Annotated in this window: 93 protein-coding genes (2 of these 93 only partly in view); 39 read left to right on the top strand and 54 right to left on the bottom strand. The window is 65.7% G+C overall.

Going from position 1 to position 115,343, the window contains the following annotated elements; translation table 11 throughout:
* Together HKW67_RS18980 and HKW67_RS18975 are read left to right on the top strand one after the other, a co-directional pair.
* On the top strand, positions 1-181 hold the end of the coding sequence (locus HKW67_RS18980) for an MFS transporter (protein WP_171226879.1). The gene continues 1,208 nt to the left of window position 1, outside the view; only the last 181 of its 1,389 coding nucleotides appear in the window; the start codon falls outside the window, past its left edge; the stop codon is at positions 179-181.
* Positions 182-183: 2 nt separating this feature from the next.
* Entirely contained in the window at positions 184-924 is a 741-nt protein-coding gene (locus HKW67_RS18975) for a tetratricopeptide repeat protein (RefSeq protein ID WP_171226878.1), read from the top strand.
* 15 nt (positions 925-939) lie between these two features.
* Here the strand turns inward: HKW67_RS18975 and HKW67_RS18970 are convergent, their stop codons facing one another.
* Positions 940-1,767 carry a DUF4184 family protein gene (locus HKW67_RS18970; RefSeq protein ID WP_171226877.1) on the bottom strand — a complete coding sequence of 276 codons (828 nt, stop codon included), beginning with the start codon at positions 1,765-1,767 and terminating at the stop codon, positions 940-942.
* Between the two features lie 275 nt (positions 1,768-2,042).
* On the opposite strand from HKW67_RS18970, the gene HKW67_RS18965 reads away from it, so the two are divergent.
* Complete coding sequence (locus HKW67_RS18965; protein ID WP_230981065.1) at positions 2,043-3,614, top strand: type IV pilus twitching motility protein PilT; 1,572 nt, start codon at positions 2,043-2,045, stop codon at positions 3,612-3,614.
* Here HKW67_RS18965 and HKW67_RS18960 read toward each other — a convergent pair.
* Both HKW67_RS18960 and HKW67_RS18955 read right to left on the bottom strand, forming a co-directional pair.
* Positions 3,581-4,438: a bestrophin family protein gene (locus tag HKW67_RS18960; RefSeq protein ID WP_171226876.1), complete on the bottom strand. Its 858-nt coding sequence runs from the start codon at positions 4,436-4,438 to the stop codon at positions 3,581-3,583. The genes HKW67_RS18965 and HKW67_RS18960 overlap by 34 nt on opposite strands.
* 27 nt (positions 4,439-4,465) lie before the next feature.
* The gene (locus HKW67_RS18955; protein ID WP_171226875.1) at positions 4,466-4,942 is read right to left on the bottom strand and encodes a RidA family protein; all 477 of its coding nucleotides are present in this window, start codon (positions 4,940-4,942) and stop codon (positions 4,466-4,468) included.
* A 123-nt stretch (positions 4,943-5,065) separates the two neighbouring features.
* On the opposite strand from HKW67_RS18955, the gene HKW67_RS18950 reads away from it, so the two are divergent.
* A complete protein-coding gene (locus HKW67_RS18950) occupies positions 5,066-5,566 on the top strand; it encodes a DinB family protein (protein ID WP_171226874.1) in 501 nt (166 codons plus the stop codon).
* A gap of 198 nt (positions 5,567-5,764) precedes the next feature.
* Here HKW67_RS18950 and HKW67_RS18945 read toward each other — a convergent pair whose 3' ends face one another.
* The 3 genes from HKW67_RS18945 to HKW67_RS18935 all read right to left on the bottom strand — a co-directional run bounded on the left by HKW67_RS18945 (position 5,765) and on the right by HKW67_RS18935 (position 11,040).
* Entirely contained in the window at positions 5,765-6,925 is a 1,161-nt protein-coding gene (locus HKW67_RS18945) for a PQQ-dependent sugar dehydrogenase (protein ID WP_171226873.1), read from the bottom strand.
* 41 nt (positions 6,926-6,966) lie between these two features.
* Positions 6,967-7,872: a histone deacetylase family protein gene (locus tag HKW67_RS18940; RefSeq protein WP_171226872.1), complete on the bottom strand. Its 906-nt coding sequence runs from the start codon at positions 7,870-7,872 to the stop codon at positions 6,967-6,969.
* Positions 7,873-8,061: 189 nt separating this feature from the next.
* A complete protein-coding gene (locus tag HKW67_RS18935; protein ID WP_206044497.1) occupies positions 8,062-11,040 on the bottom strand; it encodes a sialidase family protein in 2,979 nt (992 codons plus the stop codon).
* Positions 11,041-11,183: 143 nt separating this feature from the next.
* Between HKW67_RS18935 and HKW67_RS18930 the strand changes: the two genes are divergently transcribed.
* Entirely contained in the window at positions 11,184-13,058 is a 1,875-nt protein-coding gene (locus HKW67_RS18930; RefSeq protein ID WP_171226870.1) for a M28 family peptidase, read from the top strand.
* Here HKW67_RS18930 and HKW67_RS18925 read toward each other — a convergent pair.
* Both HKW67_RS18925 and HKW67_RS18920 read right to left on the bottom strand, forming a co-directional pair.
* The gene (locus tag HKW67_RS18925; RefSeq protein WP_171226869.1) at positions 13,037-14,551 is read right to left on the bottom strand and encodes a sensor histidine kinase; all 1,515 of its coding nucleotides are present in this window, start codon (positions 14,549-14,551) and stop codon (positions 13,037-13,039) included. The two genes, HKW67_RS18930 and HKW67_RS18925, sit on opposite strands and share 22 nt — an antisense overlap.
* Positions 14,548-15,246 (bottom strand): response regulator transcription factor, encoded by a 699-nt coding sequence (locus tag HKW67_RS18920; protein WP_171226868.1) that lies wholly within the window; start codon positions 15,244-15,246, stop codon positions 14,548-14,550. Before HKW67_RS18920 ends, HKW67_RS18925 begins: the two co-directional genes overlap by 4 nt.
* A gap of 164 nt (positions 15,247-15,410) precedes the next feature.
* On the opposite strand from HKW67_RS18920, the gene HKW67_RS18915 reads away from it, so the two are divergent.
* Positions 15,411-15,647: a hypothetical protein gene (locus HKW67_RS18915; protein ID WP_171226867.1), complete on the top strand. Its 237-nt coding sequence runs from the start codon at positions 15,411-15,413 to the stop codon at positions 15,645-15,647.
* Positions 15,648-15,705: 58 nt separating this feature from the next.
* Here the strand turns inward: HKW67_RS18915 and mprF are convergent, their stop codons facing one another.
* Complete coding sequence (gene mprF, locus HKW67_RS18910) at positions 15,706-18,345, bottom strand: bifunctional lysylphosphatidylglycerol flippase/synthetase MprF (RefSeq protein WP_171226866.1); 2,640 nt, start codon at positions 18,343-18,345, stop codon at positions 15,706-15,708.
* A gap of 118 nt (positions 18,346-18,463) precedes the next feature.
* Between mprF and HKW67_RS18905 the strand changes: the two genes are divergently transcribed.
* The 3 genes from HKW67_RS18905 to HKW67_RS18895 are packed head-to-tail and all read left to right on the top strand — an operon-like array spanning position 18,464 to position 25,475.
* Positions 18,464-22,612, top strand: coding sequence for an AcvB/VirJ family lysyl-phosphatidylglycerol hydrolase (locus tag HKW67_RS18905; RefSeq protein ID WP_171226865.1), 4,149 nt, complete (start codon positions 18,464-18,466; stop codon positions 22,610-22,612).
* Between the two features lie 44 nt (positions 22,613-22,656).
* Positions 22,657-25,008, top strand: coding sequence for an ATP-binding protein (locus HKW67_RS18900; RefSeq protein ID WP_171226864.1), 2,352 nt, complete (start codon positions 22,657-22,659; stop codon positions 25,006-25,008).
* Between the two features lie 23 nt (positions 25,009-25,031).
* Positions 25,032-25,475 carry a surface-adhesin E family protein gene (locus tag HKW67_RS18895; protein WP_171226863.1) on the top strand — a complete coding sequence of 148 codons (444 nt, stop codon included), beginning with the start codon at positions 25,032-25,034 and terminating at the stop codon, positions 25,473-25,475.
* Positions 25,476-25,501: 26 nt separating this feature from the next.
* Here HKW67_RS18895 and HKW67_RS18890 read toward each other — a convergent pair whose 3' ends face one another.
* The 5 genes from HKW67_RS18890 to HKW67_RS18870 all read right to left on the bottom strand — a co-directional run bounded on the left by HKW67_RS18890 (position 25,502) and on the right by HKW67_RS18870 (position 30,604).
* Positions 25,502-26,383, bottom strand: coding sequence for an acetate and sugar kinases/Hsc70/actin family protein (locus tag HKW67_RS18890; protein ID WP_171226862.1), 882 nt, complete (start codon positions 26,381-26,383; stop codon positions 25,502-25,504).
* A 5-nt stretch (positions 26,384-26,388) separates the two neighbouring features.
* Entirely contained in the window at positions 26,389-28,545 is a 2,157-nt protein-coding gene (locus HKW67_RS18885; RefSeq protein ID WP_171226861.1) for a penicillin acylase family protein, read from the bottom strand.
* A 31-nt stretch (positions 28,546-28,576) separates the two neighbouring features.
* Entirely contained in the window at positions 28,577-29,041 is a 465-nt protein-coding gene (locus HKW67_RS18880) for an RsmD family RNA methyltransferase (RefSeq protein WP_230981063.1), read from the bottom strand.
* Between the two features lie 74 nt (positions 29,042-29,115).
* Positions 29,116-29,526 carry a group II truncated hemoglobin gene (locus HKW67_RS18875; protein WP_230981062.1) on the bottom strand — a complete coding sequence of 137 codons (411 nt, stop codon included), beginning with the start codon at positions 29,524-29,526 and terminating at the stop codon, positions 29,116-29,118.
* 322 nt (positions 29,527-29,848) lie between these two features.
* Positions 29,849-30,604, bottom strand: a complete 756-nt coding sequence (locus HKW67_RS18870) for a hypothetical protein (protein WP_171226859.1) — start codon at positions 30,602-30,604, stop codon at positions 29,849-29,851.
* 246 nt (positions 30,605-30,850) lie between these two features.
* Between HKW67_RS18870 and HKW67_RS18865 the strand changes: the two genes are divergently transcribed.
* Both HKW67_RS18865 and HKW67_RS18860 read left to right on the top strand, forming a co-directional pair.
* The gene (locus tag HKW67_RS18865) at positions 30,851-31,423 is read left to right on the top strand and encodes a YybH family protein (protein ID WP_171226858.1); all 573 of its coding nucleotides are present in this window, start codon (positions 30,851-30,853) and stop codon (positions 31,421-31,423) included.
* 5 nt (positions 31,424-31,428) lie between these two features.
* The gene (locus HKW67_RS18860) at positions 31,429-33,126 is read left to right on the top strand and encodes an alpha/beta hydrolase-fold protein (protein WP_171226857.1); all 1,698 of its coding nucleotides are present in this window, start codon (positions 31,429-31,431) and stop codon (positions 33,124-33,126) included.
* 11 nt (positions 33,127-33,137) lie between these two features.
* Here HKW67_RS18860 and HKW67_RS18855 read toward each other — a convergent pair whose 3' ends face one another.
* The 9 genes from HKW67_RS18855 to HKW67_RS18815 form a co-directional block, all read right to left on the bottom strand.
* Positions 33,138-34,520: an NAD(P)/FAD-dependent oxidoreductase gene (locus tag HKW67_RS18855; RefSeq protein WP_171227750.1), complete on the bottom strand. Its 1,383-nt coding sequence runs from the start codon at positions 34,518-34,520 to the stop codon at positions 33,138-33,140.
* 10 nt (positions 34,521-34,530) lie between these two features.
* A complete protein-coding gene (locus HKW67_RS18850; protein WP_171226856.1) occupies positions 34,531-35,148 on the bottom strand; it encodes a hypothetical protein in 618 nt (205 codons plus the stop codon).
* Positions 35,145-35,597 carry a hypothetical protein gene (locus HKW67_RS18845; protein ID WP_171226855.1) on the bottom strand — a complete coding sequence of 151 codons (453 nt, stop codon included), beginning with the start codon at positions 35,595-35,597 and terminating at the stop codon, positions 35,145-35,147. Before HKW67_RS18845 ends, HKW67_RS18850 begins: the two co-directional genes overlap by 4 nt.
* Positions 35,594-36,124 (bottom strand): SRPBCC family protein, encoded by a 531-nt coding sequence (locus HKW67_RS18840; protein ID WP_171226854.1) that lies wholly within the window; start codon positions 36,122-36,124, stop codon positions 35,594-35,596. Before HKW67_RS18840 ends, HKW67_RS18845 begins: the two co-directional genes overlap by 4 nt.
* A gap of 114 nt (positions 36,125-36,238) precedes the next feature.
* Positions 36,239-36,853 carry a hypothetical protein gene (locus HKW67_RS18835; RefSeq protein ID WP_206044496.1) on the bottom strand — a complete coding sequence of 205 codons (615 nt, stop codon included), beginning with the start codon at positions 36,851-36,853 and terminating at the stop codon, positions 36,239-36,241.
* Positions 36,854-37,441 (bottom strand): DUF1697 domain-containing protein, encoded by a 588-nt coding sequence (locus HKW67_RS18830; RefSeq protein ID WP_171226852.1) that lies wholly within the window; start codon positions 37,439-37,441, stop codon positions 36,854-36,856. It abuts the gene before it with no gap.
* Positions 37,442-37,489: 48 nt separating this feature from the next.
* Positions 37,490-38,128, bottom strand: coding sequence for an MOSC domain-containing protein (locus tag HKW67_RS18825; protein WP_171226851.1), 639 nt, complete (start codon positions 38,126-38,128; stop codon positions 37,490-37,492).
* Complete coding sequence (locus HKW67_RS18820; protein ID WP_171226850.1) at positions 38,128-38,562, bottom strand: nuclear transport factor 2 family protein; 435 nt, start codon at positions 38,560-38,562, stop codon at positions 38,128-38,130. Before HKW67_RS18820 ends, HKW67_RS18825 begins: the two co-directional genes overlap by 1 nt.
* Positions 38,562-39,107 carry a carboxymuconolactone decarboxylase family protein gene (locus HKW67_RS18815; RefSeq protein WP_171226849.1) on the bottom strand — a complete coding sequence of 182 codons (546 nt, stop codon included), beginning with the start codon at positions 39,105-39,107 and terminating at the stop codon, positions 38,562-38,564. Before HKW67_RS18815 ends, HKW67_RS18820 begins: the two co-directional genes overlap by 1 nt.
* Before the next feature lie 104 nt (positions 39,108-39,211).
* Between HKW67_RS18815 and HKW67_RS18810 the strand changes: the two genes are divergently transcribed.
* The 5 genes from HKW67_RS18810 to HKW67_RS18790 all read left to right on the top strand — a co-directional run bounded on the left by HKW67_RS18810 (position 39,212) and on the right by HKW67_RS18790 (position 42,478).
* Entirely contained in the window at positions 39,212-39,772 is a 561-nt protein-coding gene (locus HKW67_RS18810; protein ID WP_171226848.1) for a TetR/AcrR family transcriptional regulator, read from the top strand.
* Between the two features lie 421 nt (positions 39,773-40,193).
* Positions 40,194-40,406, top strand: coding sequence for a cold shock domain-containing protein (locus HKW67_RS18805; protein ID WP_171226847.1), 213 nt, complete (start codon positions 40,194-40,196; stop codon positions 40,404-40,406).
* A 249-nt stretch (positions 40,407-40,655) separates the two neighbouring features.
* A complete protein-coding gene (locus tag HKW67_RS18800) occupies positions 40,656-41,099 on the top strand; it encodes a hypothetical protein (protein ID WP_171226846.1) in 444 nt (147 codons plus the stop codon).
* 29 nt (positions 41,100-41,128) lie between these two features.
* The gene (gene infA, locus HKW67_RS18795; RefSeq protein WP_171226845.1) at positions 41,129-41,344 is read left to right on the top strand and encodes a translation initiation factor IF-1; all 216 of its coding nucleotides are present in this window, start codon (positions 41,129-41,131) and stop codon (positions 41,342-41,344) included.
* 96 nt (positions 41,345-41,440) lie between these two features.
* Positions 41,441-42,478 carry a zinc-binding dehydrogenase gene (locus tag HKW67_RS18790; RefSeq protein ID WP_171226844.1) on the top strand — a complete coding sequence of 346 codons (1,038 nt, stop codon included), beginning with the start codon at positions 41,441-41,443 and terminating at the stop codon, positions 42,476-42,478.
* Positions 42,479-42,551: 73 nt separating this feature from the next.
* Here the strand turns inward: HKW67_RS18790 and HKW67_RS18785 are convergent, their stop codons facing one another.
* The 3 genes from HKW67_RS18785 to HKW67_RS18775 form a co-directional block, all read right to left on the bottom strand.
* Positions 42,552-42,965 carry a nucleotide triphosphate diphosphatase NUDT15 gene (locus HKW67_RS18785; protein ID WP_171226843.1) on the bottom strand — a complete coding sequence of 138 codons (414 nt, stop codon included), beginning with the start codon at positions 42,963-42,965 and terminating at the stop codon, positions 42,552-42,554.
* Between the two features lie 189 nt (positions 42,966-43,154).
* A complete protein-coding gene (locus HKW67_RS18780; protein WP_171226842.1) occupies positions 43,155-43,607 on the bottom strand; it encodes a hypothetical protein in 453 nt (150 codons plus the stop codon).
* 326 nt (positions 43,608-43,933) lie between these two features.
* Entirely contained in the window at positions 43,934-46,387 is a 2,454-nt protein-coding gene (locus tag HKW67_RS18775; RefSeq protein WP_206044495.1) for a zinc-dependent metalloprotease, read from the bottom strand.
* A gap of 418 nt (positions 46,388-46,805) precedes the next feature.
* Here HKW67_RS18775 and HKW67_RS18770 point away from each other — a divergent pair, with 418 nt between their 5' ends.
* Positions 46,806-49,322 carry a TonB-dependent receptor gene (locus tag HKW67_RS18770; RefSeq protein WP_171226840.1) on the top strand — a complete coding sequence of 839 codons (2,517 nt, stop codon included), beginning with the start codon at positions 46,806-46,808 and terminating at the stop codon, positions 49,320-49,322.
* Between the two features lie 165 nt (positions 49,323-49,487).
* Here HKW67_RS18770 and HKW67_RS18765 read toward each other — a convergent pair whose 3' ends face one another.
* Positions 49,488-50,843 carry an alpha/beta fold hydrolase gene (locus HKW67_RS18765; protein ID WP_171226839.1) on the bottom strand — a complete coding sequence of 452 codons (1,356 nt, stop codon included), beginning with the start codon at positions 50,841-50,843 and terminating at the stop codon, positions 49,488-49,490.
* A 182-nt stretch (positions 50,844-51,025) separates the two neighbouring features.
* Here HKW67_RS18765 and HKW67_RS18760 point away from each other — a divergent pair, with 182 nt between their 5' ends.
* Together HKW67_RS18760 and HKW67_RS18755 are read left to right on the top strand one after the other, a co-directional pair.
* Positions 51,026-52,162, top strand: coding sequence for a ketoacyl-ACP synthase III (locus HKW67_RS18760; RefSeq protein ID WP_171226838.1), 1,137 nt, complete (start codon positions 51,026-51,028; stop codon positions 52,160-52,162).
* The gene (locus HKW67_RS18755; protein ID WP_171226837.1) at positions 52,162-53,658 is read left to right on the top strand and encodes an amidohydrolase; all 1,497 of its coding nucleotides are present in this window, start codon (positions 52,162-52,164) and stop codon (positions 53,656-53,658) included. Before HKW67_RS18760 ends, HKW67_RS18755 begins: the two co-directional genes overlap by 1 nt.
* 16 nt (positions 53,659-53,674) lie before the next feature.
* Here the strand turns inward: HKW67_RS18755 and HKW67_RS18750 are convergent, their stop codons facing one another.
* Together HKW67_RS18750 and HKW67_RS18745 are read right to left on the bottom strand one after the other, a co-directional pair.
* On the bottom strand, positions 53,675-54,241 hold the full coding sequence (locus HKW67_RS18750; RefSeq protein ID WP_171226836.1) for a DinB family protein: 567 nt from the start codon (positions 54,239-54,241) through the stop codon (positions 53,675-53,677).
* A 154-nt stretch (positions 54,242-54,395) separates the two neighbouring features.
* Positions 54,396-54,653: a CsbD family protein gene (locus HKW67_RS18745; RefSeq protein ID WP_171226835.1), complete on the bottom strand. Its 258-nt coding sequence runs from the start codon at positions 54,651-54,653 to the stop codon at positions 54,396-54,398.
* Positions 54,654-54,813: 160 nt separating this feature from the next.
* Here HKW67_RS18745 and HKW67_RS18740 point away from each other — a divergent pair, with 160 nt between their 5' ends.
* On the top strand, positions 54,814-56,436 hold the full coding sequence (locus HKW67_RS18740; protein WP_171226834.1) for an ATP-dependent DNA helicase: 1,623 nt from the start codon (positions 54,814-54,816) through the stop codon (positions 56,434-56,436).
* Here the strand turns inward: HKW67_RS18740 and HKW67_RS18735 are convergent.
* Together HKW67_RS18735 and HKW67_RS18730 are read right to left on the bottom strand one after the other, a co-directional pair.
* Positions 56,417-56,950: a GNAT family N-acetyltransferase gene (locus HKW67_RS18735; RefSeq protein WP_171226833.1), complete on the bottom strand. Its 534-nt coding sequence runs from the start codon at positions 56,948-56,950 to the stop codon at positions 56,417-56,419. The genes HKW67_RS18740 and HKW67_RS18735 overlap by 20 nt on opposite strands.
* Before the next feature lie 7 nt (positions 56,951-56,957).
* On the bottom strand, positions 56,958-57,509 hold the full coding sequence (locus HKW67_RS18730; protein ID WP_171226832.1) for a protein-tyrosine phosphatase family protein: 552 nt from the start codon (positions 57,507-57,509) through the stop codon (positions 56,958-56,960).
* A 91-nt stretch (positions 57,510-57,600) separates the two neighbouring features.
* Between HKW67_RS18730 and HKW67_RS18725 the strand changes: the two genes are divergently transcribed.
* A complete protein-coding gene (locus tag HKW67_RS18725; RefSeq protein WP_171226831.1) occupies positions 57,601-58,272 on the top strand; it encodes a polyamine aminopropyltransferase in 672 nt (223 codons plus the stop codon).
* Here HKW67_RS18725 and HKW67_RS18720 read toward each other — a convergent pair.
* The 7 genes from HKW67_RS18720 to HKW67_RS18690 all read right to left on the bottom strand — a co-directional run bounded on the left by HKW67_RS18720 (position 58,247) and on the right by HKW67_RS18690 (position 73,141).
* On the bottom strand, positions 58,247-59,446 hold the full coding sequence (locus HKW67_RS18720; protein ID WP_171226830.1) for a DNA recombination protein RmuC: 1,200 nt from the start codon (positions 59,444-59,446) through the stop codon (positions 58,247-58,249). The genes HKW67_RS18725 and HKW67_RS18720 overlap by 26 nt on opposite strands.
* Entirely contained in the window at positions 59,439-61,163 is a 1,725-nt protein-coding gene (recD, locus tag HKW67_RS18715; protein WP_171226829.1) for an exodeoxyribonuclease V subunit alpha, read from the bottom strand. Before recD ends, HKW67_RS18720 begins: the two co-directional genes overlap by 8 nt.
* Positions 61,160-64,336 carry a UvrD-helicase domain-containing protein gene (locus HKW67_RS18710; protein WP_171226828.1) on the bottom strand — a complete coding sequence of 1,059 codons (3,177 nt, stop codon included), beginning with the start codon at positions 64,334-64,336 and terminating at the stop codon, positions 61,160-61,162. The genes recD and HKW67_RS18710 overlap by 4 nt, the downstream gene beginning before the upstream one ends.
* A complete protein-coding gene (locus HKW67_RS18705; protein ID WP_171226827.1) occupies positions 64,333-67,554 on the bottom strand; it encodes an exodeoxyribonuclease V subunit gamma in 3,222 nt (1,073 codons plus the stop codon). The genes HKW67_RS18710 and HKW67_RS18705 overlap by 4 nt, the downstream gene beginning before the upstream one ends.
* 110 nt (positions 67,555-67,664) lie before the next feature.
* Positions 67,665-71,075 (bottom strand): amidohydrolase family protein, encoded by a 3,411-nt coding sequence (locus HKW67_RS18700; RefSeq protein WP_171226826.1) that lies wholly within the window; start codon positions 71,073-71,075, stop codon positions 67,665-67,667.
* 30 nt (positions 71,076-71,105) lie between these two features.
* Positions 71,106-71,573, bottom strand: coding sequence for an EVE domain-containing protein (locus HKW67_RS18695; RefSeq protein WP_171227749.1), 468 nt, complete (start codon positions 71,571-71,573; stop codon positions 71,106-71,108).
* 341 nt (positions 71,574-71,914) lie between these two features.
* The gene (locus HKW67_RS18690; RefSeq protein ID WP_171226825.1) at positions 71,915-73,141 is read right to left on the bottom strand and encodes a BaiN/RdsA family NAD(P)/FAD-dependent oxidoreductase; all 1,227 of its coding nucleotides are present in this window, start codon (positions 73,139-73,141) and stop codon (positions 71,915-71,917) included.
* Between the two features lie 82 nt (positions 73,142-73,223).
* Between HKW67_RS18690 and HKW67_RS18685 the strand changes: the two genes are divergently transcribed.
* The 3 genes from HKW67_RS18685 (at position 73,224) to HKW67_RS18675 (ending at position 78,939) form a co-directional block, all read left to right on the top strand.
* Entirely contained in the window at positions 73,224-75,284 is a 2,061-nt protein-coding gene (locus HKW67_RS18685) for a pyrroloquinoline quinone-dependent dehydrogenase (RefSeq protein WP_171226824.1), read from the top strand.
* 82 nt (positions 75,285-75,366) lie between these two features.
* Complete coding sequence (locus HKW67_RS18680; RefSeq protein WP_171226823.1) at positions 75,367-77,844, top strand: bifunctional YncE family protein/alkaline phosphatase family protein; 2,478 nt, start codon at positions 75,367-75,369, stop codon at positions 77,842-77,844.
* Positions 77,845-77,853: 9 nt separating this feature from the next.
* Positions 77,854-78,939 (top strand): aromatic ring-hydroxylating oxygenase subunit alpha, encoded by a 1,086-nt coding sequence (locus HKW67_RS18675; protein ID WP_171226822.1) that lies wholly within the window; start codon positions 77,854-77,856, stop codon positions 78,937-78,939.
* A gap of 34 nt (positions 78,940-78,973) precedes the next feature.
* Here the strand turns inward: HKW67_RS18675 and HKW67_RS18670 are convergent, their stop codons facing one another.
* Positions 78,974-80,344, bottom strand: coding sequence for an amidohydrolase family protein (locus HKW67_RS18670; RefSeq protein WP_171226821.1), 1,371 nt, complete (start codon positions 80,342-80,344; stop codon positions 78,974-78,976).
* A gap of 189 nt (positions 80,345-80,533) precedes the next feature.
* On the opposite strand from HKW67_RS18670, the gene HKW67_RS18665 reads away from it, so the two are divergent.
* Together HKW67_RS18665 and HKW67_RS18660 are read left to right on the top strand one after the other, a co-directional pair.
* Complete coding sequence (locus HKW67_RS18665; protein WP_171226820.1) at positions 80,534-81,607, top strand: NADH:flavin oxidoreductase/NADH oxidase; 1,074 nt, start codon at positions 80,534-80,536, stop codon at positions 81,605-81,607.
* 6 nt (positions 81,608-81,613) lie between these two features.
* The gene (locus tag HKW67_RS18660; protein WP_171226819.1) at positions 81,614-82,300 is read left to right on the top strand and encodes a J domain-containing protein; all 687 of its coding nucleotides are present in this window, start codon (positions 81,614-81,616) and stop codon (positions 82,298-82,300) included.
* A gap of 113 nt (positions 82,301-82,413) precedes the next feature.
* Here the strand turns inward: HKW67_RS18660 and HKW67_RS18655 are convergent, their stop codons facing one another.
* Together HKW67_RS18655 and HKW67_RS18650 are read right to left on the bottom strand one after the other, a co-directional pair.
* The gene (locus HKW67_RS18655) at positions 82,414-83,277 is read right to left on the bottom strand and encodes an alpha/beta fold hydrolase (RefSeq protein WP_206044494.1); all 864 of its coding nucleotides are present in this window, start codon (positions 83,275-83,277) and stop codon (positions 82,414-82,416) included.
* The gene (locus tag HKW67_RS18650; RefSeq protein ID WP_171226818.1) at positions 83,277-84,542 is read right to left on the bottom strand and encodes a selenium-binding protein SBP56-related protein; all 1,266 of its coding nucleotides are present in this window, start codon (positions 84,540-84,542) and stop codon (positions 83,277-83,279) included. Before HKW67_RS18650 ends, HKW67_RS18655 begins: the two co-directional genes overlap by 1 nt.
* Before the next feature lie 68 nt (positions 84,543-84,610).
* On the opposite strand from HKW67_RS18650, the gene HKW67_RS18645 reads away from it, so the two are divergent.
* From HKW67_RS18645 to ilvD, 3 genes are read left to right on the top strand one after another with little or no spacing between them, the layout of a single operon-like run.
* Positions 84,611-85,387, top strand: coding sequence for an SDR family NAD(P)-dependent oxidoreductase (locus tag HKW67_RS18645; protein WP_171226817.1), 777 nt, complete (start codon positions 84,611-84,613; stop codon positions 85,385-85,387).
* Positions 85,380-86,282, top strand: coding sequence for an NAD(P)-dependent oxidoreductase (locus tag HKW67_RS18640; protein ID WP_171226816.1), 903 nt, complete (start codon positions 85,380-85,382; stop codon positions 86,280-86,282). The genes HKW67_RS18645 and HKW67_RS18640 overlap by 8 nt, the downstream gene beginning before the upstream one ends.
* On the top strand, positions 86,279-87,982 hold the full coding sequence (gene ilvD, locus HKW67_RS18635; protein ID WP_171226815.1) for a dihydroxy-acid dehydratase: 1,704 nt from the start codon (positions 86,279-86,281) through the stop codon (positions 87,980-87,982). The genes HKW67_RS18640 and ilvD overlap by 4 nt, the downstream gene beginning before the upstream one ends.
* A 242-nt stretch (positions 87,983-88,224) precedes the next feature.
* On the opposite strand, the gene HKW67_RS18630 is transcribed toward ilvD, so the two are convergent.
* Positions 88,225-88,698 carry a hypothetical protein gene (locus tag HKW67_RS18630; RefSeq protein ID WP_171226814.1) on the bottom strand — a complete coding sequence of 158 codons (474 nt, stop codon included), beginning with the start codon at positions 88,696-88,698 and terminating at the stop codon, positions 88,225-88,227.
* Between the two features lie 89 nt (positions 88,699-88,787).
* Between HKW67_RS18630 and HKW67_RS18625 the strand changes: the two genes are divergently transcribed.
* Positions 88,788-89,810, top strand: a complete 1,023-nt coding sequence (locus HKW67_RS18625; RefSeq protein WP_171226813.1) for a class 1 fructose-bisphosphatase — start codon at positions 88,788-88,790, stop codon at positions 89,808-89,810.
* Positions 89,811-90,016: 206 nt separating this feature from the next.
* On the opposite strand, the gene HKW67_RS18620 is transcribed toward HKW67_RS18625, so the two are convergent.
* A complete protein-coding gene (locus tag HKW67_RS18620; RefSeq protein WP_171226812.1) occupies positions 90,017-91,945 on the bottom strand; it encodes a propionyl-CoA synthetase in 1,929 nt (642 codons plus the stop codon).
* 116 nt (positions 91,946-92,061) lie between these two features.
* Here HKW67_RS18620 and HKW67_RS18615 point away from each other — a divergent pair, with 116 nt between their 5' ends.
* From HKW67_RS18615 to HKW67_RS18595, 5 genes are all read left to right on the top strand, one after another.
* Complete coding sequence (locus HKW67_RS18615) at positions 92,062-92,670, top strand: hypothetical protein (RefSeq protein WP_171226811.1); 609 nt, start codon at positions 92,062-92,064, stop codon at positions 92,668-92,670.
* 110 nt (positions 92,671-92,780) lie between these two features.
* A complete protein-coding gene (locus HKW67_RS18610; RefSeq protein WP_171226810.1) occupies positions 92,781-93,362 on the top strand; it encodes a hypothetical protein in 582 nt (193 codons plus the stop codon).
* A gap of 98 nt (positions 93,363-93,460) precedes the next feature.
* Complete coding sequence (gene msrA / locus HKW67_RS18605; RefSeq protein ID WP_171226809.1) at positions 93,461-94,078, top strand: peptide-methionine (S)-S-oxide reductase MsrA; 618 nt, start codon at positions 93,461-93,463, stop codon at positions 94,076-94,078.
* Positions 94,079-94,144: 66 nt separating this feature from the next.
* On the top strand, positions 94,145-96,847 hold the full coding sequence (locus HKW67_RS18600; protein ID WP_171226808.1) for a protein kinase domain-containing protein: 2,703 nt from the start codon (positions 94,145-94,147) through the stop codon (positions 96,845-96,847).
* Between the two features lie 16 nt (positions 96,848-96,863).
* Positions 96,864-98,258 (top strand): sulfatase-like hydrolase/transferase, encoded by a 1,395-nt coding sequence (locus HKW67_RS18595; RefSeq protein ID WP_171226807.1) that lies wholly within the window; start codon positions 96,864-96,866, stop codon positions 98,256-98,258.
* A 12-nt stretch (positions 98,259-98,270) separates the two neighbouring features.
* Here HKW67_RS18595 and HKW67_RS18590 read toward each other — a convergent pair whose 3' ends face one another.
* Positions 98,271-98,840, bottom strand: a complete 570-nt coding sequence (locus HKW67_RS18590) for a Uma2 family endonuclease (protein WP_171226806.1) — start codon at positions 98,838-98,840, stop codon at positions 98,271-98,273.
* A gap of 188 nt (positions 98,841-99,028) precedes the next feature.
* Between HKW67_RS18590 and HKW67_RS18585 the strand changes: the two genes are divergently transcribed.
* Both HKW67_RS18585 and HKW67_RS18580 read left to right on the top strand, forming a co-directional pair.
* Positions 99,029-101,467 carry a serine/threonine-protein kinase gene (locus HKW67_RS18585; protein ID WP_171226805.1) on the top strand — a complete coding sequence of 813 codons (2,439 nt, stop codon included), beginning with the start codon at positions 99,029-99,031 and terminating at the stop codon, positions 101,465-101,467.
* Positions 101,467-103,062 (top strand): serine hydrolase domain-containing protein, encoded by a 1,596-nt coding sequence (locus tag HKW67_RS18580; RefSeq protein WP_171226804.1) that lies wholly within the window; start codon positions 101,467-101,469, stop codon positions 103,060-103,062. Before HKW67_RS18585 ends, HKW67_RS18580 begins: the two co-directional genes overlap by 1 nt.
* Before the next feature lie 227 nt (positions 103,063-103,289).
* Here the strand turns inward: HKW67_RS18580 and HKW67_RS18575 are convergent, their stop codons facing one another.
* The 6 genes from HKW67_RS18575 to HKW67_RS18550 all read right to left on the bottom strand — a co-directional run bounded on the left by HKW67_RS18575 (position 103,290) and on the right by HKW67_RS18550 (position 107,417).
* Entirely contained in the window at positions 103,290-104,141 is an 852-nt protein-coding gene (locus tag HKW67_RS18575) for an RnfABCDGE type electron transport complex subunit D (protein WP_171226803.1), read from the bottom strand.
* On the bottom strand, positions 104,134-105,099 hold the full coding sequence (locus HKW67_RS18570; RefSeq protein WP_171226802.1) for an FAD:protein FMN transferase: 966 nt from the start codon (positions 105,097-105,099) through the stop codon (positions 104,134-104,136). The genes HKW67_RS18575 and HKW67_RS18570 overlap by 8 nt, the downstream gene beginning before the upstream one ends.
* Complete coding sequence (locus HKW67_RS18565) at positions 105,096-105,971, bottom strand: FMN-binding protein (RefSeq protein ID WP_171226801.1); 876 nt, start codon at positions 105,969-105,971, stop codon at positions 105,096-105,098. Before HKW67_RS18565 ends, HKW67_RS18570 begins: the two co-directional genes overlap by 4 nt.
* 121 nt (positions 105,972-106,092) lie before the next feature.
* Complete coding sequence (locus HKW67_RS18560; RefSeq protein ID WP_171226800.1) at positions 106,093-106,593, bottom strand: DinB family protein; 501 nt, start codon at positions 106,591-106,593, stop codon at positions 106,093-106,095.
* A gap of 18 nt (positions 106,594-106,611) precedes the next feature.
* The gene (locus HKW67_RS18555; protein WP_171226799.1) at positions 106,612-107,064 is read right to left on the bottom strand and encodes an SRPBCC family protein; all 453 of its coding nucleotides are present in this window, start codon (positions 107,062-107,064) and stop codon (positions 106,612-106,614) included.
* Positions 107,061-107,417, bottom strand: coding sequence for an ArsR/SmtB family transcription factor (locus HKW67_RS18550; RefSeq protein WP_171226798.1), 357 nt, complete (start codon positions 107,415-107,417; stop codon positions 107,061-107,063). Before HKW67_RS18550 ends, HKW67_RS18555 begins: the two co-directional genes overlap by 4 nt.
* Positions 107,418-107,526: 109 nt before the next feature.
* Between HKW67_RS18550 and HKW67_RS18545 the strand changes: the two genes are divergently transcribed.
* Together HKW67_RS18545 and HKW67_RS18540 are read left to right on the top strand one after the other, a co-directional pair.
* Positions 107,527-107,922 carry an ArsR/SmtB family transcription factor gene (locus tag HKW67_RS18545; RefSeq protein ID WP_171226797.1) on the top strand — a complete coding sequence of 132 codons (396 nt, stop codon included), beginning with the start codon at positions 107,527-107,529 and terminating at the stop codon, positions 107,920-107,922.
* Complete coding sequence (locus tag HKW67_RS18540) at positions 107,906-108,856, top strand: SRPBCC domain-containing protein (RefSeq protein WP_171226796.1); 951 nt, start codon at positions 107,906-107,908, stop codon at positions 108,854-108,856. Before HKW67_RS18545 ends, HKW67_RS18540 begins: the two co-directional genes overlap by 17 nt.
* A gap of 9 nt (positions 108,857-108,865) precedes the next feature.
* Here the strand turns inward: HKW67_RS18540 and HKW67_RS18535 are convergent, their stop codons facing one another.
* The 4 genes from HKW67_RS18535 to HKW67_RS18520 all read right to left on the bottom strand — a co-directional run.
* Positions 108,866-110,176 (bottom strand): amidohydrolase family protein, encoded by a 1,311-nt coding sequence (locus HKW67_RS18535; RefSeq protein WP_206044493.1) that lies wholly within the window; start codon positions 110,174-110,176, stop codon positions 108,866-108,868.
* A gap of 12 nt (positions 110,177-110,188) precedes the next feature.
* Positions 110,189-111,337 carry a hypothetical protein gene (locus HKW67_RS18530; RefSeq protein WP_171226795.1) on the bottom strand — a complete coding sequence of 383 codons (1,149 nt, stop codon included), beginning with the start codon at positions 111,335-111,337 and terminating at the stop codon, positions 110,189-110,191.
* Positions 111,338-111,524: 187 nt separating this feature from the next.
* Positions 111,525-112,421, bottom strand: a complete 897-nt coding sequence (locus tag HKW67_RS18525) for a DUF4394 domain-containing protein (protein ID WP_171226794.1) — start codon at positions 112,419-112,421, stop codon at positions 111,525-111,527.
* Positions 112,422-112,775: 354 nt separating this feature from the next.
* A protein-coding gene (locus HKW67_RS18520) for a TonB-dependent receptor (RefSeq protein WP_171226793.1) crosses the window boundary here: on the bottom strand, positions 112,776-115,343 show its 3' portion. 159 nt of this gene lie beyond the right edge of the window; the window shows 2,568 of its 2,727 coding nt (coding positions 160-2,727); its start codon lies off the right edge, out of view; its stop codon occupies positions 112,776-112,778.

The following is a 115,343-nucleotide window of genomic DNA, read 5'->3' as shown; positions in this document are numbered from 1 at the left end:
CAACGCCGTCGGCAATCTCGGCGGACACTTCGGCCCTGATATCATTGGCCGCATTCGCACGGCGACGGGCAGCGCGAACTATGCCTTTCTGTTTCTGGCGGCGCTGGCGGTGGCAGGGGCACTGCTCACACTCTTCGGTACGGGTGCACGCGAGCGAATCATGACGATACAGGAAGCCTGACGATGTCGATGCGAAAGCAGATGGCGGGACGTGGTATGTGGGCCGCGATCCTCGTGGGGGCGCTGGTCTCTGTCGCGCCGCGAGCGGCCATGACGCAGGCGTCGCCAGCCGCAACCGCGATCGATCGTGCGCTCGCCGCCAGTCAGTGGCGCGAGGCGGTGCGCTTGCTCGACGGCGCCCTTGCCGTGACGCCGCGCGACGCCACCCGACTGCAGCAACGCGGTCGCGCCCACCGCGAGCTCGAGGAGTTCCCCAAAGCCCTGGCCGACTACACGCAGGCGATCGCCGTAGACCGGCGCTTCGCCGCTGCCTACGGGGGGCGCGCGATCGTGCAGCAGCGCATGGGCAACGGGAACGCCGCCTTCGCCGACATCGACAGCGCCCGGGCCCTCGGCATGAACGACCCGCAACTCGATCTGGTCGAAGGGATCGGCTACATGATGAACGACGACGGCGCCAAAGCCTGGGCGCGATTCGACAAGTACGTGCGCGCCGTCCCCGATGCCGCCCAGGGCTGGTTTCTGCGCGGTCGCGCCGCGGGCATGGCCGGACGTGAGGCGGACGCCGAGAAGGATTTCACCGCCGCGATAGACCGGCGGATGGCGGGACCGGAGGTGTTTTCGCTGCGGGCGATGGCGCGGGTCGCGTTGGGGAACACGTCCGGCGCTTGCGCCGATCTCGCCGAAGCGGCCAAGCTGGGCGACAAGGCCGCGGCCGCGACGGTCGCCAAGAACTGCCGCTAGCGCGACACCGTGTCCTCACCCGGTCGCATGCGGGCGTACCCGACCTTGTCGGAGCCCGAGCGCGAGAAGCACCGCGCCGCCGACCGAAAACGTGATCGCCCCGAACGCCGTGCCGGCGACCACCGTCTTGGCGCGCTCGCGCTCCCGTAGCGTGTGGCCGGTGGCCGCGCCGAGCATCGCCACGACGCCGATCAGACGGGCGATCATCACGCCATGCCGCCGGGGCATGCGGGGGAGGCGGCGTTCGGCGTGGTGCGCGCCGAGGGCGAGATAGCCTTCGCGCCACTGCCACAGCGCGCGCCGGCGAACCATGTGGCGCCAGAGCAGCAGCGTCACGACCGCGAAGATGACCGTGCACCACAGCTGGAGCGCGTCGTACAGCGGAACGCGTCCACCGAAATGCGGCACGGGCGTTCGCAGGAACGGCAGCCAAGGGACCAGCCATCCGGAATGGTTACCGTGTGTGACGCCGTCCAACAGCACATGCGACATGCCGCCCAGCCACGCCGAGTAGGCCACCCGCACCCAGTCCCGACCGGTGCGCGGTGGGCGAATGGCCGCCAGATCGTGGGGGCGCCACCATGCGTGGTCGGGAACGTACGGGAGGAGTGCGGGAATCAGCAGCGCGCTCGTCACCCAAACCAGTAGCATGGTCAAGGGAACCGTGAACCAGCCCTGCGCTGCCACCGTGTGGCTGAGCAGCCAGTCGTCGTGCATCCGCCCGATGAACTCCAAGTCGGGGGCCATACTGCCGATACAAAGGGCGATCCCCGAGAATCGCGCGGGCCAACGCAGCTTGAGCGGCAGGACGAGGGCTTGGTGAGACAGCAGTGTGGCGGGCATAGCGCTCCAGTGTCGTGACGATGTCGGCGTGGTGCGGCGTCGTACAGCAGTCTCGCCCGGCTTCCCAACGGTCTTCCGACGATCCCGTCTCGGCTCGGTGTCGGTCGCACGACAGCTATGCAACGCCAACCGAAGGCGGGGGATCATGTGTCCGGCAGGGGGGCCCAATCGTCCATGCCGCAGAGCGCAGGCATGCCGGAGTCAAAACGAGGCCATGGCTGCAGATCCCACACGTTTTCCAGTGCCGTGACACCGTGCCCCAATTAGACCGCGTATTGGCACGCCTTGAATCAGGCGCCGCTAGTCAGATCATTCTCGAGGCCGACGCCCCCATCTGTTGCCTCACCGCGACTGGCCTTCAGGAAGTCAGCCAGCAGGTGCTCACCAGCAAGCAGGTGATCGCTCTGGTGACGGAACTGGCCGATGTCGGGGCCAAGGATGCCGTCGCGACGGGCCGCGACATTCGCTTCGTGTACACGTGGAATGGCAAGCAATGGCTGGTGGAGCAAGACGTCGCCTCGACGTTTACTCGCTTGATCGTGCGCAAGTACGACCCGGCCGCCGACGCGCGCCCGGAGCCGGTCGCCAGCCGCGCGTCCGGCAACAGCCACAACTCGGCGGCTGATCCGGCACCCGCTAAGGCCTCCGATCCTCGACCGAGTTCGGTATCGGCATCGGTACCGGCAGAGGAGCCTGTCCGCCGCTATCGGGAGACCGACGGCCCCTTCGGCGCTACCGACGAGGCGTCGTCACGCGACGCGCTCGAGGCGCTCCTTCGCACGCAGGTCCAGCGTGGCGCCGCCGATTTGCACCTGCGCGTTGGTGAACGTCCGATCCTGCGCCTGGGCGGCGACCTCGTGCGCATCGAGGACCACCCGTCGCTCGACGACCGATTGATCACGAACATGGTGCACGCGATCATGCCCGCCAAGAACAAGGCGGAGTTCGCCGAAAATTGGGACACCGACTTCGCCTACGAGATCACCGGCCTGTCCCGCTTCCGCGTCAACGTGCTCCGCGACCGGAACGGTGCGGCCGCAGTGATCCGGACCATTTCCAGCGGCACGGTCACGGTGGAGCAGATGGGCATAACGCCCGAAGTGCAGCAGCTGTGCGCGCTCACCAAGGGACTCGTGCTTGTGACCGGACCCACCGGCTCAGGTAAATCGACGACGCTCTGCGCACTGGTCGATCTGATCAACCGTTCTCGGCACGATCATATCATCACGATCGAAGATCCGATCGAATTCGTGCACCAGAGCAAGAAGTGCCTCATCACGCAGCGTCAGGTCGGCGTACACACGCAGTCGTTCAAAAGCGCGCTCCGCGCCGCGCTACGCGAGGACCCGGACATCATTCTCGTGGGTGAGCTGCGCGATCTGGAAACGATCGCCATCGCGCTCGAGACGGCCGAAACGGGGCATCTCGTGTTCGGCACGCTGCACACCTCCACAGCCGCGTCCACGATCAATCGCATCGTCGATCAGTTCCCCGCCGACCGGCAAGAGCAGATCCGCGTCATGCTGGCCGAATCGCTCAAGGGCGTCGTGTCGCAGACGCTCTGCAAGAAGATCGGCGGCGGACGCGTGGCCGCGCGCGAGATACTGCTCGTGAACAAGGCCGTGAGCTCGATGATCCGTGAAGGCAAGACGGTGCAGATTAACAACATCATTCAGACCCAGAAGAAGTTGGGCATGGAGACGTTGAACGACGCGCTGATGAACCTCGTGAAGAGCAAGACGGTCGAAGCCGAAGAGGCGTACGTAAAGTCGGCCGAAAAGAAGGACATGGCCTCGAAGCTGCGCGCCCTGGGTTACAACCTCGACGGATTGGCGTCGGAGGAGTAGGCACCCGTCAACAGCTCGCGGGTGTCGCGCGCAATGCGGTCGGCCATCTCGTCGAGCGGAAGGTCGTTGCGGTCGGTACCGAACGGCTCTTCGATCTCCGTCGCGAGCAGCTCGAGTCCCATGGTCGCGAAGAACGTGAACATGCTGGCGATCACGGTGCCGTATCCGAACTCGCGGACGAGACCGAACGGCATGACCAGCGCATAGAGCAAGACGAACTGCTTGACGTACGAGCTGTACGAGAACGGAATCGGTGTATTGCGAACGCGCTCACACGCGCCGGTGATGTCGTCGAAGGCGAGCAGCACGGGCGTCAGCGCCACCAGCATCTCACGCGGCAGCACACCGTCGCGAATGTCGGCATACACCGCGTGACTGAGTGACTGCACGAGCTGATTGGGGACGTGCGGACCAGGCTCACCGCGCGGACGCCGTAAGTGTTCGGCCAACGCCACGGGAAATGCGCCAAGTACGCGGGCATACTGCGCACGCTGTGGTGCCGACGCCGGCAGTTGCGCGTCGAGTTGGTGCGCGAGACCGCGCGACACGTTGACCAGCTGTCCCCAGAGCTTCCGACCTTCCCACCATCGGTCGTACGACGTGTTGGTGCGGAACACGAGCAGCAAACCGAGGATGATGCCGAGGATCGACAGAAAGCTCGGCCCCAAGGGCACGGCCACTTTCACGACGTCGGTCTCGATCCAGACCACCAGCGCCGCGTACACCCCGGCCGCCACCACGTCGATCGCCAGCGTGCGAAAGACGGGGCTGCGTGGGAAGTCGATGAGGACGGCGATCCAGTTCTTGGGATCGTACGTGATCATGAGCGAGGCCCGTTGGTCACACCGGCGCTAGGTCGCGGCAGCGGCGCACTCCATCTCCACACGCGCACCGAACAGCAACGTGGCCTGCACCGCCGTACGCGCCGGATAGTTCCCGTTGCTGAAGTACCCGCGATACACCTCGTTCATAGCCGGCCACTCCTTCAGGTCGGCCAGAAACACGGTGCATTTCACCACGCGATCCATGCCCACGCCGGCCGCGGCGAGCGTGCGCTTGACGTTCTCGAGCAGCTGTCGCGTTTCCGGCTGGATGCCGCCGGGCACCAGCGTACCGTCGGGCTTGGTACCGAGCGTGCCCGAGACAAAAATGATGTTGCCGACACGCACCGCCGGCGAGAACGGATTGGCCGGCGGGCCGTCGGGATGAATGAACTGCGGCTCGGCACTGGTGCGCACCGACGCACGACAGGCAGACACAAGCGGCACCGCGGCCAGCAGCACCAGCGACGAGACTCGTCGGAACGCGGCGGAGAGAATAGACGTCATCCGGCATCTTCCCCCCGCTCACGCGGCGCGTCAAGTGTCCCGCCATATCTGCATCGCAAGACCCGTGACCATGGCATAGCATTGGGCCACCAGTCCTCCCACCACCATGCACCGAGATTTCCCATGTACGCCTCCCTCGCCGCGTTTCACGCCTCCTGGCGATACGAATCCGAGAGCACGCAGAAGCTACTCGACTGCCTCACCGACGCCTCGCTGTCACACGAACTCTTCCCGGGTGGCCGCACCGTCGGCCGCCTGGCCTGGCACATCGCCCAGTCGATTCCCGAAATGCTGAATCGCACGGGGCTCGCCGTCATCGGCGCCGGTGAACACGACGCCGTGCCCGCGCACGCCGCCGCCATCGTGGCGGCGTACCGCACCGCCGCCGCCTCGCTGAGCGAACAGCTCACCGAGCGGTGGACCGACGCGACGTTGTCCGCACGCGACGACATGTACGGCGAGACCTGGCCGCGCGGCATGACGCTCGATGTGCTGATCAAGCATCAGACGCATCACCGCGGTCAGCTCACGATCGGCATGCGACAAGCGGGACTGATCATCCCGGGTATGTACGGGCCGGCGAAAGAAGAATGGAGCGCGATGGGCGTACCAGCGCCGGAGTGACGGACTGCGAACAGCGCTAAGAATCAACTGCGCTATGAATGAACAGCGCTAAAGTAAGGGGCGCTAAGAATTAAACGCGAAAACGGCGAACCGCGCGCTAAGCACTGGTTCGCCGTTTACTCTTCGCGCTTTTTACCTTAGCGCCGTTCACTGTTAGCGCGGTTGATTCTTAGCGCGGTTCGCAGTTGAAACAGCAGTTCACCGCCGCGCCACTGGTTCCATGCGCATGACCGCGGTCGGCTTCGCTTGCTGATCGTCGATCGAGAAGTAGATGAATCCGTCCGGCCCCTGTCGCACGTCGCGGATGCGTCCTTGCGTGCGCACCAGGTTGTCCTCGACGTTGAACACCTTGCCGTCGTACGTGAGACGCACGATGCGCTGGCCGGCGAGTCCGCCGACGAAGAAGCTGCCCTTCCACGCCGGGAACTTGTCGCCGGTGTAAATCATGAGGCTCGACGTGGCGATCGAGGGCACCCACACGTTCTTGGGCTGCTCCATGCCTGGGCGCATCGTCGCCGCGTGAATCGCCTGGCCGGGGCCGTAGTTCACACCGAAGCCGACCACGGGCCAGCCGTAGTTGAGCCCCTTCTGAATCAGGTTGAGCTCATCGCCGCCCTGCGGGCCGTGCTCGGTGGCCCAGACGTCGCCCGTGGTGGGGTGAATCGCGAGGCCCTGCGGATTGCGATGGCCATAGCTCCAGATCTCCGGCTTCGCGCCAGCTTTGCCCACGAACGGATTGTCAGGCGGCACGCGGCCGTCGTCGAACAGGCGAATGACCTTGCCATGGTGATTCGACAGATCCTGCGCCGGATGCTTCTCGAGATCACCACTGGGCGGCGCCTGGCGCTCGCCAACGGTGATGAACATCATGCCGCTCTTGTCGAAGGCGATGCGGGAGCCGAAGTGGCCTGGCGCACCCTTCGTGTCGGCCACGAAGATCTCCTTCACGTCGACCAGCGCGTTGTTCTCGAAACGCCCGCGCACGACGGCCGTCGTCGCCGCCCCGCCGCCGGTAGGCTTGGAGAAGCTGAGATAGACCAGTTTGTTGGTGGCGAAGTTCGGATGCGCCACCACGTCGAGCAGTCCACCCTGACCGCGGTAGACCACTTCCGGAACGCCCGTCACGGGCGTGGGCAGGAGCTTGCCTCCGCGCACGATGCGGAGACGGCCGGGACGCTCGGTCACGAGCATGTCGCCGCCCGGAAGGAACGCCATCGACCACGGTTGCACGAGGCCGTCGGCCACGGTCACCAGACGGTAGTCGTGCGCCGACGACTTGTAGACGGGCGACTGCGCGATCGCGGGCACCGCGAACAGCGCGCTCGCCGCGGCGGCGAGCAGAAACGTACGACGAACCATCCGGAGATCTCCTGGTAACGGAAAGGGGCAACCTTGGTAATTTAGCGCCCGGCGAAGCTCTGCAGCACCCGAACCGTGTTCAGGTGCACCTGCACCGTGTCCCGCACGTCCCGCCCATACCCGCCCGACATGGTGGCGCACACCGGCACCCCGATCTCCCGGCACATCTCCAGCACGAAGGCGTCGCGGCGGTGCAGTCCCTCGAAGGTGAGCTTGAGCCGCCCCAGTTTGTCGCCTTCATGAGGGTCGGCGCCGGCCAGATACACCACCAGATCGGGGCGCGCGTCGCGCAGCACGGTCGGCAGATGCATCTCGAGTAGGGCGAGATACTCGGCGTCGCCCGTACCGTCGTCGAGTTCGACATCGCGCGTGCCCGGCACCTTGTGGAACGGAAAGTTCTTCGCGCCGTGCATGCTGAACGTGTACACCTGCGCGTCGCCGGCAAAACAGCCGTGCGTGCCGTTGCCCTGATGCACATCGAGATCGACGATCGCCACCCGCCGCACGCGCCCGTCACGCTGCAACCGTCGGATCGCCACGGCCACGTCGTTGAAGGTACAGAACCCCTCGCCGCGATCAGGAAACGCGTGATGCGTCCCTCCCGCGAGATTCATCGCCACGCCGTGCTGCAACGCCGACTCGGCCGCCTCGCACGTGCCCTGCACCACCCGGTACGCGCGCTCCACGAACGACTCCGACCACGGCAACCCGATCCGCCGCTGCTCCGCCGTCGGCAACGTGCCGTTGGTGATGTGATCCACGTACTCGCGCGTGTGCACGAGCAACAGATCGTCCACGAGCACCCGCTGCGGATCATGCAGCCGCTCCGGTGGCACCAGCCCCTCGGCCAACACCCCTTCGCGCAACAGCTGATACTTGGACATCGGAAACCGATGCCCGTCGGGGAGCTCGATGGCGTACTTGGATGACGACCAGAGGTGGAGCATGGGTGAATTCTACTCGCTTCGCTGGAACAGATCACGCGGAGGCGCAGAGAACGCAGAGCTCGCAGAGAAATGCCTTTCATGAAAAACACAAAAGCGTGCCACGACCGTTCCGTAGCACGCCTCTGCGTTCTCTGCGCCCTCTGCCCCTCTGCGTGATCAGTTCAACGAACCATCAACCGCGCACGAACCTCACCGTCCCGCCTTCTCCAGCTCCGCCGCCATGCGCGTGTAGAAGCGCAGCTCCGACCGCTGATCCGACGTGGGCGCACCGGTGTAGCGCGCCACAGCCCCATACAGCCCCGACAGGCGCGCACTCAACTCGGCGGCCTGACGCTTACCGTCGCGCGTCGCCGCATCGGTGCCGGGCTGCGCGCGCCACCGTTCGGCGACCGGCACGAATGACGTGATCAGCGCGCCGATCTCGCGATGGAACGCCGTCCACGCCGCACGTTCGGCGCGCGACACGGTAATGCGCGGGTCGTCCTTCACCACCACGCGCTGCTGCTGTGCCGTCGCGCCGTACGACAGTCGCACCGTGTACGTACCTGGCAGCACCAGCGGGCCCGGCGACGTCGGACTCGGGCCGGCGTCATCGTCTTCGCCGCCTCCACTTCGGATCGGCAGGTCGGCATAGCGCAGATTCCACACCACGCGATTCACACCGCGACGGCTCGTGGGCGTGAGCGTTTGTACCGTGCGACCGGCGCTGTCGAGCACCGTGAGCGTCACTGCGGTTCCCGCGTCGCGCACCCAGTAGTCGATCAATGCGCCGTTGGCCGGGTTCTCGCCGCGGAAGATCATGTCGCCCGTGTGCGGACGAAGATTCGTGGTGCGGATCTGCATCGCCGGCTGCATCGTGAACAGATGCGCGCTGCTGGCCGCCACCGCAGGGGTAAGCTCCTGCAGCGCGTTCAGCTGGTCGAGAATCCACAAGCCGCGCGCGTGTGAACCCAACACCAGCGTGTTGTCGCGCGCCTGAATCGTGATGTCGTTGAACGGCATCATCGGCATGTTGTTGCGCAGCGTCAGCCACTGGCCGCCGGCATCGGGCGAGATGAAGACCCCGAACTCGGTGGCGAGATAGAGCAGCGTCGGGTTGCGCGGATCCTCACGTACCGTGCGCGTGACCCGATTGGCCGGCAGTCCGGCGTCGATACGGCGCCAGGTGGCGCCGAAGTCGCTCGTGGCGTAGACGTAGTTCGTGAAGTCGTTGCTGCGATGGTTGTCGACTACCACATACGCTGTGCCTGCGGCATGTCGCGACGCTTCCACGCCGGCAAACCACGAGTCCTTCGGCAGGCCCGGGAAACGGCTCTGCACATCCGTGAACGTCGCGCCGCCGTCGCGCGACACGCGGAAGCGACCGTCATCGGTGCCGACGTACAACAGGCCCTTCACGCGCGGCGACTCGGCCAACGCCGTCACGCCAGGGAAGTACGGCACGCCGTCGTCGAGCGACAACGTATTCTCGCCCGGCAGGCGGCCCATCAGCGGCAACCGCGAACGATCGACGCCCGTGCTCATGTCACCCAGGTCCTTCCAGGTGCGTCCGCTGTTCACCGACTTGAACAGATGCTGCCCGCCGGCGTAGACCGTGGCCGTGTCGTGCGGCGAGATGATGAACGGCGCATCCCAGTTGGCCGGATGCATCGCGTTGCCGAGCACCTGTTCGGCGCCCGGCTTGCCCCACGTTTCCCAGTTGCGACGACCAGCGATGTGTCCGGTGGAATCGCCCGGGCGAATGTCCTGCACTTCCCACGTCTTCGTGTCGTTGCGCTGCAGCCCCAGGAACTGCGAGGCCGAGTACACGGTGCGCGAATTGAGCGGATTGGGCGTCACGTGAAAGCCGTCGCCGCCGCAGAGGCGCGAGAAGTGATCGTTCAGCACGCCACCCGTCGTCCAGCTGGCGCTCGGTCCCATCCAGCAGCCGTTGTCCTGCAGGCCGCCGTAGATGTTGAACGGCACCGCATTGTCGGTCGTCACGCGATAGAACTGCGACAGCGGGAGCGACGTGACGTACAGGAACTTGTTGCCGCGATCGTAGCTGATGCCGATACCGCCGTCGTCCAGCTTCACCACGTGACGGCTGTTGTTCGGATTCACCCACACAAAGCGGTCGTCGCCATGCGTGGTGGTGCGCGGCGCGGTGAACGTCTTGCCGCCGTTGTCGCTGAACGAATACGCGTTCAGCATGTAGATGCGCTGGTCGTCGTTCGGGTCGATGATCACCTGACTCGCATACATCGGACGCGGATTCCAGTCGCTCATGAACGTCCACGTGGCGCCGGCGTCTTCGCTGCGGTATACGCCTGCCTTGCGCACGATGTACGCCGTGCTCGCGTTGTAGCGCGCGCCCTGCTCGATACTCACGGTGAGGATCTTCGGATTCTTGCGATATACGCCGATGCCGATGCGGCCGTACTCGCCCTCGGGCAAGCCGTGTCCCGTGATCTTGGTCCACGTCACGCCGGCGTCGGTGCTCTTCCAGAGCGCGCTGCCGGGACCACCGCCATCAAATCCGTACGCGCTGCGACGACGCTGATACGTACTCGCGTAGAGCACATTCGGATCGTTCCAGTCCATCGCGACGTCGGTGGCCCCCGTCTCGTCGTCCACGAACAGCGTGCGCGTCCAGCTGCGTCCGCCGTCGGTCGTACGAAAGAGCCCGCGATCGCCGCCGGCGCCCCAGACCGATCCCTGCGCTGCCACGTACGCGATGTTCGGATCGCGCGGGTGCAGTTGAATGCGGCCGATGTGCATGCTGGTGGCCAATCCCATATTCTGCCACGACACGCCGCCGTCGGTGCTCTTGTACACGCCGTCGCCCCATCCCACACTCTGCCGACTGGCGCGTTCGCCGGTGCCCACCCAGATGATCTGCGGGTTGGGCTGAAACACGGCCACGTCGCCAATCGAGTGCACCGGCGCGTCGAAGGTGGAGCTCCACGTCACGCCGTTGTCGTTGGTGCGCCAGAGCCCGCCGGTGGCACCCGCCACATACCAGATGCTCGGGTTCGACTCGACGACATCCATGTCGACCACGCGGCCGCTCATGGAGGCGGGACCGATATTGCGCAGGCGGAGCGCACCGAGATCCGCCGACGCTAACGGCGCCGCCTGGGCGGACAGGGCGGCGGGAAGGGCCCACAGCAGGGCCGGAACGAGCATACGGAAGGGACGGACGCGCATAAGGCAGCGGGGTCGGCGGGAGACAGGTGAACGCCCGAGCAATATGCGGCGTATTGTTGGGGATCGCTCGGCATTCAGCTTCGCGCCCGGCTCACCGCTTCACCCGACCAAGGATGCGTCTCGTGTTCCGACCCGCACGTCTTGCTGCCACGGCCATGGCCCTGCTTACCGGTGCCTCCGTCGCGCTCTCCGCGCAGAATCGCCCCAACGCCACGAAGGTGGCGCGACCGGAACGTCCGGTGTGGCCCGACGAGGGTCCGCGCACGTGGGCACCGCGTCCGACCGTGGCGTCGATCACGGCCAACGACCTTCGCACCCGTCTCTACCAGTTCGCCGACGACTCCATGCAGGGCCGTCGTATCGGCGAGAAGGGCAACTTCAAGGGCACCGAGTACATCGCCGGCGAGTTCAAGCGCTTCGGCCTCAAGCCGGCCGGCGATAGCGGGACGTACTTCCAGACGCTCCCCTTCGGCCCCACGCAGTTCGATAGCAGCGGCTCCTCCCTCATGATTGGAGCTACGGCGCTGTCGGCGAAGCGGGATTGGATTCCGACCGCGCCGAGCGCGCAGAACGGATTCGGTGGCAAGGCCGAGCTCAATGGCGTACCCGCCGTGTTCGCCGGCACGTGGGGCGACACCGCCGTGATGCTCGACCCCGAAGCCTTTAAGGGGAAGGTGGCGGTGTTTCTCGCCGCGCCGGGTGCCGGTGCCTCAGGTGGCGTGCGCGGACCGGCGTCGTTCGTGAGCTGTGCCGATGTGCCAAACAAGTTCGGCGTGAACGCGATTCTTGCCGCCGACAAGGTTGCGGCGGCGACGCCGGCCCGTCCGGCGGCACCCGCGGCGGCGGCGGGCGCCCGCGATCCACGCGCCCGACGGGCGGGGGCGGTGGCGGTGCTCGTGATCGGCCTAGAAGAAATGACGCCGGCCACCGTGAACGCGGCCTTCGAAGGCCGCAACGGCATGCGTCCCACTACGGCACTCAACGCTGACGCACCCGCCGGCGCGACGATCTCGCGCAAGACGGCCGAGCAGCTGTTCGGCAAGCCGATCGATCAGGTGACCGTCGGGACCGTCGGTCAGCCGATCACGGCGTCGTGGAACCAGACGTGGCGTCCGGCGGCCTATGCCGCGCGCAACGTGATCGCCGTCCTCCCCGGCTCCGATCCGACGCTCAAGGAAGAGTACGTGTTGGTGGGCGCACACAACGACCACGTGGGCATCAACACCACCGTCGTCGACCACGACTCGCTGCGCGCCACGAACTTCGTGACGCGTCGTCAGGGCAGCAACGATCCCACGTGCATCCCGACGGCGGAACAGCAGGTGAAGATCAACGCCCTGATCGCGAAGGCTCGTGCATCGCGTCCGGCTCGCAAGGACTCGATCATGAATGGCGCCGACGACGATGGATCGGGCTCGATGGTGCTGCTGGAGCTGGCCGAGAGGTTCGCCAAGGAGAAGCCGGCGCGTTCGGTGATCTTCGTGTCGCACCAGGGTGAAGAGGGCGGTCTGCTCGGCTCGCGGTGGTTCGTCGACAACCCGACGATCCCGATCGAGAAGGTCGTCGCCGCGCACAACATGGACATGGTCGGCAAGGGCCGCGTTGATCAGGTGAAGTTCGGCGGACCGAATTCCGTGCAGATGCTGGGCGCGCGTCGCTTGTCGCGTGACTTCGGCGACATCATCGACTCGGTGAACGCCAACAGCCCGGAGCCGATGGCGATCGACAAGAGTTGGGACATTCCCGCGAACCCGCTCAACCGCTTCTGCCGCAGCGATCAGGTGAACTACGTTCGCAAGAACATTCCGGTCGTGTATATGTCGCTCGGCTACGGCCCCGACTACCACATGCAGTCGGACGAGCCGCAGTACATCGACTACGATCACGCCGCGCGACTGGGACGCTTTGTGCATGATGTGATGACGGCCGTGGCGAACCGGAAGGAGAAGCCGGAGATCGGCGGGGCCGACCCGACCTACCCGAGCTGCAACCGGTAGGGCGGTAAGCGCAGTTCGAACACACTTCCTTGTGCATCGCTGTGTGCGAGCACGAGGGAGCCACCATGCGCCTTCGCCACCCACGCGGCGATCGGCAATCCGAGCCCCGCACCAGTTGCATCAGGCAACCCGGTGCGGGGCGTCGTGTGTTGGACGCGGTAGAAGCGCTCGAAGATGCGCATCTGGTGCTCGGGCGCGATGCCGGCTCCGCTATCGCTCACCCGGATCACCGCACCGCCGCCCGACTGCGGCTCGGCCTGCGCCGTGACCGTCCCACCGGACGGTGTGTACTTGATAGCGTTGTCGAGCAGGTTCACCACCACGCGCCGCAGCATGGCCTCGTCGCCCGTGTACGGCACTTCACTCTCGGGTGAGAAGCACAGCGTGATCTGCTTGGCCAAGGCGATGGTGCCCATGGCGTCGATACAATCGCCCACCAGTTCTTCGAGGAAGAGGTTGGTCGGTACGAGCGTCTGTTCGGCGGCGTCGCTGCGCGCCAACAGGAACAGGTCGCCCACGATGAGCGCAAGCCGGCGAGCCTCGCCGTGAATGACGCCAAGCGCCGTTCGATACGCGTCGGGCGAACGATCGGTGGTGAGGGCCAGTTCGCTCTCGCCGATGACGATCGACACGGGTGTGCGCAGCTCGTGCGAGGCATCGGCGATGAAGCGCCGGCGCTGCTCGAAGGCGTCCTCCACGCGATCCAGCAGCGCATTGAAGGTCTGCGATAATCGAGAGAGCTCGTCGGCGGCCGGCGAGACCGGCAACCGTTCGTGCAGCGTACGCGCCCCGATGCGTTCAGCCGTCAGGCGCATGGCCTCGACTGGCCGCAGACTCGCCGCAGCCAGAAGCAGGCCCCCCAGCATGGCAAGCAGCAGCGCCAGCGGCACGCCGATGTACATGGCCTCGCGCACGCGCTGCAACGTGGCCTCGTGCCGCTCGGTCGACTGACTGAGTGCCACGACGAAGGTGCCGCGACGGGTGGTGACCGGCATCGAGACCACCCGCTCGCGGTGCGGACCGAGGGTCGTCACATCGGTGTCCATTAACGTGAGGGCACGTGTGGGCGACTTGCTGGCCAGCAACCAGCCGGCCGCGCCGCCGAATTCGCGGGTCGCCGTCGACGTGGTGTCGACCGCTAGCAGGAGGAGTCGGCTGGCGTCGTCGGGAGTCGCAGTGCGTGCTCTGAACAGGGCCACGCCGATGTCGCGAAAGCGATGATTATCGAGTGTCCGTCCGGCGGCCCACCGTGCCGCCGCCGTGTCGCTCGCGATCGTGCGCGGCACCGTAGACAGCGCCAACTGGAGCGACGCCGCGACTTCATCGGCGGCTTCCGTGAGATATCCGTCGGCGTCGGCTTGCGTGGTACGCGTGAGCATACCGTACGTGGCGAGCGTCATTACCACCAGCAGCACGGCCAGCGCCGCGGTATACCACAGCGTTAGGCGCGCCCGAATCGATAGCGTCCAGGGAGGCCCGACGGCTCGCTTCATGTGGCGGCGGCGCGTCCGTCGTCCGTCACGTCGCTGAGCAGATAGCCGGAACCGCGGCGGGTGTGCAGCATGCCCACCGGATTCGGCGCCTCGAGTTTCTTGCGCACGCGTCCGATGTACACCTCGAGGGCGTTCGACATCGGATCGTGGTTGGCGTCCCACACGTGCTCCGTGAGCTCGGCACGACCCACCACGCGTCCGGCATGTCGCGCCAGATATTCCAGCAGCGCGTACTCCCGGGTGGTCAGGCCCAGCGGCACGCCGGCCCGCGATGCCTGCTGCGCACGTGTATCGACCACGAGGTCGCCGACCACGATCTGTTCATCCTGCAGCGCCGGCCCGCGGCGCATGATCGCGCGCAACCGTGCCAGGAGCTCATCGAGTTCGAACGGCTTCACGACGTAGTCGTCGGCGCCGCTGTCCAGTCCTGCGACCCGATCGCGTAGCGCGTCGCGCGCGGTCAGCATGAGGATCGGCGTTTGCCGGCCACGACGCCGCAGTTCGGCACACACCTCGAGGCCGGTACGCCGCGGGAGCATCACGTCGAGCACGATCGCATCGTACTCGTTCACCGCCGCTTCGATCAACGCCGACTCGCCGTCGGTCACGACGTCCACGGCATAGGCGCGCTCCCGCAACGCGCGGGCGAGGAGGTCGTTCAGCCGTGGATCGTCTTCCGCGAGCAGAATCCGCATGCGATGAGCCGTGGGGCCGTGAGCCGTGAGGCGGTGCGGCGTGAGGCGGGGCGCCGTTAGGTAGCGTTCAGGTAGCCAATGCCAACTTACCGTCGCTCCCTCCGGGGGTGCCCGGCCGGTTGGCTGGGGACCGACATGGAGAGGCTACTGCACAAGGAGACACCATGTCCATCGCACGCGCAACGGGTTCCGTGTTCGCATTGCTGATCGCCGCCTCGGTCGCCGGCGCGCAGCCGGCCAAGCCGGCCGCGAAGGCCGCGCACGACAGCACAAAACACGCAGCGACCGCCACCGCCCCCGCTGCGGCCTCCGCCGCCTCGGCGAAGGGTGCAGCCATGGCCAAGCCTGCCGCGGCCGCCAAAGACAGCGGCAAGGCTACGCACGCGGCCAAGAAGCACTAGCTCCGACCACCTGCACGGCGCAACGCGGGGGATGGCATGTCAGCCATTCCCCGCGTTGCTATTTCCGTACGATTCCACCGACGCCGCCGGCAATCAGTGACGCCACGTTCGTCAGCACGCGCGGCAATGCAATCCCACCCGGCGACGCGAGATAGCGCGGCTCCCAGACCGGCGAGAACTTCTCCTTGAAGGCGCGCAGCCCCTGGAAGTTGTAGAACGAATCGCCGCGGCCATACAGAAACGCGCCGGCGCGGGCCCAGAGTGGCGCCAACTCCGGCCGTGCCAACGCCGTGTCGCGCAGGCCGGCCAGCGGCGCCATGCCGATGTTGCACGAGCGGTACCCATGCGCCTTGCCCCACAGCATCAGCTGCACGAACAGGAAGTCCATCGTGCCCTTCGGCGCGTCGGCGGAACGGCGCATCAAGTCGGGCGACAGCTCACCACCGTCCTGACCGGCCCAGAGGTTGGCGAACGCCACGATCTGCGAACCTGGCGCGCCGTTCGCGCTCGGCGCATGGACCAGCGCCATGGGAAAGTGTCGCAGATACGCGTCGTCGAAGCGCCCGAGCGAGAATCCCTTCTCGCGCGTGGTCTTCCCGCGCAGCCACGCATCAGAAATCGCGCGTAGCACGGGTAAAAGCGCCGGCACCTGGTCGGGTGGTACGATCTCGAAGCATAGCTGGTGCTTCTCGCTTTCCTTCAGCACACGCCGCATCCAGCGATGGTCTGCGCCGTCCACCGAAAACGTGTCGAGTGGCACCACCGCTTCCTCGCCCAGCTTGAGCAGCGTCATGCCCAGATCGACGTAGAGCGGCAGCCGACTCGGCGTCACCTGATAGAACACCGGGATCGCACCATGCGCGTCCGCTTCCTCCTTAAATCGCCATGCCACGTCGGGAAACCGTGCCGGTACACCCACCGGATCTCCCATGGCGATCCAGCTGCGACCGGACACGCCGTACATCACGAACGCATCGCCGCGATCGCTGAAGAGCAGTGCCTTGTCGCCGAGCAAGGCGAGCGCCGGCGTGGATTCCGGTACGCGATGGATGATCGCCTCCGCCCGTGACAGCTCGTCGGCCGAGGGCAGCACCGGCTCGAGTGCGGCCGGACGGAACAGCAACCAGAGGCCGGCCGCGAACACCGCCACGATCGCGCCGGCGCTCGCGCGTAGAAAGCGTGGCGCGTTGCCGTGTGCCGCAAACTCCCACCACATGGCGTGCGAGTAGTCGACGTGTCGATACGTCAGCATCCCCAGCCACACGCTGGTCGTGACGACGCCGATCACTGCGATCATCCATCCCGGTGTGAGCACGTCGGCGGTGAGGGTCGTCGGACGGTAGAACGCCCGCCGCGACATCACCACCGCCACGAGCACCACCGCGAGCACTGAGGCCTCCTCCCAATCGAGACCCTTGAGCAGCGACGCCGCGATGCCCAGGCTCAGCAGCACCACCGTCGCCCCCCATGCCGCATCGAGACGTCGCCGCAGCGCAGCGGCGAGCACCAGCAGCCCGACGCCGGCGAGACTCCCGGCAAAGTGACTGAGCTCGACGAGTCCGAGCGGCAGGACCGCCGTGAGCGCGTGCACCCGTCCGTGCGCTGCCGGAGTGGCGCCGGAGAACAACAGCAGTGCACCGCCGATGAACGTGCTGATGGCGATCGTACTCGGCAGCAATGGCTGCAGCACGATGGCTACCCGCTGCGCGAGACCAAGGGCCGCTGTGGCCGATGTCGTTGCGGCGCCCACGAATGCGGGCACGCGCGATCGATATTGGTACATCTCGATCGCCGTGAGTGTGAGCAGTCCCGCCGCAAACGGCAACAGATAGTAGATCGCGCGATAGGCGAGGAGCGCGCCCAGCAACTGCGCCGGCGGTGCGCTTCCGCGAAGCGCCAGCAGCATCACGGTTTCGAACACACCGATCCCGCCGGGAACGTGACTCATCACCCCGACGAACTGCGCCAGGGCGAACACGCCCAGAAAGGCCAGCGGCGTAAGTGCGTGCCCAGCGGGCAGCAGCACATAGGCGACCAGGCCGGCCACGCTCCAGTCGAGCAGACCGAGCGCAATCTGCGCGAGCGCGAGTGTCGGCGGGGGAATGGGAATATCCCAGCGACGCCACGAGAGCACGCCACCTCCCCGTTCCACAGTCCAGAGCGCATAGCCGATCACGCTCAGCAACAGGAGCGCGCCGACCGCGCGAGCGGGGAGCGCCGGTACGTGCCAGAGCGCCAGCAAGGGCGTCGGCTCCAACAACAGCGCCAACCCGCACACCGCGGCCACACCCACGGCGAATGTCGCACTCACGAAACTCGTGGCGCGCGCGATCTCGGGCCCGGACAGTCCCCACATGCTCCAGTAGCGCACGCGCACGGCACCGCCGGTGAATAACGGGAAGCCGAGTGTTTGACTGAGCGCGTATGCGATCAATGACGTGAGAACCGTTCGTGTGAGACCGATCCCCGCATCGACGTAACGCAACGCCAAGAGGTCGTATCCGCTCAGCAGCAGATAGGCCAACACGGTCAGCCCGACGGCGAGTAGAAGCGCTGACGACGGGATCGCCGTCAGCGACTCGCGGATGCGCAGGGTACCCACACCGGCGAGTTCGCGGTGCAGCATGACGATCGACGCCACCAGCAACAGCAGCATGACCGATGGCGCGAGCCATCCGCGAGAAGACGAAGGACGCATCGCAGCAGGAGTGATCGACATGCGCGAAAGCTGAAAGCGGCTGCCTGAACTGCAGATAACAGGTCGCGCACGCTGGCGCGTTATCCTGGCGTCAGTATCCGGCGGTTTCCATACACACATGTCCAGACTCGATACTACCGTCCGTCGCCCGGTCTTCCTCGATCCAACGGGACGTCGCTGGCGTCGCGTACGCGGCGTCATCGCCCTCAGTGGCGTCGTCACCACGCTGCTCGTTGGCTATCTATTGGTGGGGATTCTGGCGCCGCCGCTCTTACCCGGCTGGGTCGCACCGCGAGCGCTGGTCAAACCCCACGCGGTCGATGCGCGGGCGCGGCGTCGCCTGTTCAGTCGCCTCAGTCGCACCGATGCGGCGACGGGCACTCGACGCGACGTCGCGACCGCGCTGCTGAAATCCACCGCCCGCGCGACACCGCTGCGCGCCGCGTTCTTCGTGAATTGGGACGACGATGCCTACCAGTCGCTCTCCCATCACGCAGGCGACCTCGATTGGGTGATCACCGAATGGGGCTTTCTCCGCACCAATGATCTGGCGCTGCAATGGCGTACCGACCCACGCGTGCTCCCGCTGGTGCGCCGCCTACCAGCGGCGCAGCAACCGCGCGTGCTCGCCATGATCACCAACGTCGACAGTGGGGGACGCGCCTTCTCAGGGCAGCGTGTCTCACACCTGCTGCACGACGCCGCGGCGCGCACGCGCTTCGTGAACGACGCGGTGGCCTTCGTGGATACGAACCACCTCGGCGGCATCGTGCTCGATCTTGAGCTGGTGCCGTCACGTGAGACACCGGCGATTGGTGCACTGCTGCGCGCGTTGCGCGCCCGCCTGCATCGCACCGGCGCGGTGGTCGCCGTCACTGCAGCAGCGGACGCCGACGCGACGACCCTGCGTCAATACGGCGCCGATGCCGATGTCGTGATCGCGATGCTGTACGACGAGCACAGTGACCGCGACGATCCGGGGCCGGTCGCCAGCCAGCCGTGGTTCACCGCCACCGCGGAGCGCGTGCTAACACTGGTGCCAGCGGCGAAGGTCATGCTGGCGTTCGGCGCGTTCGGTTACGCCTGGAACGATGCCGTGCCAGCGCAGCCCGCCGAGGCGGTCACGTACGCGGAGGCGCTGGCGGCCGCGAGACACCATGGCGTGCGGCCACAGTGGGATCGACAGGCACTGGAGCCGGTGATCAGTTGGACCGACGCCGATTCCACCGATCACGTGCTCTGGTATCTCGATGCCACGACGAATTGGAACGCGATGCAGCGGACCACGTCGCTCGGCGCCGCCGGCGCGGCCTTGTGGCGACTCGGGGCCGAAGATCCCGCGATCTGGCGCGTCTTCGGAAAGCATGTGCATCAGGAGGCGTGGGAGGAGCTCGGCGTACAGCCGCCGGGCTATGGCGTCGACATGCAGGGCGACGGGGAGCTGCTGCGCGTCACGTCGCATCCCACGGCCGGGACGCGCGCGCTCACGCACGACAGCCTGTCGGGGCTGATCACAGATGTCCGCACGCTGTCCATGCCGCAGCCGTGGACCGTTGAGCGGACCGGCGCCGCCCATCCCCACCGGGTGGCCCTCACGTTCGACGATGGACCCGACGGAGACTGGACGCCGGCCATCCTCGACACGCTGCGCTCGCGGCACGCCACCGCCGCGTTCTTCGTGATCGGTGATCAGGTGCAGTCTCATCTGGCAATCACGCGGCGCATTGCGGCCGAGGGTCATGAGATCGGATCGCACACGTTCTCGCACCCCGATCTCTCGCGCGTCTCGCCGTTCGGCACCCGCCTCGAACTCGATGCCACCGCACGGCTCCTGGAAGCCGTCGTCGGTCGTCGCAGTCTGCTGTTCCGCCCTCCGTACTTCGGCGATGCCGAACCGACCACGATCGACGAACTGGCTCCGGTGGAGATCGCGACCTCGCTCGGCTACCTCACCACGGGGGTGCATATCGACAGCGACGACTGGCGACGGCCGGGCGTAGCCGCCATCGTCGCGCGCACGCTGGCGCAGCGGTCGCGCGGCAACGTCATCCTGCTGCATGATGGCGGTGGCGACCGCGCGCAGACCGTCGCGGCGATCGGTCCGCTGATCGATTCGCTGCGGGCCCGCGGTGATACCATCGGCAGCATCGGCGCCTTGGTCGATGCACCGGCAAGCGTGATGATGCCACCGCTCACGCCCGACGCCGCCCGCCGGCGTTGGATCGCGTTCACCGGCTACGCGGTGGTGGGTAGCGTCGAATGGTGCATCGGCGCGCTGTTCACAGTCGCCGTGACGCTGGGCGTCGCGCGCCTGCTACTGATCTGCCTCCTCGCGCTGCGCGAACGGTTCGCGCCGAAGCATGCGACGATGGACGCACGGCGACTCGCCGTAGACGCGACGCCATACGCACCGTCATTCTCGCCGTCGGTGTCCGTGCTCGTCCCGGCCCACAACGAGCAGGCCGTCGTGGTGGAAACCGTGCGCAGCCTACTGGCGCAACGATACGATGGCCTGCTCGACGTGATTGTCATCGACGACGGGTCACTCGACGACACCTATGCACTGACACGCAACACCTTCGCCGGCGACGAGCGCGTGCTGGTGCTCACCAAGCGCAACGGCGGCAAAGCGTCCGCCCTCAATCATGGCATGACCCGCGCCCGCGGAGAGATCCTCGTGGGTCTCGACGCCGACACCGTGTTCGAGCCCGACACCATTGCACGACTGGTGGCACCGTTGGCCGACGTGCGCGTCGGCGCAGTGGCCGGGAATGCGAAGGTCGGCAACCGGATCAACCTCGTGACGCGCTGGCAGGCCATCGAGTACATCACGAGCCAGAATCTCGAGCGGCGCGCGTTTGCCGCCTTGAACGCCATTACCGTGGTGCCCGGCGCGGTCGGCGCCTGGAGGGCGACTGCAGTGCGCGATGCCGGCGGCTTTTCGGAGGATACGCTGGCCGAGGATCAGGACCTCACGATCGCACTGCGGCGTCGTGGCTGGCGCATTGCCTTTGCCGACGATGCAATCGCCTGGACCGAAGCGCCCGACACACTGCGCTTACTGGCCCGCCAGCGTTTCCGTTGGTGCTTCGGCACACTGCAGTGCGCCTGGAAGCATCGGGACACTCTCTTACGTCCGCGATACGGCACGCTTGGCACCATCGCGATGCTGAACACCTGGGTCTTTCAGTTGTGCCTGACCGCGCTGTCACCGCTCGCCGACCTGCTGTTCCTGTTCAGCCTCCTCTCGGTCGGCATGATCGTCCGTACACACGGCGCCACCTACGGGCGCGCGGACCTGCAGCATCTGCTCTCGGTCTACGCTGTGTTCAATGTCGTCGATATCGGCGTCGCGATGCTCGCACTGCTGATGGAGCGCGGCGAGGACCGTCGACTGGCTTGGCTGGTGGTCCTGCAGCGATTCGCCTATCGACAGGTGATGTACTGGGTCGTGCTCCGGTCGGTGCTCGCGGCGTTTCGCGGACGCCTGGTCGGCTGGGGCACGCTCGAGCGCAAAGCCACGGTCAGCGCCGCGACGCTCACCGCCTCTCTCACGGCGGCAGTTGGCGGCGCGCTGGTGGCGGCTGGTGTCCTCTCGATCGTGCCGCGCACGCTCACGGCGCAGTCGGCGAAGTCGGATCAGCAGATCATCGCGTCGCTGCCAATCACCGAGGTGCCCGCGACCTCAGGCAATACCCTCGCCATCTTCTGGACCGGCGACGGCGGATGGCAGGAACTGGTGTCGGAAACCGCCAGGCACCTCGCGCAGCGTGGGGTGGCCGTCGTCGGCATCAACTCTCGGAGTTGGCTCACCTCTGGCACGCGCACGCCTCAGGACGCCAGCGTGGCCACGGCCGCGCTGATCCGGCACTACACCGCCACGTGGGGACGCGAACGCGTGCTCCTGCTCGGATACTCGCGCGGTGCGGGTTTCGCGCCGTTCATCTACAATCGCCTTCCCGTCGAGCTGCAGGCCCGGGTTGAGCTGGTCGGCATGCTCGGCATGGAGCCGACGGCGAGCTTCGAGTTCCACCTCATCGACCTCGTACGCTCCGTGAGCCGCCCCACCGACCTGCCGGCGCGACCCGAGCTCGATCGTATCCGACACCCCGCCATGCTCTGCATGTACGGTCAACATGAAGCCGGTACTCTCTGTCCCTCGCTCGATACCAATCGCTACACCGTGAGGGAGCGCCCGGGGGACCATCACTTCGACCGCGACTACGGCGCCATCGCCGACCAGATCCTGGCCGCCCGGCCGCCTTGAGCCAACTAATTGAAGCGGCCTCGTTTGCTCTGTAAGTTTTTCTAGTGACTCCTCCCCCAGTCGGCCGACCGTTGTTCTCACCGCTGAGCATTCGCGGTCGGCTCCAGCTCGCCGCCATTCTGGTGGCTTCGGTAATCACCGTGCTGGCGTTCTTGCGCGCCCGCGAGCGACGCGCCGCCGAAGAGCGTCGGATCAGCGAACAGTCTCAGCAAACAGCCACGATCGTTGCGCGGTCACTCGATGGGGCCGTCCGCGACGCAGAGACGCTGCTGAACAGCCTCCGTCGGCTGGTCGACCTGAGCGCGGCGCCGGAACGGAACGACGTGCTGTTGCAAGCGTTGTATCGCGAGACGCCGGTGCGCTACTCGAACATTTTTCTCGTCGATTCGCTCGGCCGAAGCATCGGGGCCGCCAAGCTGCCCGCCGCGGGCCGTGCTGCCGTAGCGCTCGGCGAGCGCGCCTACTTTCAAGAGGCGCTCCGAACGAAGCGGTTCACTGTGGGTACGCCAGTGCGCACCACGCTCTACGACAACACCCCATGGTTTCTCCCGTTCATTGCGCCGATCGTTGATTCGACGTCTGGACGCGTGCGCGCGATGGTGGGTGCGGGCATGCTCCTCGACTCACTTGAAGCCATGCATGTTGCCCGCGGGCTACCCTCTGGCTCGATTCTCTCCGTGATCGACTCCGCCGACCGCATCGTCCTTCGCTCGCGCGATGCAGATGCCTGGATCGGCAAGGTGTTTCCGCAGGAGCCACGGCCGTCGGTCACGAGTGTGCCACTGGCGTGGGGAACGTTCGTGACCAGCTCCATCGACAGCGTGGAGCGACTCTTCGGGGCGCAGACCCTCACGCAGATCCCATGGCGTGTGTACGTCGGCATCCCGACCGAGTACGCCTTCGGCCCGTCGCGCACGCAATTCACGCAGGATGTCCTGCTCGGCCTGCTCTTCAGCCTCACCGTCGTGGTGCTCGGCTACTGGATCGTCGCGCGCTTCGTGTCGCCGATCGAGTCGCTCACGCGAGATGCGCGGGCCATCTCCACCGGCGACATGGCACGCCGCTCGACCATCGCCAGCGACGACGAAGTCGGCACCCTGGCCCGGACGTTCAACACCATGGCCGACGCGATCGTGGAGCGGAATACGGAGCTCGCGGCATCGCAGGAGCAGCTCCGACAGGCACACAAACTCGAAGCCCTCGGTTCATTCGCCGGTGGCGTCGCCCACGACTTCAACAACTATCTATCGTCGATCATCGGCCACAGCGAGATGGCGCTGGCTGATCTTCCCGTCGCCTCGCCGGTGCGCGATGACGTGGAAGGCGTACTGGCGTCGGCGCAGCGCGCCGCCGAGCTCACGCGGCAGATCCTGATCTTCAGCCGTCAGCAGGCGATGGCGCCGCAGTTGCTCGATCCGAACGACGTCATCACCGGTATCGAGCGCATGATCGCGCGCCTACTCGGTGAGTCCATCACGCTGACGTTGTCGCTCGGGCCACAGCTCGGTGTGATGCGCGCCGATCGTGGACAGGTTGAACAGGTGCTCATGAATCTCGCGGCCAACGCACGCGATGCCATGCCCAGTGGCGGCCGCTTTCAGATCACCACGTCGCGGATCGAACTGGGCGACCACGAACTGCACACGCCGACGCTCCCGTCTGGTCACTACATACAGATCAGTGCATCCGACACGGGAACGGGAATCTCCGCAGCCACCCGTGAGCGGATGTTCGAGCCGTTCTTCACCACGAAAGACCGCGGACGCGGTACCGGACTCGGTCTCGCCCTCGCGTACGGCATCGTGCAGCAGTCGGGCGGTGCGATTCATGTGGCCAGCACCGAAGGCCGCGGGACGACCTTCCACATCTACTTCCCGCTGGCCACTGCCGAGCCGGCTGCGATCAACGCGATCAAGGGGTCAGAGTCGTTGAACGGGGCGTTCAACGACTCTGACCCCTTGATCGCGGCCGCGGCGATCGCGCCCGCCACCGTGACGCCCGGTGCCGAGCGCATTCTGCTCGTCGAAGACGACGATGCCGTCGCGTCGGCCACCACGCGCATGCTCGCCCGCGCCGGCTATGTGGTTGCACGCGCCGGAGACGGACAGGCGGGACTCGATGCACTCGCCAGCGCCACTCGTCCCTACGAACTGGTGATCACCGATGTGGTGATGCCCGGGATGTCCGGTGGCGATCTCGCTCGCGAGATTTCCGTGCGATATCCGCTCGTGAAAGTACTCTTCATCAGCGGTTATCCGGACGACGACGAACTGGTGCGTGACGTCGCCGAGTACCAGCTTCCGTTTCTGGCGAAGCCGTTTTCTACGGCCGACCTATTGCAGACCGTCCGTCGTTTGCTCGATGCGGAGCATCGCGTCGCCGGGGCTGCGCGGTAGTTTCGACCTTCATGGACCCGTGCATGACTTCGATCACCCACTTCACGCCGAGGATGTCGTTGCGCCGCATCTCTCGCTTCGTTGCGCTGTCGTCACTCGCCGTGATCGCGCTGTCGTCGCGCGAGGCATCAGCGCAGGCACCCAAGCCGATCGGGCTGATCAAAGGCGGCACGGTGCTGCTCGAGTCCAAGTCGGTGAAGCGCGACGGGGGCATCATCACCGCCCCGCTGCGTGTGCAGTTCCACAAGCCCACCAAGGTACCAGGCGGCAATTGGTACAGCTCGCGCACACTGCTCTTGCTCGACTGCCGCAAACAGGTCGTCGCCGTGAAGGAGAACTGGTATTACAGCGACGCCAAGGGGACGAAAGTGGCCCAGCACAAGGAAGTCGGAATCCCGGGATACGCCACACCCCTGCCCGGATCCATGCCGAAGGTCGCCCTCGACCATCTCTGTCAGACCAAGTAGGCCATCGGACTGCGAACGGGCGGAGTTTACGCGCCCGTTCGCAGGATGCGCTCGGTGGACAGCAGCGCACCCACCGCTGTCGCTGAACCACCGGCCTGCGGTGTGAGAATGGTGGCGCCGTAGAACTTGGCGACGAGGCCGAACGTGCGCCGGATGCTCTTGAGATCCGCCAGGTGGCCCACGATCACTACGTGCGGCAGCTGCTGCGCCCGCGCCGCGTTGATCGCAATCACCGCGATCACCTGCCCCACCATGTTCACCAGTGCGGCCGCCGTGTCTTCGCGTGACGCCTCCACCGGATGACGGGCCACGCGGCCGAAGTTCACGGCGGTCGTCTCCGGCGGCAGACTGCCGATCGCGCCGCCCAGCACTTCGGCAATCGTGAGATTGTGCGTCGTATCGGATCCCTGCTGCGCCAGCGCATCGATTTCGTGCGGATCGACGGTGCCCAGCAGGAGTCGCCCAAGTCCGACGAGCGTGCCCCCGCCGACGCCGGTACCCGTCACATGATGCGCGCTGTTCGTGGTGGCCGCGACGCACGCCGTGCCCGACCCGGCACTCGTCACGAGCGCTGACTCGAGATTGGCCAACGCCAGACCGCCGTGTCCGATCGCCTTCACCTCATCAACGCGATGCAGCATGCGATCGTCGATCGACTGGGGGAGCATCGTGCGATTCCCACCGGTCACGGCGATCCACTCCAGATCGCGTGGCGACACCCCACCGGCGTCGAGCACGCGCCTAACCCGCGCTTCATCGGGCTGCCCTTCGCTCGGCAGCGTCCAGTGCCGCGTCGCGCTGCCGTCGCGCACGACCACATCGGTGTTGCTGGCCCCGAAGTCGATCGCAGCGGCGAAGCTCGCAGCGGCGAAGCTCGCAGCGGCGGGGCGCATCGATCCGTCGGTCACCACGCTCACTGACCCGGGTGGTACGTGCGCTTGGCGTTCTTCTCCACGTCCTCGCGATAGTAGTTCACCACTTTGAACTGCCCCTTCGCGTAGTCCTCGGCCTGGTTCATGAAATACGGCGACGCGGGGTCGCCACTCACTCCGCCGGCGAGTGACGTCTTGGCCACGATGCGTGGGCCGAATTCCACGGCGGCGATGAAACTGTTGCCGCGATTCCCGTAGATGCGCTTCGTGGTCCGCACGCCGTTCTGCGAGAACGCCGCCAGCGAGCCCCAGTTCGACGTCGTGTACGGCACCGGGATGCTGGGCTTCGCATCGTCGTACACGGCGGCGATGCGGCCGTCGAGACGCTGGAAGCGGTTGATCTCGCCCCATGGCGTCTTCCAGGTCCCGAAGTCGCTGGCCAGCTTGTCGGCGCTGCGCGCGAGCGCGCCCAGCATCACGGCGTTGTCGCGGGCGGCCGCGCGATTGCCACGCGTGACGCGCGCGAGTTCCTCGCCGTAGGCATTCGCCAGCGACATCGCCACCGATGTGAGCCCGAAACGATAATCCCAGCTGCGCAGCACCGCGATCTGGTCGGCGAGCTTGGTACGCACCGTGTCGGAACCGGGCAGCGCATCCCATGCGCCGACGAGTGGCGGAATGATCTGCTCGAAGGCCGGGAGATAGCTGTCGTACGCGGCCGCGATCAACTTGTCGACGGTGAAGTCGGTGCGGCCATTCAGCATGCGGATCGCGTGAATGCCACGCGCGTTTTCTTCCTGATACTGCGCCATGTACTTCGGAAAGTCGCCGATCTTCGGACTATTCGGGCCCGCTACCGTGAACGGCCAGTTGTTGGTGTTCATCAGCCAGCCGTTCGCCGGATTCGTCACGAGGATCGTTTCGTCGAGCGAATGCAGACCCTGCCACTCCGTGTCCGGCGTGCCGCCGTCCACCGGACGGGTGTAGTCGAACTTCGGATTGCGCTTCGGGATGAAGTCACCGTTCACGAAGGCAATCGTGCCACTCGCGTCGGCGTACACCGTGTTATTCGACGAGTTGGTGCGCAGCTCCATCACCTTCTTGTAGCTCGCGAAGTCGCTCGTCTTGGTACGGCCAAACGACTGCATCAGCGCCTTGATCGGCTCCTGCATGAGCCGCACGGCGACCCACTTGCCGTTGTCATTGCGGATGATCGGCCCGTGATGGCTGAAGTACGCCGTGACCGTCTTCCGCTGCATGCCGGCCGACGTCTTGTACGGCAACACGATGACTTTGGACTTCATCTCACGCTCGCCACCGGCGTACTGATAGAACACCTTGCCGTCGCGCTCGGAAACCGTGAGCTGGTACTCATCGGCCACGTCGCCGCCGCCAGTGGTGTGCATCCAGCCGTTCTTGTCGTTGAAGCCCTGATAGATGAAGAACTGTCCCCACGTGACGGCGCCGTAGGCCTTGAGCCCTTCCTCGCTGTTTACGTGGATCTCCGGACGGAAGTAGTGATCCGTATGCGGATTGATCAGCAGCAGCGCATGTCCATTGGCGGTGTTCTTCGGCGCGATCGCGAAACCGTTCGACCCGGTGGGCTCACGCGGTTCGAACTCCGCGTCGAGTTCCTCACGCGACGGCGCGGCCGGCGCCATCCCCATGCGCGGCGCATAGAACTGCTCGATGCTGCCGGCGTTCACGCCGGCGATATCACCGCCGATGCTGCCTTCGGTGAACGTCAGGGCCATCCACGGCTCGAACTTCGTGAGCAACTTCGGCTTCACCTGCGGGTGCGTCGCGAGATAATAGTTCAAGCCATCGGCAAAGCTGTTCATCAGCGCCTTCAGCCACACCGGGCTTTCCGCGTACTTCGCCTTCATGTCGAGCGTGTCGATGAAGAGCTTCATGCGCAGGTCGCGCCACAGCGCGCCCTCGCCTTCCACTTCCGACGTGCGACCCATCGCTGTGATGTAGTTCGTCTCCACGCGATTGAAGTCGTCTTCCGCCTGCGCGAACACCATGCCGAACACGGCATCGGCGTCCGACTTGCCGTACACGTGGGCGATGCCGTACTGGTCGCGCATGATCGTGACGCGGTCGGCCTGCTTCTTCCACGAGGACGGCTGCGCCGACGCAATGGATGGCGCGAGCAGCAGGGTCGCCGCAATGACGGAGCGGAGCATGTTGCGCATGGTAGGGCCTACGGATGTCGACAGGTGAGAACTACAGGCGGTACACCGAGATGGCGCTGTCATCGAACACTTGGGTATGCTGCGGCTTCACGATCGGTGGCAACACGTGCACCCGCGCGTGTTCGATCGCAAGGATCGTCGAAAACTTCTGCCGATGCCAGCTCTCGATGAGGCGGTCCAGCATCTTCGACTCGTATGGGGGATCGGCGAAGGCGATATCGAACTTCCCCGACGGCAGGGCACCCGCAAACGGCAGCGCGTCCTTCTTGTAGACGCGTGTCTTCTCGCGAACGCCGAGCGCGGCGATGTTGGCCTTCAGCGCATGCAGACTCGAGGGGCGGAACTCCACGAAGTCCACGTACTTGCCGCCGCGTGACAGCGCTTCGAGGCCGAGCGCGCCGGTGCCGGCGAACAGATCGATGATGCGGGCCCCTTCGAGATCGTTGCGCAGCAGTCGCATGAGCGCCACCCGCACCGTCTCCCCCGTGGGGCGCACCCGGAAATCATTGGGTGAGGTGAGGTGTCGTCCTGCAAACTTTCCGGCCACAATGCGCATAACGGTCTTCTGAGCTACTCGGGTTGGTTGCGCATATGATCGGCCAGCTGGTGCATCCTGAGCTTCAGATATCCGCGGAGCTCCTCGGACATCGCGTGCTCGGTCAGCGCCTGATCCATGCACCACAGCCACTCGTCCCGCTCGCGCGCGCCGATGGCAAAGGGAAAATGCCGCATCCGCAGCTTCGGATGGCCGAACTGCTCTACGTACAGATCCGGCCCGCCGGTCCACCCGGTCAGAAACAGATAGAGCTTCTCGCGGGACGCCTTGAGGCTGGTCGCGTGAAGCGCCCGCACGTTCACCGCTTCGGGGGCGGTGTCCATAAAATCGTAGAAGCGATCGACCAGCGCACGAATGCCGGTCTCGCCGCCGAGCTCTTCGTAGTGAGACATGGGAGTGACGAAGAGTAGCGTCTGATGGGTCACCGGCAAACAACGCCAAGAGTAAACGGCGCCAAGAATCAGGGGCGCCAAGAATCAGGGGCGCCAAGAATAAACGGCGCGAAAAGGAAAGAGCGACACGGCGAACCGCGCCGACCACCCCGTGCGGTCACGCGTATTCTCCCCGTCGCTCCTAACTCTTAGCGCCCCTAACTCTTAGCGCCCCTAACTCTTAGCGCCCCTAACTCTTAGCGCCCCTAACTCTTAGCGTTGTTTACTCTTAGCGTTGTTTACTCTTAGCGTTGTTTACTCTTAGCGTTGTTTACTCTTAGCGCTGTCTATTCCTAGCGCCGTCTGCCCGTGACCATCAGCGCGGCCATCTTTGCGGCGTCCCGACCGGCGCTCGTCCTCGGTCGATCACTTCACCGATCACGGTGCCGATGATGCCGCCGTTGCCGCCCACGCGGGTGCCAATGCGGCCGCCGTTGCGCCGGCGGTCATGCTCTTCGCAGTGATCGTCGCCGGCACCGCCGCCGCGGATCACGACACCGATGATGCCGCCCCATCCTCCGCCGCGACGTCCACTGTCGCCGTTACCGACGTTGCCGCTGCCGGTGCCGCGATCGCGGCCAGCGTCTTCGTTGCCGCTGGCCGATGGGCCCGAGGTGACGGCAGCTTCGGTCGATAAATCCGGCGGGGCCTGCACACCGGGCTCAGGGCTCGGCGCGGGCGTGGGCTCCACGCGCTCGGTCGTTACGACGGCCGGGGCGGGCGCTTCGCTCACCGCGTCCGGCGTGACCGTTTCCGTGATCGGTGCGCTCGGCGTGGGGCGCGCGGTGCGTCGCGGCGTGGGCACGGCATCGCGACGTCCCACCTGGTCACCGCTGGGCGCGCCAGTCGGGCCGCCCTCGAGCGCCGACACCACCGCCGTCCGTGGGCGCTCGGCGGCCGTCGCCAACTGCAAGTCACGTTCGAGGTCGGCCGTCATGGCCGCCTGATCGCGTTCTCCACCACAGCCCCCCAGCGCGAACACCGCGGCCATTCCTGATACGACCGCCGCCGTCTTCATCGTCTTCCGCACGCGCTCCTCCTGGCCGCCGGGCCATGGCAGACGGGCATCCACGCGGCGCCTGCCGTGTGATCCCGATACCAAGGTGCACAGCAATGACCGCGCCAGTTGGTGTCGGCGCGCTGCCAGAGGGAACTTCGCTTTTCCGCGCGACCAACCGTCCTCAAACGGTGACAACCGGTGTCCTCTGCGCGGGAACGTGGACAGGTCCCAAACAGCGGGAGCGGCATGAGACCGCCCTCGTTATCCTCACGGAGAGCCGTCCACCGTTCCAATCGGGCACCCGTTCCCCACGCCACGATGCGCCCACTCATCCACCGCCTGTTCGCTGTCGGCGCCGCCGCCGCCGTCCTGTCGATGCTGACCGCGTGCACCGACCCGCTCCGCGTCTCGGCGGCTGACCGACGCGCGATCGCCGACACGCTGAGCGCCCTCGTGACCGACGCCTACGACTTGTCGAAGCCCGACCCCGCCGCACGGCTGCTCAGCCTGTACCCGGACAGCGGACGTGTCATCTCCGCGGTGGCCGGGCGGGTGAGCACCGCGCGCGACACTCTGGCCGCCGAGATCGCCGGATTCTGGCAGCGCGTGGGTCGCAACATGCAGAACCCGCGCTTCGTACTGGGTTCCACCTACGTCGACGTGATCACGCGCGACGCCGCCGTGCTCACGCTCGTGTACAGCATTCCGCACACTACGCCGCAAGGCACGCCACACACCGTGAGCGGCGCGTGGACGATGCTCTGGCGCCGCGAGAACGGACGCTGGCGCATCGTGCAGGAACATCTCTCCGACACTCCTGAATCCACGGCGCCGGGGCTGGCGTCGGAAGTTCCCTTCGCGGCACCGCCGCCGCCTTCGCACCAGCACTGACCGCCATGTCGATGTTTCGCTTCCCCCGTTTCACCGCATGCTTTACCGCACGGCTAGCCGCCGGCGTCGCCCTGATCACCGCACCCGCCGCCGCACAGACAGTGCAACTCCGCTTCGACGCGTCGGTTGCCTCGGGCCCGATCACCGGCCGCGCCTTCTTCTTCATCGCGCGTACCGATCGCAGCGAACCGCGGCAGCAAGCCAGCTCCAGTCGCGGCAGCGAACCATTTTTCGGCGTCGATGTCGAGGGACTGCGTCCCGGCGACGTGGCCACGATTGATGGCTCGACGCTGGGCTTTCCGGTGGCGTCGCTGAAACAGCTGCCCGCGGGCGAGTACTTCGTGCGGGGCATGATCCTGCCGTACACCAAGTTTGCGCGCGCCGACGGACATACGATCTGGGCGCACATGGATGCGTGGGAAGGCCAACGCTTCAACAACGCGCCCGGCTCGCTCGTGAGCGCGGTGCAGAAGCTGCGCATCGACCCGGCCACGAATCCGGTGATCTCGCTGTCGCTCACCAAGGTCCTGCCGCCCGTTGCCTCGCTCACCGATTCGCCGTGGGTAAAGCGGTTCACGATGACGTCGAAGAAGGTCAGCGCCTTCTGGAATCACGAGATGCCACTCGGTGCGGTGGTGCTGTTGCCCAAGGGTTACGAGCAGAACACCACCAAGCGCTATCCGGTGGTGTACACCGTCGGTCACTTCAGCGAGCGGGCACCGTTCGGCTTCACCTTCGATGGATGCGACACACCCGAGACCGCACAGGCCAAGGCAGCGCGACTCGTGCGGAGCGCGCGTGAACCGGGCTGTGAATTCCAGCAGGCGTGGACCGCGGGCAAGGTACCCGAGTTCATCGCCGTATTCATTCAGCACCCCACGCCGTTCTACGACGACAGCTACGTGCTCAACTCGGCCAACAATGGCCCGTACGGCGACGCCATCACGCAGGAGTTGATTCCCGAGATCGACAGGCGCTACCGCACCATTCCGTCGTCCTACGCGCGCACGCTGACCGGTGGCTCCACCGGTGGATGGGATGTGCTCGCGCTGCAGGTACACTATCCCGACGTGTTCGGTGGCGCGTGGTCGCTGTATCCCGACCAGCTCGACTTCCGCAATTATCAGTTCGGCAACGTCTACGCCGACTCGAATGCGTTCGTCATGAACGAGCGCTCGTGGCTGCCGCGCGAGGTGCCGTCCAGTCGCTCACCGGAAGGCATGACCGAACTCACCATGCGCGAAGAGAACACCGCCGAACTGGTGATCGCGACCAAGGGCCGTTCAGCCGGTCAGTGGGATGGCTGGCAAGCCGCCTGGGCGCCGGTGGGAGCCGATGGATACCCCAAGTCGCTGTGGGACAAGCGCACCGGTGTGATCGACAAGAGCGTCGCCGAGGCGATGCGCACCAACGGCTACGACCTGCGCGATTACGTGGAGCGGAATTGGCCCACCATTGGCCCAAGACTGGTCGGCAAGTTGCACGTGGCCGTCGGTGACATGGACAACTACTTCCTCAACCTCGGCGTGTACCGCTTCGAGACATTTCTCGAAAGCACGAAGGAGCCGGGCAAGGGCCCGTACTACGCCGGCAAGTTCGACTACGGCCGTCCACTCAAGCCGCACGGCTGGCAGCCGTGGAGCAATCAGGAACTGCTGCGCATCATGGACGAGCAGGTCAAGCGCAACGCGCCGCGACCGTAGGCATCACCGCGCTACAGCTGCCCCGTGCTACCCCAGTTGGCCAACAGCGCGACATACGCCGGATCGTCGTAGCGTGTGGGCAGAAATGCCCGCTCGTAAGGAGGCCGCGTGGCACCGATGATCTGCGCGGCGAGCAGTTCACCGCAGGCCGGTGCGGCCATGAGACCGAAGCCCGAGAACGCCGCGCACACGAACGCGCCGTGTGCGCCGCTAGGGCCTACCAGCGGCCGGTTCTCGGCCGTCTTGGTGTAGTAGCCGCCGTCCACGTACGCATGCGGCAATCGCTCGAGATACGCGGCAAGCCCAGGGGCCAGCGACGTCATGCCGCGCAGCACGAGCTCGGGATAGAGCGCGTCGTCAGGCATCGGATACTCCGGCACGCTGAACCGATGCGCGCTGTGGTAATCCCACAGCATCAGCACCGTACGACTCGCGCCGTACCCTTCCGGTCGCAGATGAATGCCGGCCGGCATCGGCTCGGTCAGCCATCGGGTGGCGTCGTCCGCGGCCAGCTCTTCGCGCTCGTCGTCGCCCCACGCGAGAAGCTGCGCATCATCGAGAATCACCAGACCCGTGTCGCGGTCGATCACCCCGGCGGTGTCCTCGATGGCGATCTTGTAGTGCGCCTCCGAAAACAGCGGAAGCTCCGCGCCCACCAACGCGCCCACCGGCGCGGCATACGGGCCGGCCGCATTCACGAACACAGGGGTCCGGATCTGCGTTCGCGTGCCATCCGCGTGCGCCACGTCCACCGCCTCCACGGCGCCCGACGCGTGTACCACGCGCTCCACACGCCCGCTCAGCAGCTGGACACCGGCCGCCTTCGCTTCCTCGAGCAGATACATGCCGAGCTGCTGCCCACTGAACCAGCCACACCGGCGCGCGTGCAGGACCGCGACGATATCGGGATGCATCCATGGGAAGTGCTGACGAATCGCGTGGGAATCGAGAAAGAGGTCGGCGCCATCGGGGACGCCACGAAAGCCGCGGTGCGGACTCCGACGATACGGCGCAGCATCGGCCATCGAGCGATAGACGCGAATCGGGCCGGCCCCCTGTGCACTCGCCCGCGCCGCATCAGCAGCGAAACGGTCTGCCGTCGCCGGATCGCGCGTCGCGTACAGATACCCGCGGCGATTGAGTCCGAATCGATCGTCACTGGCGTCCGACCACTGCTCGAGGAGATCGATGCTGCGATCGATCAGCCGCACCATCGCATCGTCGGGGCCCGGCCACCAGTTGCGATACGCCTCGGTGCTCTTGTCGCTGGTCAAGGTGAGCGGGGCGCGCTCATCGACCAGCAGCACGTTGCGCACACAATGCGTCACGGCGAGCGCATGCGCCGTGGCGATGCCGGCGATACCGGCCCCACAGATCACCACATCAGTCGTCATCACGACATCATCACGACGTCGGCATGCGACGAGACACGTCGCGCGTGGCCCAGAGCGCTCGCTCCACCATCACCGGGGTGAACACCTGCGTGAACGTCGCCGACAGCTGCGCCGATCGCTCACGCAGCGCCACGGCGTACTTGGCGTAGTACCCGTTGGTCCACGCCACCGCTCCGAGCTGCGGCACCTGCGCCGCGACGTCCTCGTCGAAGAACGGATACACCGTGGGCGCCATCACGGCGAGCAGTGCAGACGCGGTGGCAGCACCGACGCCCTTGAGCGCCACCAGAGCGGTAACCGGCTTGGTGGGGTGCGGAATCTGCTCCCACGCCGACCGGCTTGCCTCGACGACCGCGTCGGGGGTGTTGCCACGCACCAGCACGAGATTCGGTGCGCGCCAGACGCCGCGCGCCATCTTCCACTCGGTGATGCGCACCATCTCCTCGTGCGACACGTAGCCTGGGGTGCGCGCCGCGATCAGCGCCGGCAGCTCGGTGCGATACCACACATCGTGTTCGACCAGCCGTCCCGACGGTACGGCGGCGATCGCGGCGTCGTAACCGGCAAGTGCCGCCTGCCATCGGTCTTCCTGCTCCGACTTCCACAACGATTCAACCGATGCACTCACGAGCGACGCTGCCCGACCAAGGACATCAGCGTCGCACCGGCGGTCACACCGAGCGCGGCGAGCGCCGGGGCGATCAGCTGAATCCACACCGGTGTCTGCGCCTGCATCATCGCCTCCATGTTGGTGAGCGAGCCGTCGCGTGCCACGGTCGCGTTCACGCCGCTCGTGATCGCCGGAAGTGCCATGAGAATGCCGAACGCGAGCGTCATGCCCGCGAGAATGAGCGGCACTTTGCGATCGCGGGACAGCTTCGACACCACGATGCCCGCCACCAGCCCGGAATCGAACTGAAAGAAGCAAAACACCGCGATCCAGAGCGGCGTCACGGCGTAGCTACCGGGCAGAAACGTGCGCTCCGTGCCGAGCGCGAAATACACCGCCGTGAGTGTGGCGAAGAGAACCACGAACATCAGGATGTAGCCCGCGAGGGCGATGCCGAACGATTTCACTTCGCCTCCACCCGTGTCTTGAGCGTGACCAATCCGTCTTCGAAGTCTTTGCCGATCATCGTGTCCATGTTCATGAACAAGCCGATCACCTTCGATAACAAGGTATTCGGACCCCGCATCGCCCACGTGACCCGCGTGCCGCCAGAGGCTGGCTCGAGGTTGAACTCGACCACGTTGTGTCCTTCGATCGGCTTCAGCATATCGAGCTGCATCGTGATCTTCGAGGGCGGCATCAGCTCGCGCACGGTCATCGTGCCTTCGCCGGCCTTGGAGTTGCCGCTCCAGTAATAGCTGGCGCCCGCGGCACCAGGCGTGCCGTTGAACACCTTCTTCATTTGCGGATCGAGCTTCTCGTACGGCGACCACGGGGCCCACTGATGCAGATCGGCGATCTTCGGGAAGATCACCTCCGGCGGCGCGGCGATGACCACCGCACGCTCGATGGCGAACGCATCCGGCTGACGGGATGCCATGAGCAGTAGCGCGCCAAGCAGGACCAGCAGAATGATGCCGACAGTCTTGAGCATACGCGTCTCGGACGTAGGTGGCGCGGGGAGTGATCTCCAACGAGAACTGGGCTACCCGCCGTCGATATAGTGCGGGGCGGCGCGCGAAGGCGCTACCCGCAACGGCGGTCGCCCTCAGTCGCGCGGCAGCGTGAGGGGCTCGATGGCGCGCACCTGCCACACATTTCGCCGATCGCGTATCAAGGTGACACGCCACGCCGAGTGGCAGTGCTCACCGCAGGTGCGCGCCACAATCACGGCCACACTGAGCGCGTCGCGCTGGGTACCGTCGGGGCTCTGCGCGAGCAGGGTCGGACGCGTGAGGGCCACGAGTCCGCTGCTGGCCGGATAGCGCGCGAACCACGCCTCCCATCCATCGGGCTCGGCGCGAAACTGCTGCTCGAGTGTCGCCAACGACTCCAGATGCACCGGCAAGGGCAGTGCGAGGGCCGCGGTATCGGGTGGTTGTGCCTCGAACGGGACCCCGGAGTCGCGCAGCAGTTGCAATGTGGGCGACAAGTGTGTGGTGTCGCTCCAGAACACGAGTCGCTTTGCGTGTTCCCGTGCGTCGAACAGCGCCAGCAGCGCGGCGCGCTGCACCGCAGCCTGCTCACGCGCGCTGAATGTCGCGGGCCGCAATCGCAGTAGGAGTGCAGCACCGAGCGCCAGCACGAGCACCGGGTATAGCACGCGGAGCTTCAGCGCGGGCGCGGCGCCGGGGGCCGGCATTTCGTCCGCGCTGGTCTCCAACTACGCGTCTTCGTTCGCGGCCGCCGCGACATCGTCTACCAGCGACTGCAGCTTGCCGATGGTATTCCAGTTGCGCGCCGTCACGCGGTCACCGAGCAGCTTCGCGACGGCGTCGACGAGTGGACTCTCCGTGGCGCCCTCGGGCGCATGCTGATACGCGGCCCGCGATCCGACGTGCAGCTGTTCTTCTCCCCAGTCCTGCTCGAGGAGCGGCAACAGCGCCTGCCGGTCGTAGAACTCGCGCCAGATCGATACGAACAGGCGGCTCGGGTCGACGTCTTCGCCATCGATGGTATTCTCGTCGAGGATCGTGTCGAGCTCCGCGGCGGTGACCACGACGACGCGCGTCGACACTTTCATGCGCTGCAGAATGCCCTGCTCGAGCGCGATCGCCGCTTCTTCCGTCGGCTTACCGTGCGCGGCATACACCAGATTACCGCTGTTCAGCAGCGTGCGCGGATTGCCGAAGCCGATGCTGCGTGCGAGCTCGCGGAGCTCCAGCATCGGCACCTTTTTCGAACCACCAACATTGACGCCACGCAGCAGAGCGATGTGGACGTCATCTCGATCCCGGGAAATTCGTGCCATGGTGGAGTATAGCCGCCCCACCGATCTGCCGGGATGCGCGGCTCGGGTTCACACCAGGTGAATCACGTCGTGGAGACGGATTCTGCCTGGCTGCACGACCTCCGCGTTCAGCGCGAGCTTGCCACCGAATCGTCGCCCGATATCGCGAAGGACCTCTGGGTCACGCGTGATCGCATCGGGATCGACCGTAGTCATGGGGCAGCGTGCGCGCAGAGAGTCGAGGCGGATGACCACGGTGCCGATGTGCAGATACCGTCCCTCCCATTCGCGCTCGGCCATGCCCGGCACGCCGCCAACGAGGAGGTTTGGACGGAGCCGCCGGATATCGCGGCCGAATTCCTGCACCGCGCCATCGGTCGCGACCAGCAGCGGCAACACGTCAAAGCGCTCGACGCCGGTGTAAGCGGCAAGCCATGCGTCCGCCCCCGCGGCCTCCCGAACAGCTGCCGCCGCCGCCTCGGACTGCCATGGCTCACCGTTCACCAACGGTATCCCATCGGCGCCGAGCGTCCCGTGCAGTCCGAGGAGCTGATACTGCCGTCGCGACGTACGGACGCCCTCCGGCCCCCGGACATGGACGATGCGATCGCCGCGAATGCCGTCGTCATCGACCCACGCGTCATCGAGCACTTCTCCGGCCAGTGTCTTGACCGGATATCGCCACAGCCCCGCAACCGTGAGCGCCATCAGCGTGTGCCCTCGTGGAGCTCCCGATCCTCTTCGCGAATGGCTTCATCGTTGATGCTGGCGAAGCGTCTCGCCATGAGTCCCTCGGCGTTGAATTCCCACATCTCGTTACCGTGCGAGCGCCACCACTGCCCGGCGTCATCGTGCCACTCGTAACGAAAGCGGACGGCGATACGGTCGTCACCGAATGCCCAGAGTTCTTTGCGTAAGCGGTACTCGTGTTCGCGGGCCCACTTCGCGGTCAGAAATTCGCGGATGGCCGGACGACCACGCAGGAACACCGAGCGATTGCGCCACTCGGAGTCCTCCGTGTACGCCATCGACACGCGCCCGGCGTCTCGACTGTTCCACGCCTGCTCCGCCATGTGCACTTTGAGACGCGCGGTCTCGGCGTTGAAGGGCGGGACCAGCGCCGGCATGGCTGGCATCGACATCACGCGGCCGTCGCGAGGGAGACCAGCGGAAAGTCGACATCGGTGTCGGCGAGGTTGTTGAGTGAGTTGGTGAACACGTTGAGCGCCACGTGCGCCACGGTTTCCACGATCTCGCTGTCAGAGAGGCCCGCGAGCCGCGCTGCGGCAAGCACGGCGTCGTCGACGCGTCCGCTGGTGTGCAGAATCGCCAGCGCCAGCGCAATGGCGGCTGATGCCTTGGGATCAGCCGACGCGCCGTGGCGCGCGGCATCGAGTTCGGCGGCGGCGACGCCGTGCATCCCGCCGATCGCCGTATGCGCCGACAAGCAGTATTTGCAGCCGTTCTGCTGGGCGACAGCGATCGCGATGCGTTCACCGATCTTTCCGCCAAGCAGCCCCTTGCCGAGTGTGCCGAAGAGGCTGTTCAAGGCCGTGAGCGTGGCGGGTGACTGGGCTGCGGTGAGGAACATGTTCGGCGTCGCCCCGAAGGCCTTACGCGTAGCGGCGAGCTGTTCGGCGGCGGCGCCGGTGGCGGCAGTAGGATCGACGGGCTGAATACGGGGCATGGGGAACTCCATGAAGTGGGGTTGCGCTAAACTGTACCGAACGTTCGGTACAATAGAACGATCGTTCGGGTTCCGCAACCCCCTGTCTCGCGCTAGGATTCGGCATGGCTTCGACCACACTCACGAAACCCGAACTCCTTGATCGCCTGTCGGACACCTTTCGACGCCTGGGATACGACGGCGCATCGATTGCCGACATCGCTGCAGCCACCGGTCTCGGCAAGTCGAGTCTCTACCACTATTTCCCCGGTGGGAAGGAAGAGATGGCGAGCGAAGTGCTTGCCCACTTGGCCCAGTCGCTTGAACAGGCGCTCTTCGCGCCGCTGGCGGGTCCGGGGACACCCAACGCCAAACTGTCGCGAATGCTCGCCGTCATCGACGCGTTCTATGACGGAGGTCGCAAGGCCTGCCTGCTCGAGCGCATGACGGCGAGCGCCGACCGGAGTCGATTTCAGCGCCCGCTGCGCGGAATCTTCGTGCGCTGGATGGAGTCGATCGAGGGACTGGGCCGCGAGGCGGGCCTGACCCCGAAGGTCGCCGAGGCCCGCGCCGAGGACGCGGTGGTGCGCATCGAAGGGGCGCTCGTGCTCTGCGCGGCCACCGGAGACGTTGCGCCGTTCGCGCGAGCGCTGGCTGCTATTCGCGGAACGTTCTCGACACGCTGATAGAGTGTGCGGCGTGGCGGGGCTGAAGCACGAGCCCCAGACGTCGGGAATCCGGCGAACTCGACATTGCGGGCAGTCGCGGTATCCTCGAGGCCGCTCGTGGATGGAGGCAAGTCACCGTGCCACATGGAGCTAGGCGGCCGGGATCCTGAAAAATAGTTGGAGTATTGTTTGCGTTTCCGGGGAAGACATTGTACCTTCTCTGAAGCGATGCATGCGCCTCGGCGTATGGACAAGTTCCGATAGAAACGGGCCTGCCAAATCGAGCGGGTCTTTTTTTGTTTGCATCGTAGTCACCGAGTGGTGGCGACCGTCGTGAGGTTGATCACGAGTACCAGGTGGTTGGTTCCGTTCTGCATCGGCTCGTCTGTCCGCGTGCTCCGACTGACACCAGCACCAAATCAGAAACAGGAGTATCGCGATGCGTACGACCGGCACAGTCAAGTGGTTCAACGACGCCAAGGGCTTCGGCTTTATCACCCCGGCGAACGGACAGAAGGATTGCTTCGTTCACCATTCTGCCATTCAGGGCGGCGGCTTCAAGTCGTTGACCGAAGGCGAAACCGTTGAGTTCGACATCGTGCAGGGCCAGAAGGGTCCGGCCGCTGAGAACGTCACGCGGATGGGTCGCTAATTCGGGCGTCCAGCCCCTTCGTCATGAGTGCTTCGCGTAATACGAATCACGCATGACGACCCGAAGCGCCGTGTGCCCGGACATCTGTCCGCCACACGGCGCTTCGGCGTTGTCCCCTCTCACCGGGAACCACGCATGATTGAGAGCGCACCCGCCGAACGCGCGTTTGATCCGCGCGATACAGCTGCTCGCACTTCTTTCTTGTCTTCACACCGCGCGCAGGCTGTCTGCACGCGCGAGTTTGCTCGTTTGTCCGAAGGACTCGTCGCCGCCACCAAGGTGCTCGCGGTCCAGACGTCCATCGAACCGCCCACGGTTCGCCTGTCCCCCGATCGCTGCATCGTCCAGCTCGGCCCCGTCGCCCTTACGGTTGCGTGGCTGCGCAACGGCACGGATGTCCCGGCCGCCGGCCAGCTGCTGTGCATCGTCTGGCGTGGTGTGATCGCGCCGCGCGGTGAGCACGCCCCCGAGCGTCGCGGATGGCGCCAGGTGCCGGCCACGCCGCAGTCGGTCTGGGAAGAGACCTGTCTCCCCTCCGCCACGAGCGAAGCCACGTGGCATTGGCATCCGGAGTCGCTGGAACGCGAAGGCTATGCGTCTCTCGAGCTCGCGGGCCGCTGTATCGAACAACTCCGGACGGCTCTTGAGGCGCTCCTGCAGGACGCGCCGATCGACTCCGGTTCCACGACCTAGTACGACGTGCGCATGACCAAGGAGGTTCTATGAAGGAAGACGCCATCGAATTCGAGGGAGTCGTGTCGGACGTTCTACCCAGCGCGATGTTCCGTGTCGATCTCGAAAACGGACATTCGTTGCTGGCCACCATGGCGGGAAAGATGCGCAAGTTCCGCATCCGTATCCTCGCCGGTGACAAGGTTACGGTCGAAGTCTCGCCGTATGACCTGAGCCGCGGCCGCATTACGTTCCGCCACAAGTAGCTCCGTCACGTCAATGCAAGCGCAGTGCGGATTCGCACTGCGCGGCATGCGGGCAACGATCAGATAGCCGCCCGGTCACTCCGTTCAGGACCGTTTATGCGTGCTGTTCGTCTCCCCGCTCCCGGCCACCTCGTCGAAGACGCCGAAGTCCCGATGCCGCACTGCGGTCCCGGTGACGTGCTCGTGCGCGTTCGCGCCGCCGGCATCTGCCACTCCGACGTGCACTATCGAGCCGGGCGCTCGCGCGTCGAACCGCTGCCCCTCACGCTCGGTCACGAGGTGGCCGGCGAGATCGCCGCCGTTGGTCAGCACGTGCTCAATCACAACGTCGGCGACGCGGTCTGCCTGCACTATCTGGTCACCTGCGGGCAGTGCGACGATTGCCTCGCCGGTCGCGAGCAGTTCTGCGCCACGGTCAAGATGCTCGGGCACTTCACCGACGGCGGCTGGGCCGAGTACATCGCGGTCCCGGCCCGGAATGCCGTACCACTGCCCCATCGCGTGCCCTTCGAGCAGGGGGCGGTCATGATGTGCTCGTCGGCCACCTCACTGCACGCCCTCCGCAAAGGTCGGCTCAAGGTCGGCGAATCGGTGCTGGTGGTCGGCGCCGGGGGGTTGGGGATGTCGGCGGTGCAGCTCGCCCGGGCGCTCGGGGCCTCCGATGTGATCGCGGTAGACCGCGACCCCTTGAAGCTGGCGCTGGCCGAACGTTTCGGCGCGCGGACCATCCGGGGCGCCAATCTCTCGCCCGACGAGGTGGTCGCTCAGGTGCGCGCGATGACGAACGGGCGCGGCGTCGACGTGGCGCTGGAGCTGGTCGGCGCGCCGGATACGATGCGGACGGCGCTTCAGTCGCTCGCCCCGCTCGGTCGCGCGGTGGTGGTGGGCTTGTCCGACATCAATCTCTCGGTGGACACCTACCGCGACCTGATCGGCCGCGAGGCGGAGCTGATTGGTTCGAACGACCATCTCCTGAGCGAGCTGTACGAACTGGTCGAGATGGCCGACAAGGGCATTCTCAACCTCGCGGACGTGGTCACGAACACCGTGCCGCTGCAGGCGCGCGACATCAACGCGGTGCTCGACGCCTTGGCTCGCCACGAAGCGCCGGTTCGGACGGTCGTCGTACCCTAGATTTTCGACGCACTATACGAGCAGCAACAGAACACTACGGAAGCATTAGGTCCTGCAGGAAAAGAGCGGCGGCCTACACAACGCCGGGCGGGCGAAAGCCCTGCTCAAGCAGATGCTGAACGGAGAGAAAGCGTGGCTCGGGAATGGCATCCCACGAGCACCAGCGCCATTCGGCGCATTTCTCCGGCTCCAGCACGCGGGGTGAACCGACCTGCGCCGTCGCGAGCACAAAAAGCGTGACGTAGTGCTTGCCCGCCGCCTCGAAGAAGTCATTGGTGAACGGACCGACGCCGGTCACGGTGACATCGAGTCCGGTCTCTTCGGCGACCTCGCGCACGGCACAGGCCGCGATGGATTCGCCGAACTCGAGATGGCCGCCGGGGAACTGCCACGTGTTGTGCCCCTGCGTGCCGCCGAGCCGCCGGCCAACCAAGACCTGTCCGTCGCGGACCACAATGACGGCGACGCCGATGCGGGGGAACCTCATGTTGTCACCGGCGAGGGGCGCTAAGAATCAACGGCGCTAGGAATGAACGGCGCTAAGAATGAACCGCGCTAAGAATAAGGGGCGAAACAGCCAACGGCGCCGGCGTGGTTGGCGCCGTTCACTCTTAGCGCCGTTGATTCTTGGCGCCGTTGACTCTTAGCGCTTTTCACTCTTAGCGCCGTTCATCCTTTACATCCTCTTGCCAGTAACCGCAGTCGGGCTCGGTGCTTCCGGCATCATCGGCAGCGCGCGGAGTAGTGTGCCGGACAGCACATCGCCGGTCGCCTGCAGCGTCCAGGTGACGGTGGCTTCCTGCGGTCGCACTTCGCCATCGACGTTGAGCTGCACGATCTGCTTCTGCACGAACACGACGCCGGAGGCCGACGGCTTCGCGGACATCGTGGCGGCAGGCACGGGCGTGCCGTCCGGCCGCGGCGTGGGCTGGAGCGTGGCCACGAGCGAGTCGCCCTGCAGCGCGATGGTGAGCGTGGCTTTTCCCATGACCGGGGTGACGACGTCGTTCTCGATGCGACGTCCACGCTCGTAGTCGATATCCCAGTGGCCGACGAGGGAGGACTGCGCGGCCACCGGACTATTCGCGAGGGCCAGGGCCACGAACGCAACGCACAGCGGGATCTTCATGAAGTTAGCTCCAAAGGTAGGCGGGTTACCGCATGAGTCACGGCGAAGGCGAGAAGGGTTGCGTCGGATGGACGTAGAGCACCGTGAAAACAAACGGCGCGAAGAGTCAACGGCGCTAAAAGTGAACGGCGCTAAGCGTGAACGGCGCTAAGGTAGGGGGCGCCAAGAATGAAGGGCGGGAAAGGCAAACCGCGCCAACAGTGCTGAGCTTTGAGCTCTTGGCTGTTGGCGCGGTTCGTCGTTTACGCCCCTTACTCTTCGCGTGCTTGACTCTTAGCGCCGTTCACTCTTAGCGCGGTCGATTCTTAGCGCGGTTTGTCCGTGAATTACGGCCACGGTAGTACAATCACCGGGAACCTCGGTCGCGCGCTCGGGTCGTCGTTGCCGTCCATGAACGTCGCGATGTCGTGACGCGCGGAGGCCACGTGGGCTTGCACCGCGGCGTCGGCCGACGTCATGCCGGCGAGCTGCGTGTCGAGCGCCTTGAGATGCATCAGCGCGGCGGCACGCACGTCGGGCATGGCACGCTTGTCGCCGGCAAGGTCAAGGATCGCGTCGACGGCGGCGCGCTGGGCGGCGCGTTGCACGGCCTTCTCGGCGGCCGCGGTCGCGGCGGTGCTGCCCCACGTGCGCTGCACGACGGCGCGTAGTACTTCGTCGAGCGAGAGCGCGGCGTTGTCACGTCCCGCGATCAGCACGACACGCGCGAGGCGCTCGCGGTCGAGCAGATAGCCGATCACTTCCGTTGCCAGTCCACCGGCCAGCGTGACGGCGTCGAACGTGGTGCCGCCGTTGCTGTCGATCCACGTCATGTCGGCATTGAAACCCGGCGGCGCGGGCGGGATCATCTTCTGTACGCGCTCGGGGACCGTAAGCTCACTCGGCTGAATGGCGTCGAGCGCCATCGTGAGCGCGCGACGCTGGGTCGCTGCGGGCACGATCGTGGTCGGCGTCTGTCCGTCGCCGCGCAGCGTGAACGTGAAGTCCATACCGCCGATGTTCTTGGCGAGGCCTTCCAGTGAGTAACGGTGATGCAGATACACATGGGCGAAGCGCATGTTGAGCAGCGCCATCGGCTCGCCCGGCTTGATCGCGCGCTCGTCGAACTTGTCCATCAGCACGCGACGCAACTTCGACGTGCGCTCGACGGCGTCGAACATCGTGGCGCCTTCCACCCAGCGCGTCACTTCCGGAATCGATCCGTTGGCGTTGGCGTACTGGTCGTTGATGAAACGCACGTTGCGCGCGAGACCATCCTTCATGATCGCGTCGAGTCCCTTCGCTTCCGACGCGCTGTCGGCGTACCAGGTGTAACCCAGCTTAATGGCGAGCGTGTCCCAGGCGCCGGGGCCTTTACGGTACGCGTCGCGCAGATCGGGCGTGCCATCGGCGGCGAGCGTGATCAGCGGATACGGATAGTCCATCACCGACGTCCGGCCCTGCGAATGCGCGATGTAGTTGTGCGACAAGCCGAGCGTGTGGCCGATCTCGTGGGCGGCGTGCTGACGGCGGCGCGACATCGCGAACGTCTCGGCGTCCACATTCGGGCCGCGCGGACCGGAGGCGGGCACTGTGCCGGCCCAGATGTTGTAGTCGACCAGCGAGCGCCAGGCGTCCATGCGCACGATGGCGCGGATGATCTCACCGGTTCGCGGATCGCTGTAGCTCGGGCCCACGCTCGGGCCGGGACCGGAGCGGTGCACCCACATCAGCATGTTGTATCGGGCGTCCATCGGGTCGGCGCCGGCCGGCAGATCGAGGACGCGGAAGGCGTTCTTGAAGCCGGCGGCTTCGAACACTTTGGCCCACCAGTTGCCTCCCTGCCGCAGCGCTTCGCGGTACTGCGGCGGCACACCGGGGTCGAGGTAGTACGTGACCGGCGTGACCGGCTCCACGAGCTCGCCGCGACGATACGCCGCAGGATCCTTGGGCACGAGACGCCAGCGGTTGATGAAGCCCGAGCGATAGGTGCCGTCGAAACCCTGCGAGAGATCGGCGAACTGCGTCCCGCCGTAGCCGAAGCGCGGATCGAAGTTGCGCGGACGGTAGCTGGTGGGATCGGGGAGCACGACCAGTGAGTGGTGCTCCTCGAAGGTCATGGCTTTCGGATCGGGTGCGGCACGGCGCGCGAGTCCGCCGGGAGCGTCGCTCACGAAGGTGAGGATGGCGTGCACTTCGGCATTCTTCGGAAAGGCCTTGGTGCGCGCGGTATCGAGCCAGCTGCGGGTGGCATCCACGCGATAGACGCCGGCCGAGCCGCCGGCACCGACGCCGCCCGGCCCTGCACCGCCGCGGAGCGCGTCGGCCACGCCGTACGCGTCCGCCAGGAAGAGCGACGTCGCATCAACGGTCGTCATGCCGTCCTTTTCGCCGTCGACGGTGAACGAGGCCACCACCGACCGCGGAAAGGCGTCGGACGCCGCCTGCTTGTTGCCGGCGTCACCGTTCGGGGCCCGCACGCTCCAGTTGTCGCGCACCATCAGCACGCGATTGCCGCGTCGCTCGAGGCGCACCACCACGCTCTGCCCCATCTGGGCACGGTCGAGACCGGGGCCGTTGCTCTGTCCGAGTCCGGTCGTGAGGGTGACTTGATGCAGGAAATCCTTGCCCATCTGTCCGGCGGGGATATCGAGCAGGGCGCGATTGCGCGCTTCGTCCACGCGCACGCGCAGGAACGGGGCGTCAGGTGCTTGGGCGTGGAGCACAGACGTGACGCCGGTCAGGGCGACCGCCGCGGCGGCAAACCATTGCGGCAGCGAACGTGGGCAGAGCTGGGACATGTGGCGCGGGACGAGGTGGAGGTTCGGCGAACTCTCGATTGTAGCACCGGCAGAGAGGGGCGCGCTATCCGCAAGGGCGGGGAATGCGGGCGGCATTGGCGTCGAAATCAGCAACGGCAACGGCAACAGCAACAGCAACAGCAACAGCCAGAACACGGATGGCACCGATCACACCGAACCAGCACGGATAAGCCTACGGCGATGATCACGATGAGGCGCTCGTTGCCTATCTGTGTTGGTTCGGTGAATTCCGTGGTCTCCGTGCTCTGGCAGTTGCCGGTGCGGTCCCCTTCGTCATGATCGTCGCGCTCCCGATCGTCACGCAGGCGTTACCGCGCTACGACCGCGTCCGTCGCCAAAGCGTGACATGCGCTGGCGTTCTCTCGGTGTCGTCTCTCCTCAACACCTTGAGTCACACATGATCATCATGAAGTCGTCATGGCCACGCACCAACTGGCCCCTTTCACTCGCCGCGCTCCTCATCGCCTCGCCCGTTGCGCTCGCGGCGCAATCCGGTGGAACGGTTGCCGGATCCGTCTCGACGGCCGAGGGAAATCTTCCTGTGGAACGGGCGACGATCTCGGTGAGCGGCCGAGACGCCCGTGCGACCACAGATGTCGCGGGACGGTACCAGATCAGCGACCTGCCGGTGGGCACCTATTGGATCGTCGCGCGTGCGATCGGCCTGCTCCCGGACAGCGTGCAGCTGCGCGTTGTTGCCGGACAGACCATTCGCGGGAACCTCGCGCTCAAGCGCTCGACCACCACCCTGCAGCAGGTCGCGATCACCGCGCAAAAGCGTAGTGAGTCGGCGCAGGACGTGCCGGTCGCCGTCACGGCGCTCACGGCGGACTTCCTGACTAAGCAGAGCATCCAGCAGTTCGACGCCCTCTCGGCATATGTGCCGGGCCTCAACGTGCAATTGCAAAGCCCGAACAACCCGGGCTTCGTGATTCGCGGCATCACCTCCGACGACGGCACCAGCTACGTCGAGCCTCGCGTGTCGGTGTTCCAGGACGGCGTGTCGATATCCAAGTCGCGTGGCTCCGTGGTGGAGCTGTTCGACCTCGAACGCGTGGAAGTCCTGAAGGGCCCTCAGGGCACGCTGTTCGGACGCGGTGCCCAGATCGGGGCCGTGCACGTCATTCAGAACAAGGCCGTGAACAAGCGCGAATCGTCGGTGGCGATCGGCGGCGGCACGTTCAACGAGCTGTACGCGAACGGTATGGTGAACGCGCCGCTGGTAGACGGGAAGCTGTTCGGACGCGTGGCCGCGATCTACAACAAGCGCGACGGCTTCATCACAAACGCCGCGGGCGGCACGCTGAACGGTAAGAACACCGGCGCCGTGCGCGCGTCGTTGCGGTGGCTGCCGACGACGTCGTCGACCGTCGACATCATCGCCAACGCGCAAACGGATGATTCGCCCGGCACATCGTTCAAGAGCACGCGCTTCGCGCCGCCAGCTGGCGATGCCACGCCGTTCGCGCGCGCCGGCCTCAATGGTGGCGACTCGCCGGGTATCAACCGCCAGGTCGGCGGCCTCACCGTCCTCTACAATCAGCAACTCTCGCCGGCGTGGACGCTCACCAGCATCTCGGCCGGTCGTCGCTTCTACAGCGACGAAGCGTTCGACGCTGACGGCACGCTGGCGCCCGTGCTGCAGTTCCGCGAAGTCGCGGAAGGCAGTCAGGCCAGTCAGGAACTGCGCTTCGCGTACGATCGCGGCGGCAGGCTCACCGGCTTCGCCGGCGCGAGCGGGTTCTGGGAGCGCGGCAGTCAGCGCGTGCCCTTCAGCACTGATGAGCGCAGCCTCTTCGCGCTGCTCACTGGGCAGCCGATCGTGACCGCGAACGGGTCGGCCAACTTGAGCATCGTCAACAATCCGTCGACGGGGCTCCCGTTCAAGACGTCGCATACCGAGCAGTACCAGAACTTCGGACAGACGACGGCGGCCGACGTCTTCGCCGATGCGACCTACCGCATCTCGCGCCTCAGCCTCACCGCCGGTGTGCGCGGCACGTACGAACAGGTCGAGAACGCGTACGAAGTGCAGAACAGCGCCACACCCGGTTCGCTCGGCGCCCTGCTGCGCGCCGCGCCGAACAATCTCTTCGCGCCGACGAACGGCCGAAAGGAGGGCACGGGCGTATTTCGCTCCGCCGTTGGCCGTGCGATCGCGAACTACGATTTCGGTCGCAACTACATGGGCTACGCCTCGTTCTCGAAGGGACGCCGCCCGAACGTGGTGGTGGTCAACGCGGCCGGCGTGCGCACGCTCAGCGAAGAGACGGTGCTCAGCACGGAAGGTGGTATCAAAGGTGAGTTCGCCGGCGGTCGTGCGCAGTTCGACCTAAGCGCATTCGACTACCGCTACAACAACTTCCAGACGTCGATCACCCGCCTCACACCGACGGGACTGGTGAGCGAGACACTCGACGCCGGACGCGCCAAGGCCTGGGGCTTCGAAGGCAGCGTGCGTGGTCAGGTGAACGCCCAGACGTCGGTGTTCGCCACGGTGGGATATACCGATGCGAAGTTCGACAGCACCGACGCCAATGGCAACACGCAGGCGCGCGCCGGTAATCGCTTCCGCCTCACGCCGATGCACAGCTACTCGGCCGGCATCAATCTCGACGCCACGAAGCGGCGCTTCGGCCAGCTGTACGTCTCGCCGAATACCACGTATCGCGGCAAGGTGTTCTTCGAGGACACCAACCTTCCCGCGATCTCGGAGAAGGGCCAGCTGCTGTTCAACGTGCGCGGCGGCTTGCGCCTGCCCGACGATCGCACCGAGCTCACTGTGATCGCGCGCAATCTGTTCGATCAGCAGTACATCATCGACGCCGGTAACACCGGCGGCGCGTTTGGCATCCCGACGTTCATCGCCGGTGCGCCGCGCTTCGTGACGGTGCAGGTTTCGCGGCGCTTCTAGAACTGCAAAAGCAACAGCCAGAACACGGATGGCACGGAATACACCGAACCAACACAGATAAGCGAACGGCGCCGAGAGGAATACTCTCGGCGCCGTTTCGCTTATCTGTGCGTTGTCTGTGCCGTTTCCGTATATCCGTGTTCCGGCTGTTGCTTTTGCAGTTCACTACTCCCGCTGAAATTCCGCCGACACCAAGCGGCGTTTGTCACCAGGCTGGGTGCGCACCACGATCGTCTCGCCATTGACGCGCGTGCGCACCGTGATCGGTTCGCGGGCACCGAACCAGCGAATGGCGCGATCCACTGTTGGCACGCCGGGCGGGATCCCGGTGGCGCGCGTGCCGTCGAACTCCACGGTGTCGCGGCCGAGGCCGAGATAGCCGCGTGGACGGGCAATGAGTACGCTCACGCTGTCAGCGCGCGTGGCCGGCGGGGTGGGAAACCGGAAATTCACCACACGACTGGAACGTGGGAACGGCATGCGGAATACGTGCAGGATCACCGCGCTATCGGGACTCGCCAGCTCGAACTCGTAGCGCGCGGTCGGTGACGCGCGGAACGGACCCCAGCGTCCCGTGTGCGACGTGACCGCGCGGTACACTGGTGCGCCGATGCGCTGGCCGGTGGCTGCGTCGACCGCGTGCACCGTGATCACGGCATTCGCGAGCGGCAGGTTGGTTGGACTCGCGTTCACGTTGCCACTGATCATGCCCTCAAGCAGTGCAACCGTGTCGGGCACAATGTCCATGTGGGTCGGCGCGCGACCGGTGATGAAGCGGTACTGGGCGCGGAATGCGGCAGGTCCAAAGGCCACTTCGCGATGGTCCGTGCCGGGCAGCACCACGTTCAGCGCACCGCGCAACGCCGGCCCCCTGGCATCCACGTTGGTGGCCGTTCCCTTCATGCCGAGGCCCGCGCCGTCGGCCTGCGCGTACTTGTCTAGCGAGTCCGAGCGAAGGGCGAGGAACTTCACCCCCGGCACCACCTCAGTGCCGCGATTCAGGGCGCGCAGATAGGGGCCGGCCCCGTTGAATTCGCCGTCGGGCTGCACCGTGGGAATCGCGAATACACCATGGTTCGGTGTGCCCCCGGTGATCACGTGCGAGACATGCGCCGCGCCGCCGCCGAAGCGCACGTAGTTGCGGATCGTCATGCCGCCGCGCGAACTCCCCACTAATGCCACCTTGTTCGCTCCGGTCGTGAGCAGCACGCGCGTCACGAACGCGGCCAGCGCCGCGGTCTGCTCCTCGGGCGTGGAGCGATTCAGCTCCACCGCCGTGAGCGTGCTCGAGGACGACGGATTGGGCAGATCCACCGCGAACAGCCGCGACGCTGGATACCCGTTCGATTCGAATCGCCAGATCACGTTGTCCCACAGCCCGGCGTGGTCGCCGTTGCCGTGTACAAAAATCACGGGGGTCTGGGCGGCGGCGGCCTTCGGGAGCAGGGCCGCTGCAACCACCGCCACTAGGGCGCGGCGGAGCGTCGGCACGCGATGTCGGGAGAGCAGTCGGATGGGCATCTCGAAAATGTATTTCCAGGCCACCAAAGCGTCGCCAAAATCGGAAATCCGTTACTCAGTGTTCTTGTGGCGCACGCCATCCGACCCTAGCGTTCAACGATCAGTCCGTCGGCTCGCCTCCCTCCCGCGAGCGCTCGACGCCGACACCGCAGTCCATTACGAACGACTCACCTACCCGTGCAATGACGCCAGCGCGCCATGCCGCAATCACAGGCTGGGGCGAAGCGCTCCCGCCTGCCATCCTGACCAACGACGATCTCTCGACCTTTCTCGAGACCTCCGACGAGTGGATCACACAGCGCACCGGCATGAAGGAACGCCGCGTGTCGCACATCTCGGCCATCGAAATGGCCACCATCGCCTCCGCCCGCGCCCTCGCCTGTGCAGGACTCGAGGCGGGTGAGGTGGACCTCATCATCTATGGTGGCTGCAGCAACGAAGAGGCGGTGCCCAACAGCGCCTCCGGGGTGCAGATCGCGCTCGGCGCCACGCGTGCCGCGGCGATGGATGTGAACACCGCCTGTACGAGTTTCCTGTACGGATTGTCTACCGCCACCGCGATGATCCAGACCGGCGTGGTGCGCAACGCCATCGTGATCGGCGTGGAGCTCATCAGCCGCTACATGGACTGGAGCAATCGCAACGTGGCGGTGCTCTTCGGCGACGGCGCGGCGGCTGTCGTGCTGCAAGCGACCGACAGCGAAGAAGGCGTGATCGGTACCGTGCTGGGGTGCGATGCCGAGGCGCGTCAGAGTCTGCGCGTGCGCGGCATCGGCTGCGGGTACGCGAACCGGGATGTTTCCCTTGGCGATACGCTCTGGGACTTCGACGGACAGGTCATCTTCAAGCGCGCCGTGCACGGCATGAGCGAGGCGGCCGCGCGAGTCCTGCGCGAAGCGAACGTATCGGCCGACGACATCGATCTGGTCGTGCCGCACCAAGCCAATTTGCGTATCATCGAAGCGGTGGCGAAGTACACCGGTATCGAGATGGATCGCGTGATGGTCACCGTGCACAGGTACGGCAACATGAGCGCGGCCACCGTACCCGTCAGCCTGGTCGACGCGCTCAAGGAGGGGCGCGTGAAGCCAGGTAGCCTGCTGCTGATGCCCGGATTCGGTGGTGGCCTCACTTTCGGTGCACTCCTCGTGCGCTGGGGCTCACGTACCACACCGCTTGGCGAATCATCGATCGTGATGCCGCCATGCGAACAGACCGCGCTCGAACTCGTCAATGAGATTCGGGCTAAGCAAGATCCGCACGGCCGGTCGCTGCGCGGACTCATGGAACCTGTGTTCGCTGAATCGAGGACTGTCTGATGACGCTTGGCCGCTATGCCACCTCCGCCGCTGTCGCCCTGCTCTGCCACGGCGCTGCCGCGACGTCCCTTTCCGCCCAGAAGGCGAAGGCGGCTGCCGGCGCGCCGAACACGACGGCGATGCTGACCGCGCTCGACACGAAGGCCGATCATTACGCCGATGTCGCCAAGCAGATCTGGGGCTTCGCGGAAGTCGGCTTCATGGAAGTGAAGAGCACCGCGCTGCTGCAGTCTGAACTCAAGACGGCGGGCTTCACGATCACCGCTGGCGTGGCCGGCGAGCCCACGGCATTTGTGGCCGAATACGGCAGCGGCAAGCCAGTGATCGCCCTGCTCGGCGAATTCGACGCGCTACCCGGTCTTTCCCAGGACGCCGCGCCGTCGCGCAACCCGCTCATCGCTGGCGGCCCCGGGCACGGTTGCGGACATCATCTGTTCGGCACCGCGAGCACGGCAGCGGCGATTGCGCTCAAGGATTGGATGCAGACGAACAACGTGAAGGGCACGTTGCGCATGATCGGCACGCCGGCCGAAGAAGGTGGATCGGGCAAAGTGTACATGGTGCGTGACGGCGTGTTCAACGACGTCGATGCGGTGATCGCGTGGCATCCGGGTGACGAGAACTCGATCACCGGCGAGCGCACGATGGCCAACATCAGCGGCAAGTTCCACTTTAAGGGCATCAGCGCGCACGCGGCAGCCGCGCCCGAGCGCGGACGGTCCGCCCTCGACGGCGTGGAAGTGATGAACGTGATGTCGAACTATCTGCGCGAGCATATCCCCGACGGCACGCGCATTCACTACGTCATCACTGACGGCGGACGCGCGCCGAATGTCGTGCCCGACGAAGCCGAGGTGTACTACTACGTGCGGCATGTCGACATGAATGTCGTGAACGACGTCTGGTCACGCGTCGTGAACGCGGCCAAGGGCGCGGCAGTGGGCACCGGCACGACCTACGAATTGCAGCTCACCGGTTCGGTGTACTCGCTGCTGCCGAACGAAACGCTGGCTAAGGTGCAGCAGCGCATGCTCGAGCGGGTTGGCGGCTACACCCTCACGCCGGCGGAGCGTACATTCGCCGAACAGCTGCAGAAGTCGCCGCAGTTCATGCCGCAGCCGCTCACGAACACCGCACTGATCAAGCCGCTTATCATCGGCGCGGCAGGCTCAGCATCCACCGATGTAGGTGATGTGAGCTGGGTGGTCCCCACGGTGCAGCTATCGGCGGCCACGTGGGTGCCGGGTACGGCGGCGCATTCATGGCAGGCCGTCGCCGCCGGCGGCATGAGCATCGGCGCGAAGGGCATGATGGTGGCCGCGAAGACGATGGCGTTGACCGGCGCCGAGCTATTCGCGACGCCGGCCACGATCGCGGCGGCGAAGGCGGAGCTCGATACGCGGCGCGGCGCGGGCTTCACCTATAGCACCGTGTTGGGCACGCAGAAACCGGCACTCGACTATCGCAAAGGCAGCGTGCCGGCGGCGAACAAGTAGGCCGCGCGGGCGAACGTCACCACATCAGATCGGTGACGTTCGCGCCGCGTGGTCGGCGTGATCGGATCTCCTTGCGCAGCAACACGATCTGCCCGGCATGATAGGCACCGTGTTCGGCCACGCCATCAGCCATGGTGGCGATGTTGTAGCTCTGCTTCTCAACGACCTTGAGAAAGCCGGACGACATGACCTCGCAGACGCGCACGGCCATCGCGCGATAGGCGTTCGCCATCTGGGCCTGAGAGTATTCCCAGGCTGCGGCCGTGCACGGGATGGGAATACGAGGCCAGTCCGATTCCGGCGACGGCTCTTCGAGCGCCAGCCCATCCATGCGCAATCGCGCCCGTTCGGCCCGCGCCGTGACGTGCAACACGATCTCCCACACGGTTTTCATGCTGCGAATGGGGCGCTCCACCGCTTCGGCGGCGTTCATGCCATCCAATGCTTCGCGCAGGGAGGGACCGTGCCACATCGGGCCGGTGATGGTGCGCCGCAGCCTTCCGGACAGGTGCCGAGCGTAGTCCATGTAGACATACTCGGGATGGCGGACTGGCTTGTCTTCGGGTACGTCGATGATCGGCATGAGAGCGCTTCCAGTGCGGGGGAAGCGCCAATAAAGCACCGGGGCGTCAGCGCACTGTCAGCGCTGACGCCCCGGATCCCTCAACTTGCGTCGCCGCAATAGCTACGCTGGGCGTCGGCTATGGGCTCAGCACCGCGCCGCTCCAGCGGGCGCGCTACTCCCTCGCCTTGTTGATGTTGCGGTCGTTGCGGTCGAGCACATCGTCGAGCTTCTGCTGCGCCTTACCCAAGGTCTGCTGCGCCTTGCCCTTGAGCTCCTCGCCCATGCCCTTGAGCTGCTGGCCACCGTCGCCGGTCAGTCCGCCCATCGCGTTGCGGGCGCGGCCCTTGGCCTCTTCCGCCGCACCCTTGGCGCGGTTGAGCAGGCCTTCCTCGTTCAGGTCGAGATCATCTGGTCGTTTCTTATCCGTCATGACATCCTCCGCTGAATGGCGGCTGGCGGCGGCACAGTTCGCCTGCGCGTTGGCCAGCAATGGGGCACCGACTGCGCCCGGGATGATGAGGGAGCATTCACCGTGCCAGCGGGGGGAAACGTGCGGAGAATCACGCGCCCACGACCGACTATTTTGCAGCATGTCGTCTCTGCCCCCTGCCCCTTCGGCGCCTGCCGCGCCGCTGCACACCGACGCCGGTCTCCACCTGCTGCGCTTCATGCGAGACGGGGATCTGCTGGTGTTCGACGAGAAGCGGCCGGGCGACGGGTTCGCGCAGTTCTACAGCCTCGAGCGCAACGAGCTGCGCAAGTTTGTGCGGGATGCTGTGCGCACCAAGCTGGAGCGCGTGCGCGAGCAGGATCTCTGTCAGTCGGCCTTCGACAAATATCGCGCCTATCTCGCCACGCTGCCGCCGGAGAAGGCACCCATGCCGCGCAAGGCGGTGCAGGCGGCGCGACGCATGGCCGTCGCCGAGAGCGGCGGTAGTGCTGAGCTCGCCGAGTTGTACGATCTGCTCGATGTGCGCGACCCGCGTCCGCTGTTCGTGACCGGGCGGGCCGGCACCGGCAAGAGCACGGTACTGCGACAGCTCGCCGCCGCCCAAGGGTCCAAGTGCGTGGTGCTGGCGCCCACCGGGCTCGCCGCGCTCAACGCCGGCGGTCAGACGATTCACTCCTTCTTCCGCTTTCCGCTCAAGCCGCTCACGGCGCGCGACATTCAGGGCGGCAAATGGCTGCAGGTGGCCCGTAAGCTCGACATGCTCATCATCGACGAGATCTCGATGGTGCGCGCCGACGTGGTCGACGCCATCGATGTCGCGATGCGCATGGCGAAGGGCAATGACCTGCCCTTCGGTGGCGTGCGCATCGTGATGTTCGGCGATCCGTTTCAGCTGCCGCCGATCGTATCGAAGGAGCAAGCGGGCGCCTTTGGCGACCTCTGGTACGACACGCCGCACTTCTTCGACGCGGCCGTGTTCAAGTACGACCCGCTCTCCACCATCGAATTCCGCACGGTGTATCGCCAGCGCGATCCCGTGTGGATCGCGCTGCTCGATCGCGTGCGTACGGCGACGCCCAGCGGCGACGACTATCGGCTGCTGCACACGCGCATCGATCGCGCCACCGACGACGAACTCGACGAGACGATCATTCTCACGGCGCGACGGCTGGACGCCGAACGGGTGAATAAACGGCGACTCGATGCACTCGACGACGCGCCGGCCACATTTTCGGCCGAACGAAGCGGCACGTTCGGGTCGCAAGTCGGCACGGGCACGTTCAAGCAGGATCCAGCCCCCGATCCGCTCGTGCTCAAGCGCGGGGCGCGCGTGATGTTCGTGAAGAACGATCCCGAGGAGAACTGGGTGAACGGTTCACTGGGCGAAGTGCAGGCCATCAGCGCCACGGGTGTGCTCGTAAAGCTCGACAGCGGCGCCATCGTCACCGTCGACGCGCAGGAGTGGCAGCAGCTCGAGTACTGGTACGACGACGAGGCCGACGAAATCCGGCAGAAGGTCGTTGGACGCTACAAGCAGATGCCGCTGCAACTCGCCTGGGCCGTCACGATTCACAAGAGTCAGGGACTGACCTTCGATCGCGTGCACGTGCACCTTGGCCGCGGTGCCTTCTCGCCCGGGCAGACATACGTCGCGCTCAGTCGTTGTCGCACGATGGAAGGGATGACGCTCGAGTCACCGATCGGCGCCGGCGACATGCGTTGCGATCAGCGCGTGGTCGAGTTCATGGCGCGAATGGCGTAGCACGCCAGGCGTAGCGCCACTCGGGATGCGACCGACCGTCGGGCGCCGCGTACATGATCTGCTCGACGGCTTCGGCACCGAGATGTTCGTAGAAGGCGCGGGCCCGCGTGTTCGCGTCGTAGCACCAGAGATACAGTCCGGGGTGCGTGGCGTGCGCGTGTGCACCACGCGCCACGGCGGTGAGCAGTCCCCGACCGATGCCCACCCCCTGATGCGACGGCAGCAGGTGCAAGTTGTCCACCAAGGTGCCCCACGTGGGATCCTCGTCGAGCGTCGCGAAGGCAAAGCCCACCGGCTCGCCGTCGTGCCTGGCCAACCATCCGAATTGCCGGTCGGTCATCATCGCCAGCTTGAGGTGCCACACTTCGAGGCGATCAGTGAGCAGATCGCCGTCGAGGTACGCATCGGAAAGGATGCCACGATAGGCACTGCGCCAGCTGGCACAGTGCAGCGCGGCCACCGTCTCCAGGTCGGCTACCGAAATGGCGTGCAATGTCACGGGCGTCTGGTTCATCACGCGATCACTCCGTCGATGGTTCCATCCACGCCCGCACGACCGCGCGTTGCGCGTCGGTCTGTGGCGAGCCGTCGGGGCCGAAGTACGCCACCTTCGCCGGCGACATGGTCGCGAACAGCGTTTTCACTTCGGTCAGCGCCTCGTCGCCGCTGCGTCCGTTGCGCACGAGCCAGCACCCTACCGTCATCCCCGTGCGCCCGACCCCGCCCCAGCAGTGCACATACACACGATGGCCCTGCGCGAGGCGTTCGTCGATCGTGTCGAGCACGCGCCGCATGAACACGTCGTCGCACACATCCATGTCGACGATGGAGAGGTAGTCGTGCACGACCTCCACCCCGCGTTCGGCCGCGAGTTCGCGGAGTCGCCCGATGTAGAGATCGAGCGGGTCGTCGGGATGCGTGAGATCCACGAAGGCCGTGACGCCCACGTCGAGGAACTGCTGCAACTTCGCGTCCCGGACACCGTGCGGCGTGCCGAAGCGCATGCCGGGATACTCGCCGGCCAGCAGCGCGGTCCCCGGTACCACGTAGGAATTGTCGATCGGACGGGACATTACTGACCGGAACAGGGCTCGGTGATACACTTCGCTGTCGATACGACTCCTCTTCAAGCTCCATAGCTCACCCTGCGCGAGCAAGTCCTCCGTGAAGCCATACGAACGCCTCGCCGAAGCCGCCGCCCCCGACGGCACGGTCCTTACGCTGTACCGCCACGACGGCGCGTTCCTGCTGCGCATCGATGGCATCGAGCTGATGTCGACGCGCCGTTCCCAGTCGGAAGTGCAGCTGGCTGCACTGGCCTGCCGCGGGTTGGCCGATCGCCGGGATGTGCGCGTGCTGGTGGGCGGACTCGGCTTCGGCTTTACCATGCGCGCCGCCCTCGAGCGACTGGGCGCCGATGCCAAGGTCGTGGTGGCCGAGATCGTCCCCGAGGTGATCGCGTGGAACCGGAACCCCGAGTTCGCGCTCGCCGGCGCGGCCATGAACGATCCGCGCGTGGATATCCGCCTGGGCGACGTGCTGCCGCTGTTGCGCGAACACGTTGGCGCGTTCGACGCCATCATGCTGGACGTAGACAACGGCGCCGAGTCGCTGACCACGAAGGGGAACGCCAAGCTATATGCCGATGCAGGCATACAAGCGGCGATCGCGGCCCTGCGTCCGGGTGGACGCGTCATCTACTGGTCGGCCGACGCCGATCCCGCCTTCGCGAAGGCGCTGCGACGCAACGGACTCACCGTGACCACCGAAAAGAGCCGCGCCCACGGCAAGAAGGGCGCGGAGCATGAGCTCATTGTGGGGGAAAAGCGTCCGTAGACGGCAGCTCCAACAGCGACGCCGCCTCCGCCTCCGGCAACCGCTCGGCGGCGCGCAGCTTCTTCTCCATCGCCCGGCTGCGCTGACCGGTTTCCTCGATCGTGCGACTGGCCGTGTTGAGCTGCCGTTGCACCTTGTTGAGCACATCACCGAACTTGCCGAATTCGGTTTTTACCGCGCCGAGCACACGCCACACCTCAGCCGCGCGCTGCTCGACGACGAGCGTCTGAAAGCCCATGCGCAGACTGGTGAGAATCGCCGCCAGAGTGGTCGGCCCCGCCACCACCACGCGATACTGCTGCTGCAGATCGCTCACCAGCGACGGGTGCCGCAGCACTTCGGCGAACAGTCCTTCGGTGGCCAGAAACATGATCGCGAAGTCGGTGCTGGCCGGCGGATGCACGTACTTGTCGTGAATCTCCTTGGCCGACCCGCGCACGGTTCGCATGAGCGCATCACTGGCTGCCTGCACCGCCGCGACGTCGCCCTGATCTGACGCGTCCTGCAGTCGCAGCCAGTCTTCCTGCGGAAACTTGGAATCGATCGGCAGCCACACGCAGCTGGCCGGATCGTCCACTGGTCCCGGCAACCGCACCGCAAACTCCACCCGCTCCGCAGTGTCCAGCCGGATGCACACGTTCTTGTCGTACTGCTCCGGCGTGAGGACCTGCTCGAGAATAGCCCCAAGCTGCACTTCGGCCCACGTGCCGCGCGCCTTCACGTTGGTGAGGACGCGCTTGAGGTCACCCACACCGGTGGCAAGATGCTGCATCTCGCCGAGTCCCTTGTGCACGGTGTCGAGACGATCGCTGACGAGTTTGAACGACTCGCCGAGGCGTTTCTCGAGCGTATCGTGCAGCTTTTCGTCGACGGTGCGGCGCATTTCATCGAGCTTGCGCTCATTGCCTTCCTGCAACTCACGCACGCGCTGATCGAGCGTGCCGCGCACGCGGTCGAGCGACGACTGTGTGGCGTCGATAGACTTGGTGACTTCTTCTCGCAGCTCACGCGCCGACACCCGCGCTTCGTCGCGCGCACTGCGCAGCTCTTCACGCAATTCACGACGGGCCACCTCCGGATCGGCGGCAGCCTTCGCGCGGAAAAGCACCAACAGCAGCAGTACGACCGCGAGCGCCGCGCACGCCAGCGTGAGCATCGCAATCGGATCACCCATGGGTCGCGCTCTCGCGACACGTCGCCTGGCGCAACAATGCCTCGAGTCCACTGCCTCGGCGCACCGTGCGGGACACGGCCGATCGCATCACCGACTCATCGCCGACGATCAGCACCTGCTGCCGTGCACGCGTTACCGCGGTGTACAGCAGCTCACGTCCCAGCACCCGACTGCCTTTGGCGGGCAGCATGATGATCACGTTCGTGAACTCCGAGCCCTGCGCCTTATGCACGGTCATGGCCCATGCCGTCTGTGTTTCGGGCAAACGCGCCGGCTGAATGGCGCGCGTCACCCCCTCTGGGGCTGGGAAGTGCACGAGCATTTCGCCGTCGTCTTCCCAGGCCACGCCCACGTCGCCGTTGAACACCTGCGTACCGTAGTCATTCGCCATCACCATCACCGGACGCCGATGATACCAGCGCTCCGTGATGACGGTACCCTGACTGCGCAGCCAGCGCTCGACCTCGGCGTTGATGCCGGACACTCCCCAGGTGCCTTCACGCTCGGCGCAGAGCACGCGGAATCCATCGAGGGCCGTGAGGGCCGCGGCTGGCGTGGCAGCAGCGAGACACGCTTCCACATGCGGCACGAGCAGCGACAGCAGTTCGGCCCGATCGTGCGGTGCCGGTGCCCAACGGACGTCGGGCCGTTCGGTATCGTGCACAACGGCCGCGAGTGCCGTGGCATCGCCGGCCAGAATGGCGGCGGCGGCATTGCCAATGGCGGGGTGCGCTTCGAACCGGTAGCTGCGGGTGAGACGCTCCACGCGGTCGTGGAGTGGGTTGCCTACGCCGAGGTCCTGCGCGACGCGACAGATCGCCCCCAGCACGTCCCCCGCTTCCACGCTGGCCAGCTGATCCTGGTCACCCACCAGCAGCAGCGTGGCGTGTACCGGAAGGGCGGCCACGAGTGCATCCATGAGCAGCACGTCCACCATGCTGGCTTCGTCGAGAATCACGAGGTCGTACGGCAGCGGCGTACCGGCGCGCGACCAGAAGCGATCGCGATCGGGTTGATAGCCGAGCAACCGGTGCACCGTGCGCGCGTCCTGTGGCACACGCGCACGCACCTCGGGCGACGCCTCCATGGCATCGAGTCGCAGACGAATCGACTCAGAGAGCCGGGAGGCCGCCTTACCGGTAGGCGCGGCGAGCGCCACGCGCAGCTCCGGCTCTCGCTCGAGCGTTTCGACGAGCAATGCCGCGATGCGCGTCGTCTTTCCCGTGCCCGGGCCACCGGTGATCACGCGAAACGTCGGTTCACTGCGGCTCAGCGATGCGTGAATGCGCGCGGCGATGCGCTGTTCGGCGTCGAAGTACCGCCGGAATTGCAACATCGAGCCGTGTAGCACCAGCGGCGATGCGAGAGCACTGTTCGCGGGCAGCACAACCGAAGGTACCGCTTCCAGCATCGTGCGCCACCAGGCGGCATCGCGTTCGCGTATCTGCGCGCAGCAGTCGTCGGCGCCGACCTCCGTGGCGAGCTCGCGGGCCAGCTCCGTCGCTTCGGTAGCGAGATCGCTCAGCGACAGCGCGCTGTGGCCGTCGTCGCGCGCACGTGCAAGCAGCGCGACCGCCACAGCGATGGGTACGGCCGTTTCACCAGACAGGCCAGCCCGTCGGCGCGTGACCTCGCCAAGGACACGGTCACTGGTGGAGAGCAGGTACTGCTCGACGGCAGCATCGAAGAATGCAGTGCGGTGGAGATCCACACTCATGGCGTGCCTCCAAAGGCGCGATCGAGCGCGTGCAGCAGCTCGGGTGTCGGCGCATCGGTGAACCAGCCGTCGTGTCCGGTCGCGGCGATACCGCGCAGGAACGCGTAGGTGACCTGTCCCCAGTGGTTGCGCGCATTGTATCCAGCTTGGCGCGCCCGCAGGTGCCGATGGAGTGCCACCAGATACACGTGATACTGCAGGGTGTAGTGCGCCGCGTGCATCGCGTGCCCGAGCGCAGCGGGGGTATAGTCAGCGTCGTTGGCGCCGAGCCAGTTCGATTTCCAGTCGAGAATGTGCCAGCGCCCCGCGTGCTCAAAGGCGAGGTCGATCGAGCCGGTGAGATAGCCACGGAACTGATCGTCACGCAGCCGTCTCAACATCGGCGCGTACTCGCGTGCGTGGTCTGAGCCTTGCGTCTCGAGCGCGCTCGCCACCGCCGCCATCGAGAAATCCCGCACGGGCATGGCAAAGCGCCACTCGCGCAACGTAGCTGCAGTCGGCACCGCGCTCAGCGCGAAGCCCGCGTCGGGAATTTCGGCGCGACAGACCGTGTCGATCATCTCGCGGATGTGCGTCGGAGTCCACCGTCCATCGCGTGGCACCGTCACGCCGTACGCGCGAAGGGCGTCCTGCACGGCCGCGTCGGTGGTCGCGTCCGGATTCGTGAAGTCGGTGTGCTCGAACAGGCCGTGTAGCACGTTACCGATATCGGCACCGGCCGGCACACCGCGAAAGCCCGCCACATGCATGGCGGTGCGACGCGCCTCATCGGGTTGCAGGATGTCGTCGACGTCACGGCTGTCCACGTGCGACACGTTGCGTGTGAGCACGGTGAAACTGCTGCTGCGCCAGATGGCCAGCTGACCCGGCGCCGTCGCGAACGTGAGCGCTGCGCGGCGTTCGGGCGGCTTGGCCGGGGCCGGTGACCGCGTCGACGGTGCCTCCAAGACCACGTCGGCGATACCCATCGTACCGACGCTGGCGGCGATCAGCGTATCGATCGGCTCCCGCTCCACCGTGTCACCAGTGCCCTGAATGAGCCAACCGAGCGGCGACGCGGCGGCGTCGGAGAACGTGCCCCACGTCACGTAGCATCGGGACTCGGCACGCGTCAGCGCCACGTACGTGAGACGCAGATCTTCACCGAGCTGTTCGAGCGCCTTCTGTTCACTGCGCAGTGCCTGCGAAGGCGAACCGATATCGAGCACCATCCCGTCGTCGAGCGGCGTGAGCGAGTACGGTACATCGAGTGCCTTCGGCGCGAACGACTTCGTGCGCCAGAGCGTGGGGCAGAACACGACAGGCCACTGCAGGCCTTTGGCCTTGTGAATGGTGAGGATCTGCACGGCATCGGCATCGCTTTCCAGCCGCATTTCGCGACGTTCGGGCGTGATAGCGGAACCGCGCTCGCTCGCCACCCAGCCGAGCACCGCGTCGGGCGTGAGCGCCGAGACTGCGTCGGCCTCCTGCAGAATCTCGAGGACATGCCGCACGTTCGTGACTCGGCGGTCGCCATCGACCAGCGACAGCAGTCGCGCCGTGGCACCGCACTCGTTCATCAACCACGCCAGCGCCGTAGCGCCACCATGTCGCAACCACATCGTTCGCGCCCGAACCAGCCGATCGAGCACACCGTTCCAGGCGCCGTTCCCGTCGTTGCGCAGGGTATCCGCCACCGCCACCGCGTCGCATCCCCAGAGGCGCGTGGCCATCGCCGCCCGAACCGCCGCACCGTCGCGCGGCGTGGCAATCGCTTCAGCCAGCCGCACGAGTTCATCAGCTTCGTCACTGGCCAGCACATCCTGATTCGCGCCCACGACACATGGAATGCCCGCCGCATCGAGCGACATTTTGATTTCCTGTGCCTCGGCATTGGTGCGCACCAGTACGGCCATCTGAGCCGCGCCGAGGCCGTTGGCCATCAGGCGCTGCATTTCTACGGTGACCGCCAAAATAGCCAGCGAAGCGCCCTGTTCTTTCGCGATGCTGTTCTTCGACGTGTTGTGCATCTCGCCCACCCACATCCACTCCAACGCGTGCCCGCCGTCATCCGCGATGGCTTCGGGAATGCGCACCTGATTTGCCGCCGTGACCTCGGGCACACCGATCAGGTCGGGGCTGCAGGCGAACGGCTCGCGGTTGTTCCGAAAGAGCTGCGTGACGCCACGAACCATCGCATCGGTGCTGCGGAAATTCGTGAGCAAGGTGTAGCGGCGTTCGATGTTCGCGGCAGCCTTGAGATAGGCATGCACATCGGCGTTCCGGAACGCGAAGATGGATTGCTTCGGATCGCCAATCAGGAACAGCGGAGACCCACTGAATGCCATCGAGAAGATTGGGAACTGGGTGGGATCGGTATCCTGGAATTCATCGATCAGCGCCACGCGGAAGCGTTCGCGGATACGCGAGGCCAGCAGCCCCCCCGATCCTTCGGCCACCAGAATATCGTGCAGCCGGCGCAGGAGATCGTCGAAGCCCATCAGGTGACGCGCCTGCTTCTCCTGCTCGAATGCCTTCGCCACAGTGAGCACGAAGTCCTTCAGCAGCTGGGGCGCGAACTCGGGCGCAGCGTCGATCGTGGTACGCGGATGCCGCAGGTACGGCCGCACCAGATTCCGGATCCACGCCAGCGGATCGTCCCCGTCATCGGAAATCAGCGCGGCCACTTCCGGGTCATGCAGCACGCGCCGGCGCAGCCAATCCTGCGTGAGTCGCTGCAGGATCTCGGTGTCGTCTTCGAGGAACGTACCGCCGAAATGTACGCGACTTTCCAACGCGCTCTCGGAGAGCACGCGGTGACAAAAGCCGTGAATGGTGGACACGCCGAGCTCGTCGAGCGCACCGAGAGCGGCGCGTACAATGGGCGCACCGGCGCTTCCGTGCAGCTCTCGCAAGACGAACAGGTCGTCGTTGCCGGCGTCGCGCGGCGGCGGCGTATCGGACCAGACGCGATCGGCATCGCGCAACACCGCACGAATGCGGCCGATCAGTTCCTGGGTCGCCTTCTCGGTGAACGTGACCACGAGAACCTGTCCGAGATGCTCCACCTTGCGTTCGAGGAGCAGCCGCAGCACGAGTCGGGTGATCGCGAACGTCTTTCCCGTGCCAGCGCTGGCTTCCACGAGCGTGATGCCGGGCTCCAGCGCCACACGCAGCGCGTTGAAAGGCATCATAGGCCGGCCCCCGCCACCATGTGCGGCGACCACGATGGTTCGAACAGCATGGTCGTGAGGCGCACGAACTCCGCGTCGGACGCATCAAACGCCAGTGTGTCCCGGAAGCACAACTGCAGATACGGATCCGACTCGTCGCCGGGGGCACCGAAGTCGTTTCCCCTGAACGCGGCCACGGCCTTCTTGATGGGGAGCTGCGCCTTGGCGCGCGACTTCGGATTGAGCGCGATCTTGGCGTTGTGCACCATGGATGCCCGATACGCCTCGGCCGCATTCGGAAAGAACGGCAACGGAGCCCGCCTCGCGTCGTGCATGGCACTGATCCAGCCGTCCAATACGTCGGTAGCGTTCGGCACTTCGATCATCGACTCGACGATCGCCTTCTCCTTCTTGCTGTCGGGATACGTGAGTACCGTGGTACCCGGTACCTCAGCCCCCTGCTGCCTCGCCGCACACATCACGACGTGCTCCACCCACGCCACGATCCGGTGCCGTGCCGACACGCTCCCCGTGCGCACGACGTAGCGGGCGTTCTCGATCACGCCCTCCACCGCACCGGTGATACACCAGTCGGTGCCGAGTACCGTGAGCGCGGCGCTGGTGCGGGCACCCTCGGGCAGCGCGTCGATCACCGGTCGCGCTTCGTTCTCCAGGCGCGTGAACCACGACGCGCCGAGGGCGCCGGGTGGCAGCTTGCCGACCGCCACCAGCTGACGCTGCATCCACTCCACATCTCGACGGCCAGTCATTACCGACCGCAGAATGTCGGCGCGCACACCGCCCTGCTTCAACTTGTTGAGCCAGTGTAGCTCACTGTCCGGGCTGTCGGTCGCACCGGCGTCGGGAAGACGCAGACGCAACACCTGTTCGCAGAACCACTGCGACGGATTACTCCAGAAGCTGGTCAGGTTGCGCAGCGAGATCTCGGCCACGTCATCATTCACGAGATCGGGCACCGTGTCCACGAAGAACGGAAAGCCATCAGCATCCGCCGGGACCGACGCCTTGCCTGCCAACGGTGAGAACGAGATCAAACGTGGGTCGTCGGTGCTGACATAGCGATCGCTGAACGCCTGCAGCGGATGCCGCAGCACGAGCTTGGCCCGTGCGCTTCCATTGGTGCGTCGATCGAGATGGTCGAGCAACTCGTCGACCACGATCGATGGCGCCCGCGCCGCGTTGTCGCGGGGGTCGTTTCCACTGTAGGTGAGCACCACGCGCGACTCGGCCGCCATCAGCAGATCGAGAAAGAGCTGGCGGTCATCGTCGCGCAGATTGCGATCACCGTCGCGCGCTTCGCACGACAGCAAGTCGAACGCCGGGCGACGGTCGCGTCGCGGGAATGCCGCGTCGTCGAGGCCGGCCACGGCGATCACCTTGAACGGCACGCTGCGCATTGGTTTGAGCGCGGCCACCGTGAGTCGGCCGCTGAGAAAGCCGGAGCCAAAGCTGTCGTCGGCGAGCTCCTGCTCGAGCCAGTCGCGCACCACGCTGAACGGGACGAGCGCGGTGTACCCCGTCTGCTCGGCCGTGGTGGAGAGGGCCTGCATCACCAGGCGTACCGTGTTCAGCCCCTCGCGCTCGTCGGCCGACGTGGGCTGCACGACGAGGTCGAGGAATTCCGACAAGGCGGCCGACCAGTCGGCGATCGATCGCGACTGTCGCCAGGACTGCAGCGTCACCGCGAGCATATCGATCCACTGCGACAGCGCCGCGATCGCTGCGGGATCGCCCACCGTGTCGCCGGCTTGCGGCAGCACGCCCAGCACGAGTTCCGGAAACGCACCGGCCATCTGCCCCAGCAGCAACCGATCGAGTCCGGTGCGCCATGTCGGCATGTCGGCTGCCGGCAGCGCGAGACGCGCCAGTGCCTCGTCGTCGTACCCCCAGCGCACGTTGGCCTCGCGCGTGATCTGCGCGAGATACTCCACCTGCCCGTCGTCGAGGCCGGCTGCGGTGTGTATCGCCGGCTGTTCCAGCACGCCGAACACTTCGGAATGCGTGAGGCGACCGCCCTCGAGCGAGAGCAGCCGCAGCACCGCGGCGGCCACCGATTCGTCGCGACGGCGGCGATCGGCCACGGTGAACGGAAGGGTCACCGATCCGTCGTTCGCGCCGAATACCGACTGCACGAGGGGGGCCCAGTCGCTGATGTCCGGCACCAGCAGCAGCACGTCGTGCGGCCTGAGCGTGCGATCGGTCACGAATGCGTGGCCGATCTGATCGCGAATGATCTCGAGCTCGCGCAGCTTCCCGTGCGCCGCGTGCACGCGCAGCGAAGTGTCGTCGGCCGAAAGCGTCAGCTCGCTCGAGCCATTCGCGCGACGATCGCCCGCACTCGCCATTTCCTGTTGCAGTAGCGCGAGCAGCGTAGCCGAGCCGCTGGCCGACTCGTCGTGCAGTGCCGTCACCGTAGCGCCCTGCGCCACCAGTAGGCGCTGCAGAACTTGCCCTTGACTGCCGAATGCCTTGGCCAGCGGATGCGGTGTCGTCTCCGCCGACGCCGCATGATCGGGCAGCAGCGCGGCATACACCGTGACCTCGGTGTGCCGCGCGATCGCTGCCAGCAGTTCGATGATGCGAGGCGGCAGCGAGCTCACGCCGAACACGGAGACCCGAGCCGGCAACGACAGTGAACCCGGCGGGGCCGCATGGATATGCGCCAACAGTCGCGTGAGCCGGCGCGCCCCGTGTTCCGCGCCATTCGCGCACAATGCACGCCAAAGCGCCGCCTGCCAGCGCTCATGCGGCGAGTTGAGCGGGTGCTCGCCGCGCTCCCACGCCTCGAGCAGATCATGCCGAAACAGCTGATAGTCGTCGAACCGCGCGGCGACTTGAGCGGCGAGTCCGAAGCGCATCCGGTCGTCACCGTCGCCGAGATAGCGGGACAATGCCGTATAGCGCTGGTCACCCGGATCCACGTCACGCAGCAGGTCATCCACCCGCCAGGTCATCGACTCGCGCGAGAAGGGATCGACGTCGCGCTCCGACATCCCCACGGAGGCGGCCAGCGAGCGTACGAAGCGCGCGGGGAACGGCAGTTCCACCGAACCCGCACAGCCCAGCGCGTCGGCCATCGCAAGCGTGAGCCATTGCCGCATACCCTGACTTTGCACCACGATGATTTCCGTGTCGCGCGGCGGAAGAGGCGCCGCCTGCAGTCGCGCGATCAGATGGTCGCGCAGCACGCCCAGTCGCGGGGCGATATACACATTCATGATTGGGATTCTAACGTGTGAAGAGCCCGTCGACGTCCTGGAGTCATGCGGAAAGCGCATGACTCCAGGATAGTCTCAGGTTCTGACAATGGCCTACGGACCCGCTGCGACTACTTCGAACCCGCCTTCGTAGCCGGCGCGATAGGACGGTTGGGGACCACCGGACCATCACGCTTGGTCGGGTACGTCTCGGCCAGCGTATTACCGTCGTACATCCGGCCGTTCTTCATGACGAACTTGATCTTGAGGGTGTTGCGCAGGTTGACCAGCGGATCGGCATCGAGCACCACCAGATCGGCGAGCTTGCCGACTTCGATCGAGCCCACGTCGCCTTGCAGTCCGATCGCCTGCGCGCCCATCGCCGTGGCGGTGCGCAGCGCTTCCATCGGCGTCATGCCACCGCTCGCCATGGCCCACAGCTCCCAGTGGTAGCCGAGTCCCTGCAGCTGGCCGTGACTGCCGATGCCGAGCCGTCCACCAGCGCGGAGGATCTTGGTGGCTTCCGTGGCCAACTGCGGGAAGATGTACTCCTCATCGCGGAACCAGCCGCCGGCCGTGCCACCACCGGGCATCGACGCCATGCGACGACGCGTCTTGAGCGCCAGCTCCTCGTACGCGGTGAAGCGCTGGAGCTTGGGGTCGCCGTACGGATTCTCCTTCGTGTAGAAGTAGTTCTCGCCCCACGGACCGCCGTAATTCACCAGCAGCGTGGGCGTGTACGTGCGATTCGACCACGCCATGAACTTCGTGACGTCGCTTCCGAGCGGCACGATGCCCATCGAGTGCTCGAGGCCGGGATAACCGTCGATCGTCTCGCTGAGATTGAGCTTCACGTCGAGCGAGCCTTCCGTGGTGGGCATGAGCTGCTGCTCGCGCGCCGCCTTGATGATCCACTGGCGTGTCTGACGCACGCCGGCCACGTACATCTTGATCGTCTTGGTGTCGTAGTAGCTGCTGTAGCGCTTGAGGATGCTGCGCGCATGCTCCTGGTCGCGGATGAGATCGCGATCGAAAATGCCGGGGCCTGTGGAGAAGATCCGCGGGCCGATGATCTGACCGGCATCGACCATGTCCTGATATGTGAGCACGTCGGTCGTGGCGGTTTGCGGATCGCGCGTGGTGGTCACGCCGTACGCGAGATTCGCCAGATACGCCCACGGCTGCGTTTCGTGAATGGTGCCGCGTTCGGCGCGCAGGTGCGCATGCGTGTCGACGAAGCCGGGGATCACGGTGGCGCCGGCCAGATCCATCTCGGTCGCCCCAGCAGGCACGGTCACGCTGCCCGAGGCGCCAACCGCGGTGATGCGATTGCTCGTGATGACGAGGTCACCACGGGCGATGATTTCGTCACCCTTCATGGTGATCATGCGCGCGTTGCGCAGCACCACGGTCCCCCGAGGGATGTCGCGCGTGGCCTGCACCAGCACGCGCTTCTCGGCAGGCGCGTACGGCCGCGGACGCAGACTATCGGCCACGGTGGAGTCACGGCGCGACGCGGCGATCGCAGCGTCACGCACCGCCGCCGAGTCAAGATCGTATACCACGTGCGCATTGCCGATCGACCAGTGCACGCGCTTGCCGTTGCTGCTCCACGCCGGGAACTGTCCACCGATATCGGTGAGTCGCTTCACCGGCACGGCGGCCGTGTTCGGATCGGCCACGCTCACCGACGGCTGCGTTCCGCGAGGCGGCACGACCACCGTGTAGAAATCCTGATTTATCTGCGCCAACGCCACGTCGCCGCTGGGCGACATGAGCGTGAGTGTCGCCGACGGGCCCGGCGTGTTGGGCTCCTCGGCGTCGCGCTGCAACATGAGTTCCGACGGATTTACGTCGTGATCGTCCACGTTGCCGCCGGCGGCGGGCCCGGTCACGCGCAGGTGCCGCTGTTCGTCGCTGCCATCCCAGCGGATCGACACGAGTCCGTTCGCGTTGGATGACAGGTAGATGCGCGACGTGTCCTTCGAGAAGTGCGGCACGCTGCGACCGGCAGCCCGCGCGATCAGCGTGGGCTCACTGCCCCCGACGGCGGTGGGCGTGGCGGGATACCACACGATGTTCGTGGGCGCCGTCACGCCGGTCTGATCACGACGACCCTGCGCGGCGGTCTGCGTGAGCACGATGCGCGTACCGTTCGGCGACCACACCGGCTGACGCAGCGTTCCGACCACTTTGCTCAGCAACACCGGGGCCGCAGCTCGCGGTGACACCGCGGTCTTGTACAGGCGTCCGCCGTCGTCGGACCACGTGACCCACGCCAGCGACTTGCCGTCGGGCGACCAGGCCGGCTCCGACTCGATCGTGTTCAACGTGGAGACGCGCCGCGGCGTGCCGCCCGGGTAGTCCATCACGTACAACTTCTCGAGCGCAATGAACGCGAGCTGCTTGCCATCGGGACTTGGCACGGCGTCGCGTATCTGCCGTACGGTGAACTGCGCGCTGTCAGAGATCGGATACTTGAACGCCAGCTCCGGCCCGGCTTCGACCGTGGCCTGCACGCGAAACGGAATCTCCGTTTGCCCGCTGCCGTCGATCGCCACGCGCCAGATCTTGTTGGCGTAACTCGCGATCAACTCCTTCGAGTCGGGCGTAAAGCTCATGCCGGGGAGGGCGTCCAGTGGCGCGCGCGATTCCATCTCGTCGCGTTGCGTCGGATAGGCCAACCAGCGCTCTTCGCCGGTAGCGAGTTCGCGCACGCGGAGTCCGGTCTTGTCTTCGTAACGTGAGCCGTACACCAACCACTTGCCATCAGGGCTCAGCGTGGGGCGCACGGCCGATCCGTAGCGCGTCGACTGCACTTCGCGCTCGCCGGTGTCGCGGTTGTACACGTAGATCTGATACTGCGGGAACTGCGAGTTGTAGTTCCAGGCGCCGGTACGCTGCGTGTACCAGATCGACTTCCCGTCAGCGCTGAAGGCGGCACCGGCCTGCTGCACCGCGGTACCCGGCGCCGCGTTCGGCGGTGCCGTGTACAACGACATGCCGTTGCCACCGTCGGCGTGATACATCCAGAGCGTGGGGAGTCCACCGCGGAACCCACCCTTGCTGGCCACGATGTACTTGCCATCGGGCGACCACTCGGCCGACAGATACACGTTCGTCTTGCCGCGCGTGATGGCCTTCACCGTCTTCGTAGCGAGGTCCACCGCGTGCACGTTATCGGCACCTTCGCGATCGGAGATGAACACGATCGACTTGCCATCGGGGCTGAAGCGCGGCTGCGCATCGAACGCCATCCCGCTGGTGATGCGCGTCGCGTCACCCCCGGCGAACGGCATGGTGTACAGATCGCCGAGCATGTCGAAGGCAATCGTGGAGCCGTCTGGGCTCACATCGAGCGATAGCCAGGTGCCTTCGCGCGTGTCGAGGGAGAACGTGCGGCCCACTTCGAGCGGCAGGGGCTTCTCCGGAGCGCGTGCACCGGCGCGAGGGGCGGCGCCTTGTCCCTGGGCGACGAACGGGGCGGTGGTAGCGATTGCGGCAGCGCACAGCGCGCTGAATCGCCAGGGCGAGCGGGACATCAAGAGCCTCCGAATCGGGTGGAATGCGTGTTACGAACGTCCTTCACTCATCGCGATGACCGTCTCCCACTCGTTGGGCCGCACCGGCACCACCGAGAGGCGACCGACCTTCACCAGCGCCATCTCGCTAAGCGCCGCACTGTTCTTGATCTCCGGCAACCCCACGGGATTGGCCAACTTCTTCACCGCTTTCACATCGACCATGAACCACGTGGGCGTCGCCGCGTTCGAGTCGGCATCGTAGTAATCGTGCGACGGATCGAGCGCCGTGTGATCGGGATAGCCCTCACGCACCACTTCGCAAATGCCGACGATCGCCGACGGCTCCGCGTTCGAGTGATAGTAGAACGCGAGATCCCCTTTCTTCATGCCGTCGCGCAGAAAGTTGCGCGCGCTCGAGTTGCGCACGCTGTCCCAGCACGTGGTCTGCTTGGGCGCCGCCAGCAGATCATCGAACGAGAACACATCCGGCTCGCTCTTGATCAGCCAATACCGCATCTCACCCGGCGCGCGCGCCGAGAACGCGGCGGCCCAGGCACCCTTCTCGTACGGCATCGACTTCGGCGCCGCTTTCTTGGCGGGCGACTTCTTGACGGGTGCCTTCTTAGCGGGCGCCTTCTTGACGGGAGACTTTTTTTCGGGCATCAGGACCACGGTATGGGGCTGGCAACGACAACAGCAACAGCGGGAACACGGATCTCAAAGGGATATCACGGACATCACAGATAAGCAAAAGCGATGAATCCACGAAGCCTGAATCACGCGCGCGGCGGCTTATCTGTGTGATCAGTGCCATCGTTTTTCAATCCGTGTTCAGGCTGTTGCTGGTCGGTGGGAAGTCAAACGGCCATAGCTGCGGCGGAAACGCCCGCCGACCGCCCCGTGGCCCACGCCCACAAGAAGTTGTAGCCACCGATCGGACCGAACGCGTCGAGCACTTCGCCGCATAGGAATAGTCCTTTGTGTCGACGACTCTCCATCGTGCGCGGATCGATTTCACTCAACGCCACGCCGCCGCCCATCACCTCGGCCTTCTTGTAGCCCTCGTCGCCATGCCAAGGCAGGTCACCGCGCACCAGGATGTCGATGAGCCGCAGGCGTTCATCCCGACGCAGTTCGGTGAGCGGTCGGGTGGGCTCCACTTTGGCCTTGGCCAGCAGCGCCGACGCGAGGCGATCGGGCATCTCGGCCCGCAGCGCGCCGGTCACCGTACGCGCGCCGTGCGGCTTGAGCGCCTCTTCCCATTCCCTCTCGCCGAGCGCCGTCCACTGCACGTGCACCTTGGCACTGGGTGCATGCCCGGCGCGGGCGCGCACCGCCACGTGTGACACGTTGAGCACAGAGGGGCCGCTGTACCCATGGTGCGTGAACAGAAATCCGCCGCGCCAGGTGGCCTGCTGGAGTGCACTCTTGGCCGTCAGCGACACCGTGAGGGAAATGCCCGAAAGGCCGTTGAAGGCGGCGTCGGTGGTGGTGAGTGGCGTGAGCGCGGCGTAGGTGGGGTGCATCGTGTGGCCGAGGGCCTTGAGCATGTTGAGCCCTGCCCCATCGCTGCCCGTGTTCGGGACGGAGAGACCGCCGGTGGCCACGATCACGGCTTCGGCCTTGAGCACCGTACCGTCGTCGACCGTCACCTCCCAGGCCCCGTTCACCGGCGCGATGTCCACCACTCGCGATTCCATGCGCAGACGCACGCCCACTTTACGCGCGTAGTCCAGCAGGCCATCGCGTACGTCGCGCGCCTTATGCGAGGCGGGGAAGAGCTTGACGGACTCGGTCTCTTCCTCGAGGGGGATGCCCAGAGTGTCCTCGAAGAAGGCGCGCTGCTCGGCCAGCGGCCAGGCGCGTACGATCTTCTTGAGCAGATTTGGTGAGGAATCCGTCACGAAACGCGACTCGTCGACCCGCAACGGGAGCACATTGCAGCGACCGCCACCGCTGATCAGGATCTTACGACCGCCGTCACGCGTTCCCTCGATCAACAGCGTGTCCGCGCCTTCTGACGCCGCAAAGATGGCCGCCATCGACCCGGCCGCCCCTGCCCCGATTACAATCACCCGCCGCATACGCACTCCACGCCTGTTGAGGAACTGCTGTTCAACAGGTAAGCTAGCGCATTCTCACGCCATGTCCTCTGCCCAGCGCCTCATGTCCCGTGCCCTCATCCCGCTCCTCCTTGCCGCGACCACGCTGCAGGCCCAGACGACCGGGCGCTCCGCCGACTGGCCCGTGTACGGCGGCAGCGAGGATCACACGCATTACAGTACGCTGAGTCAGATTTCGCCGGCCAACGTGAAGCAGCTGAAAGTGGCGTGGACGTTCGAGACGAAGGACGAGTTCACCGGCTCGGAGATGCAGGCGAATCCGATCGTGATCGACGGCGTGATGTACGCCACCACACCGAAGCTCCACGTCATCGCGCTCAATGCCGCGACTGGTGCGCCGATCTGGCGCTTCGATCCCAACAACGGGGCCGCGCCCACGTCGCGCATCCGCCATCGTGGCGTCGTCGTCACCGGCGATCGCGTGATCTTCAACTATCGTAATCGGCTCTACGCGCTCGATCGCAAGACCGGTCGCCCCATCAAGACGTTCGGCGACAGCGGATGGGTCGACCTGCGACAGGGACTGGGTCGGCCGGTGGAAGGGCTCTCGGTAAGCGCCAGCACGCCGGGCGTGGTGTTCGAGGATCTGCTCATTATCGGCAGTTCCGTGCCGGAGGCGCTCCCCAGCGCGCCGGGCGACATTCGCGCCTTCGACATCAACACCGGCAAGCTGCGCTGGAGCTTTCACACGATCCCGCATCCCGGTGAACCCGGCTACGAAACGTGGCCTCCCGATGCGTGGAAGATTGCCGGTGGCGCCAATGCATGGGCCGGCGTGACCATCGACACCAAGCGCGCCATGGTGTTCGCCGCCACCGGCTCGGCCTCGTACGACTTCTACGGTGCCAACCGACTCGGCGACAACCTGTACGCCAACAGCGTGCTCGCCCTCGACGCGCGCACTGGCAAGTACGTCTGGCACTACCAGGTGCTCAAACACGACCTGTGGGATCGCGATCTGCCCGCGGCACCCGCACTGGTGACGATCACACGCGGCGGCCGGAAGATCGACGCCGTCGCCCAGATCACGAAGACAGGACACACTTGGCTGTTCGAGCGCGAAAAGGGCACCCCGTTGTTCCCCGTGGAAGAGCAGAAGATGCCGGGCATCGCGCTTGGTGACGACAAACCGGCAGCCTCGCAGTTCTTCCCCACCATGCCGGCGCCATTCGCGCGGCAACAGCTCACGCGCAACGATCTCACCAATCGCACGCCCGCCGCGCGCGCTGCCGCGCTCAAGACGTTCAACGAATACAAAACGGGGCATCCCTTCGACGCGCCGAATACCCAGGGAACCATCGTGTACCCCGGCGTGGACGGCGGCGGCGAGTGGGGCGGCCCCGCGTTCGACCCGACCACCGGCCTGCTCTACGTGAACTCGAACGAGATGGCGTGGTTGCTCAAGCTCGTGCCGCGCAGCGACAAGTCACTGTACGCCGCGAACTGCGCCGGCTGTCACGGTGAGAAGATGCAAGGCTCGGCTGCCGGTCCCACGCTCATGGATATCGCCAAGCGTCGATCGAAAGAGCAGCTGGCCACGATCATCAAGGAAGGCACCGGTCGCATGCCGGCCTTCGGCACCGCACTCGAGGGCGGTGCGGTGAACGACATCGTGAACTACCTGCTCACCGGCAAGGACAACTCGGCCGCGCTAGTGGGAACCACGCCGTACATGCTGCCGTATCGCACCGCGTTCTTCGACATCTTCCTCGACCACGAAGGCTATCCCGGCATCAAGCCGCCCTGGGGCACGCTCAACGCGATCGACCTGAATGCCGGCACGATCAAGTGGTCGATCCCCTTCGGTGAATATCCGAAGCTGGCCGCCAAGGGCATCAAGAACACCGGCACCGACAACTACGGTGGCGCCATCGTGACCGAGAATGGTCTGCTGATCATTGCCGCCACCACGTACGACAACAAGATCCGCGCCTACGACAAGCGCAACGGCCGACTGTTGTGGGAGGCGAAGCTACCGGCTGCCGGCAACGCCACGCCGAGTACGTACATGGTGGACGGTAAGCAGTACCTCGTGATCGCCTGTGGTGGCGGTAAGAACGGCGCGCCGAGTGGGGGCACCTACGTCGCTTTCGCGTTGCCCTGATCCGCACAGGCGTTCGCATCAATGTCGTCACACCACGGAATCCCCCCTCGTCGGCGCCGTCGGTGCCGCGCATTCTCATGGGATGGGATACTCTGACTTCCTCGCGCGCGCCGTCGGCGTCAGCGCCGTGGCGTTCGCCTGTAGCGCCTGTTCGCAAGTCTCGTCCGATTCGGCGCCGACCAACGCCGCGGAACCGCAACGCCTTCCGACTGGCGCCATGCTCGACCCCGCCGGCGCCCGGTCCGACGTAGGCAGCTTTCCGCTCGCCGTCGTCGCGTCACCGGACTCGGCATATCTGCTGCTGCTCCTCAATGGTTGGCGACAGCAGGGCGTTCAGGTAGTCGACCGGCGCACGGGTGCCGTCGTGCAAACCGCCGAGCAGTCGGCCGCATTCATCGGGCTCGCCTTCTCGCCCGATGGACGCACGCTGTACGCATCCGGCGGAAACACGGATGCGGTCTATCGCTATGGCTGGAACGGCAAACGACTCGCGCGAAAAGACTCGCTCACCATCCGCACGAAGTGGAATGCGCGCGCGTCCGGCACGAGCTACCCGGCGGGACTCGCCGTGAGCCGAGACGGACGACGTCTCTATGTCACCGAGAATCTGGCCGACTCGGTGGCCATCGTCGACCTCGCCTCGGGCGCCGTCATCCAACGCGTGGCGTCGGGACGCTATCCGTATGCGGTAGTCGTCGGAGCGAACGGCGACGTCTTCGTGTCGAGTTGGGGAACACGCGATGTGCATGTGTTCCGCGAGCATCCGGACGGTCTCGTGGCCGAAACGCGTATTCCGGTGGAACGTCATCCGTCTACGCTGCTGCTCTCTGCGAATGGGGAGCGACTTTTCGCGGTGTCGGCGTCCACCGACGCCATCAGCGTGGTCGACACCCGCCGCCGCACGGTGGTCAGCACGCTGCGCGACCCGACGCCGGCCAATCTGGGGCAAGGCAGCACCCCGATGGGACTTCAGCTCTCCGGTGACGGCGCCACACTCTACGTCACGGAAGGTGACAACAATGCCGTGGCGGTGTTCGCGCTTAGCGCCGCAACGGCTGGACGCGGCAGCGGCGTGAAAGACTCGCTGTTAGGGCGTGCGCCCGTGGGGTGGTATCCGGTCGCCGCCGCGATCGTCGGTGACACGCTGCACGTGGTCGACGCCAAGGGACGCGGCACGGCACCGAATCCGCGACTACCGCAGCCGGGCGCGACCGACGCCGCCGCGAGGGCCGTGAGCTACACCGCCGGACAGATCAACGGAACGATCACCCGTCTCGCGGTGGCCGACCTTGGCGGCAGTAGGCTCGAGCAACTTTCGGCCCGCGTCGTGCGCGCCAACCACTGGGAAAATCGGGCGACCGCGGCGGGCATGCCGCCGGTCACGCACGTGATCTATGTGATCAAGGAGAACCGCACGTACGACCAGGTGCTGGGAGACCTGCCTCAGGGCGACGGTGACACGAGCCTCGTGTTTTTCCCGCGTTCGAATTCTCCGAATCACCATGCCCTCGCCGAACGCTTCGGTCTGTTCGATCGCTTCTTCGTGAACGCCGAGGTGAGCGCCGACGGACACAACTGGAGCATGGCGGCGTACACGACCGACTATACGCAGAAGACGGTGCCATCCAACTACTCGTCGCGCGGTCGCAGCTACGACTACGAGGGCACCAATCGCGGTCGCGTGCCCTTGGACGACGGCGACGACGACGCCGCGGAGCCAGCCAACGGATACCTCTGGGACCTTGCCCAGCGAAAGGGGATCACCTTCCGGAATTTTGGTGAGTTCGTTGCCCCTGAGAGGACTACCGGCGCGGCGCCGGCAGGCTATCGCGGTCTCAAGCCCTTCCTGCGCGCCAATACCAGCCGCGCGTTTCCCGGATACGATCTGGACATTCCCGATCAGCGACGGGCGGATGTGTGGATTTCTGAATTGCAGGGATTCGCCGCCGCTGGCGCGATGCCGCGATTGCAGATCGTCCGCCTTCCGAACGACCACACGTCTGGAGCGTCGGCCGGCAAGCCGACACCGCAGGCGTACATGGCGGATAACGACTTGGCGCTCGGCCGCATGATCGAGGCCCTCTCCAACACCGCCTTCTGGGAAAAGACCGCGGTATTCGTGCTGGAGGACGACGCGCAGGCCGGCCCCGATCATGTCGATTCGCACCGCTCGGTGCTACTGGTCATCTCACCGTGGGCGAGGGCGGGGCTGCATCGCCGGTTTGTGAACACGACCGACGTGATCGCGACCATGGAGACGATTCTCGGCTTGGATGCGCTGTCCCCGTTCGACCACTACGGCCGACCGCTTCGGGAGATCTGGCGCACGTCACCCGACGTGAGGCCGTATCGCGCCCTGACGCCGTCCGTGCCGCTCACCGACCGCAATCCCGGCCGTGGCCGCGGCGCCGACGAGTCACGACAGCTCGATCTGCGTTACGAGGACGTGGCCGAGGAGGATCTGTTCAACCGGATCCTGTGGCGGAGCATCAAGGGACCCGCCCACCCCTACCCCGGCCCAACGCGCATGTCCGCCGCGGAAGTGCTGCGAAGCTGGTAGCTTGTCGGGATGGCTCTCGTCTTCCCATTCGATCCGAACATCGAGCGCGCCGCGACCATTCCGGCGCGCTTGTACAACGATCCGGTGTATCTCGAGCTCGAGATGGAGCGTGTCTTCGCGCACAGCTGGCAGCTCGTGGGACGCGTGGACCAGGTGGCCGAACACGGGCAGTTCCTGACCGCACAGGTCGGGAACGACAGCATCGTCGTCCTGCGCGACGGCGAGACGCTGCGCGGCTTTCACAATGTGTGCCTGCATCGTGCGGGTCCGGTGGCGCACGGTTGCGGCAAGCGCAACACGCTGCAGTGCCGGTATCACGGCTGGACGTATGGACTCGACGGCGCGTTGCAGCGCGCGCCGGGCATGGAAGGCGTGGAATCGTTCCGCCCCGCCGACATGCAGCTCGTGCCAGTGAAGGTCACGACGTGGGGACCACTCGTGTTCGCGAACCTCGACGGCAAAGCACCGCCACTCGCCGACATGATGGAGGACATCCCGCAGCGGGTGCAGGCGTTCGGTTGCGAGCACATGCAGTACGTCACGTCGCGAAGCTGGGAGATCGCCTGCAACTGGAAGGTGTACGTGGACAACTTCCTCGAAGGCTATCACGTCCCGGTCGTGCATCCCGGCCTGCACAAGGAGCTCGACATGGACAACTACCGCGTGGAGCCACACCGGTACTTCTCCATCCAGCACGCACCGTTGCGGCCCGTGCACGGTGGCAATCCGGGTCGCATCTACGATCCGTCCACCACCGATTCACCCGAGGCCGTGTACGTGTGGATGTTTCCCAACATCATGCTGAACGTGTATCTCGGGCAGATGCAGACGAATGTCGTGATTCCCATGGGCCACGATCGCTGCAAGGTGGTGTTCGACTGGTACGCCACCAATCCGCCGGCAGACGCGTCGACGGATCCCTCATGGACGAAGTTGATGGCCTTCAGCGCCGAGGTGCAGGACGAAGACATCGAGATCTGCGAGACGGTACAGCGCAATTTGCGATCGCGCGTGTACGATCGCGGCCGCTACTCGGCGCGCCACGAGAACGGGGTGCACCATTTCCACTCGCTGCTGCACGAATTCCTGACCTGAACCCGCGCCGCTCGGTGCGCCCCGTGCTCGGTCGTTACCGCGCGTTGGCGCCGTTCACCGGGCCACCGTTGAAGAAGGCCTCCGGTGTCATCACGCCGTCCTTCTTGAACACCATGCCGTTCTTGAGCACGAACTTCACGTCGCGCAGCGCATCGATCGACTGGAGCGGGTTACCGGGCACGGCGATCAGATCGGCCCACATGCCCGGCTTGATGGGGCCGCGTGTGGTCGTCGTCTCGCTCACCTCGTAGCCGGTGGTCGTCATGGCGCGAAGAATGTCGGGCGCCGGAATGCGGGCAGCCTTCCACGTCTCAATGAACTCGATAGCCACTTCGCCACGCGTTTTGCCCGGCACGTAGTAGTCGGCGTCGGTGGAGAAAGTGATCGGTACCTTGTTCTCCCACGCATTGCGCAACATCAACACCGTTTGCGCGTAGCGTGCCTCGGTGGTGTGTCCAACCAGTGAGAGCGGCGTCTCGGTGCCCGCGCGGAAGATTCGCTTCTCCGCCATGATCTTGTGAATCGTGTCGTTCATGCCGTTATCATGGGCGATCGACCAGATCCCGGCATCGACGGCACGGTGTGCGCCGGCCACGGACTGCACGTGACCCTCGACCTTGAGACCGGCCTTCGCGGCTTCACGGATCACCAGCTTGATCTCGTCGGTGGAGTATCCCCACAGCTTGCAGTCCACACAGATCTTGATCACCCGCGCACCGACCAATGCGTTCTGTCGAACCGCTTTGACAATTTCGTCCGGCGTGTCGGCTTCCAGGTACTCGGGGTAGACGATCTTCCGATCGAAGGCCATCTCAGGATTGGGAGAAAACTGACCGCCCATCCCGCTAATGATGAGACCCGACGGAATGATGGTCGGACCGGGCACGAGGCCCTGCTCAATCCCTCGCCGGAGTGCGATATCGGCGTACTTGCCGTTGTTGCCCATGTCACGCACAATCGTGAAGCCGGACGACAACATCTGAATGCCGTTGGAGACGGCCTGAATCGCGCGGAGCGGCGTGTCGTCGAGGATGGTTGTGATGTAGTAGCTGTTGCGCTCCGGCACCTCCTTGTACGTCAGCGCCAGGTGGTTGTGCGCATCCACGAGCCCCGGCAACACCGTCAGCATGGACAGGTCGATCACCTGTGCATCCTTGGGGATCGCGACCGAGGGGCCGACCGCCAGAAAACGACGGTTCTGCACCAGGATAATCTGATTCAGGGCGACCGTCCCGGTGGCCGGATCGATGAGCCGGCCCGCTTTGATCGCGAGAATCGGGGCCGTACTCGCCACGGTATTGGCCTGCTGCGCCGCGAGTGGAAATGCGCTGAGCGGGAAGGCCGTCAGCGCAAGCGCAGCGACGGCACGGAGTGCGTGAGCACAGAGTGCGTGAGCACGGATCATGGCCTGTGGGATGAGAGGGCTGGGCAGCACGGCGGCGTGGTCAGCAAGGCACGGACACGCGGTCCTCGCCAGTATGCTGCGGTGTGGAATCTTCCGCCACCGCTACACCGCAGCCCGGCGATACTCGCTGTCGCCGTGGCGATAGCGCTATTTTCTCACGTCGCGAAACGCTCTCCCTAGATTCCCCGCATGTCCGCCCTCTTCTCTCCGATCATCCTCCGCTCGCTCACGCTGCGCAATCGCGTTGGCGTGTCGCCGATGTGCCAGTACTCCAGTGACAACGGCTTCGCGTCCGACTGGCATCTTGTCCACCTCGGTGCCTTCGCCACCGGCGGCGCGGGGCTCGTGATCACCGAAGCCACGGCCGTGACGCCGGAAGGGCGTATCAGTCCGCAGGATTTAGGCATCTGGGATGACGCGCACATTCCTATGCTGCGACGAATCACCGACTTTTGCCGCGCGCAAGGCGCCGTAATGGGTGTTCAGCTTGCGCACGCCGGGCGAAAGGCCAGCACGCGCCGCCCGTGGGAACGGCCCGGCGGCGCGGTGCCCGTGTCCGAGGGCGGCTGGGACAACGTGATGGCGCCCAGTGCCGTGCCGTTCTCGCCCGACTATCCGTCGCCGCATGCGCTTTCCCTTGACGGCATCGCGCACGTGATCGCGTCGTTTCGCGCGGGGGCGATTCGCGCGCTCGAGGCCGGGTTCCAGGTCGTCGAACTGCACGCCGCGCACGGCTATCTGTTGCACGAGTTCATGTCGCCGATCGCCAACCACCGCACCGACGCGTACGGCGGTTCTTTCGAGAATCGCATTCGCCTCACGCTCGAGGTGACCGACGCGGTGCGCGCCGTATGGCCCACCGAACTGCCGCTGATCGTCCGCATCTCGGCCACCGACTGGGCCGAGGGCGGATGGAACCTCGAGGAATCGGTGCAGCTGTCGGTGCTGTTGAAGGCCCGCGGCGTCGACCTCATCGACTGCTCGTCGGGTGGGCTGGCGTCGCATCAGCAGATCACGATCGGGCCCGGCTACCAGGTCCCGTTTGCGCGTCGCATTCGCGCAGATGCTGGGATCGCGACTGCTGCAGTCGGCCTGATCACCGACGCGGTACAAGCCGAACAGATTGTCGCGGACGGCAGCGCCGACATGGTGTTCCTCGCGCGCGAACTGCTGCGAAATCCGCGGTGGCCGCTCATGGCCGCCCATACGCTCGGCGCCAGCATTGCCTGGCCGCCGCAGTACGAACGCGCGCGTCTCCGGTAAACGGTCGTGACGACCAATCGACGCAATCACTATCGCCTGCTGCACGTGCAACCGGATGCGCCTGCCGCGGTCATCAAGGCCGCGTATCGGGCGTTGATCGCCACCCGTCATCCGGATGTGGGCGGCAACGAGTACGAGGCCGTACTGCTGAACGACGCGTACGCGGTGTTGTCGGATCCGGCAAAGCGCGCCGCCTATGATGCGCGACGGGCGGCGCGCACGGCCTCGCGGCACGGCACCGCCCAGCCAGCGGCCTCCGCACACCCGACACCACCCGCCCACGTGTGTCCGATGTGCCATCTTGGCCTGCCGTCGCACGTCGACCGGAACACGCGGTGCGCGCGCTGTCACGCGCCGCTCGCGCCCGTACGGGTCACCGGTTCGCGTGGGAAGCCGATGGATCGCCGGGGCATTCCGCGCGTCAGCAAGTCCGACTGGGCCATCATGTACGTCGACTGGCGCTCCGACGCGATCGATGTGCGGATGCGCGATCTCTCGCTCGATGGCATCAGTGTGTATAGCGGCCTCGAGCTGCCACTGCATCGCGTCGTGCGCATCGTCGGCCAGTCTTTCGATGTGGTAGCAACGGCGGTCGGCTGCCGGCGGCTCGACGCGGTGTTCACGGTCCACGCATCGCTGGCGAGCGCCCTCTTCGCCGAATCGACCGGCGGCTTCGTCTCGGCCACCGCCTGACGGCGGCGCAGCGGCCCAGCCGTGGCGCGCCATCTCGAGCATGGATTAGGAAGCCGCCAGCGTGGCACCGCAACATCAACGTCACCGTGCGCGGCATCGATCTCTCGAACGCGTCAGCCGGTGGCGGTCACTGACAGGAACGCCAGCAGTCGTGCGTTGACCGACGCCGCCGCATCATGCTGCACCCAGTGTCGGGCACGCGGCTCCTCGTGTCGCTCGAGCCTGGGCACCCACGCCTCGGTGCCCTCCGTAAGCACGGGCAACAGAAAGCGATCGCGCAGCCCCCAGATAAGCAGCGTGGGCGCCTGAATCGTGACCGGTCGCCTCGACCGAAGTTGGAGTAGCGCGCGATAGTAGTTGAGCGCCGCTGTCATCGCGCCCGGTCCGTCGAACGCGGCCAGGTACGCGGCGAGCTCCGCCTCGTTTTGCGCGGGCCCGCCGCGACGCAGCACGCGGCGCAGGAGCCACCGGTTGCCCATCGTGAGCATCGCTTCGGGCAGCCACGGCAACTGAAAGAAGCCGATGTACCACGAGCGCCGCTTCTGCGCCCAATTGTGTTTGAGTTCACGGCGAAACGCGAGCGGGTGCGGCGCGTTCATGATCACCAACGACGACACGACCTCGGGGTGATGCATGGCCACGTGCCACGCCACCAGTCCGCCCCAGTCGTGTCCGACCACGGTCGCGCGTTCGGCACCCAACGCGAGCACGAGGGCCGCCACGTCGGCGGCGAGCACGTCGAGGGTGTACGCCTCGACGCCGAGCGGCCGCTCGCTCTCGTTGTAACCACGAAGGTCGGGCGCGACCACGCGATATCCCGCCGCCGCCAGGGCGGGAATCTGGTCCCGCCAGCTATACCAGAAATCGGGGAACCCATGCAGCAGGATCACCAGCGGTCCGCGACCCCGCTCCACGTAGTGCAGCCGAATGCCATTGGCTTGCGCATATCCATGCAGCATTTCGGGATGGCTATGCACTAACGTCCCCAGGAGAATACGCTGCCGTGCGCCTTCGCCGGACCGGTCGCGCCATGCGGCCACGTGGCGCGGTCGAAGCGGACGCCGGGTTGCCTCGCGCCGCGATCGCGAAACGTCGAATCGATGGCGAGCGCGCCGGTGGCCGCATTCATCGTGACCAGCTGTAGCTGCGACTCTCCATCATTCACGACGAGGCGCCCGGAGGGAGCATCGAGCGCCATCCAGTGCGGCTTGAACGTGCTGTCGAAGTTCGCGCGTGACAGCTCACGCGGATGCATCGCATCGCTCACGTCGAGGGACACGACGGCATGCTCGTCGGGGATCGTCTGCACCCACGTGTTCCCCACCAGCACGGGCACCGCGCAGTCGAGTCCACCGAAGGCTTTCACGAACTCGACCCGCGGCTGTGGCGAGTCGAGCGCACTCACGCGATAGAATCCGCAGGTGAAGGTCGCCAGCAGCACCGTCTTGCCGTCAGCCAGCGGGCGCGGTTCGCCGGGGAACAGATGGTGCTGCTCGTTGTACTTGCCTGTCGGTGCGCCTTCATGCTGGTGCCCGTCGCCACCCGCGGTTTTCGGCAGCGGGATCGTATGCAGCAGCGCGAGATCGGAGAGACGCCAGACCTGCAGGTGCGCACCATGGTCGGCCAGCATGTCGGTGCTGGTGGAGACCACGCGATCGATCGCCGGCAACACCGCGAGACTATACGGCCGCATGTCGAGCGTATCGAAGCCGGTGGAGCGAGCGCTGGTTTCGCGCACCAACCGCCCCTGTCGATCGAGCTCCACCAACCCGCCCGGCGGCGTGTTGTTGGTACCGTGTCCCTGAAACGTGCCCAGCAGATGCCCGCCGGTGAGTTGCACGAACGAGTGCGGAAAGCTGTACTCACCGACGGTGGTGAACGAGCCGAGCAGCTTGGGATTCGCCGCCTGGTTCACGTCGAAGCGGAAGGTGCGTCCGGCGCCAAAGCCGTTGGCGAACAGGATGCCGTCGCGCTCCACCTGATGTTCGGTGTGGTGCGGGCCTGTCCCCTTCGCGCCGACCGGCACCGTGGAAATGACCTGTGCGTACGTGGCGGATCCCCGTCGCACATCGATCACAGCCAAAAAGTCCGAGCTCGTGGTATCGGCATCGCCCGTCCAGACGTACAGGAACGACGCAGGACGTGCGGGTTGCGGTCGCGGTTGAACGGCATCCGACAGCGCCACGAGAGCCATGGTGCCCGCGAATACGGCCAGCAGGACCCACCGTGATGTCTCCAGCATGTTGCACTCCAAGGATTGTCTCGCCGGGCGAGTGGACGATTCCCCTCCCCACCGGTAAGCTCTCCCGCATGACCTCCCCCGCAAGACCCGTCTGCCTCATCACCGGCGCAGCCACCGGTATCGGTGCCGCCTGCGCCCGCACCTTCGCCAGCCACGGCTGGGACGTCGGCATCTGCACGCTCGACGACGACACCCGCGCCGCGGCCGAGTCCGTCGCCAGCGAATGCACGGCGCTCGGGGCGCGTGCGGAGGTCGTGCTGCTCAATGTCACCAGCGACGACAGCTGCCACGCCGCCGCGGCCACGATGCACGAGCGCTTCGGACGCACCGACGCACTGGTGAACTGTGCTGGCACGACGCGCTTCATACCGCACGCCGATCTCGACGCGTTGCCGGAGAGTGAATTTGCGCGCACGTACGACGTGAATCTCACCGGCACCTTTCGCATGATCCGCGCCTGTCGCGATCTGCTGCGCGAGTCGGGACGCGGTGCGGTGGTCAATCTCTCGAGTATCGCCGGCACGGCGGGGCTGGGATCGAGTGTGGCGTACGCCGCGTCGAAGGGCGCGGTGAGTACGCTCACGCTGTCGCTGGCACGCGCGCTGGCGCCGCACATTCGCGTGAATGCTATCGCGCCCGGTTACGTAAGCGGCGGACTGCCCAGTCGCGTGCTCGACGGCGAGCAGCTCAAGGCCGTTGAGGAGAAGTATCTCGTCACGCAAGCGTTGCCACGGTTGCTCGAGGTGACCGAAGTGGCGGCGTTGGCGTACTTCCTGGTGGCGGGTGCCCCCGGCATCACGGGCGAAGTGATTCGGATGGACAACGGGTTGCATCTCTATGCCTGATATCGTGGCGCGACCTCGCGTCGGATTCATCGGTACAGGGCTCATCGGCACGCCGATGGTGCAGCGGTTGCTCGAGTGCGGCCTATCGGTGTCGGTGTGGAACCGCACGCTCGACAAGGCCACGCCGCTGGTGGAATTCGGCGCCACGTTGGCCGAATCGCCGCGTGCGCTGGCCGAATCCTGCGATATCGTGTGCTTGTGTCTCACCAACACCGTCGCGGTACACGACGTCGTATTCGGACCGCAGGGCATCGACGCTGTGCTGCGCGAGGGGCAGCTGCTGATCGATCTGTCGAGCATCGCGCCCGATACCACGCGTGAGATGGCCGAGCGATTGGCCGGCACTTGCGGTGCACGATGGATCGATGCGCCGGTGTCGGGTGGACTGCCGCTGGCGCGCGCCGGCAGACTCATCGTGTTCGCGGGTGGAAACGCCGACGACATCGCGCGCGCGGCCGCGGTGTTCGACGCGCTGTCGCAGCGGGTGACGCACATGGGCGGACATGGTGCCGGTCAGTTGACCAAGAGTTGCAACCAGATGATCGTGGCCTGCAATCTTGTGACGATCGCCGAGATGCTCGCCTTCGCGAACAAATCGGGCATCGACGCGGCACGACTGCCCGGCGCGATGGCTGGTGGTTTTGCCGACTCCTTGCCGCTGCAGGTTTTCGGCCCTCGCATGGCATCGGGTGTGGACGCGCCGCGCATCGGCGGACTCGGAACCTTCCGCAAGGACATCGACCAGGTCGTTCGCTTGGCTGGCGAGTGCGGGGCCTACGCGCCGATGGCAACACGCGCGGCGGCGCTGTTGCTGGAAGCCAGCCAGGTCGAAAGCATCGGCGCCGATCCCGATGTCTCACGCGTCATCAAACTGTTCGTCGACCACACCGTATGACCAAGCGCTTCCGCTCGGCCAACATTCACGAGGGCATGCTGCGCGCACCGACGCGGGCGTTTCTGCACGCCCTCGGGCAGGATGACGACGAGATCGCGCGGCCGCACATCGGCGTGTTTCACACGGGCGGCGAGATGAGCCCGTGCAACATGTTGCTGCGCGATCAGGCCCTGCATGCGAAAACGGGGATCTACGCCGCAGGCGGCATGCCGCACGAATGTCCGGTGGCGTCGGTGTCGGATGGATTATCGATCGCGCACAGCGGTATGCGCTTCTCGCTGGTTTCGCGCGAGATCATCGCCGACAGTGTCGAGGCATCCACTCGCGGACATCAGTGGGATGGTATCTTCGCGATCGGTGGATGCGACAAGAATCTGCCCGGCCTCATGATGGGCATCGTACGCTGCAATGTGCCCGGCGTGTTCGTGCATGGGGGCGCCGCGCTGCCGGGCCATTTCCGCGGACGCGATACGAACATCGGCGAAACGTACGAGATGATCGGCAAGGTACTCGCCAACGAAGCGACACCCGACGATCTGCGCGAGATCACGCATTCGTGTCTGCCCACGGCGGGGTCCTGCGCCGGTCAGTTCACCGCGAATACGATGGGCATGGTGTCGGAGGCGCTGGGGCTCGCCCCCATCGGCTCGAGCATGATTCCCGCTGTGTACAGCGAGCGGGCCCCGCTCATGCGTCGGGCCGGCGTCGCGCTGATGAGGGCCGTGATGGGCGACGGTCCGCTACCGCGCGACATCGTCACACGCGTCTCGCTGGAGAACGCGTGCGCCGTGGTCTCGGCTACCGGCGGTTCCACCAACGCCGCGTTGCATCTACCTGCGATCGCGCACGAGGCCGGGATCCGTTTCCACCTGGACGACGTGGCCGCGGTCTTTGCGCGCACGCCCCTGATCGCCGACCTGCAACCCGGCGGCCGATTTCTGGCGCGCGACCTGTACCACGTGGGCGGCGCCGGCGTGGTCATGCGCGCGCTGCTCGAGGCGGGCGCACTCCACGGCGACTGCCTCACGTACACGGGGCTCACGCTGGCGAAGGAGCTCGAGAGCGCGGCGCTGCCCGACGGTGACGTGGTACGCACGGTGGCGAACGCCCGCTCGACCGACGGCGGCGTGACCATGCTGACCGGTAACCTCTGCCCTGACGGCGCCCTACTGAAGACCGCGGGACTCACCACCCTGGTGCATCGCGGTCCCGCCCGGGTGTTCGAATCGGAGGAGCACGCCCAGGTGGCGGTGCGCGACCAGCAATACGCCCGCGGAGACGTGCTGGTGATTCGCAACGAGGGCCCGCGCGGCGGCCCCGGCATGCGCGAGATGCTCGGCATCACCGCGCTGATCTACGGTCAGGGTATGGGGGCCGACGTGGCCTTGCTGACCGACGGCCGCTTCAGCGGAGCCACCCGCGGCCTGTGCATCGGCCATGCGGGGCCGGAAGCGGCCGATAGAGGCCCGATCGCCCTGCTGCGCGATGGAGATATCATCTCGATCGACGCACGGCCTGTGGCGCGCCGTATCACGGTGGAACTCAGCGACACCGAATTGGCCGAGCGACTGGCCGCATTGCCGGCGGCCGTTCCGGTGCGACTCGGCGGGGTGCTGGAGAAGTACACCCGCCTGGTCGGCCCGGCGCATCAGGGCGCGGTGACGCACTCCGGCGCGGTGGAGTGGCCGATGGACGGATAGGGTCGCGCGTCGGTGTTACGGGGATAGCAACAGAATAAACGGTTCCTGACTGACACGGATACGAACGGATAGCAACAGACACGATGGATCCGCTCCGCGTGATCACCGCGCGATCCGGCTCGCGAGCGGCGACCATTCATTGTTTCTGTTGTTTGATCTGTTGCTATCAGTTCCTACCGGTTCGTATCCGTGTCAGTCAGGAACAGTCTGTTTCCGTTTGTATCCCGACCGACGAGCGAACCCTAGTGCGGCGCCGCTGCCATGGCGGGCATGCACATCACAAAGATCTGATACCGCGTCTGCCCCGCCGGAACCTGCAGCTTGTCGTTCACGCGCTGCTCGGCGTCAGTGCCGAGCAGGGCTTCGGCGTTGATGTTGAACAGGCAATCCGACTGCTCCCAGCGGAACCGCAGCGATCCCTCGTTCGGGGAATCCCGCGGGTCAGGCGTGCGCACCCACTTCGCCGCGCGCAGCAGTTCGTAAAAGCGGACCGCCTCTTTGTTCACGCCGATCTCTGTCCCGCCGGCGGCGGTAATCCGGCACCCGGCTACCCGCTTCTTGGTGCGCCAGTCGTCGATCGTATCGACCTCGACCTCGGCCAGCATGTGCCGCTCGGTGCGCAGAAAGCGCGCGGCTTCCGCGCAGGGCGCCGTGTCGGTCACGTGCGGCGCCACAAGAAGCGCCAACAGCGCAGCAATCACCATTGAGTCGATCACCCCCGCACCGTGGGAGCGGTGCTAGAATACGCGGAACCTTCACCAGCGCCGCACGGCGCGGCTCGTATCACTCTGTGGAGTCTAATACCATGCCCGTCGCCGGACGTGCCACGCTCGCGCAATTTCTGATCGAGGATCGCCGACGCGCCCCCGAGGCCACGGGCGACTTCGATGCGCTGGTCACCGACATCGCGCTCGCTTGCAAGGCGATCGCACGGCGCGTGGCCCATGGCGCCCTGCAGGGCGACGCGGGCGGTGCCGGCTCGCGCAATGTGCACGGTGAAGAGCAGAAGCCGCTCGACCTTGCCAGCAACGACCTCTTTCTACGCGCCACCGAGTGGGGCGGACATCTGGCCGGCATGGCATCGGAGGAACTCGAGCTCCCGTACGCCATCCCGTCGCACTATCCGCGCGGCAAGTATCTGTTGCTCTTCGATCCGCTCGACGGGTCGTCGAACATCGATGTGAACATGACGGTGGGCAGCATCTTCTCCGTGTTACGCGCACCGACTCCCGGTGCGCACGCGAAGCTCGACGACTTCTTGCAGCCCGGTTCCGCGCAAGTCTGCGCCGGCTATGCCGTGTATGGCCCCAGTACCATGCTGGTGATCACGATCGGACGCGGCACGCACGCCTTTACGCTGGATCCGGATCTCAGTGAATGGGTGCTGAGTCATGCGCATCTGCGGGTGGGTCCGTCGGCACGCGAGTTCGCCATCAACGCATCGAACAGCCGCTTCTGGGAGCCGGCCGTGAAGCGCTACGTGGACGAATGCCTGGCCGGCGTATCAGGACCTCGCGGCGTGGACTTCAACATGCGCTGGATCGCCTCGCTGGTGGCCGAAACGCATCGCATCCTCATGCGCGGCGGGGTGTTTCTGTATCCGCGCGACAGCAAGTCGGCTACGAAACACGGTCGGCTTCGGATGCTTTACGAGACAAATCCCATTGCGTTTCTCATCGAGCAGGCAGGCGGAATGGCTAGCACCGGTGAGCGCCGCATGATGGACGAACAGCCGACGGGGTTGCACCAGCGCAGCGGTTTCGTATTCGGCGCTAGCGAGGAAGTGGAGCGAATCGAGCGATATCACCGGGAGCTGGACGAGGCGTAGATCGCAAGCGTCGGCAACGGCAACAGCAACGGCAACAGCAACGGCAACGGCCAGAACACGGATCACACCGATATCACAGAATCAACACCGATAAGATGAAACGCGCTTTTTGCTTATCTGTTTTGGTTCTGTGCTTTCCGCGATCTCCGTGTTCTGGCCGTTGCCGTTGCCGTTGCCGTTGCCGTTTGTAGTTTCGGCGACTGGCGCTACCCGCCGATCGGCGACCCCGGACCGCGTGCCAGCCCTATCGTCGCAAACGCCGACGCGATCTCGTCGAGTGTGGCCGGTTCATCGATTGTGGGGGGCATCGTCCACGCGTCACCATCGGCGATCGCGCGCATCGTCTTGCGCAGCACCTTGCCCGATCGCGTTTTCGGCAGACGCGATACCACCAGCACTTGTTTGAGGTTGGCCACCGGTCCTACCTGATCGCGCACCAGCTGCACCAGCTCCGCCGAGAGCTCGGCGGCCGACCGCAACACACCGGCTTTCAATACCACGAGTCCCACCGGCAGTTGGGTCTTGAGCGCGTCGCGCACACCGACCACCGCGCATTCGGCCACGTCCTGATGGCTCGACAGCGCCTGCTCCATCGAGCCCGTGGACAGATTGTGTCCGGCCACGATGATGATGTCATCCACGCGGCCCATGATGAACAGGTAGCCGTCTTCGTCGATGTAGCCGCCGTCACCGGTGAGGTAGTAGCCGGGATAGCGCGTGAGATACGTCTCGATGTAGCGCGCATCATCACGCCAGAGCGTGGGCAACGTGCCGGGTGGCAGCGGCAGTTTGATCACCACCGCGCCCTCCTTGTTCGAGGGCAGCGCGCGCCCGTCTTCGTCGAGAATCTCGACGGTGTAGCCCGGCACCGGCTTGGTGGGCGAGCCAGGTTTCACTGGAAAGCTGGTGAGCCCCAGACAGTTGGCCGCTACCGGCCAGCCGGTTTCCGTTTGCCACCAGTGATCGATCACCGGCGTTTGCAGCAACGCGCGCGCCCAGTGATACGTGTCGGGATCGAGACGCTCGCCCGCGAGGAACAACGCCCGCAAGCACGACACATCGTACTTGGCGTAGAACAGTCCGGTGGGATCTTCGCGCTTGATGGCGCGGAATGCCGTCGGTGCCGTGAACAGCACGCGCACATTGTGTTCCTGGATGACCCGCCAAAAGCCGCCCGCGTCAGGCGTGCCCACCGGCTTGCCCTCGTGTACTACGGTGGTGCAACCGGCCAGTAACGGCGCATACACGATGTACGAATGGCCCACCGCCCAGCCGAAGTCCGACGCCGCCCAGAACACGTCGCCCGGTTCCACGTTGTACACATGCTTCATCGTCCAGAGTAGCGCGACGGCATGACCGCCGTTGTCGCGCACCACGCCCTTGGGCTGACCTGTGGTGCCCGACGTGTACAGGATGTACAACGGATCGGTGGCCAGCACCGGCACGCAGGGTACCGGCTCAGCGGTGGTCATGGCCTCCGCCCAATCGATATCGCGATCGGGCGTGAGATCGCAACGATGCACCTCGCGCTGCAGCACCACGCAATGCGCCGGCTTGTGCGCCGCCACCTCGAGCGCCTTATCCAGCAGCGGCTTGTACGGCACGATGCGCTGCACCTCAATGCCGCAGCTGGCCGTGAGTACCACCTTCGGCTGTGCATCGTCAATGCGGACCGCCAGTTCGTGCGGCGCGAAGCCGCCGAACACCACCGAATGCACCGCGCCGATACGGGCGCAGGCGTACATGCCGATGAGCGTCTCCGGCGTCATCGGCATGTAGATGATCACCCGATCGCCCTGCTCCACGCCAATCGAGCGCAATACGCCGGCACAGCGCGCGACTTCCTCTTGCAACTCGGCGTAACTGATCGTGCGCTTCGTGCTGGTGACCGGGCTGTCATAGATCACCGCCGCCTGCGCACCACGACCGTTCAGCACGTGCCGGTCGATGGCGTTGAAGCAGGTGTTCATTTGCCCGCCGCTGAACCAGCGGTACAGTGGTGCCGCCCGGTCGTCGAGCACGCGCTCCCAGGGTGTGTCCCAGTGCAGCGCCATCGCTGCCTCGGCCCAGAACTCCTCGGGATTGGCCTGGGCGGCGGCGTAGGCGAGGTCGTAGGCGCTCGGAGAGTCAGTCACAGTGCGGTCTCAGCCATTTCACGGGCCACGGGGTACGAAGCGGGATCGGCAGTCGATGAACGATTGCGGCGCCCAAGGTCTCGCGCCAGAGTGGTTTTCCCCCATACTTGTCCGTCATGTCCGGATTCTTCAGTCGACTCGCTGCGATGTTCGGTGCCCCTGCCGCCGGTGATAGCAGCTCTGCGCCCGAGATCGTGCGCACCACGCTGCGCGGCGTGCCTGTCGAAGTGATCAACACGCGCCCCGACATCGACACAACTGACGTGCTGGCGCGACTCGACGAATCACTGGCGCTCATCGGTACGTATCAGCCGTGGCGCCTGGCGCATCTGCGGCGTGACATCCGCGGCATCCGCGTAGAGCGCTTCGCCTGCCGCGGCGCCTTCATTCCGCAGGACAACGTGATCATCACCGAACTCACGTTTCTGGCGCGACGCGATATCAGCGCGGCACCGGTGGCCTCGTCGATCTTGCACGAAGGCGTGCATGCGCGCGTGCACGCGATGGGCGTGTATCGCACGGAAGCCGAACTGCCGCGTGAAGAGCGACTGTGTCGCCGCGCCGAGCTGGCATTCGGTCAGGCGTTACCGCCAGAACTCGGCGCACCGGTCGTGGAACGCGCGATGGCGAGTTTGTCGCTCGACGATCGCGGTGTCGCGCCCATCGTGGACTGGCAGGAAGCGCAGCGCCGGCAAGATGCCGCCGATCGCAACGCGTCGGCATAGATCCGGAATAGGGTAGCGCGCCACGGCGCGTGTCTTTCTCCAGGAGCCCGCGCTGCGCGATGGTATCTCCGCGCCAAGGGCCATCCCGACATATCACAGAGAGAGGCACCATGACGCACCACTCCACGCGATGGACGGCGCTGCTCGCGCTCGCCCTTGGGTCACTCACCGTTTCCTCACGCGCATCGGCGCAGATTGCCGTGGTGTCGCGCACGGCGATCGACGATGCCGTCCACGTCACCTTCGGGCAGCTGTGTGAAGACCGTTTCGTGATCCGCAACGACGGCACGAAGCCGGTGGATCTCGAGTACGCCGTCGAGAAGGGTACCGAACACACCAAGCTCACGCTTGGCGCGCGCGAACTGGTCGAACTTGAATCGAAGGCCAAGGAACCGCTCGAACTCTGGATCGGCGGCAAGCTGGTGGCCAAGGCCGAGAAGGAAAAGCGCGCGTGCAAGGACGTACAGGGCAACGCGTCCGTGATGGTCGCTCCGCTCGAAGTGGCTGCGACGGCCAAGGATGACAGGAACGCCTATGCCCGCGGCTATCCGTACTTCGACCCGTTCATGTACGGCGGTGGCTACGGCTACGGCGGGTTCTACGGTGGCCTCGGCTTCCGCCCGTTCTACACCGGCTTCGTCGGCGTGCCCATCATCGTGGGCGGACCGCGCGGTGGTGGCCGGCGCCGCTAGCGGGAACTTCCCGCCCCGATTCCGGCTATCTTCTGCAGCCTGCGTGCTGGAGTCGGGGCGGTCCGCGCTGCGCGAGTATTCCTTTCGGGAGACGTGACATGGTTCGTACACTCATTGCGGCGGTTCTTCTGGCCACCGTTTCGCTTACCTCGACCGCGCGCGCCGCGACGCTACAGACGGCCGTCTTTGCCGGTGGCTGCTTCTGGGGCGTCGAAGCCGTGTTCGAGCACGTGAAGGGTGTGAAGTCGGTCGTCTCGGGCTACGCCGGTGGCGCCGTGGTGAACCCAGACTACGAGACCGTGAGCAGCGGTCGCACCGGACATGCCGAAGCCGTAAAGGTCACCTTCGACCCGGCCGTCGTGTCGTACGAAACCTTGCTGGCCGTGTTCTTCACCGTGGCCCACAACCCCACGGAGCTCAACCGACAGGGTCCCGACGTGGGCACCCAGTATCGTTCGGCGATCTTCTTCACCAGCGCCGAGCAGCAGAAGAGCGCCACTACGGTTATTGCGCAGCTCACCAAGGCCAAGTCATTTCCGCGCCCGATCGTGACGCAGGTGGCGTCGCTCTCCAAGTTCTACGACGCGGAGACGTACCATCAGAACTACCTGTACAGCCACACCGACCAGCCGTACATCGTGTACAACGACCTGCCCAAGATCGACGCGCTGAAGAAGCAGTATCCGGCGCTGTGGGAGAAGACGCAGGGCAAGTAGGACACACTCGCGTAGTGTCGGGGCGCGGTCGTACTTTGGAGTGGTGATTCCTCCAGCCCCGACTCCGTGAACCCGTCTGACGTACACGCGCGCCTGACCACGGCGCTGGCCGGACGCTATCGCCTCGAGCGCGAGCTCGGCGCCGGCGGTATGGCCACCGTGTATCTCGCCCACGATGAGCGGCACCACCGTCGTGTCGCCATCAAGGTGCTCCATCCCGAGCTGTCGGCGGTCCTCGGCACCGAGCGGTTCCTCAAGGAAATCGAGCTCACCGCCGGGTTGCAGCACCCGCACATTCTGCCGTTGTTCGACTCGGGCAGCGCTGATGGACTGGTGTTCTACGTCATGCCCTTCGTCGATGGCGAGACGCTGCGCGCGCGACTCGAGCGCGAACGCCAGCTGCCGATCGCCGACGCCGTGCGCATCGCGCAAGACGTGGCCAGTGCGCTCGACTACGCGCACAAGCGTGGCGTCGTGCATCGTGACGTGAAGCCCGAGAATATTCTGCTGCACGACGGTCGTCCGATGGTGGCCGACTTCGGCATTGCCCTCGCCGTGAAGGAAGCCGGCGGACAGCGGATGACGCAGACCGGCCTCTCGCTCGGCACACCTCAGTATATGGCGCCCGAGCAGGCGATGGGCGAGAAGACCGTCGATGCGCGCGCCGATGTATTCGCGCTTGGCGTGGTGACCTACGAGATGCTGGCCGGCGAACCGCCATTCACCGGGCCCACGATGCAGGCGATCGTGGCGAAGGTGCTGGCCAGCGAACCGGTGCCACTCACTGAGCTGCGCAAGAGTGTGCCGGAACATGTGTGGGAAGCGGTGGCGACGGCGCTCGAGAACTTGCCGGCCGACCGGCACGCGAGTGCTGAGCGATTCGCGGCGGCACTGAGCGACAGCACGGCCGTACCGCGGCATGTCAGTGGTGCACGCGTCGCTTCGGCACGGGCCAGCCGTCCTTCCGCCGCGCGACGTGCACTCCCGTGGATTGGCGGTCTCGCCGCTGGCCTATTGATTGGCGCCGTGATCGCGAAGGGCCGTGAGCGAGGCACGGCCAGCGCCGCCGACCCCAACGCGCAGCCGATTCGATTTCTCGTCACCGCTCCCGATTCGCTCGAGCTCCAGGCGGTCTGTTGCGGGCTGATGATGCTGCTCTCACCCGACGGTCGCACGCTGGTGTATCAGGCCCGACCGGTCGTCACGGATTCGGTGGCCCCGGCGCAACCGCAACAGCTGGTCGTGCGCGACCTCGGTTCACTGACGTCCACCGTGCTCCCGGGCACCGTCGGCGCGACGTCGATGTCCGTGTCGCCCGATGGGCAACAGGTGGCGTTCGTCGCCAAGCAACGACTCTATCGCACGCCATTGCGTGGTGGCGCCGTCACCGAGGTCGTTCAACTGCCCACCGGATTCGTGAGCGGTAGCACGTGGCTCAGCAACGACCGCATCCTGGTGACTGTTGGTACGGCCATATACAGCGCCGATGTGCAGTCGTCGCAGCTGTCGACGTTCTTGAAGGCAGACTCCCTCGAACGACAGCCTGTTGGACCATCGGCAGTGGATGGCGGCCACGGCATGCTGTTTTCGTACAGTGGCCCTGAGCGCGTACCGTCGGTGCACTGGCTCCCGACCGGCTCCACCACGCCACGACGGTTGATGCCGGGTGCCACGCCCACCTACGTGCCGGCGTGGAGACGATTGCTGGTCAATCGCACCGGTGCGCTGCTGGCGTTTCCATTCGATCCAGTTACCGGAGACACCACTGGCCCCGCCGTGAAAGTGGCCGACGGCAACGTGCTGCGCTCACCCATTCTCGCGCACGCCGAATATGCTGTTGCGCCGAACGGTACCTTGGTGCTTGCGCGGCGGGAATCCGACGGCGCCGCCGGGGAATGGACGCCGAACAGCAGCATCACGATGCGACGCAACGGTGTGAATACACCGATTGTCATTCCCAGCAACGGCGCGTTCGTCTTGGGCAGCGCCTCGTTTTCGCACGACGGGAATCGACTGATCATGCCGTCGCGCAGCGGCTTCGACGGCTGGCGCGTGGTGATGCAGGATCTCCAACGCGGTGTGACGCAAACGGTCACGGGCGATGATTACGGTCGACTCCCGGCGTTCACGGCGCGCGACGACAGCATCGTGTATCTGTCGCGAGAACCGCTGACCTTCTCCGTGCGACCGTCCGACGGGAGTGGTAGTGCCGTCGCGCTTCCCGCGCTCACCAATTGGTCGACCGTGAACGAGATCTCGATGAACGGTGACTGGATTGCCGTGTCAGGCACCGCCGCCGTCGGAGCGACGAGCGCCGACATCGGTGTGTTCCGTCGGAGCGTGGGCGGTCCGGTGCAGCCCTATGCGCACACTGCCGCGCGCGAAGAGGCACCCGCGATTTCACCGGACGGACATTGGCTCGCGTATTCCGCGAACGTTTCGGGCGTTGACCAAGTGTACGTGAGTCCATTTCCGACACCCACCTCCCGCACGGCGGTGTCAGGAAACGGCGGACGGCTGCCGGTGTGGAGTGGGGATGGCCGCACGCTGTACTACGTCGACGCCAAGAACGCATTCATCGGGTTGCCGTTCTCAACAGGTGCTGATGGCACGGCAGCCTTGGGCGCCGCACGGACCATTTTCAATCGCGGCTACGTGCGCAACTGGACGATCTCGCCCGACGGAACGCGCATGATCTTCATCGATACGGCACAACTACTCCGGCTGCTTGGTCTCGAAGTCGTGTTGAATCTGCAGCCGGGACCTTGAAAGGCGTACAACGACGATGCTCCCACCAACTGCTCCGCGTTTCTTCGCGACACGTCGCGCGCTGCGCGCAGGCCTCGGCGCTATCGCGGTCGCCGTGCTCGTCACCCTGCGCTCGGCGCCACTCGCCGCGCAATCGCCAGCCAACCGCCCCAACGTCGTCCTCATCATCACCGACGACATGGGCTACGCCGACTTGGGCGTCTACGGCGCGAAGGATATCCGTACGCCGAACATCGATCGGCTGGCGCGCGAGGGCGTGCGCTTCACCGACTTCTACGCCAACGGCACCACCTGCTCGCCCACCCGCGCCGGGCTGATCACCGGCCGCTATCAGCAGCGCTACGGCGTGGAGCAACCACTCCCCGCGAACGGCGCCGCAGTCGCTGACGGCGAGCGGGGGCTCGACGCGTCGCCGTACTCGCTTCCGCGGTTACTCAAGTCCAGTGGCTACGCGACCGCGCTCGTGGGCAAGTGGCACCTGGGCTACGCACCCACGCAGAGCCCACTCGCACACGGCTTCGACTATTTCTTCGGCCTCAAGAGCGGCTATCACGACTACTGGCATCACAACGACAGTCGCGGCGCACCCGATCTGTGGGAGAATGATGCGCGCGTGGAGGTCGATGGCTACAGCACGGCGTTGATCGCTGACCGGGCGATTGCCTTCATCGAGCAGCACGCCAACGCGCCGTTCTTCATCGACATCGCGTTCAATGCACCGCACTGGCCGTTCCAACGCCCCGACACGCCCAGCAAAGCGGTCGGGAACGCACGCTTTCTCAAGCCGGCGGATTCACTTCCCAGCACGCGCGCCGATTACGCCAGCATGGTGGAAGCGATGGACAGGCACGTCGGTCGCGTGCTCGCCACCCTCGAGCACCGGGCGATCACTCGCAAGACCATCGTGATCTTCACCAACGACAACGGCGGCGAGTGGCTGTCGGACAACACGCCATTGTTCAATCGCAAGTATTCCACCTGGGAGGGCGGCATCCGCGTGCCGGCGATCGTGCGCTGGCCGGGGCGTATCCGCGCGGGGACGGTGACAGCGCAAGTAGGCATGACCATGGACCTCGCGGCGTCGGTGCTGGCCGCGGCGCAAGTCGTCGTGCCATCCGGCGCGCAGCTCGAGGGTATGAACCTCTTTCCCGTACTCGAAGCGAAGATACCCGTGGCCCCGCGCACGCTCTTTTGGCGGTCGGTGCAAGCCAAACGTGACATGCGCGCGGTGCGTGATGGCGACACCAAGATGGTGGTCGAGAGCAACCACACTTTTCTCTACGATATACGGCGCGATCCGGGTGAGCGGCATGACTTCGCCCGCATGCAGCCGGACGTCGTACGCCGACTGACCCTCATGCTGCAGGCGTGGGAACGTGACGTGGATGCCGACGCGGCGCGGCGGAAGTAGCGCGTCAGCGCGTCAGGCCGGACCCAGCACCTCGGTGAAGAACAGATCGAGCTCAATCACGAAGGGCGCAGCGGCACCCGCAGGCTGCCACTCCACGCGCTCGGCGTGGATGCTCGGGCGCTCGTCACCCGGCAGCCATCGCTCGATCAGGCGAGAGTCGAGGTCCACAATCCAGTACTCGATGTTCGCGCGCTGATAGCGGCCGCGCTTCACCACGCGATCGAATCGCGCGGTGCTGGGCGACAGGACTTCGACGAAAAGCAGCGGGTGGCCGCGCTCCTCGTCGGTACGCGGGCGCCGCCCGTCGACGAGTGGCACCACGTAGAGGTCGGGCTGCACGAGCGTGCGAGGGTCTAGGACCCAGTCGGACGGTGCCACGAACACGACGCCAACCCCGGCTGGGCGCAAGATCGCCTCCAGCGTGACGGTCAGCACGATCAACGCCGACTGATGCAGCGTGCGCGGCGACGGGCTCACCAGCAGCACCCCATCCACACACTCGTACCGTTGCGTCGGGTCGTCCGGCAGCGCCTGCACCTCGGCGGCAGTCCAGATACGGGGCATGAGCGCGGGCATGGCCATAGTGTGCCGAGCAGCGGGGGGAGATGGCAAGGGGTCACGACCCATGATGGACGTCCGCGGCGTACCGTGCATCATCGGTTTCCTGCCTGTGGTGGCGGAAAAACGCACGGTCCGCCCGCGGCATGCATTACCCCGCTCTGTCCGGCGCAGTAGACTCTCTGACATTGTCGCGCCCCCCATCAGCCCGCATGATCGACACCACCTTCCGTAGCACGCTGCAACACGCCCTTCCCGACACCCTCCTGCTCCAGCGCGAGCTTGGCGGCGGCGGCATGTCCCGGGTGTTCCTCGCGCGCGACGAGGCGCTGGGGCGCGAGGTGGTGGTCAAGGTACTCTCGCCCGAGCTGGCCGCAGGGTTGAGCGCCGAGCGTTTCACGCGCGAGATCAAGCTCGCCGCGTCGTTGCAGGAGCCGCATATCGTGCCGGTGCTGACCGCGGGCGCAACGGCCGATGGCCTGCCGTGGTTCACCATGCCGTTCGTGGCCGGCGAGTCCTTGCGCGATCGCATCGCCCACGGCGCACTCCCGGCTGCCGACGCGCTGGGCATTCTGCGCAATGTGGCTCAGGCGCTCGCTTATGCCCACGCGCGCGGCATCGTGCACCGCGACATCAAGCCGGAGAATGTGCTGCTGTCGAGCGGCACGGCCGTGGTGGCCGACTTCGGCATTGCCAAAGCGCTGAGCGCGTCGCGAACGCAGGCACCCGACGCCTCGCTGACACAGGCGGGCATGGCGATCGGTACGCCGGCCTACATGGCGCCCGAGCAGGCCACTGGCGACGTGAACACCGATCACCGCGCCGACATTTACGCGTGGGGCGTGCTGGCGTACGAGCTACTGCAGGGCGCACATCCGTTTGCCGATCGCACGACACCGGCGGCGATGACTGCGGCGCACATTGCGACACCAGCGCCCGTCGTCACCGCCGCGACTGTGCCTGCCGCAGTCCGCGCGCTGATCACGCGTTGCCTCGCGAAAGATCCCTCCGACCGGCCGGCGGGCATGGACGTGGTGCTCACCGCGCTGTCCACGAGCGCCGAGTCTCCTGCCGCCGCGCCTCCCGCTCACACCAGTCGGCGTGCCCCCGTGGCGATCGGCGTCGCCGCGATCGCCGTGCTCGCGGCCGGCATGGCGTGGTGGCGTTCGCAGGCCACGTCGCCAATGGCTGGCTCAGCGAATAGCGCCGCGACCGCGCAAGAAGCCGTCGCGTCGCTCGCCGTCATCCCCTTCGCGTCCGTCGGTGGCGACACGACGAACACGTTTCTCGCCGAGGGCATCGCCGACGAACTCACCACGGTTCTCTCGCGCGTACCCGGCCTGCGCCTAGCCGGCCGCGCCACCGCCGCGCGATTCAAGGGCTCGACGCTCACCGCGACGCAGCTCGGCGACACGCTTGGCGTGCGCACGATCCTGATCGGCAGCCTGCGACGCGCCGGCGACCGCGTACGCGTCACCGCCGAACTGAGCAACGCGAGCAACGGACGTGTGCTCTGGCAGGATACCTTCGAGCAGGATGCGCGCGACGTCTTTCGTATGCAGGAGCTACTGGCGCAAGCCATTGGCGCCCAACTGCAGCTGCGTCTCGGCGGCACAACCGTGAGCGCAGGCACGAGCAATCCGGAGGCGTACGAACAGTACTTGCGTGGCATGCAGGTGTATCGCAACCGCGGGCCAGTTTTTACCGACGCCGAGCGGTATTTCGACGCGGCCATTCGCGCGGATTCGTCGTTTGCGCGCGCGTGGGCCGGAAAGTCCATCGCCCTCATGGGCACCCCGTACTACGCGCTGCGCCACATGCGCGATGTCATCCCCGTGGCCCGCGTTGCGGCGGCGCGCGCGCTGGCCCTCGACTCGCTCAGCCCCGATGTACACATCGCGCTCTCCGCGATTGCCGCCGAGCAGTTTGATTGGGCCGGTGCAGAGCGCGAAGCGCGACGGGCCATCGCACTCGATTCCGTGAGCTCCATTGCGCACTGGCGGCTTGGCTTCAACTGGAGCAACCAAGGCCGGGTGGCGGAAGCGCTGGTCGCGTTCACGCGCGCCCGCGAGCTGGACCCGCTGTCTGGAATTATTCTGGCGTGGGAAGGAGTTACGATGGCGAGCGCCGGGCGATTTGATGAAGGCGTGGCCCTGGCGATTCGCGCGCATGACTTGGCGCCAACGGTGGCGCCCATTCAGACCATCATGCTTTCGGCGTTTGCCATGGCCGGTCGCCATTCAGAGGGCGCCGAGCGTGCGGCGAAGTTGGCCCCACTGGTGAGCGACCCCATGTACCTCGGCCCAATGGCCCGCGCGCTGGCCGTGGGCGGGCAGATGGGCGAAGCCACGCGCATATCGCAGCGCCTCGAACGCATGGGCAACGATGTGCGCGGCGTGTGGTACGGCCGCATGAGCTCGCGCCTCGTGACCGGCGATACAAGCGGCGCGCTCGCCGCGCTAGAGGCCGCGGCCGCGAGCGACGGCGACCTCGTGCCGTCGGTCATTCTCGCCAACCCGTGGTTTGACCCCATTCGCACCACGCCGCGCTTCAAGGCGGCGATGAAGCGGTACAACCTTGGAAACTCGCCGCTCGTGCAACCGCGCGGCGGGCGGCTTGGTGTTGTGCTAAAACCGAAACCGGGCTCCTGATGAGACCTCTCTCCGCCTTCGTCTCGCGTGCGTTTGGTGCCGCGCTGCTCTCGACCATCGCTTCCGTCAGTTCCGCTGCACAGTCCAGCATCGCCCCGCCCGCGCGATTCACCGACCCCGATCGCGTCACGAAACTGCGCGCCGCGCTGCCGCAGATCGACAGCGTGATGCGTGCCTTTGCCGCGAGCTCGCGCGTGCCAGGCATCGCCTACGGTGTGATCGTGGACGGCCAGTTGTTGCATGTGTCCGCGCTGGGATTGCGCGACGTGCCGAGCAAGGCGGCGGTGGACACCAGCTCGGTGTTCCGTATTGCCTCGATGACCAAGAGCTTCACCGCGCTCTCGATTCTGCAGCTGCGCGACGCCGGTAAACTGTCGCTCGATGATCCTGCCGAGCGATATGTGCCGGAACTGAAGGCCATGCGCTACGCGACGAGTGACGCGCCGCGTATCACCATCCGGCATCTGCTGTCGCACTCGGCGGGTTTTCCGGAAGACAATCCGTGGGGTGACCAGCAGCTCGCCGCCACCGACGCGCAATTGTCGGCGATGATCAAAGCGGGCATTCCGTTCTCGAACGCACCCGGCACGGCGTACGAGTACTCAAACTTCGGCTTCGCGATTCTCGGTCGTATCGTGCAGAACGTTAGCGGCATGCCGTACGCCCGCTACATACAGGAGAGGGTGCTGCGCCCGCTTGGCATGACGTCCACCACCATGGAAGCGCGCGACGTGCCGGCCAATCGCTTGGCGCACGGCTATCGTTTGCAGGACGGTGCGTGGCTGGAAGAAGCGGCACTACCCGACGGCTCGTTCGGCGCGATGGGCGGCATGCTCACGAGCAGCGCCGACCTGTCACGCTGGGTCGCATTGATGCTCGACGCGTGGCCGGCGCGCGACGGCGCTGAGTCGCCAGTGCTCAAGCGGTCGTCGCTGCGCGAGATGCAGCAGATCGCGCGCTTCGGCGGCGCGACGGCCGCGCGCAATGCGGCGGGTGTGTTGTCGCTGAATGCCGGTGGTTACGCGTACGGGCTGCGCTCGGCGTCGAACTGCCTATTCGCGCACATCGTGTCGCACTCCGGTGGCCTGCCGGGTTTCGGCTCGCAGATGCGTTGGCTCCCCGAGCACGGCGTGGGCGTCGTGGCGCTGGGCAACCTCACGTACACGGGGTGGACGGGTGTGATCGATCAGTCGTTCGAGATCCTGGCTCGCAGCGGTGGACTCAAGCCGCGAGAGCCGCAGCCGGCGCCGGTGCTGCTGGCCATGCAGAGCCAAGTCACGCGACTGGTGCAGGAGTGGAATCAGCCGCTGGCCGACAGCATCGCGGCGATGAATCTGTTTCTCGACGAGTCAGGCCCGCGTCGCGCGGCGGCGATCGAGAAGATGTCGAATGCCGTGGGCGGTAACTGCAAAGCAGTTGGTCAGATCTGGGCCGAGAACGCGTTGCGCGGCGTGTGGCGCATGCAGTGCGCGAACGGGGCGCTTTCGGTCGGCATTACACTGGCGCCGACGGAACCGGCGCGCGTGCAGCAGTTCACGGTGCTGCCGATGAGGGCGGACGCGGTGATGGGGCCGGCGCCGCTGTGTCGGCAGTGAACGGCAGAGTACTCAGTTTTCAGAATTCTGGCGCCAGACTTTGTATAGTGGTCAGCGTTCAGCAGCTACAGTCCACAGTTGCGAGAGTTTGACTGGCGGCGCATCGGACGGGCGAACCACAAATCCGCGCCGCGCACGTCACGAAGGAAATTCTCGAAACTGTGCACTGTAGCTGCTGAACGCTGAACACTATAAACAGTCTGACGCCTGTACCTGACCGTCTGTAATCAGTTCACTGATCCGTTCCTCCGCGCCCGCACGCGATATCGTCTCCACGCTTCCCACCCGTTGGCCACCAGTAGTCCCGCCAGCAGGAAGTACACCGCGCCCACCAGCTCGAACACGAGATACGACACCACCGCGGTGATCACGCCGAACACGATCTGATCACGCGCCTTGGGCGGTGACGTGGGCGGATCGGTCACCATGAAGAACGCAAAGAACAGCGCCGCGTGCAGGTCCGGCTCTCGGTACAGCTCGGCCACCTTCGCCGGATCGCCAACGAACGCGGTGAGCGTGAACAGCAGAAAGTGCACACCAAGGAACGCCAGTACCGCCGGCATCTTGTTCACACGATCGGTGATGAACACGCCGGTTACGAACAACGCGGCGATCGCGAGAATGGGCAGCTCGGGCAACGCGCCCCACCAGCTCTGACCCGTATCGAAGGCGAAATAGCTCACCACCAGCGCCAGCGCCGCGGGATTGAACACGTTGGCCGAGCGTCCGCGGGCCACGTACTTGCTGAGCACACCAATCACCGCAGTCATCGCCGCGATCTTCCACGAGCCGAACGGGCTCAGCACCATCGCCACCAACAGTCCCGTGAGCAACGCGCCACTCGGAAACGACCACTCCTTGTCGCGATAACGCAGAATCGGTGCGTCGACGAGCATCGCGGCAATGGCCGCGGCCGCGACGCCTGGTGCGACTACCGCAAAACCGCTGCGCGTGCCCGCGAGCGGGATCAGCACGGCGAGCGCGATCACCAGCAGACCTTTCGGTGTCTTGAAGAACTTCGTGAGCGACTTGAACGAGTTGCTCGGCATCGGCGACATGGTCGCGACCACTTCAGACATCGATCCAATCCGGCGTTGTGTGACGAACGAGCTGCGCATCCACGAGGCACGCGCGAAGGTCATGGAGTTCCAGCAGCGCGAGTCCCTCGGCGCACCCCAGTACAAAGGCCGCGGTGCCAAGTGCGTCGGCGACCATCGCGGTCGGCGCGATCACCGTGGCACTGATCACCTCGCGCGGCGACACGCCCGTAGTCGGGTCAAGCAGGTGATGTTCACTCGACGCCGAGTCGACAACCGCGCCGTCGGCTACACGCCGTTCGTAGTCGCCCGACGTACAGAGCGCGGCATCAGTGATCGCGACCCGCGTGAGCAGCGCATTCGGCTCACGCGGATGCCGAATCCCGATCGTCCAGGGCTGCTCAGCGGCGTTGTGTCCGCCGCAGTACAAGTCGCCGCCGGCGTCAACGACGAAATTCTCGAGCGGCCTCAGCTCCTGCACCGCCATATCGATCGCGAGTCCTTTGGCCACGGCGCCCAAATCGAGCAGCAGCGCACGCTCCAACCGGATCGATCGCGCGGACTCGTTCAGCACCACATCGCGGAACGACACTGGCTCGTCGGCGGGCACCGCGGAACTCACCACGGCGCCATCGCGATAGTCGCGATTGAACCCGCGGGCTTCCATGCGCGCCCCCACGGTCGGATCGAACGCCCCGTGTGTTTCCTCGGCCACCGCCATGGCAAACCGCACCGCTTCAAACAGCATGGGTGACACCACGACATCGACACCAGGCGAAGCACACACGCGCCGAAGCTCGCTGTTCGCATCGAAGCGTGAGCACACCGACTCCACGCGATCAAACCAGGCGTAGGCGCGCTCGATGTCGAGATCACGCGAGCGTCGGGCGCGCGCACTGCGATCGTGACCGACCACGTGAATCGTGACCACAGTACCCATGCGCGGGCGCGAGGTGATCGCGGCACGCGCGGGCACGCCATCGAGCGCGGCGCGACTCACTTCGCCTGCGCGAGCGCCTGTGTCACCGCGTAGTAGAACGCATCCGAGCTCACCGTGGCGCCCGACACGAAGTCCACTTCGGCCGACTGACGCGCCACCACTTGCGGCACGAGCACGGCGATCCACGAGCACGAGTAGCGCGTGAGACACTGCGAGATCACGGTGTTCGTGATGCGTCCGTTCTGGATCTCGACCATCGCTTCGATATCGCCATGTCGCGAGGTGCCGCGGCCGAGGTACACGCCGTCTTTGTACGTCGTCTTGGCGGCCGACTTGGTAGCAGGCGCGGGCGCAGGTGCCGCAGCAGGCGGCGTCGGTGTAGGCGCCGATGTCGATGTCGTGACGGGCGCCGGCGTGTTCTGCACCGGAGCAGTCGCAACCGGTGCCGGTGCACTCGGCGTAGTCAGCGGCGCAACAACCGGCGGCGTCACGGCCGTCGGCGACGCGGGCACCCTAGCGGGCGCACTCACCGCTGGCGGCGGTGCGGTTTCAACCGTGGCGACCTGCACGGCCGCGGAAGGGGTCGTCGCAGTCGCCTTGGCATCCGAGAGCACGACCGCCGGCGACGACGGAGCGGGAGTCGTCGCGCCCATCCCACCCGCCGCGCCCGTCGCCGGAGTCGCCGCAGTCGGCGCGTCCACCACCGCCACCGCCGGTATCGCCGGAACCGTCGCCTCTCCCGATTCCCCGGCTGCGGTCCGCGCACCCGCCGCCCCTGCACCGGCCCGCGACGCACTGCGCGGACGCCGTTCGGCGCTCTCCGCCGCCATGCGATCTGCCGCCGACTTCGTTTTCGCGAAGCCGGCCGTGTACACGATCAGCACGGCCGCTGAACCGAGAGCGACCAGATTGTTGCCGCGAGGCTTGGACACGAGGAGAGGCGGGGCGCGGGGAACGGCGGGCGAACAGATCGGGCGGGTGACCGACTCTGCTTATATACGCCGCGTTTGTCCGCTCTGCTGCACCCTCTCCCCCGCCTCCCGTCCCCGGCTGCTACGCCGCGAACGGATTCTCGTCGGCGCTCGGGCCGTAGATCGACGGCACCGGCACTTCGAGCAATCGCAGATACACACTCAGCTGGCCGCGATGGTGATACCAGTGATTCAGCAGGATCGTGCGCAGAAACGCGATCCGCGGCATGGCCATGAGTTCGGCCCCGTTCGCGTGCACCCGCCACGTCTCGGCCAGCGCCTCGTCGGACATGCCGCTCAGCAACCGCGTTGCTTCCATCACGCTGGCATCGAGCGCGGCCAGCACCTCGGCGGTCGAGGCGGGATCGGCGTCACCGAAGCCCGGAAGCTCGGCCGGATTCTGCGAGGCGAGCGTTGTGACACCGGCGGGATTGTTCGCGAGGTGCATTGCCAGCTGGCCCAGCGTGCGCGACTTGGCATGCGGCGCCCAGCCCAGCTTCGCGTCGGGCACGCGTTCGAGTACGCGACGCGTTGTGGCCGATTCCATCTGGAGTTCCTGAATCAACGTGGCGGCAAGTGACATCGTCGTGATCTCCGAGCGTCAAGTGATAACAGCGAAGCGCGTCTGCACACGACGCGTCATCGCCGTCCAGCCGAGCGTGAGGTTGTCGCGGAAGCCCTCAGGGAAGAGCCCGAGCGCGGTGTGCCGCAGCGTGATCACCGTCTCGTCGCCGTCGGCGCGCAGGCGATACTGCACATTCGACGCGACCGCGAACGACATCATCAGTGGTCCGCTGATCTCGAGAAGGTTGGGTGAGCGGATCGCCTGCACCGTGCCCCAGCAATGGCCGTTGTCCTGCCCAAGATCGCGGTACCAACGTCCGCCGGGATGCGCCTCGAGCACCATCGGCATCGGCGCATCGGCCATGCCCTTGTTGTGCGGGCCGAGCTCCTCGAGCAACGCGGCGAAGGTGTCCTCGATCGACGCACGCACGCGTGTGTCCTGCGTGATGTCGAGCGTCAGGTCGTCGAGTGCGGATGCAACGGTGATCATGGGTGGTCTCCTGGTGGGCGAACGGCGGTGGAGGCGGTGCCCTCGGCACGCGCCTTGATACGCGACAGCTGGTTCTGCCAGTAACGCTCGAAGTGCCGTGTCCAATCGTGGATCGCCTTGATCTGCGCCGGATTGGTGCGGTAGTACGCGTGGCGACCCTCACGCCGCACGTCCACCAACCCGACCTCCAGCAGCACCCGCAGGTGCTTCGACACCGACGGCTGCCCCATCCGCAGTTCGTCTACGATCTCCGCCACGGGCCGTTCGGCCTCAGCCAGAAAGGTCAGGATGTCGCGCCGGCGCGGTTCCGCGATGGCGTTGAAGGGGTCCGACGTCGTTGGTGCGCGAGCCATGATTCCAACCTATACCCATAACGGAATACGTCAAGAGCGACCGCGAGGCCTTGCCAAAGGACTCGATCCTCGTACTTTACCCCTCAGCTAATTAACCATGTGGTAAACCATGCAAGACACGCTCAGTCAAACCTTCTCTGCACTCGCTGATCCCACCCGTCGGGCCATTCTGGCGCGGCTGCGACACGGCGAGGCCAGTGTGTCGGAGCTCGCCGAGCCGTTCCTGGGGCAGATGACGCTGCCCGGGGTGACCAAGCACCTCAAGGTGCTCGAGAAGGCCGGCCTGGTGACCAAAGGCCGCGAAGCCCAGTGGCGTCCGTGCACGCTCAATGCGGAGCCGCTCAACGACGTGGCGGCCTGGATGGACGAGTACCGCGCCCACATGGAAGCCAGCCTCGATCGACTCGGCGAATACCTGAAGACCGTCACGAAGACCGTCACGAAGACCACACCACCGTCAGCCCCCACCACCTCACCGGACTCCCCAGATGACCACCACGGATAGCGCCCTCGACATTGCCATCACTCGCATCTACGACGCGCCGGTGGCGCTCGTGTGGGATGCCTGGACCGATCCCGCGCAGGTGGCGCAGTGGTGGGGCCCGCGTGGCTTCAGCATTACCACGCACAGCAAAGAGCTGCGCGAAGGCGGGAGCTGGGTGTACACGATGCACGGCCCCGACGGCAAAGACTGGCCGAATTTCACGCGCTATCACGAGGTCGTGCCGCAGTCGCGGTTGGTGTACGATCACGGCGCGTCATCGGAAGACGCGAAGCCCATGTTCCGCGTGACGGTGCAGTTCCGCGACTTGGGGCAGCGCACCGAGCTCGATATGCGCATGACGTTCGCCAGTGTTGAAGAGGTGGCGCAGTCGCGCGCGATCATCAAGGCGGCGGGTGGTAACTCCACGTGGGATCGCCTCGCCGAGTACCTCGAGAAGCAGGCGACGCATCAAGAGATTTTCGTCATCAATCGCAGCTTCAATGCACCGCTCAACACCATGTTCGACATGTGGACCAAGCCGGAGCACTTCGCGGCGTGGCTACCGCCCACTGGCTTTACCATGAGCTTCTCGCACATCGACCTGCGCACGGGCGGCAGCGGCTCCTATGCGATGACGAACGGGCAATTCACGATGTACGGCCGCGTGGACTACCTGCTCGTGCAGCCGCCCGACCGACTCGAGTACACGCAGTGCTTCACCGATGCCGACGGCAATATCTCGCGGCACCCCGGTGCGCCCACGTGGCCGGAGAAGATGAAGACCACGGTGCTGCTCACATCCGAAGGAGCAACGCAAACGCGCGTGACGGTGCGCTGGGATGTGTACGGTGCAGCCACGCCGGAAGAAGTCGCCGCCTTCGTAGCGGAGAAGAGCGGCATGACGCAGGGATGGACGGGTTCGTTCGACAAGCTCGACGCGCTTTTGAGCGCATAAACCTCCGCGCTACTTCGCGACGAGCTCCATGATACGAACGCGCATACGATCCAATTCGCGCGGCGAGTAGTACCGACCGTCAGCCACCACAGCGACAACCTGGCGCGTGTTCGCGATATCAACCAACGGATTTCGCGCCAGGAGCACGAGGTCGGCCACCTTACCCGGCTCGATCGTACCCCAGCTGTCGGTTTTGCCGAAGTACCGCGCGGGATTGAGTGTCGCCGTCTGCAGCGCCTGTAACGGCGTGAGTCCGGCCCGCACAAACAGCTGCAGCTCGCGATGCAAACTCGCGCCCGGAACCAGATCGTACCCCGCCGGCGCGTCGGTGCCGGCCAACAACGGAATCTTCGCGTCGTACAATTGCTTGACGAGCGCGAGCCGGCGCGTGGCCCTTTGATTGGCCGCCCGAGCCGCTGAATCTGGTAGAGCCGCCTGCGTCTTGGCCGTTGCACGCCAGCCGTCCACCGCCGAACGGAGCCAATACGGGATACCGGGATCGTTCGCAAAATCGGACGAGGTACCCACGCTGTTGATCACGGTCGGACACTGCCAAACCATGTTTTGCGCGAGCGCCGCAATGAGCTTCGTGTTCGTATCGGTCACGCCAATCATGTGCTCGAAGCTGCGCTGACCAGCGCGCACGGCCTCGAGCCCCGTGATCTCACGCGGCACGTGTCCTTCAAAGGGAATGCCGATGCGTGCCGCCTCATCGGCCAACGCGAAGTACGCGTCTTTCGGAACGAGTGTCTGCGTCTTGATCAGATCGACGCCTCGCGCCTTGAGCATGCGAACGGCCGCGCGAGCTTCGTCGCCCGTAGTCACCTTGATCGCCGCCGCGTACCGTGTCGTAGGGCCATCGATCATCGGGCCCGACACCAGCATTCGCGGCCCGATGAGTTGGTGCGCGGCTACACTATCGCGTGCCGCCAGAGTTGCATCGAGATTGCTCCCCAAGTCGCGTACACCCGTTACGCCGTTCACGATGAACAGCGGGAACATGACGTCGTTGGTGGTGTGAAAACGCGACGTGTCGTTGGTGAAGTACGCATGCACGTGCATATCCCAGAGTCCGGGAATGACGAACATGCCCGTGCCGTCGATCGTCGCCGTCGCGCGCGTCGCTACGCTGGCATCTTCAATGCGCGCAATGCGCTTGCCCCCGACGACGATCGACTTGTTCGCTTGCAGTCGGCCGCTACTCACATCGACGATCGTCACGTTGTCGATCGTGACCGTTTGTGCGAGTGCTCGAGATGTCGGTAGCAGCATGCCGACGATGAAGCTCACCGCAGCTGACGCGATCAGGCGAATATTCATACGCGGTCCCACTTACTTGCCGATCTTGAGAATCGTGAACGAGCCGGAAATCACCGGCGCGGGGACTGCGCGTCCGCCAGCGGGTGCGGGAGGCACCGGTCCGCGCTCGACGCTCATCACGTAGATGTTTCCCGTCTTGGTATCAAGTGCCAGCGTGCGTGCGCCGCTCATGGTTTGAAGATTCTGCACCACTTCGAACGTGGTCGGACTCGTTTCCTTCACCACGGTCAACGTGCCGTTGCTGTGCGAGCTGAACGCTTCCATCGTTTTCGGATTGAACGCCGCTCCATCCGAAGGACCGGCCAGCGGCAGCTTGGTAAGAATCTTTCCGTCTGTCGCACTCAAGATCACCATGACGGGCTGTGGAGCTTGCCCCGGCGTACGACCCAATGCGCACGCAGCGAAGAGAATGTGATGCTTCGCGTCCAGTGCGAGGCCATTGCAGCGACCGATATCACCCAACGGGTAATGCGCCGTCGTTTTCATCGCGCGCTGATCGACCACCGCCACGCTGCCCGCCGAATCCTGCAACACCGCGTACAGTGTGCCCTTGCCGTCGGAGACGGTCTGCTCGGGGATACCACCGAGAGCGATCTTGCCGAGCACGTTGCCGCTGCGGGCGTCGAGCACGATGAGATCCTTCGTGGGATGACTCCCGACATACACCCGGTCGTCAGACGCGTCGAACCAGATCCCGTCGGCACTGAACTTCGGATTGGCCGACGGGGCGTCCGCATTCGGGTCGATGCTCTTGAGCATCTGCATCGACTTGGTGTCGAACATCGTGAGATCGGGATGACTGCTCGCGAAGCCGTGATGCGACTTCGCGTCGACCACCGCACCGTTGCCGCCACCATTCATGATCTCACCGAGTGGCGCGAGCGTTTTCAAATCAAACACGGTCACACGGCCGGGAATCGCCTCTCGCGCTGGTGTGCTGTCAGTGGCGGCTGCGCCACGCACCGCATTGCGCGTGATATACAAGCGCCCGTCGGTGGTATTCGCGTGGATGTAGTCCGTGCCGCCCTCCCCACCAACCCGCGCGCGCTGCAACACTTTGTACGGCCCGTCAGTGCTCGGCGACTGCGCGACCGTCGTACCTGGCGCGATGGAAATCGCCACGAGCGCGGCGAGGCGCAGCGAACCGAAGGTGAGTCGCATGAGGAATTTCCCGAGAAAGACGACGGAGACGTGGAGGAGGCAGGATCGTGTGGTCGTGATATGGCGTCCCTGCCTACATCCGTCAACTCGGCGCGCTCTCGCGCGTCGCGACTGACGCACGGTACGAACGCAAAACCGCGCGAACCTCGTGAGGTTCGCGCGGCCGTTGCATCGTGAGCGAAGCGTCTTACGGTCGAACTACGACGCTCAGGAGTGCGCCCTTCGTCTGGGCGAGCAGGCCGAGCTTGGTGGTGAGGCCGGTGTCGAGGTTCACCGTGTACAGCACCGACTTCTCCGAAGCCGATGTGCTCAACACGGCATATGCGGTTCCGGTCGCATTGCTGATGTCGAATCCGGAGAGCAGGCCGGCGTCAACGCCAAGCGCGCCCACCGTGACCAGCATGCCACCGTTTGGTCCTCCAGCGCCAAACTCCACCAGCACATCCTGCGCGGCATCGATGGCGTACAGTTCCGTTCCCGTCGCCGGGTTGGCGTCGTTGTTCGTGTAACCCAACGCCGTGAGATCCGGATCAGCGCCCGCGTTCACATCTCCCATCGAGTAGGCCAGCGGCACGTCGCGGATGGTCAAGCCGGACTCCACGTTGATGCGGAGATTCTGATTCGTGTTGCTGTGAATGCGAAGGCGATCCGCCGCCGGATTGAAGCCAACACCGAATGCCGAACCCTCCAAGGGAATGCTCAGCGTCACCGGCATGGTGGCAGCACCGGTGACGGGATCGACTTTGTACAAACGGCTGGCGCTGGTCACCGCGTACAGCGTGCCAATTTCGTTGACACCGTTGGCGCCGGTGTCGCTCGGACGGAAATCAATCCCGACGACCGTTTCGCCGTCGACCAGTCCCGTAATCGGCACGATACCCGTGGTCTGATTGCTCTTGTCGGAACTGAAGCTGACGAGCTCATTGTTCTCCGTGAGCCCGATCAAGGCCTCGCCAGAAGTAGCGGCACCGGCCTCTGCCGCACGCGCGCTGGCGGAAGAGATGTCGGTCGGCACGGCCGTGGGTGTTTCCGCGCAGGCGGCGAGGACGATCGCGGCCAGGAGGAAGGAGAGACGGTTCGTCATGAGAGGCTCGGGAGGGAGGGAGGAAGAAGCAGCACGGACGGTACGTCGCCAGACTCGTGCCGGATCTCTTCGTTCAACCGGTCCCGTGCACTCAATGGCCGAGTTCGTTTCGTGAAACACAAACAGCGCACGACCGATAATGCCGAGGCACTGACTGATTTGGCGGGCGCGCACTGGCGGTCGTCACGTAACATCGACGCCTAAACGAACGTGGGCCACAACGACACAAACCGCGCGAACCCGTGTCGGTCCGCGCGGTCGTGTCGATGCGTGTGGTCGGCGAGCGTGCTTACCGGTTCACGCCTTGGTCAGCAGCGGCATCAGCAGCGACACCAATCCACAGCCCTGCCCTCCTTACGGTGTGAACACCAAACGCGCGAACAGGAATCGCCCGTTCGCTCCGAACGGCGAGAACGGCGAGAACAGGCGCGTAGCCCCGGTGTTCTCGGGGTTCGACGCCGAAATGCGGTCGGGATATACGTCGAACAGATTGTCCACGCCCAGCGAGAGCGAGAACGACTTGTCGAGGCGACGTGTGACGCTCGCGTCGGTGATCCATCGACCCGTGAAATACTGATCGCTCGACGCGCGGGCCACCGTGGGTGCCAGCGCCAGGTCGGGACGCGTCCACCATCCGCCGAAGTAGGCCTGCTGCACATTCAGCGACCACGACGGCTTGGAGTACTGAACGTTGATGCGGGCCAGATTGCGCGGCTGCGCCTCGGTCAGGCGCGACCGCTCGACCCGGCCATACAGCTGCTGATTGAGCGCCGCCAGCTGCGGCGGCGGCGCTGCCACGCGCAGCAGCGACGTGCGATTGTGGTTGTACCCGAATGTGGTTGACAGCGAGGCGTCATTCTCGAGCTGCCGCACGTAGCGCAGCACGACGTCCACGCCACGCGTGCGCGTGTCCACGGCATTCGTGAAGTAGCGTGGACGCACGTCGCCACGGAGACCGAACGGCTCGATGATCGCCCGCACACCGGCGCCCACGAAATTTTCCGACAGCACGATGCGGTTGACGACTTCGATGTTGAAGTAGTCCACCGTCGTGCTGAAGTTGCGCACCGGCGACCACGTGATTCCTGCCGAGGTGTTGGTGGACTTCTCGGCTTCCAGTGGATTGGCACCCAGTGCCTTCGCCACCGGCAGGTCGACGGGCACCGTGTACACTTCGTTCGTCGTCGGTACACCACCCACGATCAACACGTTGGACGCGGTGGCGGAGTAGTTGGCCTGCCCCAGCGACGGCGCCCGGAAGCCCGTGTTGTACGCGCCACGGACGGCCACACCACGACCGATCGCGAATCGGCCTGTGGCCTTGCCGATCACGGCGGATCCGAAGTCCGAGAAGTTTTCGCCGCGCGCGGCCAGACCTACCGTGAGGCGCTTCGTCGGATTCCCTTCGAGATCCACATAGCCCGCGAACGACGTGCGCCCGACGTTGCGCTCGTCAACCGGGCGGAATCCGTAGAACAGCTGTGATCCCGGCACCGTGAGCTGCCCACGCTCGGGGCCGTCGAGCACGCGCACGCCGCCGTCGATGTACGACGTGCTGTCGCCCTGCAGAATGCGATAGTTGTCCGACCGGAACTCGGCGCCCACGGCCACGTTCACCGGTGTCGCGAAGGCCGAGATATTCACCGCACGCGAGAGGTCGATGTTCGTGGTGGACTGCGTCGAGCGCAGCATACCGGCATAGAACTCCGTGGGGCTGTTCACGCCCAACGTGGGATTCACCGAGTTCTTGACATCGAAGCGGAAGTTGTTGCCGCCGAAGGAGCTGCTGAGGTCCCACTGCCATCCCTTCGCCTGTCCCTTCGCGCCACCAGTGAGCGAGAGATCGAGCGATGTGCCCCAGATCTCTGGCAGGAAGCCGTTGGGGTAGAGCGCACGCACCACGGTACGTTCCGATGGACGACGCGGGAAGCCGAAGGCCTGCGATTCGCGCACCGTCCCACCGCCGAACGCGTACAGCGTGATGCCCGACGCGGTGGAGTAGCCGCTGTTGAGCATCAGGCCGCCTTCACGCAGCGCCGCGTCGCCATACCAGCTGTTGTTACGCGCCTGCGGCAGCAACGCCGGATTCACCCGCGCCACCGAGTCGTCGTTGAAATACAAGGGCCGCAGATCGGGCGTCGCCCGGTTGGTCAGCCCGCGGTCGCGATACTCGCCGCTCACATTGAGGAAGCCACGATCGCGAAACCCACGCGACCAGCTGCCGTCGGCCTGCGTCACGCCACCGTCGCTGTAACTCGTCTTGTCGTACGACGAGTTCACCTGACCGAAGGTGGTGGAAAACGTGGCTGGTGCGTTCTGCTTGAGGATCACGTTGACCACGCCTGCGATGGCGTCCGATCCATACTGCGCCGCCGCGCCGTCCCGCAGCACTTCGATGCGATCGATGCTCGACGCCGGGATCGCATTCAAATCGATGCCCGCCGATCCGCGTCCCACCGAATTGTTGGCGGCGATCACCGCGCCGGCGTGCCGACGCTTACCGTTGATGAGCACCAGCACCTGATCGGGCCCCATGCCGCGAAGCGTAAACGGTCGCTGTCCGTCCACACCGCCGGCGATTGACGAGCGCGGAAAGTTGAGCGAAGGCACCAGCATCTGCAGGATCTGCGCGGTCTCGGTGCGCCCGGTCTGCTTGATGTCTTCGGCCGTGATGACGTCGACCGGAACCGGCGCTTCCACCACGCTCCGTTCCTGCCGACGCGATCCGGTCACGGCAACCGCCGACAACTGCGCGGCCGACTTGCTGAGCGTGAAATCCACGGTCACGGTGGCGCCCGTCGCGACGCGCACGGTCTTGACGGCGGAGGTGTAGCCGATAAGGCGGGCGACGAGCGTGTAGTCGCCGGCGCTCAACACCAGCCGATAGCTGCCGTCGGCCTTGGCCTGCGTGCCGAAGGCCGT

The sequence above is a fragment of the Gemmatimonas groenlandica genome, assembly GCF_013004105.1.
Taxonomy (GTDB): domain Bacteria; phylum Gemmatimonadota; class Gemmatimonadetes; order Gemmatimonadales; family Gemmatimonadaceae; genus Gemmatimonas; species Gemmatimonas groenlandica.
The sequence above is the reverse complement of the archived record's forward strand: the minus strand, read 5'-3'. Positions and strand labels throughout refer to the sequence as shown.

Excerpts from the sequence above, each read along its gene's own strand:
- HKW67_RS18740 (WP_171226834.1), top strand. The coding sequence starts at position 54,814 with ATGTCGTCTCTGCCCCCTGCCCCTTCGGCGCCTGCCGCGCCGCTGCAC.
- HKW67_RS18760 (WP_171226838.1), top strand. The coding sequence starts at position 51,026 with ATGACGCCAGCGCGCCATGCCGCAATCACAGGCTGGGGCGAAGCGCTC.
- HKW67_RS18860 (WP_171226857.1), top strand. The coding sequence starts at position 31,429 with ATGTCGATGTTTCGCTTCCCCCGTTTCACCGCATGCTTTACCGCACGG.
- mprF (WP_171226866.1), bottom strand. The coding sequence starts at position 18,345 with ATGCGTCCTTCGTCTTCTCGCGGATGGCTCGCGCCATCGGTCATGCTG.
- HKW67_RS18940 (WP_171226872.1), bottom strand. The coding sequence starts at position 7,872 with ATGCTCCACCTCTGGTCGTCATCCAAGTACGCCATCGAGCTCCCCGAC.
- msrA (WP_171226809.1), top strand. The coding sequence starts at position 93,461 with ATGGTTCGTACACTCATTGCGGCGGTTCTTCTGGCCACCGTTTCGCTT.
- HKW67_RS18610 (WP_171226810.1), top strand. The coding sequence starts at position 92,781 with ATGACGCACCACTCCACGCGATGGACGGCGCTGCTCGCGCTCGCCCTT.
- HKW67_RS18745 (WP_171226835.1), bottom strand. The coding sequence starts at position 54,653 with ATGACGGATAAGAAACGACCAGATGATCTCGACCTGAACGAGGAAGGC.
- HKW67_RS18580 (WP_171226804.1), top strand. The coding sequence starts at position 101,467 with ATGAGACCTCTCTCCGCCTTCGTCTCGCGTGCGTTTGGTGCCGCGCTG.
- HKW67_RS18720 (WP_171226830.1), bottom strand. The coding sequence starts at position 59,446 with ATGGGTGATCCGATTGCGATGCTCACGCTGGCGTGCGCGGCGCTCGCG.
- HKW67_RS18560 (WP_171226800.1), bottom strand. The coding sequence starts at position 106,593 with ATGTCACTTGCCGCCACGTTGATTCAGGAACTCCAGATGGAATCGGCC.
- HKW67_RS18750 (WP_171226836.1), bottom strand. The coding sequence starts at position 54,241 with ATGCCGATCATCGACGTACCCGAAGACAAGCCAGTCCGCCATCCCGAG.
- HKW67_RS18700 (WP_171226826.1), bottom strand. The coding sequence starts at position 71,075 with ATGTCCCGCTCGCCCTGGCGATTCAGCGCGCTGTGCGCTGCCGCAATC.
- HKW67_RS18590 (WP_171226806.1), bottom strand. The coding sequence starts at position 98,840 with ATGGCCATGCCCGCGCTCATGCCCCGTATCTGGACTGCCGCCGAGGTG.
- HKW67_RS18625 (WP_171226813.1), top strand. The coding sequence starts at position 88,788 with ATGCCCGTCGCCGGACGTGCCACGCTCGCGCAATTTCTGATCGAGGAT.
- HKW67_RS18925 (WP_171226869.1), bottom strand. The coding sequence starts at position 14,551 with ATGAAGCGAGCCGTCGGGCCTCCCTGGACGCTATCGATTCGGGCGCGC.
- ilvD (WP_171226815.1), top strand. The coding sequence starts at position 86,279 with ATGACCAAGCGCTTCCGCTCGGCCAACATTCACGAGGGCATGCTGCGC.
- HKW67_RS18920 (WP_171226868.1), bottom strand. The coding sequence starts at position 15,246 with ATGCGGATTCTGCTCGCGGAAGACGATCCACGGCTGAACGACCTCCTC.
- HKW67_RS18545 (WP_171226797.1), top strand. The coding sequence starts at position 107,527 with ATGCAAGACACGCTCAGTCAAACCTTCTCTGCACTCGCTGATCCCACC.
- HKW67_RS18770 (WP_171226840.1), top strand. The coding sequence starts at position 46,806 with ATGATCATCATGAAGTCGTCATGGCCACGCACCAACTGGCCCCTTTCA.
- HKW67_RS18705 (WP_171226827.1), bottom strand. The coding sequence starts at position 67,554 with ATGAATGTGTATATCGCCCCGCGACTGGGCGTGCTGCGCGACCATCTG.
- HKW67_RS18810 (WP_171226848.1), top strand. The coding sequence starts at position 39,212 with ATGGCTTCGACCACACTCACGAAACCCGAACTCCTTGATCGCCTGTCG.
- HKW67_RS18690 (WP_171226825.1), bottom strand. The coding sequence starts at position 73,141 with ATGCGGCGGGTGATTGTAATCGGGGCAGGGGCGGCCGGGTCGATGGCG.
- HKW67_RS18820 (WP_171226850.1), bottom strand. The coding sequence starts at position 38,562 with ATGTCGATGCCAGCCATGCCGGCGCTGGTCCCGCCCTTCAACGCCGAG.
- HKW67_RS18970 (WP_171226877.1), bottom strand. The coding sequence starts at position 1,767 with ATGCCCGCCACACTGCTGTCTCACCAAGCCCTCGTCCTGCCGCTCAAG.
- HKW67_RS18665 (WP_171226820.1), top strand. The coding sequence starts at position 80,534 with ATGTCCGCCCTCTTCTCTCCGATCATCCTCCGCTCGCTCACGCTGCGC.
- HKW67_RS18585 (WP_171226805.1), top strand. The coding sequence starts at position 99,029 with ATGATCGACACCACCTTCCGTAGCACGCTGCAACACGCCCTTCCCGAC.
- HKW67_RS18865 (WP_171226858.1), top strand. The coding sequence starts at position 30,851 with ATGCGCCCACTCATCCACCGCCTGTTCGCTGTCGGCGCCGCCGCCGCC.
- HKW67_RS18680 (WP_171226823.1), top strand. The coding sequence starts at position 75,367 with ATGGGATACTCTGACTTCCTCGCGCGCGCCGTCGGCGTCAGCGCCGTG.
- HKW67_RS18815 (WP_171226849.1), bottom strand. The coding sequence starts at position 39,107 with ATGCCCCGTATTCAGCCCGTCGATCCTACTGCCGCCACCGGCGCCGCC.
- HKW67_RS18710 (WP_171226828.1), bottom strand. The coding sequence starts at position 64,336 with ATGATGCCTTTCAACGCGCTGCGTGTGGCGCTGGAGCCCGGCATCACG.
- HKW67_RS18555 (WP_171226799.1), bottom strand. The coding sequence starts at position 107,064 with ATGATCACCGTTGCATCCGCACTCGACGACCTGACGCTCGACATCACG.
- HKW67_RS18645 (WP_171226817.1), top strand. The coding sequence starts at position 84,611 with ATGACCTCCCCCGCAAGACCCGTCTGCCTCATCACCGGCGCAGCCACC.
- HKW67_RS18935 (WP_206044497.1), bottom strand. The coding sequence starts at position 11,040 with ATGCTCGTTCCGGCCCTGCTGTGGGCCCTTCCCGCCGCCCTGTCCGCC.
- HKW67_RS18535 (WP_206044493.1), bottom strand. The coding sequence starts at position 110,176 with ATGAATATTCGCCTGATCGCGTCAGCTGCGGTGAGCTTCATCGTCGGC.
- HKW67_RS18790 (WP_171226844.1), top strand. The coding sequence starts at position 41,441 with ATGCGTGCTGTTCGTCTCCCCGCTCCCGGCCACCTCGTCGAAGACGCC.
- HKW67_RS18855 (WP_171227750.1), bottom strand. The coding sequence starts at position 34,520 with ATGACGACTGATGTGGTGATCTGTGGGGCCGGTATCGCCGGCATCGCC.
- HKW67_RS18540 (WP_171226796.1), top strand. The coding sequence starts at position 107,906 with ATGACCACCACGGATAGCGCCCTCGACATTGCCATCACTCGCATCTAC.
- HKW67_RS18530 (WP_171226795.1), bottom strand. The coding sequence starts at position 111,337 with ATGCGACTCACCTTCGGTTCGCTGCGCCTCGCCGCGCTCGTGGCGATT.
- HKW67_RS18775 (WP_206044495.1), bottom strand. The coding sequence starts at position 46,387 with ATGTCCCAGCTCTGCCCACGTTCGCTGCCGCAATGGTTTGCCGCCGCG.
- HKW67_RS18915 (WP_171226867.1), top strand. The coding sequence starts at position 15,411 with ATGTCCATCGCACGCGCAACGGGTTCCGTGTTCGCATTGCTGATCGCC.
- HKW67_RS18670 (WP_171226821.1), bottom strand. The coding sequence starts at position 80,344 with ATGATCCGTGCTCACGCACTCTGTGCTCACGCACTCCGTGCCGTCGCT.
- HKW67_RS18950 (WP_171226874.1), top strand. The coding sequence starts at position 5,066 with ATGTACGCCTCCCTCGCCGCGTTTCACGCCTCCTGGCGATACGAATCC.
- HKW67_RS18595 (WP_171226807.1), top strand. The coding sequence starts at position 96,864 with ATGCTCCCACCAACTGCTCCGCGTTTCTTCGCGACACGTCGCGCGCTG.
- HKW67_RS18830 (WP_171226852.1), bottom strand. The coding sequence starts at position 37,441 with ATGGCACGAATTTCCCGGGATCGAGATGACGTCCACATCGCTCTGCTG.
- HKW67_RS18550 (WP_171226798.1), bottom strand. The coding sequence starts at position 107,417 with ATGGCTCGCGCACCAACGACGTCGGACCCCTTCAACGCCATCGCGGAA.
- HKW67_RS18785 (WP_171226843.1), bottom strand. The coding sequence starts at position 42,965 with ATGAGGTTCCCCCGCATCGGCGTCGCCGTCATTGTGGTCCGCGACGGA.
- HKW67_RS18975 (WP_171226878.1), top strand. The coding sequence starts at position 184 with ATGTCGATGCGAAAGCAGATGGCGGGACGTGGTATGTGGGCCGCGATC.
- HKW67_RS18955 (WP_171226875.1), bottom strand. The coding sequence starts at position 4,942 with ATGACGTCTATTCTCTCCGCCGCGTTCCGACGAGTCTCGTCGCTGGTG.
- HKW67_RS18525 (WP_171226794.1), bottom strand. The coding sequence starts at position 112,421 with ATGACGAACCGTCTCTCCTTCCTCCTGGCCGCGATCGTCCTCGCCGCC.
- HKW67_RS18895 (WP_171226863.1), top strand. The coding sequence starts at position 25,032 with ATGACTTCGATCACCCACTTCACGCCGAGGATGTCGTTGCGCCGCATC.
- HKW67_RS18675 (WP_171226822.1), top strand. The coding sequence starts at position 77,854 with ATGGCTCTCGTCTTCCCATTCGATCCGAACATCGAGCGCGCCGCGACC.
- HKW67_RS18960 (WP_171226876.1), bottom strand. The coding sequence starts at position 4,438 with ATGATCACGTACGATCCCAAGAACTGGATCGCCGTCCTCATCGACTTC.
- HKW67_RS18755 (WP_171226837.1), top strand. The coding sequence starts at position 52,162 with ATGACGCTTGGCCGCTATGCCACCTCCGCCGCTGTCGCCCTGCTCTGC.
- HKW67_RS18650 (WP_171226818.1), bottom strand. The coding sequence starts at position 84,542 with ATGCTGGAGACATCACGGTGGGTCCTGCTGGCCGTATTCGCGGGCACC.
- HKW67_RS18780 (WP_171226842.1), bottom strand. The coding sequence starts at position 43,607 with ATGAAGATCCCGCTGTGCGTTGCGTTCGTGGCCCTGGCCCTCGCGAAT.
- HKW67_RS18640 (WP_171226816.1), top strand. The coding sequence starts at position 85,380 with ATGCCTGATATCGTGGCGCGACCTCGCGTCGGATTCATCGGTACAGGG.
- HKW67_RS18885 (WP_171226861.1), bottom strand. The coding sequence starts at position 28,545 with ATGCGCAACATGCTCCGCTCCGTCATTGCGGCGACCCTGCTGCTCGCG.
- HKW67_RS18945 (WP_171226873.1), bottom strand. The coding sequence starts at position 6,925 with ATGGTTCGTCGTACGTTTCTGCTCGCCGCCGCGGCGAGCGCGCTGTTC.
- HKW67_RS18575 (WP_171226803.1), bottom strand. The coding sequence starts at position 104,141 with ATGTCTGAAGTGGTCGCGACCATGTCGCCGATGCCGAGCAACTCGTTC.
- infA (WP_171226845.1), top strand. The coding sequence starts at position 41,129 with ATGAAGGAAGACGCCATCGAATTCGAGGGAGTCGTGTCGGACGTTCTA.
- HKW67_RS18905 (WP_171226865.1), top strand. The coding sequence starts at position 18,464 with ATGTCCAGACTCGATACTACCGTCCGTCGCCCGGTCTTCCTCGATCCA.
- HKW67_RS18840 (WP_171226854.1), bottom strand. The coding sequence starts at position 36,124 with ATGCTCAAGACTGTCGGCATCATTCTGCTGGTCCTGCTTGGCGCGCTA.
- HKW67_RS18805 (WP_171226847.1), top strand. The coding sequence starts at position 40,194 with ATGCGTACGACCGGCACAGTCAAGTGGTTCAACGACGCCAAGGGCTTC.
- HKW67_RS18685 (WP_171226824.1), top strand. The coding sequence starts at position 73,224 with ATGTCCCGTGCCCTCATCCCGCTCCTCCTTGCCGCGACCACGCTGCAG.
- recD (WP_171226829.1), bottom strand. The coding sequence starts at position 61,163 with ATGAGTGTGGATCTCCACCGCACTGCATTCTTCGATGCTGCCGTCGAG.
- HKW67_RS18825 (WP_171226851.1), bottom strand. The coding sequence starts at position 38,128 with ATGGCGCTCACGGTTGCGGGGCTGTGGCGATATCCGGTCAAGACACTG.
- HKW67_RS18765 (WP_171226839.1), bottom strand. The coding sequence starts at position 50,843 with ATGCCCATCCGACTGCTCTCCCGACATCGCGTGCCGACGCTCCGCCGC.
- HKW67_RS18695 (WP_171227749.1), bottom strand. The coding sequence starts at position 71,573 with ATGCGGTATTGGCTGATCAAGAGCGAGCCGGATGTGTTCTCGTTCGAT.
- HKW67_RS18615 (WP_171226811.1), top strand. The coding sequence starts at position 92,062 with ATGTCCGGATTCTTCAGTCGACTCGCTGCGATGTTCGGTGCCCCTGCC.
- HKW67_RS18730 (WP_171226832.1), bottom strand. The coding sequence starts at position 57,509 with ATGTCCCGTCCGATCGACAATTCCTACGTGGTACCGGGGACCGCGCTG.
- HKW67_RS18735 (WP_171226833.1), bottom strand. The coding sequence starts at position 56,950 with ATGAACCAGACGCCCGTGACATTGCACGCCATTTCGGTAGCCGACCTG.